107 protein-coding genes, 1 tRNA gene and 1 pseudogene (1 of these 109 only partly in view) are annotated in these 109914 nt (G+C 67.1%); 39 read left to right on the top strand and 70 right to left on the bottom strand.

The window, feature by feature from the left end:
- From ACN5KJ_RS15355 to dgcN, 4 genes are all read right to left on the bottom strand, one after another.
- Positions 1 to 490, bottom strand: the 5' portion of a protein-coding gene (locus ACN5KJ_RS15355; RefSeq protein WP_418594884.1) for a D-amino-acid transaminase. 374 nt of this gene lie to the left of the window's left edge; 490 of the gene's 864 nt are visible here — the first part of the coding sequence; its start codon is at positions 488 to 490; the stop codon falls past the left edge of the window.
- A gap of 53 nt (positions 491 to 543) precedes the next feature.
- Positions 544 to 1194 carry an NUDIX domain-containing protein gene (locus ACN5KJ_RS15350; protein ID WP_418594883.1) on the bottom strand — a complete coding sequence of 217 codons (651 nt, stop codon included), beginning with the start codon at positions 1192 to 1194 and terminating at the stop codon, positions 544 to 546.
- Entirely contained in the window at positions 1185 to 2150 is a 966-nt protein-coding gene (dgcA, locus tag ACN5KJ_RS15345; protein ID WP_418594882.1) for an N-acetyl-D-Glu racemase DgcA, read from the bottom strand. The genes ACN5KJ_RS15350 and dgcA overlap by 10 nt, the downstream gene beginning before the upstream one ends.
- A 180-nt stretch (positions 2151 to 2330) precedes the next feature.
- Positions 2331 to 3332 carry an N-acetyltransferase DgcN gene (gene dgcN, locus ACN5KJ_RS15340; protein ID WP_418594881.1) on the bottom strand — a complete coding sequence of 334 codons (1002 nt, stop codon included), beginning with the start codon at positions 3330 to 3332 and terminating at the stop codon, positions 2331 to 2333.
- Positions 3333 to 3596: 264 nt separating this feature from the next.
- Between dgcN and ACN5KJ_RS15335 the strand changes: the two genes are divergently transcribed.
- Positions 3597 to 4556 carry an L-malyl-CoA/beta-methylmalyl-CoA lyase gene (locus tag ACN5KJ_RS15335; RefSeq protein WP_347166861.1) on the top strand — a complete coding sequence of 320 codons (960 nt, stop codon included), beginning with the start codon at positions 3597 to 3599 and terminating at the stop codon, positions 4554 to 4556.
- Positions 4557 to 4742: 186 nt separating this feature from the next.
- Here the strand turns inward: ACN5KJ_RS15335 and ACN5KJ_RS15330 are convergent, their stop codons facing one another.
- Entirely contained in the window at positions 4743 to 5354 is a 612-nt protein-coding gene (locus tag ACN5KJ_RS15330; RefSeq protein WP_418594880.1) for a LysE family translocator, read from the bottom strand.
- Positions 5355 to 5611: 257 nt separating this feature from the next.
- Complete coding sequence (locus tag ACN5KJ_RS15325; protein ID WP_418594879.1) at positions 5612 to 6064, bottom strand: Lrp/AsnC family transcriptional regulator; 453 nt, start codon at positions 6062 to 6064, stop codon at positions 5612 to 5614.
- 72 nt (positions 6065 to 6136) lie between these two features.
- Here ACN5KJ_RS15325 and ACN5KJ_RS15320 point away from each other — a divergent pair, with 72 nt between their 5' ends.
- A complete protein-coding gene (locus ACN5KJ_RS15320; RefSeq protein ID WP_418594878.1) occupies positions 6137 to 6727 on the top strand; it encodes a LysE family translocator in 591 nt (196 codons plus the stop codon).
- 55 nt (positions 6728 to 6782) lie between these two features.
- Here the strand turns inward: ACN5KJ_RS15320 and ACN5KJ_RS15315 are convergent, their stop codons facing one another.
- A complete protein-coding gene (locus tag ACN5KJ_RS15315) occupies positions 6783 to 7643 on the bottom strand; it encodes an AraC family transcriptional regulator (RefSeq protein ID WP_418594877.1) in 861 nt (286 codons plus the stop codon).
- A 112-nt stretch (positions 7644 to 7755) separates the two neighbouring features.
- Between ACN5KJ_RS15315 and ACN5KJ_RS15310 the strand changes: the two genes are divergently transcribed.
- Complete coding sequence (locus ACN5KJ_RS15310) at positions 7756 to 8718, top strand: acetyl-CoA carboxylase carboxyltransferase subunit alpha (protein ID WP_418594876.1); 963 nt, start codon at positions 7756 to 7758, stop codon at positions 8716 to 8718.
- A gap of 389 nt (positions 8719 to 9107) precedes the next feature.
- Here ACN5KJ_RS15310 and ACN5KJ_RS15305 read toward each other — a convergent pair whose 3' ends face one another.
- Together ACN5KJ_RS15305 and ACN5KJ_RS15300 are read right to left on the bottom strand one after the other, a co-directional pair.
- Positions 9108 to 9752, bottom strand: coding sequence for a GntR family transcriptional regulator (locus ACN5KJ_RS15305; protein ID WP_347166855.1), 645 nt, complete (start codon positions 9750 to 9752; stop codon positions 9108 to 9110).
- 302 nt (positions 9753 to 10054) lie between these two features.
- Positions 10055 to 10744 carry a M48 family metallopeptidase gene (locus ACN5KJ_RS15300; RefSeq protein WP_418594875.1) on the bottom strand — a complete coding sequence of 230 codons (690 nt, stop codon included), beginning with the start codon at positions 10742 to 10744 and terminating at the stop codon, positions 10055 to 10057.
- Positions 10745 to 10848: 104 nt separating this feature from the next.
- Between ACN5KJ_RS15300 and ACN5KJ_RS15295 the strand changes: the two genes are divergently transcribed.
- From ACN5KJ_RS15295 to ACN5KJ_RS15285, 3 genes are all read left to right on the top strand, one after another.
- Positions 10849 to 11172, top strand: a complete 324-nt coding sequence (locus ACN5KJ_RS15295) for a TIGR02300 family protein (protein ID WP_347166854.1) — start codon at positions 10849 to 10851, stop codon at positions 11170 to 11172.
- Between the two features lie 92 nt (positions 11173 to 11264).
- Positions 11265 to 11340: transfer RNA gene (locus ACN5KJ_RS15290), tRNA-Ala, on the top strand.
- 168 nt (positions 11341 to 11508) lie between these two features.
- Positions 11509 to 12048, top strand: coding sequence for an AAA family ATPase (locus tag ACN5KJ_RS15285; RefSeq protein WP_418594874.1), 540 nt, complete (start codon positions 11509 to 11511; stop codon positions 12046 to 12048).
- Between the two features lie 242 nt (positions 12049 to 12290).
- Here the strand turns inward: ACN5KJ_RS15285 and ACN5KJ_RS15280 are convergent, their stop codons facing one another.
- From ACN5KJ_RS15280 to ACN5KJ_RS15250, 7 genes are all read right to left on the bottom strand, one after another.
- Positions 12291 to 12593, bottom strand: coding sequence for a hypothetical protein (locus ACN5KJ_RS15280; RefSeq protein WP_418594873.1), 303 nt, complete (start codon positions 12591 to 12593; stop codon positions 12291 to 12293).
- Between the two features lie 62 nt (positions 12594 to 12655).
- Positions 12656 to 13150 carry a VOC family protein gene (locus ACN5KJ_RS15275; RefSeq protein ID WP_418594872.1) on the bottom strand — a complete coding sequence of 165 codons (495 nt, stop codon included), beginning with the start codon at positions 13148 to 13150 and terminating at the stop codon, positions 12656 to 12658.
- 32 nt (positions 13151 to 13182) lie between these two features.
- Positions 13183 to 14070 carry an alpha/beta fold hydrolase gene (locus ACN5KJ_RS15270; protein ID WP_418594871.1) on the bottom strand — a complete coding sequence of 296 codons (888 nt, stop codon included), beginning with the start codon at positions 14068 to 14070 and terminating at the stop codon, positions 13183 to 13185.
- A gap of 50 nt (positions 14071 to 14120) precedes the next feature.
- Complete coding sequence (locus ACN5KJ_RS15265) at positions 14121 to 14774, bottom strand: glutathione S-transferase family protein (protein ID WP_418594870.1); 654 nt, start codon at positions 14772 to 14774, stop codon at positions 14121 to 14123.
- A 4-nt stretch (positions 14775 to 14778) separates the two neighbouring features.
- Positions 14779 to 15132, bottom strand: a complete 354-nt coding sequence (locus ACN5KJ_RS15260; RefSeq protein WP_418594869.1) for a DUF1428 domain-containing protein — start codon at positions 15130 to 15132, stop codon at positions 14779 to 14781.
- On the bottom strand, positions 15129 to 15848 hold the full coding sequence (locus ACN5KJ_RS15255) for a glutathione S-transferase family protein (protein WP_418594868.1): 720 nt from the start codon (positions 15846 to 15848) through the stop codon (positions 15129 to 15131). Before ACN5KJ_RS15255 ends, ACN5KJ_RS15260 begins: the two co-directional genes overlap by 4 nt.
- Positions 15838 to 16272: a VOC family protein gene (locus tag ACN5KJ_RS15250; RefSeq protein ID WP_418594867.1), complete on the bottom strand. Its 435-nt coding sequence runs from the start codon at positions 16270 to 16272 to the stop codon at positions 15838 to 15840. The genes ACN5KJ_RS15255 and ACN5KJ_RS15250 overlap by 11 nt, the downstream gene beginning before the upstream one ends.
- A gap of 67 nt (positions 16273 to 16339) precedes the next feature.
- Between ACN5KJ_RS15250 and ACN5KJ_RS15245 the strand changes: the two genes are divergently transcribed.
- The 3 genes from ACN5KJ_RS15245 to ACN5KJ_RS15235 all read left to right on the top strand — a co-directional run bounded on the left by ACN5KJ_RS15245 (position 16340) and on the right by ACN5KJ_RS15235 (position 18815).
- Positions 16340 to 17041: a winged helix-turn-helix transcriptional regulator gene (locus tag ACN5KJ_RS15245; protein ID WP_418594866.1), complete on the top strand. Its 702-nt coding sequence runs from the start codon at positions 16340 to 16342 to the stop codon at positions 17039 to 17041.
- A 290-nt stretch (positions 17042 to 17331) separates the two neighbouring features.
- Positions 17332 to 18141, top strand: a complete 810-nt coding sequence (locus tag ACN5KJ_RS15240) for a cyclase family protein (protein ID WP_418594865.1) — start codon at positions 17332 to 17334, stop codon at positions 18139 to 18141.
- 188 nt (positions 18142 to 18329) lie between these two features.
- A complete protein-coding gene (locus tag ACN5KJ_RS15235; protein WP_418594864.1) occupies positions 18330 to 18815 on the top strand; it encodes a universal stress protein in 486 nt (161 codons plus the stop codon).
- Positions 18816 to 18897: 82 nt separating this feature from the next.
- Here the strand turns inward: ACN5KJ_RS15235 and ACN5KJ_RS15230 are convergent.
- Positions 18898 to 18993: pseudogene (locus ACN5KJ_RS15230) on the bottom strand (ATP-binding protein); the annotation flags it as partial.
- 214 nt (positions 18994 to 19207) lie between these two features.
- Between ACN5KJ_RS15230 and ACN5KJ_RS15225 the strand changes: the two are divergent.
- Positions 19208 to 20206, top strand: a complete 999-nt coding sequence (locus tag ACN5KJ_RS15225) for an aldo/keto reductase (protein WP_418594863.1) — start codon at positions 19208 to 19210, stop codon at positions 20204 to 20206.
- A gap of 46 nt (positions 20207 to 20252) precedes the next feature.
- Here the strand turns inward: ACN5KJ_RS15225 and ACN5KJ_RS15220 are convergent, their stop codons facing one another.
- On the bottom strand, positions 20253 to 20570 hold the full coding sequence (locus ACN5KJ_RS15220) for a hypothetical protein (protein WP_347166840.1): 318 nt from the start codon (positions 20568 to 20570) through the stop codon (positions 20253 to 20255).
- Positions 20567 to 21334 carry a sulfite exporter TauE/SafE family protein gene (locus ACN5KJ_RS15215; protein WP_347166839.1) on the bottom strand — a complete coding sequence of 256 codons (768 nt, stop codon included), beginning with the start codon at positions 21332 to 21334 and terminating at the stop codon, positions 20567 to 20569. Before ACN5KJ_RS15215 ends, ACN5KJ_RS15220 begins: the two co-directional genes overlap by 4 nt.
- A 148-nt stretch (positions 21335 to 21482) precedes the next feature.
- Here ACN5KJ_RS15215 and ACN5KJ_RS15210 point away from each other — a divergent pair, with 148 nt between their 5' ends.
- A complete protein-coding gene (locus tag ACN5KJ_RS15210) occupies positions 21483 to 23168 on the top strand; it encodes an acyl-CoA dehydrogenase family protein (RefSeq protein ID WP_418594862.1) in 1686 nt (561 codons plus the stop codon).
- Positions 23169 to 23464: 296 nt separating this feature from the next.
- Here the strand turns inward: ACN5KJ_RS15210 and pheT are convergent, their stop codons facing one another.
- The 3 genes from pheT to pheS form a co-directional block, all read right to left on the bottom strand.
- Positions 23465 to 25867 carry a phenylalanine--tRNA ligase subunit beta gene (pheT, locus tag ACN5KJ_RS15205; RefSeq protein ID WP_418594861.1) on the bottom strand — a complete coding sequence of 801 codons (2403 nt, stop codon included), beginning with the start codon at positions 25865 to 25867 and terminating at the stop codon, positions 23465 to 23467.
- 142 nt (positions 25868 to 26009) lie between these two features.
- Positions 26010 to 26291 carry a YrhK family protein gene (locus ACN5KJ_RS15200; RefSeq protein ID WP_418594860.1) on the bottom strand — a complete coding sequence of 94 codons (282 nt, stop codon included), beginning with the start codon at positions 26289 to 26291 and terminating at the stop codon, positions 26010 to 26012.
- A gap of 172 nt (positions 26292 to 26463) precedes the next feature.
- Positions 26464 to 27537, bottom strand: a complete 1074-nt coding sequence (gene pheS, locus ACN5KJ_RS15195; RefSeq protein ID WP_347166836.1) for a phenylalanine--tRNA ligase subunit alpha — start codon at positions 27535 to 27537, stop codon at positions 26464 to 26466.
- A 138-nt stretch (positions 27538 to 27675) separates the two neighbouring features.
- Here pheS and ACN5KJ_RS15190 point away from each other — a divergent pair, with 138 nt between their 5' ends.
- Positions 27676 to 28344: an SGNH/GDSL hydrolase family protein gene (locus ACN5KJ_RS15190; RefSeq protein ID WP_418594859.1), complete on the top strand. Its 669-nt coding sequence runs from the start codon at positions 27676 to 27678 to the stop codon at positions 28342 to 28344.
- A 211-nt stretch (positions 28345 to 28555) separates the two neighbouring features.
- On the opposite strand, the gene rplT is transcribed toward ACN5KJ_RS15190, so the two are convergent.
- From rplT to pyk, 4 genes are all read right to left on the bottom strand, one after another.
- Positions 28556 to 28921: a 50S ribosomal protein L20 gene (gene rplT / locus ACN5KJ_RS15185; protein ID WP_023849604.1), complete on the bottom strand. Its 366-nt coding sequence runs from the start codon at positions 28919 to 28921 to the stop codon at positions 28556 to 28558.
- Positions 28922 to 28936: 15 nt separating this feature from the next.
- Positions 28937 to 29137, bottom strand: coding sequence for a 50S ribosomal protein L35 (gene rpmI / locus ACN5KJ_RS15180; RefSeq protein WP_009504408.1), 201 nt, complete (start codon positions 29135 to 29137; stop codon positions 28937 to 28939).
- Positions 29138 to 29530: 393 nt separating this feature from the next.
- Complete coding sequence (locus ACN5KJ_RS15175; RefSeq protein ID WP_418594858.1) at positions 29531 to 29752, bottom strand: hypothetical protein; 222 nt, start codon at positions 29750 to 29752, stop codon at positions 29531 to 29533.
- Between the two features lie 55 nt (positions 29753 to 29807).
- The gene (gene pyk / locus ACN5KJ_RS15170; RefSeq protein WP_418594857.1) at positions 29808 to 31253 is read right to left on the bottom strand and encodes a pyruvate kinase; all 1446 of its coding nucleotides are present in this window, start codon (positions 31251 to 31253) and stop codon (positions 29808 to 29810) included.
- 184 nt (positions 31254 to 31437) lie between these two features.
- Between pyk and ACN5KJ_RS15165 the strand changes: the two genes are divergently transcribed.
- Together ACN5KJ_RS15165 and ACN5KJ_RS15160 are read left to right on the top strand one after the other, a co-directional pair.
- Positions 31438 to 32175, top strand: a complete 738-nt coding sequence (locus ACN5KJ_RS15165; RefSeq protein WP_418594856.1) for an N-formylglutamate amidohydrolase — start codon at positions 31438 to 31440, stop codon at positions 32173 to 32175.
- Between the two features lie 71 nt (positions 32176 to 32246).
- A complete protein-coding gene (locus ACN5KJ_RS15160) occupies positions 32247 to 32561 on the top strand; it encodes a DUF1244 domain-containing protein (RefSeq protein WP_418594855.1) in 315 nt (104 codons plus the stop codon).
- A gap of 294 nt (positions 32562 to 32855) precedes the next feature.
- Here the strand turns inward: ACN5KJ_RS15160 and holA are convergent, their stop codons facing one another.
- From holA to ACN5KJ_RS15140, 4 genes are all read right to left on the bottom strand, one after another.
- The gene (holA, locus tag ACN5KJ_RS15155) at positions 32856 to 33884 is read right to left on the bottom strand and encodes a DNA polymerase III subunit delta (protein ID WP_418594854.1); all 1029 of its coding nucleotides are present in this window, start codon (positions 33882 to 33884) and stop codon (positions 32856 to 32858) included.
- Positions 33881 to 34372, bottom strand: a complete 492-nt coding sequence (lptE, locus tag ACN5KJ_RS15150; RefSeq protein ID WP_347166830.1) for an LPS assembly lipoprotein LptE — start codon at positions 34370 to 34372, stop codon at positions 33881 to 33883. The genes holA and lptE overlap by 4 nt, the downstream gene beginning before the upstream one ends.
- Positions 34359 to 36950, bottom strand: a complete 2592-nt coding sequence (gene leuS, locus ACN5KJ_RS15145) for a leucine--tRNA ligase (RefSeq protein ID WP_418594853.1) — start codon at positions 36948 to 36950, stop codon at positions 34359 to 34361. Before leuS ends, lptE begins: the two co-directional genes overlap by 14 nt.
- A gap of 280 nt (positions 36951 to 37230) precedes the next feature.
- Positions 37231 to 37983 (bottom strand): sulfite exporter TauE/SafE family protein, encoded by a 753-nt coding sequence (locus ACN5KJ_RS15140; protein WP_347166829.1) that lies wholly within the window; start codon positions 37981 to 37983, stop codon positions 37231 to 37233.
- A 160-nt stretch (positions 37984 to 38143) separates the two neighbouring features.
- Here ACN5KJ_RS15140 and mdh point away from each other — a divergent pair, with 160 nt between their 5' ends.
- Entirely contained in the window at positions 38144 to 39106 is a 963-nt protein-coding gene (gene mdh / locus ACN5KJ_RS15135; RefSeq protein ID WP_347166828.1) for a malate dehydrogenase, read from the top strand.
- 109 nt (positions 39107 to 39215) lie between these two features.
- Here mdh and ACN5KJ_RS15130 read toward each other — a convergent pair whose 3' ends face one another.
- Positions 39216 to 40223, bottom strand: coding sequence for a glycosyltransferase family 2 protein (locus ACN5KJ_RS15130; RefSeq protein ID WP_418594852.1), 1008 nt, complete (start codon positions 40221 to 40223; stop codon positions 39216 to 39218).
- 219 nt (positions 40224 to 40442) lie between these two features.
- Between ACN5KJ_RS15130 and sucC the strand changes: the two genes are divergently transcribed.
- The 8 genes from sucC (at position 40443) to lpdA (ending at position 50421) form a co-directional block, all read left to right on the top strand.
- Complete coding sequence (gene sucC, locus ACN5KJ_RS15125; protein WP_418594851.1) at positions 40443 to 41636, top strand: ADP-forming succinate--CoA ligase subunit beta; 1194 nt, start codon at positions 40443 to 40445, stop codon at positions 41634 to 41636.
- A 189-nt stretch (positions 41637 to 41825) separates the two neighbouring features.
- Entirely contained in the window at positions 41826 to 42182 is a 357-nt protein-coding gene (locus ACN5KJ_RS15120; RefSeq protein ID WP_418594850.1) for a hypothetical protein, read from the top strand.
- A 141-nt stretch (positions 42183 to 42323) separates the two neighbouring features.
- A complete protein-coding gene (gene sucD / locus ACN5KJ_RS15115) occupies positions 42324 to 43211 on the top strand; it encodes a succinate--CoA ligase subunit alpha (protein ID WP_206566062.1) in 888 nt (295 codons plus the stop codon).
- Positions 43212 to 43508: 297 nt separating this feature from the next.
- Positions 43509 to 46475, top strand: coding sequence for a 2-oxoglutarate dehydrogenase E1 component (locus ACN5KJ_RS15110; RefSeq protein WP_418594849.1), 2967 nt, complete (start codon positions 43509 to 43511; stop codon positions 46473 to 46475).
- A gap of 44 nt (positions 46476 to 46519) precedes the next feature.
- Positions 46520 to 48064 carry a 2-oxoglutarate dehydrogenase complex dihydrolipoyllysine-residue succinyltransferase gene (gene odhB, locus ACN5KJ_RS15105; protein WP_418594929.1) on the top strand — a complete coding sequence of 515 codons (1545 nt, stop codon included), beginning with the start codon at positions 46520 to 46522 and terminating at the stop codon, positions 48062 to 48064.
- A gap of 139 nt (positions 48065 to 48203) precedes the next feature.
- Positions 48204 to 48434: a hypothetical protein gene (locus ACN5KJ_RS15100; protein WP_347166826.1), complete on the top strand. Its 231-nt coding sequence runs from the start codon at positions 48204 to 48206 to the stop codon at positions 48432 to 48434.
- A gap of 76 nt (positions 48435 to 48510) precedes the next feature.
- On the top strand, positions 48511 to 48900 hold the full coding sequence (locus tag ACN5KJ_RS15095; RefSeq protein WP_418594848.1) for an MAPEG family protein: 390 nt from the start codon (positions 48511 to 48513) through the stop codon (positions 48898 to 48900).
- A 120-nt stretch (positions 48901 to 49020) separates the two neighbouring features.
- A complete protein-coding gene (gene lpdA, locus ACN5KJ_RS15090; protein ID WP_418594847.1) occupies positions 49021 to 50421 on the top strand; it encodes a dihydrolipoyl dehydrogenase in 1401 nt (466 codons plus the stop codon).
- Between the two features lie 169 nt (positions 50422 to 50590).
- Here the strand turns inward: lpdA and ACN5KJ_RS15085 are convergent, their stop codons facing one another.
- From ACN5KJ_RS15085 to ACN5KJ_RS15075, 3 genes are read right to left on the bottom strand one after another with little or no spacing between them, the layout of a single operon-like run.
- Positions 50591 to 51322: a lysophospholipid acyltransferase family protein gene (locus ACN5KJ_RS15085; protein ID WP_418594846.1), complete on the bottom strand. Its 732-nt coding sequence runs from the start codon at positions 51320 to 51322 to the stop codon at positions 50591 to 50593.
- Positions 51322 to 52194 carry a cell division protein FtsX gene (locus ACN5KJ_RS15080; RefSeq protein ID WP_347168012.1) on the bottom strand — a complete coding sequence of 291 codons (873 nt, stop codon included), beginning with the start codon at positions 52192 to 52194 and terminating at the stop codon, positions 51322 to 51324. Before ACN5KJ_RS15080 ends, ACN5KJ_RS15085 begins: the two co-directional genes overlap by 1 nt.
- 32 nt (positions 52195 to 52226) lie before the next feature.
- Entirely contained in the window at positions 52227 to 52904 is a 678-nt protein-coding gene (locus ACN5KJ_RS15075) for a cell division ATP-binding protein FtsE (RefSeq protein ID WP_418594845.1), read from the bottom strand.
- Positions 52905 to 53063: 159 nt separating this feature from the next.
- Between ACN5KJ_RS15075 and ACN5KJ_RS15070 the strand changes: the two genes are divergently transcribed.
- The 3 genes from ACN5KJ_RS15070 to ACN5KJ_RS15060 all read left to right on the top strand — a co-directional run bounded on the left by ACN5KJ_RS15070 (position 53064) and on the right by ACN5KJ_RS15060 (position 56519).
- Positions 53064 to 53990, top strand: coding sequence for a zinc-ribbon domain-containing protein (locus ACN5KJ_RS15070; RefSeq protein ID WP_418594844.1), 927 nt, complete (start codon positions 53064 to 53066; stop codon positions 53988 to 53990).
- 449 nt (positions 53991 to 54439) lie between these two features.
- On the top strand, positions 54440 to 55828 hold the full coding sequence (locus ACN5KJ_RS15065) for an aspartate aminotransferase family protein (RefSeq protein ID WP_418594843.1): 1389 nt from the start codon (positions 54440 to 54442) through the stop codon (positions 55826 to 55828).
- Positions 55809 to 56519, top strand: coding sequence for a GNAT family N-acetyltransferase (locus ACN5KJ_RS15060; RefSeq protein WP_418594842.1), 711 nt, complete (start codon positions 55809 to 55811; stop codon positions 56517 to 56519). The genes ACN5KJ_RS15065 and ACN5KJ_RS15060 overlap by 20 nt, the downstream gene beginning before the upstream one ends.
- 156 nt (positions 56520 to 56675) lie before the next feature.
- Here ACN5KJ_RS15060 and ACN5KJ_RS15055 read toward each other — a convergent pair whose 3' ends face one another.
- Positions 56676 to 56966, bottom strand: a complete 291-nt coding sequence (locus ACN5KJ_RS15055; RefSeq protein WP_347166821.1) for an HU family DNA-binding protein — start codon at positions 56964 to 56966, stop codon at positions 56676 to 56678.
- A gap of 241 nt (positions 56967 to 57207) precedes the next feature.
- Complete coding sequence (locus ACN5KJ_RS15050; RefSeq protein WP_418594841.1) at positions 57208 to 58692, bottom strand: AMP nucleosidase; 1485 nt, start codon at positions 58690 to 58692, stop codon at positions 57208 to 57210.
- A 565-nt stretch (positions 58693 to 59257) separates the two neighbouring features.
- Here ACN5KJ_RS15050 and ACN5KJ_RS15045 point away from each other — a divergent pair.
- A complete protein-coding gene (locus ACN5KJ_RS15045; RefSeq protein WP_418594840.1) occupies positions 59258 to 60013 on the top strand; it encodes a class II aldolase and adducin N-terminal domain-containing protein in 756 nt (251 codons plus the stop codon).
- 72 nt (positions 60014 to 60085) lie between these two features.
- Here ACN5KJ_RS15045 and ACN5KJ_RS15040 read toward each other — a convergent pair whose 3' ends face one another.
- Entirely contained in the window at positions 60086 to 60574 is a 489-nt protein-coding gene (locus ACN5KJ_RS15040; RefSeq protein ID WP_418594839.1) for a transglycosylase SLT domain-containing protein, read from the bottom strand.
- Positions 60575 to 60780: 206 nt separating this feature from the next.
- On the opposite strand from ACN5KJ_RS15040, the gene ACN5KJ_RS15035 reads away from it, so the two are divergent.
- Both ACN5KJ_RS15035 and ACN5KJ_RS15030 read left to right on the top strand, forming a co-directional pair.
- A complete protein-coding gene (locus ACN5KJ_RS15035; RefSeq protein ID WP_418594838.1) occupies positions 60781 to 61644 on the top strand; it encodes an SDR family oxidoreductase in 864 nt (287 codons plus the stop codon).
- A 3-nt stretch (positions 61645 to 61647) separates the two neighbouring features.
- The gene (locus tag ACN5KJ_RS15030) at positions 61648 to 62277 is read left to right on the top strand and encodes an exopolysaccharide biosynthesis protein (RefSeq protein ID WP_418594837.1); all 630 of its coding nucleotides are present in this window, start codon (positions 61648 to 61650) and stop codon (positions 62275 to 62277) included.
- A 106-nt stretch (positions 62278 to 62383) separates the two neighbouring features.
- Here ACN5KJ_RS15030 and dxs read toward each other — a convergent pair whose 3' ends face one another.
- From dxs to ACN5KJ_RS15000, 6 genes are all read right to left on the bottom strand, one after another.
- Positions 62384 to 64309: a 1-deoxy-D-xylulose-5-phosphate synthase gene (gene dxs / locus ACN5KJ_RS15025; RefSeq protein ID WP_418594836.1), complete on the bottom strand. Its 1926-nt coding sequence runs from the start codon at positions 64307 to 64309 to the stop codon at positions 62384 to 62386.
- Between the two features lie 14 nt (positions 64310 to 64323).
- Positions 64324 to 65130 (bottom strand): polyprenyl synthetase family protein, encoded by an 807-nt coding sequence (locus tag ACN5KJ_RS15020; RefSeq protein WP_418594928.1) that lies wholly within the window; start codon positions 65128 to 65130, stop codon positions 64324 to 64326.
- Positions 65131 to 65256: 126 nt separating this feature from the next.
- A complete protein-coding gene (locus ACN5KJ_RS15015; RefSeq protein ID WP_206566085.1) occupies positions 65257 to 65511 on the bottom strand; it encodes an exodeoxyribonuclease VII small subunit in 255 nt (84 codons plus the stop codon).
- On the bottom strand, positions 65508 to 66431 hold the full coding sequence (locus ACN5KJ_RS15010; RefSeq protein ID WP_418594835.1) for a histone deacetylase family protein: 924 nt from the start codon (positions 66429 to 66431) through the stop codon (positions 65508 to 65510). The genes ACN5KJ_RS15015 and ACN5KJ_RS15010 overlap by 4 nt, the downstream gene beginning before the upstream one ends.
- Before the next feature lie 82 nt (positions 66432 to 66513).
- Positions 66514 to 67215, bottom strand: a complete 702-nt coding sequence (locus ACN5KJ_RS15005; protein ID WP_347166815.1) for a response regulator — start codon at positions 67213 to 67215, stop codon at positions 66514 to 66516.
- Entirely contained in the window at positions 67212 to 67715 is a 504-nt protein-coding gene (locus ACN5KJ_RS15000) for a MarR family winged helix-turn-helix transcriptional regulator (protein ID WP_418594834.1), read from the bottom strand. The genes ACN5KJ_RS15005 and ACN5KJ_RS15000 overlap by 4 nt, the downstream gene beginning before the upstream one ends.
- A gap of 172 nt (positions 67716 to 67887) precedes the next feature.
- Between ACN5KJ_RS15000 and ACN5KJ_RS14995 the strand changes: the two genes are divergently transcribed.
- Positions 67888 to 68760, top strand: a complete 873-nt coding sequence (locus ACN5KJ_RS14995) for a branched-chain amino acid aminotransferase (protein WP_418594833.1) — start codon at positions 67888 to 67890, stop codon at positions 68758 to 68760.
- Positions 68761 to 68896: 136 nt separating this feature from the next.
- On the opposite strand, the gene ACN5KJ_RS14990 is transcribed toward ACN5KJ_RS14995, so the two are convergent.
- The 7 genes from ACN5KJ_RS14990 to ACN5KJ_RS14960 form a co-directional block, all read right to left on the bottom strand.
- Entirely contained in the window at positions 68897 to 69727 is an 831-nt protein-coding gene (locus ACN5KJ_RS14990) for a hypothetical protein (RefSeq protein ID WP_418594832.1), read from the bottom strand.
- Positions 69728 to 70258: 531 nt separating this feature from the next.
- Positions 70259 to 71443: an ABC transporter permease gene (locus ACN5KJ_RS14985; RefSeq protein WP_418594831.1), complete on the bottom strand. Its 1185-nt coding sequence runs from the start codon at positions 71441 to 71443 to the stop codon at positions 70259 to 70261.
- 3 nt (positions 71444 to 71446) lie between these two features.
- On the bottom strand, positions 71447 to 73174 hold the full coding sequence (locus tag ACN5KJ_RS14980; protein WP_418594830.1) for an ABC transporter permease: 1728 nt from the start codon (positions 73172 to 73174) through the stop codon (positions 71447 to 71449).
- Positions 73171 to 73461 carry a DUF1330 domain-containing protein gene (locus tag ACN5KJ_RS14975; RefSeq protein WP_418594829.1) on the bottom strand — a complete coding sequence of 97 codons (291 nt, stop codon included), beginning with the start codon at positions 73459 to 73461 and terminating at the stop codon, positions 73171 to 73173. The genes ACN5KJ_RS14980 and ACN5KJ_RS14975 overlap by 4 nt, the downstream gene beginning before the upstream one ends.
- A gap of 115 nt (positions 73462 to 73576) precedes the next feature.
- On the bottom strand, positions 73577 to 74689 hold the full coding sequence (locus tag ACN5KJ_RS14970; protein ID WP_418594828.1) for an extracellular solute-binding protein: 1113 nt from the start codon (positions 74687 to 74689) through the stop codon (positions 73577 to 73579).
- A gap of 124 nt (positions 74690 to 74813) precedes the next feature.
- Positions 74814 to 75926 carry an extracellular solute-binding protein gene (locus ACN5KJ_RS14965; RefSeq protein WP_418594827.1) on the bottom strand — a complete coding sequence of 371 codons (1113 nt, stop codon included), beginning with the start codon at positions 75924 to 75926 and terminating at the stop codon, positions 74814 to 74816.
- Between the two features lie 127 nt (positions 75927 to 76053).
- Positions 76054 to 77157, bottom strand: coding sequence for an ABC transporter ATP-binding protein (locus tag ACN5KJ_RS14960; RefSeq protein WP_347166808.1), 1104 nt, complete (start codon positions 77155 to 77157; stop codon positions 76054 to 76056).
- 357 nt (positions 77158 to 77514) lie between these two features.
- On the opposite strand from ACN5KJ_RS14960, the gene argE reads away from it, so the two are divergent.
- Positions 77515 to 78675 (top strand): acetylornithine deacetylase, encoded by a 1161-nt coding sequence (argE, locus tag ACN5KJ_RS14955; protein ID WP_347166807.1) that lies wholly within the window; start codon positions 77515 to 77517, stop codon positions 78673 to 78675.
- Between the two features lie 88 nt (positions 78676 to 78763).
- On the opposite strand, the gene ACN5KJ_RS14950 is transcribed toward argE, so the two are convergent.
- The 3 genes from ACN5KJ_RS14950 to ribA form a co-directional block, all read right to left on the bottom strand.
- On the bottom strand, positions 78764 to 79279 hold the full coding sequence (locus ACN5KJ_RS14950) for a L,D-transpeptidase family protein (protein ID WP_418594826.1): 516 nt from the start codon (positions 79277 to 79279) through the stop codon (positions 78764 to 78766).
- Positions 79276 to 80277, bottom strand: coding sequence for an LLM class flavin-dependent oxidoreductase (locus ACN5KJ_RS14945; RefSeq protein ID WP_418594825.1), 1002 nt, complete (start codon positions 80275 to 80277; stop codon positions 79276 to 79278). The genes ACN5KJ_RS14950 and ACN5KJ_RS14945 overlap by 4 nt, the downstream gene beginning before the upstream one ends.
- Positions 80278 to 80452: 175 nt before the next feature.
- A complete protein-coding gene (ribA, locus tag ACN5KJ_RS14940) occupies positions 80453 to 81535 on the bottom strand; it encodes a GTP cyclohydrolase II (protein ID WP_418594824.1) in 1083 nt (360 codons plus the stop codon).
- Positions 81536 to 81680: 145 nt separating this feature from the next.
- Here ribA and ACN5KJ_RS14935 point away from each other — a divergent pair, with 145 nt between their 5' ends.
- The gene (locus tag ACN5KJ_RS14935; protein ID WP_206566101.1) at positions 81681 to 82367 is read left to right on the top strand and encodes a response regulator; all 687 of its coding nucleotides are present in this window, start codon (positions 81681 to 81683) and stop codon (positions 82365 to 82367) included.
- A gap of 296 nt (positions 82368 to 82663) precedes the next feature.
- Here ACN5KJ_RS14935 and ACN5KJ_RS14930 read toward each other — a convergent pair whose 3' ends face one another.
- Positions 82664 to 83017: a YigZ family protein gene (locus ACN5KJ_RS14930; protein ID WP_418594823.1), complete on the bottom strand. Its 354-nt coding sequence runs from the start codon at positions 83015 to 83017 to the stop codon at positions 82664 to 82666.
- Positions 83018 to 83109: 92 nt separating this feature from the next.
- On the opposite strand from ACN5KJ_RS14930, the gene ACN5KJ_RS14925 reads away from it, so the two are divergent.
- Entirely contained in the window at positions 83110 to 83526 is a 417-nt protein-coding gene (locus tag ACN5KJ_RS14925) for a YybH family protein (RefSeq protein ID WP_418594822.1), read from the top strand.
- A gap of 487 nt (positions 83527 to 84013) precedes the next feature.
- On the opposite strand, the gene pnp is transcribed toward ACN5KJ_RS14925, so the two are convergent.
- Entirely contained in the window at positions 84014 to 86155 is a 2142-nt protein-coding gene (gene pnp, locus ACN5KJ_RS14920) for a polyribonucleotide nucleotidyltransferase (RefSeq protein ID WP_418594821.1), read from the bottom strand.
- Between the two features lie 233 nt (positions 86156 to 86388).
- Between pnp and ACN5KJ_RS14915 the strand changes: the two genes are divergently transcribed.
- Positions 86389 to 87078, top strand: a complete 690-nt coding sequence (locus ACN5KJ_RS14915) for a nitroreductase family protein (protein ID WP_418594820.1) — start codon at positions 86389 to 86391, stop codon at positions 87076 to 87078.
- 221 nt (positions 87079 to 87299) lie between these two features.
- Here ACN5KJ_RS14915 and ACN5KJ_RS14910 read toward each other — a convergent pair whose 3' ends face one another.
- From ACN5KJ_RS14910 to ACN5KJ_RS14895, 4 genes are all read right to left on the bottom strand, one after another.
- The gene (locus ACN5KJ_RS14910; protein ID WP_418594819.1) at positions 87300 to 88733 is read right to left on the bottom strand and encodes an alanine/glycine:cation symporter family protein; all 1434 of its coding nucleotides are present in this window, start codon (positions 88731 to 88733) and stop codon (positions 87300 to 87302) included.
- Positions 88734 to 89256: 523 nt separating this feature from the next.
- On the bottom strand, positions 89257 to 90792 hold the full coding sequence (locus ACN5KJ_RS14905; protein WP_418594818.1) for an alkaline phosphatase D family protein: 1536 nt from the start codon (positions 90790 to 90792) through the stop codon (positions 89257 to 89259).
- Positions 90793 to 90983: 191 nt separating this feature from the next.
- Positions 90984 to 91151 carry a hypothetical protein gene (locus ACN5KJ_RS14900; RefSeq protein ID WP_418594817.1) on the bottom strand — a complete coding sequence of 56 codons (168 nt, stop codon included), beginning with the start codon at positions 91149 to 91151 and terminating at the stop codon, positions 90984 to 90986.
- A 470-nt stretch (positions 91152 to 91621) separates the two neighbouring features.
- Positions 91622 to 92101, bottom strand: coding sequence for a hypothetical protein (locus ACN5KJ_RS14895; protein ID WP_418594816.1), 480 nt, complete (start codon positions 92099 to 92101; stop codon positions 91622 to 91624).
- Positions 92102 to 92277: 176 nt separating this feature from the next.
- Here ACN5KJ_RS14895 and ACN5KJ_RS14890 point away from each other — a divergent pair, with 176 nt between their 5' ends.
- Together ACN5KJ_RS14890 and ACN5KJ_RS14885 are read left to right on the top strand one after the other, a co-directional pair.
- Complete coding sequence (locus ACN5KJ_RS14890) at positions 92278 to 92562, top strand: hypothetical protein (protein WP_347166797.1); 285 nt, start codon at positions 92278 to 92280, stop codon at positions 92560 to 92562.
- Positions 92537 to 93241 carry a hypothetical protein gene (locus ACN5KJ_RS14885; protein ID WP_206566111.1) on the top strand — a complete coding sequence of 235 codons (705 nt, stop codon included), beginning with the start codon at positions 92537 to 92539 and terminating at the stop codon, positions 93239 to 93241. Before ACN5KJ_RS14890 ends, ACN5KJ_RS14885 begins: the two co-directional genes overlap by 26 nt.
- A 568-nt stretch (positions 93242 to 93809) precedes the next feature.
- Here ACN5KJ_RS14885 and ACN5KJ_RS14880 read toward each other — a convergent pair.
- The 4 genes from ACN5KJ_RS14880 to ACN5KJ_RS14865 form a co-directional block, all read right to left on the bottom strand.
- Positions 93810 to 94862, bottom strand: a complete 1053-nt coding sequence (locus tag ACN5KJ_RS14880) for a quaternary amine ABC transporter ATP-binding protein (protein ID WP_418594815.1) — start codon at positions 94860 to 94862, stop codon at positions 93810 to 93812.
- A gap of 12 nt (positions 94863 to 94874) precedes the next feature.
- On the bottom strand, positions 94875 to 95915 hold the full coding sequence (locus ACN5KJ_RS14875; RefSeq protein ID WP_418594814.1) for an ABC transporter permease: 1041 nt from the start codon (positions 95913 to 95915) through the stop codon (positions 94875 to 94877).
- A 105-nt stretch (positions 95916 to 96020) separates the two neighbouring features.
- Positions 96021 to 97022, bottom strand: a complete 1002-nt coding sequence (locus tag ACN5KJ_RS14870; protein ID WP_418594813.1) for an ABC transporter substrate-binding protein — start codon at positions 97020 to 97022, stop codon at positions 96021 to 96023.
- Between the two features lie 132 nt (positions 97023 to 97154).
- Positions 97155 to 98411 (bottom strand): M24 family metallopeptidase, encoded by a 1257-nt coding sequence (locus ACN5KJ_RS14865; protein WP_418594812.1) that lies wholly within the window; start codon positions 98409 to 98411, stop codon positions 97155 to 97157.
- Positions 98412 to 98510: 99 nt separating this feature from the next.
- Between ACN5KJ_RS14865 and ACN5KJ_RS14860 the strand changes: the two genes are divergently transcribed.
- Positions 98511 to 99401 (top strand): LysR family transcriptional regulator, encoded by an 891-nt coding sequence (locus tag ACN5KJ_RS14860; protein ID WP_347166793.1) that lies wholly within the window; start codon positions 98511 to 98513, stop codon positions 99399 to 99401.
- Positions 99402 to 99902: 501 nt separating this feature from the next.
- Here ACN5KJ_RS14860 and ACN5KJ_RS14855 read toward each other — a convergent pair.
- The 6 genes from ACN5KJ_RS14855 to phnD all read right to left on the bottom strand — a co-directional run bounded on the left by ACN5KJ_RS14855 (position 99903) and on the right by phnD (position 105211).
- Positions 99903 to 100223, bottom strand: coding sequence for a DMT family transporter (locus tag ACN5KJ_RS14855; RefSeq protein WP_347166792.1), 321 nt, complete (start codon positions 100221 to 100223; stop codon positions 99903 to 99905).
- Positions 100224 to 100811: 588 nt separating this feature from the next.
- Positions 100812 to 101702, bottom strand: coding sequence for an HAD-IIA family hydrolase (locus ACN5KJ_RS14850; protein ID WP_347166791.1), 891 nt, complete (start codon positions 101700 to 101702; stop codon positions 100812 to 100814).
- 9 nt (positions 101703 to 101711) lie between these two features.
- Positions 101712 to 102548, bottom strand: a complete 837-nt coding sequence (gene phnE / locus ACN5KJ_RS14845) for a phosphonate ABC transporter, permease protein PhnE (protein WP_347166790.1) — start codon at positions 102546 to 102548, stop codon at positions 101712 to 101714.
- Positions 102545 to 103351, bottom strand: a complete 807-nt coding sequence (gene phnE / locus ACN5KJ_RS14840) for a phosphonate ABC transporter, permease protein PhnE (protein ID WP_418594811.1) — start codon at positions 103349 to 103351, stop codon at positions 102545 to 102547. The genes phnE (ACN5KJ_RS14845) and phnE (ACN5KJ_RS14840) overlap by 4 nt, the downstream gene beginning before the upstream one ends.
- Complete coding sequence (phnC, locus tag ACN5KJ_RS14835; RefSeq protein WP_418594810.1) at positions 103348 to 104121, bottom strand: phosphonate ABC transporter ATP-binding protein; 774 nt, start codon at positions 104119 to 104121, stop codon at positions 103348 to 103350. Before phnC ends, phnE (ACN5KJ_RS14840) begins: the two co-directional genes overlap by 4 nt.
- A gap of 109 nt (positions 104122 to 104230) precedes the next feature.
- Positions 104231 to 105211 (bottom strand): phosphate/phosphite/phosphonate ABC transporter substrate-binding protein, encoded by a 981-nt coding sequence (phnD, locus tag ACN5KJ_RS14830; protein WP_418594809.1) that lies wholly within the window; start codon positions 105209 to 105211, stop codon positions 104231 to 104233.
- A 242-nt stretch (positions 105212 to 105453) separates the two neighbouring features.
- On the opposite strand from phnD, the gene ACN5KJ_RS14825 reads away from it, so the two are divergent.
- Both ACN5KJ_RS14825 and ACN5KJ_RS14820 read left to right on the top strand, forming a co-directional pair.
- Positions 105454 to 106188 carry a winged helix-turn-helix domain-containing protein gene (locus ACN5KJ_RS14825; RefSeq protein WP_418594808.1) on the top strand — a complete coding sequence of 245 codons (735 nt, stop codon included), beginning with the start codon at positions 105454 to 105456 and terminating at the stop codon, positions 106186 to 106188.
- Entirely contained in the window at positions 106185 to 108716 is a 2532-nt protein-coding gene (locus ACN5KJ_RS14820; RefSeq protein ID WP_418594807.1) for an ATP-binding protein, read from the top strand. The genes ACN5KJ_RS14825 and ACN5KJ_RS14820 overlap by 4 nt, the downstream gene beginning before the upstream one ends.
- Before the next feature lie 463 nt (positions 108717 to 109179).
- Here ACN5KJ_RS14820 and ACN5KJ_RS14815 read toward each other — a convergent pair whose 3' ends face one another.
- Entirely contained in the window at positions 109180 to 109749 is a 570-nt protein-coding gene (locus tag ACN5KJ_RS14815; protein WP_418594927.1) for a tyrosine-type recombinase/integrase, read from the bottom strand.
- Positions 109750 to 109914: the final 165 nt, after the last annotated feature.

The raw sequence follows: 109914 nt of genomic DNA, 5'->3' as shown, positions 1-109914 counted from the left end.
TCATCTTGCCCATCGACGGGTAGAGCAGCTGCACCGTCTTGATGTCGCGGCGGCCCCACCGCTGGTCCTCGATCGAGATCACCCGCATCCCGGTCTTCGCCGCCGGGCTGTCGGCCATGCCGGGCTTGGACTGGGTGAACAGCACCACGGTCTGCGGCACCTCTTCGGGGTCCGGGAAGACAAAGTCGCGATCCGCCGCCGCGCCACGGGTGATCTGCAGGTAGATCATCCCGTCCACCACGTCGTTGCGGCGCACCAGCTCGCGGTGGATCTCCAGCAGGGCGTCCCTGCTCAGCGGCACCCCCATGTCGAGCTCCAGCAGCGAGCGCTCCAGCCGCACCGCGTGGCCGTCGAAATCGATCAGCTTGCCGTCAAGCACGCTGGTCACCTCGTAGACCCCGTCCGCCATCAGGAAGGCGCGGTCGAAAATAGAGACCTTGGCCTCGGTCTCGGGCAGGTACTCTCCGTTGACGTAGACGGTACGGGTCATGGCAATGGCTCCTTCGGGGGCCCGCGCGGGGCCGGTCTGGCTCGGGCCGAGTTCTAGGCGCGCGGGGATGCCACCGCAAGACCACCGTTTGGCGGCCCGCCCGCCTGACGGCGGGCCGCATCGGGCATCAGGTGCAGCGCAGCGTGCTGCAACAGGATCACCGTCTTGGCATCGCGGATCCGCCCGTCGGCAACCATGGCAAGCGCCTCTGCCAGCGGCAGGTCGAGGATCTCGATCTCTTCGCCCTCCTCGCGCAGCCCGCCGAACCGCGCCCGCGCGTCCCCGGCGGCATAGGTGGCGGTGAAGAAATGCAGACGCTCGGTGACCGAGCCCGGCGTCATGTAGAGCGCAAAGAGGAACCGCACCGAGGCCAGATCCAGCCCCAGCTCTTCCGATGCCTCGCCGCGGATGCGCTCCGCCGGATCCGCGCCCTCCAGCAGACCGGCGGCGGCCTCGATCAGATAGGGCTCGGCCTCGCCGTTGTAGGCCACCGGCCAGCGGAACTGGCGGCCCAGCAGGACATGGCCGCGCGCCGGGTCGCAGGGCAGAATGACGGCGCCATCGCCGCGATCGTAGGTCTCGCGCCATTGCTCCGAGACATGGCCATCCGCCATTGTCAGCCGCAGCCGCGTGGTCTTCAAAAGCCCCCAGTTGTCGGACAGGACGCGCTCTTCCAGCACCTGCCAGCGCGCGGTCAGCCCCACAGCGCCGCCTCCGGCGGGTGCACCCCCCGGTCGTCGAACACCAGCGGCGTGCGGCGGTCCCCGGCCAGCAACAGCGGCCCGTCGAGGTCGGTCACCTGCGCCCCCTGCGCCACCAGCACGGCGGGCGCCATGGCCAGCGAGGACCCGACCATGCAGCCGACCATGACACCGTAGCCTGCGGCCAGCGCCGCCTCGCGCAGGGCCAGCGCCTCGGTCAGCCCGCCAGTCTTGTCGAGCTTGATGTTCACCACGTCGTATTTCCCCGCGAGCCCCGGCAGAGAGGCCCGGTCGTGGCAGCTTTCGTCGGCGCAGACGGGCACCGGACGATCCATGCCGATCAGCGCCGCGTCCTCACCGGCGGGCAGGGGCTGCTCGACCAGCGCCACGCCAAGCCGCAGCAGATGCGGGGCAAGATCGGCATAGACCTCCGCCGACCAGCCCTCGTTGGCATCCACGATGATCCGGGCCTCGGGGGCCCCGCGGCGCACCGCCTCCAGCCGGGGCATGTCGTCCGGGGTGCCCAGCTTGATCTTCAGAAGCGGCCGCGCCGCATGTTTCCGGGCAGAGGCCTCCATCCGCTCCGGCCTGTCCAGCGACAGCGTGTAGGCGGTGATCTCCGGCCCCGGCGCGGGCAGCCCGGCAAGCTCCCAGACCCGCTGGCCCGAGGCCTTGGCCTCCAGATCCCACAGGGCGCAATCCACCGCGTTGCGCGCCGCGCCCGCCGGCAGCGCCGCTTGCAGGTCGCGCCGCGAGATGCCCTCGGGCAGCCCCGCGATTTCGGCCTCGACACGCTCCAGCGTCTCGCCGTAGCGCGCATAGGGCACACATTCGCCCCAGCCGGTTACCTGCCCGCGCCGGACCTGCACGGTCAGGACCTGTGCCTCGGTCCGCGATCCGCGGCTGATCGTGAAGGCCTCGGCCAGGGGGAAGACGTCCCGCGTGACGGTGATGCTCATGGTTCCTGCCTCGTTCCGGTTCGTGCACGGGGCCCGCCCTCCCGAACGGGCCCCGTGCTTCTTCTTGGTCAAAATACCTCTGCCCCGGCCAGCCGCAAGCGCGGACCCCGCCACCGGGGCGCCGCCACGGGACGGCGGGCGGGGCGCCTTTCGCGTCAGCGAAACAGCGCCGTCCCGGCGTCAGACTGCCTCCAGCGCCTCGGCCAGGCGCCCGGCCCCATGGCGGAACGGGTCGACCGTGGGCAGGCCCAGCCGGGCCTCGACCTCGGCGCAATAGGCCGCGGCCTCATCCTCGCCCATGTGCTGCGTATTGATCGAGACCCCGACGACCGCGCAAGCCGGGTTCGCCACCCGCGCCAGCATCAGCGCCGAATCGCGCACCTGCTCCAGCGTCGGCAGGGCATAGCCCGGCAACCCGCGCATATGGGTCCGCGTCGGTTCGTGGCACAGGATCAGCGCGTCCGGTTGGCCGCCGTGGATCAGCGCCATGGTCACCCCCGAGAAGGAGACGTGGAACAGGCTCCCCTGCCCCTCGATCACGTCCCAGTGGCCCGGGTCGTTGTCCGGCGTCAGGTATTCGATCGACCCGGCCATGAAATCCGCGATCACCGCGTCCAGCGGCACGCCGTCGCCGGTGATCAGGATGCCGGTCTGGCCGGTGGCGCGGAAGGTCGCCTTCATGCCCCGCTCCTGCATCGCCCTGTCCAGCGCCAGTGCCGTGTACATCTTGCCCACCGAGCAATCGGTGCCAACCGCCAGAACGCGCTTGCCGGTCCGCTTCCTGCCGTCCGCGATGGGATAGTCGACAGAGGGAATGCGCACATCGTGCAGCGCCCGCCCGGTCTCTTCGGCCACCGCCGCAAGATCCTTCTCGTTGCGCAAGAGGTTGTGCAGACCGGACGCAAGGTCAAAGCCCTCTTCCAGCGCCTCCACCAGCACCTTCTTCCAGGCGGCGGAGATCCTGCCGCCCCGGTTCGCCACGCCGATCACCAGCGTCTTGGCGCCCGCCGCCCTGGCCTCGGCCAGCGTCATGTCGGGCAGCTTCAGGTCGGCCTTGCAGCCCTCCATCCGGTACTGGCCGACACAATTGTCGGGGCGCCAGTCGCGAATGCCCTGGGCCACCTTGGCGGCCAGCCCGTCCGGGGCGTCTCCGAGGAACAGCAGGTACGGCGTCTCGATCATGATGGTCCTTTCGTCTCGTCTTTCCTGCAGACTGCACGGTTTGACCGGGATGTCCTGCCTGTCTGCGGCAGCCGCAGGGCGATTGCGCGAATATTCCACCAGACAGATGGGGCGGCGCGAAAGAACTTCCATTTCTGCGGCAGGTTCCGGACGACGGCAGACGCTCATGCTGCAGGGCAGAAAAACAACTTGCGCCGCGCCACGCAATTTCCTAACCCGTGAGGCAGATCAAACGAAACATCCTTACCCAAAGGGGAATCGTCCATGTCCTTCCGCATCCAGCCCGCCGCGCCCGCGCGTCCCAACCGCTGCCAGCTCTTCGGCCCGGCCTCGAACACCAAGCTGCCGCCCAAGATGGCCGCCAGCGCGGCGGACGTGATCAACCTCGACCTCGAGGATTCGGTCGCCCCCGACGACAAGGACACCGCCCGCAAGCTGGCGATCGAGGCCATCGGCGACGTCGACTGGGGCACCAAGACCCTCTCGGTCAGGATCAACGGCCTCGACACGCCATGGTGGTATCGCGACGTGGTCGACCTTTTGGAACAGGCGAGCGACCGGCTCGACCAAATCATGATCCCCAAGGTCGGCTGCGCCGGTGACATCTACGCCGTCGACGCGCTGGTCACCGCCGTGGAGCGCGCCAAGGGCCGCACCAAGCCGATCAAGTTCGAGGTCATCATCGAAAGCGCCGCGGGCATCGCCCATGTGGAAGAGATCGCCGCCGCCTCGCCCCGGATGGAGGCCATGAGCCTCGGCGCCGCCGACTTCGCCGCCTCCATGGGCATGGCGACCACCGGCATCGGCGGCACGCAGGAAAACTACTACATGATCCGCGAGGGGCAGAAGCACTGGTCGGACCCCTGGCACTGGGCGCAGGCCGCCATCGTCGCCGCCTGCCGCACCCATGGCGTGCTGCCCGTGGACGGCCCCTTCGGCGACTTCTCGGACGACGAGGGCTATCGCGCGCAGGCCCTGCGCTCGGCAACGCTGGGCATGGTCGGCAAATGGGCGATCCACCCCAAGCAGGTGGCGCTGGCCAACGAGGTCTTCACCCCCTCGGCGGAAGCGGTGACCGAGGCGCGCGAGATCCTCGCCGCCATGGAAGAGGCCAAGGCCAAAGGCGAAGGCGCCACGGTCTACAAGGGCCGCCTCGTGGACATCGCCTCGATCAAGCAGGCCGAGGTGATCGTGCGCCAATCCGAGATGATCGCGGCGGGCTGACCCCCACGAGGGCACTGCGCGGCACCGAAGGACGGCCCCGGCCGCCTGTCGCGCATGATACGGAGCCGAGGCGAGCCCCGCCCACCACAGCCCGATGGCAGGCAACCGGCGTCCGACCGAGTTTTCGGGCGCTGGTGATAGCGCGTGACCGCTTTGCGGACAATCCGGGCGTTCGCAGGCACGTCGCTACCTTGTCGCGATCACCCCTGCCGCGCCCCCAAGAGACGCTGCGCCGACGCGGTTCGCGATCCGCACCGCGCGCGGTGTCCGCAGGAGGCGGCGCGCCTGGTGCGCGGCGGCAATCCACGCCAGGTCCACGAGAGCGAGGCTCGCCACCGTGACGGCGGCCACAGCCGCCCAGAGCGCGACGGTTACGCCCGACAGGTCGATCAACGTCGGCAGGAGCGCGAGGTAGAAGACCATGATCTTCGGATTGCCCAGGGTCAGAGCCATGCCGGCCCCGAACATCGACCAGCCGGAGGTGGCCTCGGGCAGCGCCTCGCCCTCGTCCGCCACCGGCTCAGTCCACATCCGCCATGCAAGGTAGAGGAGATAGGCCACGCCGAGATACTTCAGCACGACGAAGGCGATGTGGAACGACTCGGCAAGGGCCGACAGTCCCGCCATGGCGAGAGTGAGCCAGATCACCTCCCCGAGCCACATTGCGGCGACGAAGGGCGCGACATCGCGGCAGCCCCGCGTGATGACGCGAGAGACGAGGGCGGCGATGCTAGGACCCGGCGTACCGGCGTTCAGGATCAGCGCGGCGGCGAAGAGGGAAAGGGCAATTGTATCCATAAGGCGCAATGCTATTCGTCCAAGGGACCATCTTCGAGCATAAACTGCATCAGGCCGCCCCTCTCCGGCCGTTTGCGCGGCACGATGATACAGGCTGTCCATCATTCACACCGGCGGCTGGGGCTCGAACCGGTCACTGCGCCCCAACCCCCCGCCGTATCTCAAGCGCGTCACTGAACGCAGTGGACTCGCACGGCGCCGCGCCTGAACACTCCCCTCTTGTTGCACATCAAACCGGGCCCGGGGTCGGCGCCGCGCTATTTCCTGTGATCCACCGGCGAGCCGATGACCATGTAGGTGGTCAGCGTGTTCACCTGCGGCAGCGCGCCGAGGATGTCGGTGTGGAAATGCTTGTAGGCGGCGAGGTCCCGGGTCTCGACCCGCAGCAGGTATTCCACCGCGCCGGTGATATTGTGGCACTCGCGCACCTCGGGCGCGGCGGCCATGGCGCGCTCGAAGGATTCCTGCGAGGCCTTGGTGTGCCGGTTCAGTCCGACCGCGATATAGGCGACGAAGCCCACGCCGGTCTTCTCGGGGCTGATCGTGGCGCGGTAGCCGGTGATGACACCCGCCTTCTCCAGCGCCTGCACGCGGCGCAGGCAGGCCGAGGGCGACAGCCCCACCTTTTCCGCCAGCGCAAGGTTCGACTGGCGCCCGTCGCGCGACAGGGCTTGCAATATTCGGCGGTCGATCTGGTCTATTTCGCTCATTTGTTGCAAGATTATCCCCACAGAGAGGCAATTTGCAATTCAATCGCGCGCAGCGCGCCGCAGGGTTGCGCCATGACACAGGACCTCTTCCTTGCGCTTGCGCTTTTCTGCTTTGTGACCGTGGCCTCTCCGGGACCGAACAACCTGATGCTGATGACCTCGGGGGCCAACTTCGGCTTTCGCCGGACCCTGCCGCATCTGGCGGGCGTGGTCTGGGGCCTGCCGGTGATGATCCTGCCGGTCGGGCTGGGGGTGATGCAGGTCTTCACGCTCTGGCCGTGGACGCAGGACGTGCTGAGCACCCTTTGCCTTGCCAACCTGCTGTGGCTGGCGTGGAAGATCGCCCATGCCGCGCCCCCCGCCCGGGCAGAGGCAACCGCCCGCCCGCTGAGCCTGTGGCAGGCGGCGGGGTTCCAATGGGTCAACCCCAAGGCATGGACCATGGCGCTGGGGGCGATCACGCTTTACGCCGCCGCGCGGGACCTGCCGTCGATCCTCTGGGTCGCGGGCACCTATGCGGGGATCGGCACGCTCACCTGCTCGGCCTGGGTGCTGATGGGCACCGGCATCCGGCGCCTGCTGGCCCGGCCCGAGCGGTTGCGGTGGTTCAACCGGGCCATGGCGGTGTTGCTGGTGGCCTCGGTCCTGCCCATGATGCGATAGGACCGACGGCCCCCGGCGCCCCTGTCAAGGGGCACCGGGCGCTGCCCGCCCTGCCCTACTCAGCCGTGACGGAAGCCGGTTGAAGCGGCATGAAGATCTTCGTCACCAGATCCTGTGGCGCCGTCTCCTGTGGCGAGTTCATATACAGCTCCATGCACGGGGCCTCTGCCGCCTCTTCGCCCGACGCCGGCAGCCAGCTGCCGAAGAACCAGTCGTAGCAGCCTTTCAGGCCCGCGTAGGGGCCGGTGTAGGTGGCCACGGCATAGCGCTGCGCCGGCACGCGGATCTCTTCCAGCCCCTCGGGCATGGCGAAGTCCTCTGGCACGATTATCCCGGCGTGGGACCGCAGGTCCGCCTCGGGCACCGAATCCGGGTCGTCGTAGTAAAGACCGATCATGCCCCGCCCCTGCGGCCAGAGCCCGCGCGCCGTGAACACGGTGCTGACCTGCTCGAAGCTGCCCCCGATCTCGATGTAGGGGCCGCTGTGCGGCAGGGCGGCGATGCGGATCGGCTCTTCGGCCGGGCGGATCTCGACGGGGTACATGGCGGGGTCTCCTTTGATGAAATCGGGATCCAGCGGATCGGGGCCGCCCGCCTTGCGGAAGGCGGCGGGCGTCATGGCGAACTGCGCCTTGAAGGTGCGGGCAAAACTCTGCGCGTTGTCATAGCCGGCGCGGGCGGCAATCGTCTCCAAGGGCCAGTCGGTCTGAACCAGCCAGCAGGCGGCGCGATGGGCACGGATGCGCCGGACCGCCTGCGCACAGGTCTCTCCGGTCATGCCGTGGAACACCCGGTGCCAGTGAAAGCGCGACATGGCCGCGACATCGGCCAGCGCGTCCAGCGACAGGTCCCCGTCCGGATTGTCGAAGATATACTGCCGAACGCGGCGGATGCGGGTCTCGTAGCTGGCTGTCATTCCGGTCTCCTGTCTGTGGCCTTTTATGGCAGACCCGCGCCCGACAAATCTTGCTTTGTTGCAAATGCCGCGCCGCGCAGCCATATAGCGCCCGACCCTCTGGAGGACCCCGATGACCCATTACCTCGACTTCGAGAAGCCGCTTGCAGAGATCGAAGGCAAGGCCGAAGAACTGCGCGCCATGGCCCGCGACAACGCGGAGATGGACATCGAGGACGAGGCCAGGGCGCTGGACCGCAAGGCTGCAACCCTGCTGAAGGACCTCTACGGCAAGCTGACGCCCTGGCGCAAATGCCAGGTCGCGCGCCACCCCGAACGGCCGCATTGCAAGGACTACATCGAGGCGCTGTTCACCGAATACATGCCGCTGGCCGGCGATCGCGGCTTTGCCGACGATCACGCCGTGATGGGCGGGCTGGCGCGCTTCGACGACACCCCGGTGGTGGTCATCGGCCACGAGAAGGGCAACGACACCCAAAGCCGGATCGAACGCAACTTCGGCATGGCCCGCCCCGAGGGCTACCGCAAGGCGATCCGCCTGATGGAGATGGCCGACCGCTTCGGCCTGCCGGTGATCACGCTGGTCGACACCCCCGGCGCCTACCCCGGCAAGGGTGCCGAAGAGCGCGGCCAGTCCGAGGCCATCGCCCGCTCGACCGAGAAATGCCTGCAGATCGGCGTGCCGCTGGTCTCGGTGGTGATCGGCGAAGGCGGGTCCGGCGGCGCGGTTGCCTTTGCCACCGCCAACCGCGTGGCGATGCTGGAACATTCGGTCTACTCGGTGATCTCGCCCGAGGGCTGCGCCTCGATCCTGTGGAAGGACAGCGACAAGATGCGCGAGGCCGCCGAGGCGCTGCGCCTGACCGCGCAGGACCTGCTGAACCTCGGCGTCTGCGACCGCATCATCCCCGAACCGCTGGGCGGCGCCCATCGCGACCGCGCGGCTGCCTTCGAAGGCGTGCGCGACGCGCTGCGGGCGCTGCTGGGCGATCTGGACGGCATGGACCGCGCCAAGCTGGTCGAGGCACGGCGCAAGAAATTCCTGTCGATGGGCTCCAAGGGCCTCGCCGCCTGAGACCCCGCCCGGCGCGGGCCGGTGCGGCCGGCAAGCGGACCAGCCGAGATCTGCGCAGCCATCCGGCCCGATGGGCAGGACTGCCGCCGCACGGCGGGCGGCGGCGAAAGCAGGTCCGGATCTGATCACGACGGCTTTGACCCGGGCCGCCCCGAATCGGGGCGATATATCGTCCGGGCCAGAGGCACCGGGGAAAAACGGCCCCCGACGATGCCCTGCGGGGCCGGAGCCTTCAGGGGCGCTGAAACAACCCGCCCCCTTGCGCGCTGCCCCCGTAGGCCTTGCCTGCGGTTCTCGACCGAAGAAGCGGCGCCGCTCTGCACCAAGCACCAGACGTCTTCGACGCAGACTTCGCCGCTGCCAGGGTCTTCGTCGAAGACCCTGCCCCCTCAGCTGACCAGCATGCGCAGACCCTGCGTCACGTCAGACCGCACGGCGAGGCGCAGGCTCGGCTCGTCCCCCGCCTTCAGCGCGGCAATGATCAGCCGGTGATACTGCGGCGCCTCGGTCCGGCGCAGCCGCCCGTAAAGCTCGCGCATGGTCGGCCCCAGTTGCAGCCAGACGGTTTCGGCCATGGCCAGCATCGCGGGCGCCTGCGCGCGCAGGTAGAGCGTGCGGTGGAATTCGAGGTTGCCGCGGATGTAGCCCACCGCATCGCGGTTCGACACGACGTCCGTGATGGCATTGTTGATCGTCTGCAGCCGTTCGATCAGGGCCATGTGGGCGCGCGGCAGGGCGCGCGAGGCAAGCTCCACCTCGATCAGCGCGCGCAGCGCCGCCAGTTCCTCGATCCGCTCGTTCGACAGTTCCGGCGTCTGGACCCGGCCCGAGGACGACATCGACAGCGCCCCCTCGGCCACCAACCGGTTCACCGCCTCCCGCGCCGGGGTCATGGAGACGCCGAATTCCCGCCCCAGCCCACGCAGCGTCAGGGCCTGGCCCGGCGGGATCTGCCCCAGCATGATGCGGGTGCGCAGGCCGCGATAGACGCGGTCGTGGGCAGGGGCATTGTCAGGCTTGGCACTGGGGGTCATAGGGCGCTTGTGATCACGAAACCGGGCCGGGTCAAGCCACCATGGACAGCGCCGCACCCCGGTTTTTTCTTGTCTGGCGTGCAACCCAAGGCGGGGTTCGCGCGTGTACCTCGCAAGACGGCGCGTATTGTCGTGCCTGTCCTCGCCGAAAGTCCCGACCCCTCGTCCCGGGGGCGGCGACCGACGGCACCCGGCCTGGATGGGCGGCGGGCTTTGTCCCCCCGTCGTCCCCTTGCCAAGGGGCCGTGCCCGCTATCCCCCGGGTACGGCCCTTCCCCGCCCCTGCGTCAGTCGAACCTGCGTCAGTCGAAGCGGTAGCGATGCAGTTCCGAGCCATGATCCCGCAGCCAGCGCCGCGGGGCCTTCCAGTCGCCGTACAGGCGTTCGACCTCTGCCCAGAAGTCGGGCGAATGGTTCATGTGCCGCAGATGCGCGACCTCATGCGCCGCGACATAGTCCAGCACCTGCGGGTGCCCGAGGATCAGCCGCCAGGAATACATCAACCCGCCATCATGGGTGCAGGATCCCCAGCGGGAACGGGTGTCGCGCAGCGTCAGGCGGCTGTAGGGCCGCCCCAGTGCCGCGGCGTACCGGTCCGAGGCCTCCGACAGGCGGTCGCGGGCGCGGCTGCGCAGCCAGCCCTTCAGCCGCGCGGCCATGCGGTCGGGCTCTCCGGGCACCAGCAGCAGCCCCTCGGCCTGAACCACCGAACGGCCGGAGGCCGGCCGGATCTCGTGCAGGACACCTTCGACCGGCAGGCGGGCGCCGGGGCCGACCACCACCGCCGCCTGGCGCTTGGCAAGATGGCCGCGCAGCCACTCTTCCTTGTCGCGCAGAAAGCGCAGCCCTTCCCTTTCAGAGACCGCCTGCGGCAGGGTCAGCGTGACCCGTCCGTCCAGTTGCGAGACCCGCAACGACAGCCTGCGCGCCCTCGCCGAGCGGCGCAGCGTCACGCTGATCTCCGGATTTCCGCCGAGCCTTATCTGCCCCATGTGCCGCCTGCCCCCACACGGCCCGCAAAGCCTTTGACAACCCCATCGTCCTATGGCATGGCCCCCGGATTGTCGACAGCACCATGAGTTGAAGGGGATCACCCATGCCCAAGGAAGAATGGGGCACGAAGCGCGTCTGCCCGACCACCGGGAAGCGCTTTTACGACCTGAACCGCAATCCGATCGTCAGCCCCTACACCGGCGAGGTCGTCAACCTGGAAACCGGCAAGCGCAGCATGATCGCGGCGGATGCCGCAGACGCCGCGTCCAAGGCGAAGGCCAAGAAGGACGAAGACGAGGACGATCTTCTGGATGATGACGACGTCGATGTCGATCTGGACGACGACGATGTGCTCGAAGACGAGGATGACGACAACGTCTCTCTCGACGAGATCACCGACGTCTCGAACGAGGAAGACGAGTCCTGAAGTTTTTGCCGCGGGCAGGATTTTTCCGCTTGAACCTGCCCGCGGCATTGCGTAATCACCCCCGCACAGCGCCGGTGACGGCGCAAGGAAATGGGGCCTTAGCTCAGCTGGGAGAGCGCTTGCATGGCATGCAAGAGGTCAGGGGTTCGATCCCCCTAGGCTCCACCATTTCCCCCTGAAAAGCACCAGATAGTTCTACCTTTCTCGTCAGAGGATTTGCCTCTGCCACGCAGACCGGTGCTATTTTCCCTGCGAGAATCCATGCTGCCTTGATCCGCGCCTTTCGGAGCGTCGATCGCTGCGCAGCGCTTCCCCTGCCAAAGCCGAGGATGGCCCATGAGCGACCATTTCTTCGTCGTGACGGGCGGCCCCGGTGCGGGCAAGACCAGCCTGATCACCGAGCTCGCCCGCCGCGGCCTCCACACAATCCCCGAATCCGGCCGCGCGGTCATTCGCGAGGAGACGGCGCGCGGCGGAGACGCCCTCCCCTGGGCGGACCGCATGTCCTATGCCGAACGGATGCTTGAGCGCGACCTCCGCGCCTACGAGGACGCTCAGGCACTCTCAGGCCCCGTGATCTTCGACCGGGGCACTCCCGACATTCTGGGCTACCTGACCCTCTGCGGCCTCCCCGTGCCGCCCCATGTGACCACAGCAGCCAAGGTAGCGCCCTACAACGCCCGCGTCTTCCTGGCGCCATATTGGGATGAGATCTTCACGCAAGACAGCGAACGCAAGCAGACCCGCGCCGAAGCCGAAGCGACCTGTGCCGTCATGCGGGAGACCTACACCGCGCTCGGATACCAAATCACGGAGTTGCCACGCGCCGACATTGCAACACGCGCCGACTTTGTCTGCTCGCAATTAGCGATCTGACCGTGATCTCCAGCTAGAGAGAGAACCTGCTGAAGCGGACAAACCGCGTGGTTTCTCCGGCCTCCCGCTGCCTGACACTCACGGTCCGGATCTGCCTTCACGCCAGGCGCGACGAAAGACCGGTGGCTTCGCACTGCGGCCGTTCAACGACAGCCACATCCTCTGGTGAAAACGTGTTCATGTTTGGGACAGGCCCGGTCGCAGACTTCGTCCTGAGCGGTTGGCAAGGAGGCATGGCCCCTTCACACGTGGGTCTTGATCGACACCACGCGACTGGCTCTGCTGTTCGTGAACTCGAATACGTGGCAGAAAGAACGCTTCAAGCCATTTGTCAGGGTTCTTTCCCCGCTGGCCATGCCGACCTTGCCGTGTGAGATCGCGTGCTCGACCCAGATCTTCATCGGCAGACGGATCGAAGACAATGCCTGAAGGACCGCCGCCTGACCTTCGACCGTCTCTGTCGAAGACCGGATCCATGTGACCTCTGGATCAAAGATCCCGGCCGAAGCGACACCGGTCTCCAAGGCGATTGCGATGTCCTGCACGAATGCATTCTTCGGGGAGTTCCCGCAATCCGCGCTCCAGATGATCTCCGTCGGGCCCGTGGTCATGGCTGCGGTTCGCCACGCAAGGCGGCCTCGATCAAAGCGATCTCGATCCTGCGCATCTTCATCATGGCGACTTGTGCGCGGGCCGAGGCTGCAGCGTCCGGGTGCGACAGCGCCTCCATCAGGACCCGGGGTGTAATCTGCCAGCGAAAGCCCCAGCGATCCTTGCACCAGCCACACATGATCTCTTCGCCGCCATTGCCGACGATCGCATCCCATAGCCTGTCCGTCTCGGCCTGATCCTCGGTATAGACCTGGAGCGAGTAGGCATCGTTGGGCTGTACATGCGGGCCGGCATTGAGCAACGCATAGGGCAGCCCCATCAGCGTCATCTCCACGATCTGAACGCTGCCCGCCGGCCCGCCGGACGTATCGCCGGGAAACCGGATCACCTGGTCCACATGGCTGCCTGGAAAGGTTGCGGCATAGAACTCGGCCGCCGCCTCAGCCTCGGTGTCAAACCAGAGAAAAACCGCTGCCTTTCGCTTTTGCATCGTCTGTCTCCTTTGCGATTGAGGGCGCGCTCTCAATCTTCGGCCGTTGTGATCCGGTGCTCGATCAGGGGCAGCAGCCAGTCGGGGCGGTTCATGATCGAAAGGTGTGTGGTGTCCGGCAGGACCGCCAGCTGGGCGCCCGAAAGGGTCGCCATGCGTGCACCATGGCCGACCGGGGTGAAGTCACTGTCGCCGAGGGCGAGCAGGGTCGGCACCGCGAGCATGGCAAGCTCCTGATCGCTCCAGCCCCAGTCGGTGACAATGAAGGCCTGCAGCTGCGCAAATGTGCGCTGGAACTGCTCCGGGCCATCCGGGTTGTCGGCGAAACCCGCCCGCATGCGGGCGAAGTCCTCTTCGCTCGGCACCAGCTCCAGCGCCTCCGGTGAAGGCGTGGCCTGTGGGTTCCGGTTCATCTCCGCGATGGCCGGATGCATCCCGTCGAGGTTCTGGCTGGCCGAGATCGCGGTCAGCGTGGCAAGGCGCTCTGGCGCGAAAACACCCAGATCCAGCGCCAACATGCCGCCCATGGAGAAGCCCACCACATGAACCCGCTCGACGTCGAGCGCGTCCAGCACGGCCAGGGTGTCTGCCCGCATCGCATCCAGAGACAGCGGCGCGTCCCGTCCGCCCGTCCGCCCATGGCCCTGCTGTTCCACCCCGATCACCGGGCGCCTTGCGGCGAGGGACGGCAAGAGGGCGCCGAAGTCCCCTTCGATGGTGCCCATGCCGCCATGGAGCACGAGAAATGGCACCATACCGGAGCCGAGATCGCCGTGGACCTGATAATAGATCCCGAGATCCCCGGATATGGCCCGGCCCTCGGTGTCCTGCGCCAGCGCCGGCGTGGCCATCGCCCCGACAAGGGCCGAGGCCTGCATGGCCCCCATGCAGGACAGTGAAGTCGAAGTCAGGGTCATCATTTCCTCCTCCCATGCGTTGTGGACTTCCGCCGGGAACGGCAAGTCGCCGTTCATGCCCCGCGGGTCTCGTCGGCCCTGGAGAAATGCGCGATCTGGTCCGCATGTGCTTTGCTATAGGCCGGCCGCGCGCAAACCCGATCGATGTAGGCATCCGTTGCGGGATAATGGCCGATCCCCCGAATCCAGGGCGGACGCAGGACATCGGCCAGGATCAAGTCCGCCGCGGTAAAGCGATCGTCCACCAGCCAGTCGCGCGCTGTCAGGACGTCTGCCAGCACAGCAAGACGGGCCCGCAGCCAGCCCTCCAAGGGGTTCTCCGGCGGGGACGACAGTCCGACGAACCACCAGGGCACGCTGACCATCTCGACTGAGTTCAGGGCCGACAGGACCCAGGACAGGGTTTCCGCCCGCAGCCCCCTCTCCTGCGGCATGAGCGTTTCGCTCTTCTCCGAGAGATGCAGCAGGCAGGCGCCGCTTTCGAACAGGCTGACATCCCCGTCCGTCAGGTAGGGCACCTGCCCGAAGGGCTGCATGGCAAGATGCTCTGCCCCGCGATCCTCGAAGGGCACGGAGCCGACGCGATAGTTCAGCCCGGCCTCTTCGCAGGCCCAGCGAAGCCGCAGGTCACGCACGTAGCCCCGCGGCCCCTCCGGCACCCAATCGAAGGTCCAGATCGTCAGCTGCTCTGGTGCCGTCTGGTTCATGGCGTCAGGCCTTGTCTTCGAAGATCGGCGTGAAGCTGCCCCACATCATGCGCTTGCCATCGAAGGGCATGTCCATCTCCTGCCAGCGCGGATCGGTCTGCATGCTGGCGCCGCACCTGTCGTGGGTTGCCTTGTCGGGCCAGATCATCCACGAGAAACAGACCGTCTCGCCGTCTTCCAACGCGACGGCCCGCCTGAAATCGGTGTGCTCGCCCGCGGGCACCTGATCGCCCCAGGTCTCCATGATTTGCAGGGCCCCGTATTCCTTGAACAGCGACCAGGCCTTGCGGGCGCTGTCGATGTAGGCCTGCTTGTTCCCGTTCGGCACTGGGGTCAGAAATCCGGCAACGTAGGTCATGCGAGTTCTCCTTGTTTCGCTTTAAGCTCCGCCATCCATTCATCGAAACCGGGCGGCGGATTGCCCGTGAAGCCGGCAAGCTGATCGGACAGGGCCTGTTTGAAGGCCGGCCGTTCGCTGGCCCGCGCGACATAGGCGGCGAGGTTGGGGAAGGCTTCGACGAGGCCCTCCCCCTCGATGATCCGCAGAACGCTGACCATCATCAGGTCGCCGGCAGAGAAACTGCCGCCGAACCACTCCGCGGTGCCGAGGCGATCGGACGCTTCCTGCAGGCGTTCGTTGATCCGCTCGTTGACGCCGGGAAGTCGCGGCTTGGCCCAGGGCTCGGCCACTTCAAAAATCGTCATCTGCGCCCGATCCATGATCGGCGGCTCCAGAGTGTTCAGCGCGGCAAACAGCCATTCCAGCGACGCGCTCTGCCCCGCTGGCTCCGTCGGCCGCAGGCCGGGGAACCGCTCTGCGACATGCCAGACGATCGCCCCGCTTTCGAACAGCGTGAGATCACCTTCCTCGTAGGTCGGAACCTGGCCGAAGGGCTGCAGCGCGCGATGCGCGGCTTCCTTCTGTTGCCCTTGTGAGAGATAGCGAACGGCGTAGTTCTGGCCCGTTTCCTCAAGTGCCCATCGAACCCGCAGGTCGCGGACCTGTCCCTGGGCAAAGTCCGGCACCCAGTCGTAGGCAGTGATTGTGATGGCGGCAGCAGGATCAATCGGCATTGGACACCTCCGCCGGACCTTTCTCGACGGCCTCGGCACTCATCCACATGGGTTCCCAGATATGACCATCGGGATCCGCAAAACTGCGTCCATACATGAAGCCGTGGTCCTGCGCCGGGCATGGGTCGGCCATGCCCCCGGCAGAGACAGCCGCTTCGGTAATGGCATCAACCGCTGCCCTGTCTTCACGGCTGATGCAAAGCAGCACCTGCGCCTCCTGCGCCGGATCGACGCGGCGACGATCCGTGAAAGTTCCCCAGAACTCATGGGTCAGCAGCATCACGCAAATGGTGTCCGACAGGACCATGCTGGCCGCCTGTTCGTTGCTGAACCGCGGGTCCCGGGAAAAGCCGATGGCCTCGTAAAATTCGACAGATCGCCTCAAGTCCGCGACCGGCAGGTTCACGAAGATCATTTGCGGCATTGCCATTCCTCCCTTGTCATATCGTAATTATGGACAGCGTAGCGGCATGAGGTTACAAAAAGCAACCATGAAGAAACAAAAAGTAACCAAGTCGGCGACATCCCCCCACGGACGGTGGTATGCAGATGCCTGCGGCACGGCCTTCGGGCTTGAACTTCTCGGCGAACGCTGGGCGATGCTGATCGTGCGAGAACTCATGTTCGGGCCCCGCCGCTTCAGTGATATCCGCGCAGAACTTCCAGGGCTCAGCTCCAAGGTCCTGACAGAACGCCTGGCCGGCCTGGAAACCAATGGTGTCGTCCTTCGCAGCACCGCCCTCCAGCCAGCTCCGGCGCAGCTTTATGGCCTGACGGAATGGGGATACGCGGCCGAGCCGATCCTGCAGGAGATCGGCCGCTGGGCCGCCGCATCGCCATTGCACGACCCGACGCTGCCACTCTCCCCCGTTTCCTTCATGCTGTCATTGCGCACCATGCTGGATAGGGCAGCCGCATGCGGCACGACCCTGGTCATCGTCTTTGAAATCGGGACGGCGCAGTTCACCGCACGATTGGATGACGGCGCCATGCCGGTGGAACGCGGCGCGGCGGAACGGGCTGGTCTCCGCTTCAAAGCGCAAGCCGCGCCACCCCTCGCGGCTGTCTTTTACGGCGACGTGGCGCCAGAGGCGGCTGGCGTGGAAGTCTTCGGTGACGCCGCTCAGTGCCGAGACTTCATCGCGCTCTTCAACCTCCCGCAGCCCCAGGCGGACGTGGCACACCCTCGATAGCGGGGAAGCTTGGCCGAGCCTGGCGCCTGGCAGCCCTGGCCTCTGTTGAATCTGCCCCGGCTCCCCAAGGCGCCGGTGTCACTGGTTGACTTCGACCCCGAGCCGACCTTCACGCCTTTGCCGGTGCTGCCCCCCGGCTTTCCGAATGCAGGCTTTAGCTCACACCGATGTCAGTTTCGGGCGCATAGGGTTTTCCCGACACACGCACCCTGACCCGAAAAGACCGCCGATCCGGGCGGGAATGTGGTATCCTGTGCAGATCAGGACAATCAAAAAGCGGGGATAGCGCAATGTGCCACAGATGCGTGATGGAGACCGTAAAGCAGCGAATGCTGTCGCGACGGCAACTTCTGAGGACCGCGCCGACAGCGGCACTGGCTCTGACCGCTGCCGCACGCCCCGTAGGCGCTCAAGGCCAAGGCGGCGTGGCCGATCTGACCTACGTGGTAGATGAGGCCTTTCCGACGTGGTCCGGACCGCCCGGCATTTCACTCAAGCAGGAAGCAAAGTTCAGCGAGAGTGGCTTCAATGCCAACACCGTCACCGTCTTCGAACACACCGGCACGCATGTGGACGCGCCGCTACACTTCTCAGCCGACGGCCTTTCGGTGGAGGAAATTCCCGTTGGCAACCTGATCTGTTCGCTCTGCGTCATCGATATCAAGGAAAAGGCGGACACCGACATCGAGGCCCAGGTGACGCCGGATGACCTGACAGCCTGGATCGCCCGCAACGGGGACATACCGGACGGAGCTTGCGTGGCGATGAACGCGGGCTGGCAGGCACATGTTGCCACTCCGAAGTTCGTGGGCTTCGACGACAATGGCGTGCGACATTACCCCGGCTTTCACGTCGAGGCGGCGCAGATGCTGATGGAAGAGACCGGAGCGGTCTGTATTGCGACGGACTCGCCCTCGCTCGACATCGGATCGACGCAAGACTACGCGACGCATTACGCGTGGCTGCCCACGAACCGCTACGGGATCGAGAATGTCGCCAATCTGGATAGCGTGCCGGAGGCCGGGGCAACGCTCTTCGTTGGGGCGCCGACGCATCGAGGCGGCTCGGGAGGTCCAGCGCGGTTGATCGCGACCTTCTAGGCATTCAACGCGGAGCCCGCACCCAATGCCTGCCTCAACCTGCGACGCGCCCTCCTCTCTCCTCGACCGGACGATTTGTCCTGCTCTGCTGCCGGCAGCACGACAACCCCTCCGGTTGATGAGACTTTTCGGAGACGCACCGACGCAGTTCGAAACGCCGGCAGAAAAGTGGTTCGGGAGGGACGGAAATGTATAGCTCTATCTTGCTTGCATATGACGGTTCTCTGGAGGGGATCCTCGCATTGCGCGAAGGCGCAAAGCTTGCTCAGATATGCGGAGCCCGCGTCGTGCTTCTTGCGGTTGTGGAACACTCTTCCGAGATCTACGTCGGCGACGCCAGCACGGTCTATATCGGCCCTGACAAGACGGATGAGGTGAGACAAATCCTCGATGAAGGAGCCGCGCGGCTGACTCGCATGGGGTTGGCCCATGAGGCACGTCTGGACGCTGGGCTGGCAGCAGAGCGTATCACAAGTGTAGCTCACGAAGTCAGCGCTGAACTGGTCGTAGTCGGGCATCACAAGCAAGGAGCTATGGCGCGGTGGCTACGTGGATCGGTCACGAGCTCCCTGAGCGACAGCCTGAATTGCAGCCTGCTTGTCGCACGCCTTGAAATCTCTGATGAACAGCTTTTCGGGACAAGAACTAACTTGATGGATGTCACTGAGAACTGACCCAGCATTGTCATCGAGATTTGACCCGCCTGTCAGAAAGTCGGTCGGTTCATGATGCGGTCAACATTGGCGTCTCCTTCCTCTACTTTTTCGCGGTCTCCGAGCTGGCCTTGAAGCGGCAGCTGTCGTTTCCGGTTTCCAGGATGTGGCAGCGGTGTGTGAGGCGATCGAAGAGCGCGCCGACGTCGTGCAGTGCCAGTGCGCGCCCTGCCCCCCTGCCCAAGCCCCAAGGACCCCGACGCGCTTTCGGGACCGCAGCCTTTCGCGTGGCGCGAGGCCCCGCGGGGGCCTGACACCGCATAGCGCCTTGCGGGAAATGCACCGCCTGCCCTTGGCACCGCCGCCATCCTGCGCTTTGGTCGGTGCGACAAGCAGACGGAAAGGATGCCCCCATGCTGACCAGATCCCTTGGCCCCGACGGTCCGAGCCTCCCGGCACTGGGTGTCGGCGCCATGTCCTTCGCGGATTTCTACGGCCCGGTCACGACCGAGGGCTCTCATGCGATCCTGGACGCCGCGCGGGACGCGGGCATCGTGCATGTCGACACCTCGAACGTCTACGGCATGGGCCTGTCCGAAGAGACGATCGGCCGCTACCTCGCCACCTGCAAGGGCGAGACGCCCTTCCATATCGCCACGAAGGCCGGCATCTGCCGCGACCCCGAAACCGGCGCACGCGGGTTCGACAACAGCCCCGAACACCTCGAGGCCGAACTGGACAAAAGCCTGTTGCGCATGGGGCTGGAGAGGGTCGATCTGTTCTACGTCCACCGCCGCGACCAAAGGCACGAAATCGAGGCGGTGACAGAGTTCCTCGCCACGCTGATCGCCAAGGGCAAGATCGCCAGCTTCGGCTTTTCCGAGATCGCGCCCACCTCGCTGCGGCGCGCCGCAGCAGTGCATCCGGTGGCCGCCGTCCAGTCGGAATACAGCCTTCAGACCCGGGCGCCGGAACTGGGGCTGATCCAGGCCTGCGAGGCGCTGGGAACGGCGCTCGTCGCCTTCTCTCCGGTCGGGCGGGGGCTGCTGTCGGACACGCCGCCCACACCCGGGCGTGTCGCCGCAAGCGCCTTCCTGAAGGACAACCCGCGCTTCATCCCCGGCGCGCTCGAGCGCAATATCGCCGCCAGCCAGCCGCTGCGCGAACTGGCCCGGCAGGAAGGCGTGGCGACCGCCTCTCTGGCCATCGCCTGGGTGCTGGCGCAGTCCGATAGCATCTTCGCGATCCCGGGCACCCGCTCGACCGGGCATTTCGCGGAACTGGTGGCCGGCGCCAGGATGACCCCCGCCCCCGACCTGCTGGCCGAGATCGGGCGTCGCCTGCCCGTCGGCTGGTGCCACGGCGCCCGCTATTCAGCCGCCCAGGCCATCGGCCCCGAGGAGTACTGCTGAGCTCCCCGGCGCGGTTCACGGGTCGCCTGCCTGGGCGCGCAGGGCCCTAGACCGCCCCGAAGACCGCAAGCGCCGGGCCGTGCACGGCGATATCCACGGGGCCGAGGTCGGTGTCGACGCAGAGCGAGAAATACCCGGCCCTCGGCATGTAGACGACCGAATAGGCACCGTTCGACCGGGTCACCGTCCAGCACCGCTGCACGAACCCGCCGCTGAACCGGACAGAGACCGGGCGCGGCGCCACGCGCAGCCGCGCGAAATCCTCCAGCAACATGCGCCCCGCCCGCGTGGTGCCGTCGAAGGCGGCCAGCTCTGCCTCGACCAGCGCGGTCACCCGGTCGGCGGTCGCCGCGTCATCGCTCATGTCAGGGCGCGCCGCAGGATGTTGAGCCCCGCGATCAGCAGCACGATCAGCGTCGCCTTCCGAAAGGCCGCCTGGTCGATGCGGTCCTGTACAAGGCTCCCCAGCCACATGCCCAGCACCGCCGGCGGAATCAGCGCCAGCGAGAACCAGATCGTCCGGGCGTTCAGCACGCCCGACGCGACATGCGCCACCGCCAGCGCCACCGCGCCAAGGCCGTAGATCACCCCCTGCACGCGGATCTGTTCGCGCTTCTCGGTGTCCAGCGCGGTCAGATAGGCCACCGTGGGCGGCCCCCAGACCCCCGACATGCCACCGATGAACCCCGCGAAACCGCCGATCCCGATCTCCCAACCGCGCGAGGGCCCGTTGCGGAAGCGCGGCCTCCAGCCCGCCAGTTGCAGCGCCGCGAAGACCGTGATCGGCCCGCCGATCATCGCCAGCAGCACCCCGACGGGCAACACGCGCACCAGCTGTGCCGAGATCACCAGCGTCACCAGCCCGACCCCGAGGAACACCCGGAACCGACCGACCGAGGCCAGCGCCGCCGCCGCCCCCTGCCGCATCGCCTGCATCCCGTTGGTCACCAGCGTCGGCATGATCAGGCCCGCCAGCGCCAGCTCTGGCGCGATGAACATGCCCAGGCCGGACACGAGGATCATCGGCATGGCAAAGCCCACCATGCCCTTGACCACGCCGCCCAATGCCGCGATTGCGAGGGCAAGCAGCCAGGTCCCGGCGGTCAGAGAAGTCAGCATATCGGTCATGGGCGCGCCATAGCACGCCCTTGCGCCCAGCACCTCACTTTTCGCCCGCGCAATAATTGAACAACGCACATGCCAAACGGGTATTTTTGTTGCGCTGCACTTGCAAAATGGCTAGGACCGGCAGGACCCGAACAGAAGGAAGCGATTCATGGCCCATGACGGACAAGACCCGAGCCTTGGCAGCGTGACCCTGCCCGACCTCCTGACCCTGACCGGCGCGGCCATTGCCCCGGTCGAAGCGGTCTTCGAAACCGCGCGTGCCCGTGTCCGGGACATGGTCAGCGCCGAGGGCCGGGTCTCCGGCGCGCTGGTGGAAGAGAACCAGACCGCCTGCCACGGGCTGGCCTGGCTGGCCACCTACCTCGAAGCGCTGCGCCAGATGCACAAATGGGCGGAACGGCTGACCGCGTCGGGCACCTTCGGCGAGGTCGAGGAGCTGATCCTGCAGATCGCCTTCGGCGAATACCTCTGGCAGGTCTACGGCGGCATCCAGATGAACCAGGGCGAACTCGTGCGCCTTCAGGACATGGGGCTCGCGCAGGACGACATGCACGGGCTGATGACCGAGGCGGTGATGACGCTGACCCAGCGCGGCAATACCCAGGCCGCCCGCACCCGGCTGGTCGAGCTGATGCAGGAACGCGCGGCAGAGATCACCGTGGGCCGGACCGGTCTCGACGAAGAGCTCGAGATGATCCGCGAGCAGTTCCGCCGCTTCGCCGTCGAGAAGGTGGAACCCCACGCCCACGAATGGCACCTCAAGGACGAGCTGATCCCCATGGAGGTGATCGAGGAACTGGCCGAGATGGGCGTCTTCGGCCTGACCATCCCCGAGGACCTCGGCGGCTTCGGCCTGTCCAAGGCCTCAATGTGCGTGGTCTCCGAGGAACTCTCGCGCGGCTACATCGGCGTGGGCAGCCTCGGCACCCGCTCCGAGATCGCCGCCGAGCTGATCATCGCGGGCGGCACGGACGAGCAGAAGCAGAAGTGGCTGCCCAGGATCGCCAGCGGGGAAATCCTGCCCACGGCGGTCTTTACCGAACCCAACACCGGCTCCGACCTTGGCGCGCTGCGCACCCGCGCGGTGAAGAACGCCGAGGGCGACTACGAGGTCACCGGCAACAAGACCTGGATCACCCATGCCGCGCGCACGCATATCATGACGCTGCTGGCCCGCACCGATCCCGCGACGGACAACTACAAGGGTCTGTCGATGTTCATCGCCGAGAAGACCCCCGGCGACGACGCCAACCCCTTCCCGACCGAGGGCATGACCGGCGGCGAGATCGAGGTTCTGGGCTACCGCGGCATGAAGGAATACGAGCTCGGCTTCGACGGCTTCAAGGTCAAGGCAGAGAACCTGCTGGGCGGCGAAGAGGGCAAGGGCTTCAAGCAGCTCATGGAGACCTTCGAAAGCGCCCGCATCCAGACCGCCGCCCGCGCCATTGGTGTGGCGCAATCGGCGCTGGATGTCGGCATGACATACGCGCAGGACCGCAAGCAGTTCGGCAAGCCGCTGATCGCCTTCCCCCGCGTCTCAGGCAAGCTGGCGATGATGGCGGTCGAACTGATGATCGCGCGCCAGCTGACCTATTTCTCGGCCTGGGAAAAGGACCACGGCCACCGCTGCGACCTCGAGGCCGGCATGGCCAAGCTGCTCGGCGCCCGCGTGGCCTGGGCCTCGGCCGACAACGCGCTGCAGATCCACGGCGGCAACGGCTTCGCGCTGGAGTACACGGTCAGCCGCATCCTCTGCGACGCGCGCATCCTGAACATCTTCGAAGGCGCCGCCGAGATCCAGGCCCAGGTCATCGCCCGCCGCCTTCTGGGCTAAGACAGGACCCCGAGGGGCGGCGCCGAGACCTCAGGCGCCGCCCGCCCGCAGAGAGGCCATGCGGCCCTTCAGCTGTCGCAAACCCGCCCGGCCCCGGGCCCGCAACCGGACGAACCGCCCAGCCCTTCTTTGGTCCGGAAAATACCTCGGGGGGCCCGAAGGGCGGGGGCAGCGCCCCCTCCGCCGCAGCCACAGGCGCATCGCAGCCCCTGCCCCGGCGCAGCCCGCCCGCAGACCGCCCAAGGCAAAAAGGCCCGGTCCATCGACCGGGCCTTTCTCATCTCGACGGCACGGGGTCAGCCGCGCAACACGCCCCCGGTGGCCTTGGTCACCTTCTCGACGATCTTCGCGGCGACCGCCTCGATGTCCTTTTCCTTCAGCGTCTTGTCCGTCGGCTGCAGGCGCACGGTGATGGCAAGGCTCTTCTTGCCCTCGCCCAGCGACCCGCCGATGAACTCGTCGAAGACGCGGACCTCCTCGATCAGCGTCTTGTCGGCGCCCTGCGCCGCGTTGACCAGATCCAGCGCCTGCACATCGGCATCCACGACAAAGGCAAAGTCGCGCTCGACCGCCTGAAGGTCGCGCAGCACCAGCGCCTGCCGGGTCGCACCCGCCTTGCGCGGCAGCGGCACCGCGTCCGGCCAGATGGTGAAGCCCACCACCGGCCCCTTCACGTCCATCGCCTTCAGCACCCTGGGGTGCAGCTCGCCGAAGACGCCCAGCACCTTCTTGGGGCCAAGGCAGAACATGCCGTGCCGCCCCGGGTGCCACCAGTCGGACCCGCCGCGCAGGATCTGCATCCTGGGGGGCGCGCCGATGGCCGCCAGCACCGCCTCGGCATCCGCCTTGGCGTCGTAAAGATCCACCGCCCGCGCGGCGCCATGCACGTCCTTGAGCCCGGTGCGCCCGACCAAAAGGCCCGAGATCTGCTGGTGCTGCTCGCCCGGCTCGCCGCCGGTGAAGGCCGCGCCCAGCTCGAAGAGCGCAAGATCCATGAAGCCGCGCGCCTGGTTGCGGGCCGCCGCCTGCAACAGGCCCGGCAGCAGCGCGGGCCGCATGTGGCTCATCTCGGACGAGATCGGGTTGGCCAGCATCGTCGCGTCATCGCCGCCGCCGAACAGCGCCGCCGAGTCCCGGTCGATGAAGCTGTAGGTCACGCATTCGTTGTACCCCAGCGCCGCCGCCGTGCGCCGCGCCACGCGCTCGCGCTTCTGCTGCGGCGAGAGGATCGGGCCGGGAACGCCCGCAATGGTGCGCGGCAGCGGCTTGCCCTTCAGCTTGGTCAGCGAGGCGATGCGCGCCACCTCTTCCACCAGATCCGCCTCGCCGAGGATGTCGGGACGCCACGAGGGCACATGCGCCATGTTGCCTTCCATCCGGAAGCCGAGCGCGGTCAGGGTCTGGCGCTGCGTCGATTCCGGGATCTCCATCCCCACCAGAGACACCACCCGCGCCGGGTCCAGCCGGTAGGCGCGCGCGGTATCGGGAACATAGCCCGCCACCACCACCTCCGAGGCCTCGCCGCCGCAGAGGTCGAGGATCATCTGCGCCGCGTCCTCCATGGCCTGCATGTTGTACTCGGGGTCGATGCCACGCTCGTTGCGATAGCGCGCGTCCGAGTTGATCTTCAGCGCGCGGCCCGTATGGGCGATCTGGATGCGGTCCCAGACGGCGGCTTCGAGGAAGACATTGGTCGTGGCCTCGGTGCAGCCGGTTTCCAGCCCGCCCATGATACCGCCGATGGATTCGATGCCTTCGGCGTCAGAGATCACCACCTGCCCGGGGCCGAAGGTATAGGTCTTCTCGTCCAGCCCCACCAGCGTCTCGCCGCCCCCGGTGCGGTGCACGCGCAGCGCGCTGCCCTTGACCTTGTCGGCATCGAAGACGTGCAGCGGGCGGTTGCGGTCGTGGGTGAAGAAGTTGGTCATATCCACCAGCGCGGAAATCGGCCGCAGCCCGATGGCGCGCAGCCGGTCCTGCAGCCACTTCGGGCTGGGGCCATTGGTGACGCCCCGGATCAGCCGCCCGGCGAAGACCTCGCAGCCGTCGGTGCGCGTGTCCTCGTCGATGGTGACGGTGATCGGACAGGGGAAGCTGCCCTTGACGTAGCCTTCCTTCATCGGCTTCAGCGTGCCAAGGCCCCGCGCCGCCAGGTCGCGCGCGATGCCATGCACCCCCAGCGCATCCTGCCGGTTCGGCGTGATGGCGATCTCGATCACCGGGTCGACCTTGGCCGGATCGTTCTCGGCCAGCCAGTCGGTGAACCTCTGCCCCACGGTGCCCGAGGGCAGCTCGATGATGCCGTTGTGTTCGTCGCTGAGTTCCAGCTCGCGCTCCGAGGCCATCATGCCGTGGCTCTCGACGCCGCGGATGTTGCCCACCGACAGGGTCACGTCGATGCCGGGCACGTAGTCGCCGGGCTTGGCCAGCACCACGGTGATGCCTTCGCGCGCGTTGGGCGCGCCGCAGACGATCTGCTTCACACCCTCGTCGGTTTCCACCTGGCAGACGCGCAGGCGGTCGGCGTCGGGATGCTGCTCGGCGCTCTGCACCTTGGCCAGCGTGAAGCCCGCCAGCTTGGCGGCGGGGTTCTCGACCCCCTCGACCTCGAGCCCGAGGTCGGTCAGGGTCTCGGCGATCTCCTCCACAGAGGCCGTGGTGTCGAGGTGCTCCTTGAGCCAGGAAAGCGTGAATTTCATGGGTCCGGTCCCCGGGTGACTGCGTGTTGCGCCGTGCTTAGCGGATGCGCCCCGGGGAGGAAAGAGGCACCCGGCCCGCCCCCTCGCGGGGGCGAAGTCCGCGACGGACTTCGGACCGTTTTCTTCGAAAGAAAACGGCGCGTCAGGATTGGTAGCGGTCCGCGAGGTCGTCGGCGTCGCCCATGGCGGCCAGCCTCAGCTCCCGCACCAGCCGCAGCGTCGGCTTGGCCATGAAGAAGACCGAGCCCACCGTGAAGAACCATGTCGCGACCGTCATCAGGCTGTCGCGGAAGAACATCACCGATCCGATGGTGAAACAGACCGCCGCCGCGAAGTCGACGAAGGTATAGACCAGCTCGAACAGGGCGTAGACCCGCCGTGTCTCGGGATTGCGGTCACGGTTCTCGTGGGAAAAAAGCGGCATGGCGTGTCCCTATGCATCCTGGGTTTGCCTTACAGTCGCATACCCCATGCACCCGGCGCCACATGCGCAAACGCCCCCGAAGGCCGTTCGGGGGCGGTGAGTGGTTGTTCCAAGACCACGCGGCAAGGCCAGCGTCCCATAGCCCCCCGCGGTCAGGAGAGGCGGCCGCTGCTCAGCGCGACAGGCCCGCGTGCAGCGTCGGCACGTCCAGCGAGGCAAAGCCGTAGTGGCGCAGCCAGCGCAGGTCGCTGTCGAAGAAGGCGCGCAGGTCGGGGATGCCGTATTTCAGCATGGCGATCCGGTCGATGCCCATGCCGAAGGCAAAGCCCTGCCACTGCTCGGGATCCACACCCGCCGCCTTCAGCACCTTGGGGTGCACCATGCCGGAGCCGAGGACCTCGAGCCAGTCGTCGCCCTCGCCGATCTTCAGCTGGCCGCCCTCCCACGAGCACTGGATGTCGACCTCTGCCGAGGGCTCGGTGAAGGGGAAATGCGAGGCGCGGAAACGGGTCTTGATGCCCGGCGTCTCGAAGAAGGCCGAGAAGAACTCTTCCAGCACCCACTTGAGGTTCGCCATCGAGATGTCCTTGTCGATGGCCAGCCCCTCGACCTGGTGGAACATCGGCGTGTGGGTCTGGTCGTAATCGGCGCGGTAGACGCGGCCCGGGCAGATGATCCGGCAGGGCGCGCCATGCGCCTCCATGTGGCGGATCTGCACCGGCGAGGTATGCGTGCGCAGCACATGCGGGGCGCGCTCGTCATCCTCGGCGCGGTGCATGTAGAAGGTGTCCATCTCGGCCCGCGCCGGGTGGTGGCCGGGGATGTTCAGCGCGTCGAAGTTGTACCAGTCGCTGTCGATCTGCGGGCCTTCCGCGACCGAAAAGCCCATGTCGGCGAAGATCGCGGTGATCTCTTCCATGACCTGGCTGACCGGGTGGATGCTGCCCATCCGCTGCGGGCGGCCCGGCAGAGTCACGTCCAGCCACTCGCTGCGCAGGCGCTCTTCCAGCGCGGCATCGCCCAGGGCGGCCTTCTTGGCGGCGAGGGCAGAGTTGATCTCGTCCTTCAGCGCGTTCAGCGCGGGGCCTGCCGTCTGGCGCTCTTCGGGCGTCATCTTGCCCAGCTCGCGCATCCGCAGGCTGACCTCGCCCTTCTTGCCCACGGCGGCGACGCGCAGGTCCTCCAGCGCGGATTCGTCACCGGCCCCGGCGATCAGGTCGAGATATTTCTGGCGCAGGTCGTCCATCGGGGTCTCCTTCGGCTGTCGCCTGCCGAAGTATCGCCGCCCGAGGTCAAGGGCAAGGCTGTGCGGACGCCTCGGGCGCTTGATCCCCGGGGCCACCGGACCACCATTGCGCACGGACCCCATGGAAAGGCACCCCACATGCTGCGTATCGGCCTTTTGTTTCTTGCCCTGACCCTCGGCGCCTGCGGGCGCGGCGTGCCGGACGATGCCCGCGTGGTCGTCGCGGGCGATTCGGTGATGGCCTGGAACCGGGTCGAGGGCGCATCTGTCGCGGACGGGCTGTCGCGGGCGCTGGATGTGCCGGTCGGCGACGTCTCGCTGCCCTATGCCAGTGTCAGCGGCGTGACCGGCGCGGGGCCGCTGAACATCGCGCGGCAGGTCGGGAGGCTGGACGCGCCCTGGGTCGTGGTGAACGGCGGCGCCAACGATCTGGGCATCGGTTGCGGGCGCGCCAACCAGGGCATGCTGGAGGCGCTGATCACGCCGGACGGCAGCAAGGGGGCGATCCCCAAGCTGGTGCGCGGCCTGACCGAGCGGGGCTCTCGCGTGGTCTGGGCCGACTATTACACCTCGCCGAAGTTCGCGGGTACGCCCTGCGCGCGGCTCTATGCCGATATGGAGCAACGACTAGGGCGGATGGCTGAGGCGATGCCCGCCGTTTTCTTCGTCAATATGGGAGACGTCATCGCGACCTCGGACTCGGCGATGTTCGACAGCGACCGCATCCACCCCTCGCCCGAAGGCTCGCGCCGGATCGCGGCGCTTGTGGCAGAGGCCATCCGGGCGGCGGACCCCACGCTTCGCTGAGCCCGCCCTTCGGCGCGCCGCCCCCCTTGGTGACACTGCCCTTCGCTGGGCAGACCCTCCGGTGTCTTCCCCCTTTCGATTGCGGCGTCTTTCCGTGACGCCCCGTTCCTTTTGCGCGCGCCCCAAGCGGAACGCCTTCCCGCCCGCCCGAAACGCAAGAAAGCCCGGGACGCGGGGTCCCGGGCTTTCCGAATGTCATGCCGTGAAAGACTTAGGCGGGCAGAGCGCCCTTGGCCTGATCCACGATGGCCGCGAAGGCCTCGGGCTCGTGCACGGCGAGATCCGCCAGAACCTTGCGGTCGACTTCGATGCCGGCCAGCGACAGGCCGTTGATGAAGCGCGAATAAGTCAGCGATTCGTCATGTGCGCGGACGGCGGCGTTGATCCGCTGGATCCACAGCGCGCGGAAGTTGCGCTTGCGGTTGCGACGGTCGCGCGTGGCGTACTGGTTGGCCTTGTCGACGGCCTGTGCCGCGACCTTGAAGGTGTTCTTGCGACGGCCATAGTAGCCCTTGGCTGCCTTGATGACCTTCTTGTGACGCGCGTGCGTGACGGTTCCGCTCTTGACTCGGGACATGCTGGATCCTCCTGATTAGCGGTCGTAGGGCATGTAGCCCTTGACGATCTTGGCGTCGGGGGCGGACAGCGTGGTGGTGCCGCGAGCGTCGCGGATGAATTTCGTGGTGCGCTTGATCATGCCGTGGCGCTTGCCGGCCTGACCTGCGACAACCTTGCCGGTGGCCGTAACCTTGAAGCGCTTCTTGGCGCTCGACTTGGTCTTCATCTTGGGCATTTCGGTTCTCCTGTTCTTGACGCGACTCGGCATGCCGCTTGAGCCGGACGCGCGGTTGGAGCGGGCCGTATAGAGGCGTGGGGGCGGTTTGGCAAGGGGCAGATCGGGGTGGCGCGGCGCGCGGACCGCCCTTGCGGCTTATCCAGGATGGGATGCGACAAGGCAAGGCGCCAAGCCCCGACCGCCCCACCCCGCCGCGTCGCCGGGCCGCTCTGCGATTCGCCCTGCGGGCAGGGGTCTGCGCGCCCTGCGAAGGCGAAATCCTGCTCTCGACGCGGCCCCCTGACCGCAGGACCGGCGCGGGCTGGCGAGGGGCGGTGCCGGCGCCGGGAAGCGCAGGCGTTTTCCGCGACGGAAAACGGGCCGAATTCTTTGATAGAATTCGGCCCGTGGTCACAGCAGCCGGGCGATCACACCGTAGAGCACCTCGGGCATTTCCGTCAGCCTGAAGCCGCCGGGCCTGCGCAACGCGGCCCAGAGCACAAGGCCGGCGCCCGCCAGAAGTGCCACGACCCCGGTGCGCGGCGCGCGCCGGTCCGACCAGGCGGCGATGATCGAGGGCAGCGACAGCACCATCAACCCGAGGCCGGTCACCAAGGCCACGTCGTTGTCCATCCCTGCCCCGTCGCTCCCTTGTCCCGAAGCCCGCCAGGGGGCCTCGGAGGACAGGTTACTCGGGATCGGTCGAGTAGATCAAACGCTCGTCGCAGGGCGCCACGCGCAGGATGTTCGTGGTCCCGGTGGTGTTGAAGGGCACACCCGCCGTCACCACGATCTGGTCGTCGGGGCCGGCATAGCCTTCGGCCCGGGCGGCCCGCGCCGCGTTCACCACCGCCTGCTTGAAGCGTTCCAGCTCGCCGGTCATGACGGTCTGCACACCCCAGCTCAGCGACAGCTTGCGCGCCGTGCCGCGCTGGCTGGTCAGCGCGATGATCGGCACCCGCGGCCGTTCGCGCGCAACCAGGACGGCGGTGTTGCCCGAGGAGGTGAAGCAGCAGATCGCCTTGATGTCCGTGGTCTCGGCAATCTCGCGCGTGGCGGCGACGATGCCGTCGGCCACGGTCTTGCGGTCGGCGTGGCGCGAGGCCTCGATCACGTCGCGGTAGGTCGGATCGCATTCCACGGAGACAGCGACGTTGTTCATCGTCTGCACCGCCTCGATGGGGTACTGACCGGCCGCCGATTCCGCCGAGAGCATGATCGCGTCGGTGCCCTCGTAGATGGCGCCCGAGACGTCGGACACTTCGGCCCGCGTCGGCATCGGCGATTCGATCATCGATTCCAGCATCTGCGTCGCCACGATCACCGGGCGCGCCGCCGCGCGGCACTTGCGCACCAGCCGTTTCTGGATCGGCGGCACCGAATGCACCGGCAGCTCCACCCCCAGATCGCCGCGCGCCACCATGATGCCGTCGGACACCGCGAGGATGCTGTCGAATTCGCGCACCGCCGAGGGCTTTTCGATCTTGGCGATGATCGAGGCCCGGCCATTGGCGAGGTCACGCGCCTCCTGCACGTCGCGGGCGCGCTGCACGAAGCTGAGCGCCAGCCAGTCGACGCCAAGCTGGCAGACAAACTCCAGATCGCGCCGGTCCTTGTCGGACAGCGCCGCCACCGGCAGCACCACGTCGGGCACGTTCACGCCCTTGCGGTTCGAGATCGTGCCGCCCGCCTCGACGATGCAATTGGCGTGATCCTTGGTGCAATCCGCCACCTTCAGGCGGATCTTGCCGTCGTTGACCAGCAGGGTCGACCCCGGTTCCAGCGCCTCGAAGATCTCGGGGTGCGGCAGCTGCACGCGCTTCGCCGTGCCCGGCGTCTTGTCGAGGTCGAGCCGGAACTCCTGCCCCCACTCAAGGTCTTCCGAGCCGTTCTCGAACTCGCCCACGCGCAGCTTCGGCCCCTGAAGGTCGGCAAGGATGGCGATCGGGCTGTTGAGATCCTTCTCGACCTGCCGGATGATCTTGTGCCGCTCTTCGATCTCTTCGTGGCTGCCGTGGCTCATGTTCAGGCGGAAGACGTCCGCCCCGGCCTCGTGCAGGGCACGGATCATCTCGTAGGTGGAAGAGGACGGGCCCAGCGTGGCCACGATCTTGACGTGTCGGTCGCGTTTCATGAAGTCTCCTTGCCCGGTGCGGCGGCGGGGTGAACTGTGGCGGTCCGGGTTCTGCGTCTGGCTGTCAGGCGGCATCCCGGAGACCCTGCGGGCCTTGAGTTACCGCTAACGTCGCGGCGTTTATCCCGCAATTCCCTTTGCCGCGCAACTTGCTTATGTCTAGCGGGCGATGGATGAAGAAACCATGACATATTGCCCGTTCCGGGTCGAGGGAGAGGGGCGGCAGAGCCGCTTCCTGATCACCTGCGATCATGCCGCCAATACCGTTCCGCCGGAACTGGGCGGCACGCTGGGGCTGCCCGATGGCGATATGGCGCGCCACATTGCCTATGACGTGGGCGCCGCCGGGGTGGCGCGCGCGCTTGGCGCGGCGCTTGGCGCGCCGGTGGTGCTGTCGGATTTCTCCCGCCTCGTGATCGACCCGAACCGGGGCGAGGACGACCCGACCCTGCTGATGAAGCTCTACGACGGCTCGGTCATCCCGGCCAACCGCCATGCGGATGCAGCCGAGAAGGCCCGGCGGCTCGAGGCCTACCACCGCCCCTACCACCGCGCCCTCGAACGGCTGGCGGCGCGGCGCGAGGACGTGGCCATCGTCTCGGTCCATTCCTTCACGCGACAGTTGCGGGGCCGCCCGACGCGGCCATGGCACGTCGGCGTGCTGCATGCGTGGGACGCGCGCCTCTCCGATCCGCTGATCGCCCTGCTGGAAGTCGAGCCGGATCTGGTCGTCGGGCGCAACGAACCCTACCCCGGCCATCTGCCCGGCGATGCCATCGACCGCCACGCGCTGAAGCACGGGCGGCTGAACACGCTGCTGGAAATCCGCAACGACCTGATCGAAACCGAAACCGCGCAGGCGCATTGGGGGGACCGGCTTGCCGGCCTTCTGACCCGCGCGCTGGCGCAGGTCCGGGACTGAGCAGGACGACAGGGCGCCCGGCCCACCCGGGCGCGCAAAACCATCAGACGACCCACCAAGGAGGACGCACCATGGACGACCAGACCCGCACCGAACTCGAAGCCGCCGCCTTCCGCCGCCTGCGCAAGCACCTGATGGAGGACCGGCCCGAGGTGCAGAACATCGACCTGATGAACCTCGCGGGCTTCTGCCGCAACTGCCTGAGCCGCTGGTATCAGGAGGCCGCGACAGAGCGCGGCCTCGAGATGGGCAAGGAGGACGCGCGCGAGATCTTCTACGGCATGCCCTACGACGACTGGAAGGCCGCCCAGCAGACCGAGGCCGGACCCGAGAAGCAGGCCGCCTTCGACAAGGCCTTCAAGGAAAACGTCACCGACAAGGGCTGATCTGCCCGGCCCCGGGCCTGAAACGCCGACCGCCCGCCGCGCCCTCGGCGCTGTCCCGTCGCGGCGGGGTCACGGCGATGGGCAGAGGCTGTATATGCCCGGCGGCTTTTGTCGCCTCCCGGCGTGAGACAGGCGGACGGGCCGCACCCGAGCATGGATGCCGCGGGGCCGTCCCGGTCCCCGCGCGGCGCCCGGAGGCAACAGCATGGCAGGCCGCGGACGACCGTCGCGGCAGCCGCCCCCCTGCCCCGGTGACCTCGATGTTTCGCAGTGACCGCCCGCGACAACCGCGCGCTAGCGCCGGGCGCCCATCACCGCAAGGCGCACGAAGGCGCGCTCGACCAGCGCCATGGCCGGGGCCCGCTGCCCGGCAGAGCGCAGCTTCAGGTCGGTGTCCATCAGCACACCCAGCGCGCCCTCCAGCCGGTCCAGCGGCCAGCCCTGCGCCTGCCGCAGCATCCGGTCGCGGCGCGGGCCGAAGAGCGGCGGACGCACCGACCCGATGCCCTGCGCAGGCCCACCGGGGGCCGAGGCGATGGCATAGAGCAGGCGGAAATGCCGCGTGCCCATGATCAGCAGCGTCACCGGGGCGACGCCCTGCGCCTCCAACCGCTGCATGACCCGGGCAATATCGCCCGTCCGGCCCTCGGCAAGGATGTGAAAGACCTCGTCCATCTCGGCCTCGATCGAGGCGGGGGCGTTCAGTTCCACCTCTTCGACCGAGAGCGGCTCCGTATCGTCCAGCTTGTAAAGCGCCACCTTTTCCAGCGTCTGGCGGAAATCGCCCGGCGTCAGCACCCGCGCCAGCGCCTCCAGCGCACCCATGGCGTCGCGGCCCACGTCGGTCAGCCCGGCGCGCTTCAGCTCTTCCTGGATCTCGTCGCGGCCCATGGGATCGTTGTAAAGCCCCGCCACCCGCGCCGTGCGGTGCTTCTCGAACAGCTTGCGCAGCGAGGAAGAGCCCTTCAGCCCGCCCGCCGTGGCAACGATCATCGCGTCGCCCTCGCGCCAGTCCTGAAGCGCCGCCTCGAAGGTCTTGGTCAGCCCGTCCGTGGCCTCTTCGACCAGCACGGCGCGGGCGCCGGGAAAGAAGCCCTGCGCCTTGACCGCGTCCAGAAGCCCCGAGGGATCCTTGCGCAGCTCTGCCCCCGGCAGGCGGGTCAGCCGCATCTCTTCCTCGCCCTGCGGCCCGACGACGGCGCCGACCACCTCCTGCCGCTTCATCGCCACGCGCATCGGGTCGTCGCCATAGATCAGCAGCGCCGGAACGGCGGGATCGGGCCTGCGAAAGAAGGCATTGGCGTCGCGCGGCGAAAGCTTCATCCGACGAAGTCGTCCGCCGCCAGCACCAGGTCGTCGACGGTCTGATCCGCCAGCATGGTCATCAGTCGCTCGCGCGCCGCACGCTCGGAGGCGCGGGTCGCGACGGTCGAGCCGGTGGTGGAATAGCCGGTGAAGGCGTTGGTCGCGGCCGAATGCACCTGCTGCCCGGTCGCCACCTCGATCAGGCGAAAGCGCGCGCGCCCGATCAGGCGATAGCGCGTGTCCTCGCCCGCCGAGGTGCTGCCCACGGCGCTTTCCTCGATCTCGAAGGTCACCGACAGCCGGTAGGGCGCGGATGCGGCGGCCCGGCCCAGCCGCTCTTCGAAGCGGCGGCTGTAAAGGTAGGCCTCTGTCGTTTCGGGCGCCTCCAGCAGCACCGCGTCGTGCAGGGCGTCGCCGCTGCCGCCGGGGCCATAGACGGGCGAAAAGCCGCAGGCGCCCAGACCAAGGGCGCCCAGCAGCAGGGTTCTTCGATCAAACGACCACATTCACGATCCGCCCCGGCACCACGATCAGCTTCTTGGGCACCCCCCCGTCGAGGGCCCGCACCACAGCTTCATGCGCCAGCGCCAGCTTTTCAACCTCTTCCTTGGGCATGTCCTTGGGCACGGCGATCTCGCCCCGGCGCTTGCCGTTGACCTGGATGGGCAGCGTCACCGTGTCGTCGACCAGCTTCGTCTCGTCCGCCACGGGCCATGCGGCCTCTGCCACCAGCCCCTCGCCGCCCAGCATCTGCCAGACCTCTTCCGCAAGATGCGGCGTCATCGGCGACATCAGCTGCGCAAGGACCTTGGCGGCGCGGGTCTTGACCTCTTTGCCCGCCCGCGACTTCGCCAGCGCATTGGTGAAGGCGTAAAGCTTGGCGATGGCCGCGTTGAAGCCGAAGCTTTCGACGCCCATGGTCACGTCGTGAATCGCCCGGTGCATCTCGCGCTCCAGCGCCGCGTCCTCCTGCGTCGAGGGCGCGTCCCCCTCGGCGATCTCGGCGGCGATGCGCCAGACGCGGGCAAGGTGCTTGTGCGCGGCCTCGGCGCCCGATGCGGTCCATTCCACGTCCCGCTCGGGCGGGCTGTCCGACAGCACGAACCAGCGCGCGGTATCGGCGCCGTAGCTGGCGATGATCGCCACCGGGTCGACGACGTTGTTCTTGGATTTCGACATCTTGGCAGAGGGAATGATCTGCACCTCGGCGCCACCCTCCTTCAGGTAGGCCTTGCCGTCGCGCAGCTCCACCGCCTCGGGGTAGTGATAGACTGGGCGACCGTTGGCGCCCTCGGTCTGGAAGATCGCATGCGTGACCATGCCCTGCGTGAAGAGCGCATCGAAGGGCTCGGCGGATTTCTCCGGCAGGTGGCCGGTCTTGACCATGCCCCGGCAGAAGAAGCGCGCGTAAAGCAGGTGCAGGATCGCGTGCTCGATGCCGCCGATGTACTGGTCGACGTTCATCCAGTAGGCGGCATCCTCCATCACCGTCGGCGTATCCGCGCGCGGCGCGGTGAAGCGCGCCTGGTACCACGAGGAATCGACGAAGGTGTCCATGGTATCGGTCTCGCGCCGGGCAGGCGCGCCGCAGGCCGGGCAGGCGCAGTCGCGCCACGAGGGGTGGCGGTCCAGCGGGTTGCCGGGCACGGAAAAGTCGATCGCCGTGCCGTCCTCGTCATAGGGCAGCTCGATCGGCAGGTTTTCCTTCTTCTCGGGCACCACGCCGCAGGCCTCGCAATGCACCACCGGGATCGGGCACCCCCAGTAACGCTGGCGGGACAGACCCCAGTCGCGCAGGCGGAACTTGGTCACGCCGTGGCCGACGCCGTTCTCCTCGCAGAAGGCGATGGCCGCATCGACGCCCTGCTCGCCGGTCTGCGCCTCTTCCCCGGCGAAACCGTTGATGTAGCGCACCGCTTCCGGCTTCGGCGGAACATAGGCCGGGCCGCCCTCCTCGGGCAGGACAAAGCTGCCCTCCTCGCCCGTGGCCGGCACATAGGTCGAGCGCACGGGCAGGTCGTATTTGCGCGCGAAGTCGAGGTCGCGCTGGTCATGCGCCGGGCAACCGAAGATCGCGCCGGTGCCGTAGTCCATCAGGATGAAGTTGGCGACGTAGACGGGCAATTCCCAGGCGGTATCGAAGGGATGGCGCACGGTCAGCCCGGTGTCGTAGCCACGCTTCTCGGCCTTCTCCAGCTCTTCCTCGCTGGTGCCGCTGCGACGGCATTCGGCATTGAACGCCGCCAGCGCCGCGTCACCCTGCTCCAGGTGCTTGGCCAGCGGGTGATCCGGCGAGATGCCCACGAAAGAGGCGCCCATCAGCGTGTCGGGCCGCGTGGTATAGACCTCGATCCGGTCGAAACCCTCGGGCGCGTCCACGGTCGAGAAGGCAAACTGCAGGCCGCGCGAGCGCCCGATCCAGTTGGCCTGCATCAGCTTGACCTTGGCGGGCCAGTTGTCGAGGCTGTCGAGCGCATCCAGCAGTTCCTCGGAATAGTCCGAGATCTTGAAGAACCACTGGGTGAGCTCCTTGCGCTCGACCAGCGCGCCGGAACGCCAGCCGCGCCCGTTCTCGACCTGCTCGTTGGCCAGAACCGTCATGTCGACCGGGTCCCAGTTCACCACGGCGTTTTTGCGGTAGACCAGCCCCGCCTCGAGGAAGTCGAGGAACAGCGCCTGCTGCTGGCCGTAGTACTCAGGGTCGCAGGTGGCGAACATCCGCGTCCAGTCCAGCGAGAAGCCCAGCGGCTTCATCTGGCCGACCATCGTGTCGATATTGCCGTAGGTCCAGTCCTTCGGATGACCGCCCGAGGCCATGGCCGCGTTCTCGGCGGGCATGCCGAAGGCGTCGAAGCCCATGGGGTGCAGCACGTTGTGCCCGGTGTTGCGCTTGTAGCGCGCGATCACGTCGCCCATCGTGTAGTTGCGCACATGGCCGATGTGGATGCGCCCCGAGGGATAGGGGAACATCTCCAGCACGTAATACTTGGGCTTGTCGCCCTCGCGCCGGGCCTTGAACGTTTCGGCCTCGTCCCAGGCGGCTTGCCATTTCGGTTCGATGGTGGCGGGGTCATAGCGCGACATGGGGGTATCCTTCGGCGGCGTTTGGGCGGCAGGTGTCGGGCGGGGTGATAGGGCGCGGCGCCGCTTTCGTCCAGAGGGGGCCGGTCTTGCGCGCCCTTCTCCCCGGCTTGCGCGCCCTTCTCCCCGGAAAACCGGGGGCTGCGCGCGCTCGGCTTCGCCTCAGCCCTCGCGCACCCCGGGATATCTCCGGACAGAAGAAACAGGCAGGCCGCGCATCCTTCTTCTGTCGGGAAATATCCCGGGGGTGCGGGGGCTGGCCCCCGCCCGTCCCCGCAGGCGCTCAGCTCAGCGCATCCCAGACCAGCTTTGCCCCGGTCAGGGTCAGGGCCACGTAGGTGATGCCGTAGAAGACCCGCTCGGACACCATGTGGTGCAGCTTGATCCCCGCCCAGGTTCCCAGCAACGCGAAGGGGATCAGCACCAGATCCAAAAGCAGCGTCTCGCGCGTGAAGATGCCCATGCCCAGGTAGAAGCCCGACTTGAACAGGTTCACCGCCCAGAAGACCAGCACCGTGGTCGCCTGGTAGGCGGTCTTGGACAGCCCCTGGCCCAGCATGTAGACCGCCGCCGCGGGCCCTCCGGCGTGGCTGACGAAGCTGGTGAAGCCCAGCACCACGCCCGAGACCACCCCCGTCTTCGCGCCGAAGCGCGCGCCCAGCCGGATCAGCCCCAGCTGCTGCGCCGCCTGCCAGGCCACGAAGACCAGCGCCACGGCGCCGATGATCAGCCGGATCATGTCCGGATCGGCGGAGGCCCAGAACAGCGCGCCCAGCACCGTCCCCGGCACGGCACCCAAAAGCAGGACCCGGGACACCGGCCAGTCCCATTGCCGCCAGTAGGCCACCAGCCCCTGCACATCCATCAGCATCAGCAGCGGCAGCATCAGCCCCACCGCCACCGCCGGGGGCAGCAGGACCGCCAGAATCGAGGAGCTTGCAAAGGCCACGCCAGAGCCGAAACCGCCCTTGGAGATGCCTGCGAAAATCACCGCCGGGATGGTGGCGGCCAGCACCGCCGCGCTGAAAAGGTCCACACGCGCCTCCTGTAAGCTGCGGGGTTGCCATGGCTTTAGCGCGAACACCGGGCACATGACAGCCCCCTCGCGGGCCATGCCGCAGCGCGGCACCCTTGCAACGCGGACGGCAAGAGCGTACCCAAACCACCAAATTCACGAAGGACCGGAGATCCTATCCATGGCCAGACCCAAGATCGCCCTCATCGGCGCGGGACAGATCGGTGGCACGCTCGCCCACCTCGCAGCAATGAAGGAACTGGGCGACGTCGTGCTCTTCGACATCGCCGAGGGCACCCCCGAGGGCAAGTCGCTCGACATCGCAGAATCCGGCCCCTCGGAAGGCTTCGACGCAAGGCTGAAGGGCACGCAGGACTACGCCGACATCGCCGGCGCCGACGTCTGCATCGTGACCGCCGGTGTGCCGCGCAAGCCGGGCATGTCGCGCGACGACCTGCTGGGCATCAACCTCAAGGTCATGAAGTCCGTGGGCGAGGGCATCGCCGCCAACGCCCCCGACGCCTTCGTGATCTGCATCACCAACCCGCTCGACGCGATGGTCTGGGCACTGCAGAAGTTCTCGGGCCTGCCCGCGAACAAGGTCTGCGGCATGGCCGGCGTGCTGGACTCGGCCCGCTTCCGCCACTTCCTGTCGCTGGAATTCGACGTCTCGATGAAGGACGTCACCGCCTTCGTGCTGGGCGGCCACGGCGACACCATGGTGCCCTCGCTGCGCTATTCGACCGTCGCGGGCATCCCCCTGCCCGACCTGATCGAGATGGGCTGGACCACCAAGGACAAGATGGACGCCATCGTCCAGCGCACCCGTGACGGCGGCGCCGAGATCGTCGGCCTGCTGAAGACCGGTTCGGCCTATTACGCCCCCGCCACCTCGGCGATCGAGATGGCAGAGGCCTACCTGAAGGACCAGAAGCGCGTCCTTCCCTGCGCCGCCTATTGCGACGGCGACCTCGGCGTGAAGGACATGTACGTGGGCGTGCCGACCGTGATCGGCGCCGGCGGCATCGAGCGCATCGTCAACATCAAGCTCAACAAGGAAGAGCAGGAGATGTTCGACACCTCCGTGAAGGCCGTTCAGGGCCTCGTGGAGGCCTGCAAGGGCATCGACACCTCGCTGGCGTAAGCCCTCCGAGAGCATCCATGGAACCGCCCGGGCCGCCGCGCCCGGGCGTTTTCGTTTGGCGGGGGAAGCCCCTTCGAAGGGGCTTTCTCAAGCGGCTTCGAAGCCGCTTTCACGCCGCCCCCCAGCCGGTCATCTCCCAGAGGTCCGGGTCCTGTGCCAGAAGCGCGCGGTCGAAGGCCGCGACCGAGAGATCCGGCATCCCGGGCAGCCTGCCGGGATCGAAGGACAGCGCCTCTTCCAGCAGGCCGAAGCCGCGCAGCCGGTCTGCCTGCGGCTGCGTCAGGCGGTGCAGCCCGGCCTCGGCCTCCAGCGCCTCCTCCAGGCCGCCCATCCGGTCGAGCATCCATGCGATCTGCGCCATCCGGTGCGGCGGCAGGATATGCGCCTGCACCTCGGGCGGCTGCCCCCTGTAGCGGATCAGCTTCAGCAGCCAGTGCAGCGGCGTGACCCCGTCGAAATGCAGCAGCCGGGTGGTGGTCGAGCGCCACGCCGGCGCGCGCCGGCGTTTGCCCCCGGCCTCGAGGTAGGATTCATGCACCATCTGGCGGAACCCCTGCCCCACCGGCACGGCGCATTTGCCGGACCCGTGGCTGAACATGCCCTCGCGCAGATGCGGCGCGAGGGCGCCGTAGATCACCGCATCCATCCCCTTGCCGCCCGGCGAGGCGCGGCGGAAGACCCCGTCGAAAAGCCCCGCCTGCGCCTGCCCGGCCATCAGCGCGCGCTCCATCACCGCAAAGCGCAGCTCTGCCCCCAGCTCCGAGACGGCGGGAAGCTCAGACGCCAGCGGCCGGTCCTGCCAGAGGAACTCGTCCGCATCCAGGTGCACGAGCCAGTCGGCGGCGCAGCGCCCCTGCGCATGGGCCGCGTTCAGGCTCTGGCGGCGCATCTGCGAGGCGGGCGCGCCGCGCCGGGGCCGCAGCGCCCGCCAGTGCGCCGCGTCGCAGACTGTCACCCGGCACCCCGGAATGCGCGCCAGCCCCGGCGCCACCGGATCGTCGGGCCGGTCGAGGTAGACATGCACCTCTGCCGCGCCGCCTGCCAGGTGCCAGCGCACATTGGCTTCGACCAGCGCGCCCGGTTCCCGCGCCGTCATCACGACCGCCCATTCCTGCATTGCCGCTCCTGTCCTGCCCCCTGCGACTCACCTTAGAAACCCGGTGATTCTCTGCCAAGCGCTAACAATGCAGCGGCCTGTGATCACGCCGCAAAACGCGTGATCACAAATGCCGAAAAACCGCTACATTTGCGCAGCTTTGGCAGATAACACTTTATTCCGGGCGCCGCGCGGGGCTTACAGGTCTACAATCCGCAGCAAAACGGGGATCGTTGACCCATGAATATCCATGAATACCAGGCCAAGGCGCTTCTGCGCAGCTATGGCGCCCCTGTCTCGGACGGCCGCGTCGTCCTGAGAGCCGAGGACGCCAAGACCGCAGCCGGGGCGCTTGACGGACCGCTCTGGGTTGTCAAGGCGCAGATCCACGCGGGCGGCCGCGGCAAGGGATCGTTCAAGGAAGAGGCCGCCGGCGAAAAGGGCGGCGTGCGCCTTGCCAAGTCGGTCGAGGAAGCCGCCGAGGAAGCCAAGAAGATGCTGGGCAAGACGCTCGTGACGCATCAGACCGGCCCGGCAGGCAAGCAGGTCAACCGCATCTACATCGAGGACGGTTCGGACATCGAGAGCGAGTTCTACCTCGCCCTGCTGGTCGACCGCGTGACCTCGCGCGTGTCCTTCGTCTGCTCGACCGAGGGCGGCATGGACATCGAGGAGGTCGCAGCCTCCACCCCCGAGAAGATCCTGTCCTTCTCCGTCGATCCGGCCACCGGCTACCAGCCGTTCCACGGCCGCCGCGTCGCCTTTGCCCTGGGCCTCACCGGCGCGCAGGTCAAGGAATGCGTGAAGCTGATGGGCATCCTCTACCAGGCCTTCATCGAGCGCGACATGGAGATGCTGGAGATCAACCCGCTGATCGTCATGACCAACGGCTCGCTCAAGGTGCTGGACGCCAAGCTGGGCTTCGACGGCAACGCCATGTACCGCCAGTCCGAGGTCTCCGAGCTGCGTGACACCACGGAAGAGGATTCCAAGGAACTGGAAGCCTCCAAGTACGACCTGAACTACATCGCGCTGGATGGCGAGATCGGCTGCATGGTCAACGGCGCGGGCCTTGCCATGGCAACCATGGACATCATCAAGCTCTATGGCGCAGAGCCTGCCAACTTCCTCGACGTGGGCGGCGGCGCGACCAAGGAGAAGGTGACCGAGGCCTTCAAGATCATCACCTCTGACAAGAACGTCAAAGGCATCCTCGTCAACATCTTCGGCGGCATCATGCGCTGCGACGTCATCGCCGAGGGCGTCATCGCCGCGGTGAAAGAGGTCGGTCTCGAGGTCCCGCTGGTCGTGCGCCTTGAAGGCACGAACGTCGAGAAGGGCAAGGAGATCATTGCCAATTCGGGCCTGAACGTCATCGCGGCAGACAATCTGTCCGACGGCGCCGAGAAGATCGTCAAGGCGGTCAAGGGGTGAACGCCGCTCCGGGGCTTCGGCCCCGGCGGAGGCTCCACCGGAGCCTCCGAGGCGTGAAGGGGCGACGCCCCGGGACAACGGTCATGATATCGGTCGACACACTCAGCATCAGACAGGCACCGCGCGGGGTAACGCGCGCGGAACCATTGTCGCGCATCGCGTGTTGCCTTCCCAACGGAGGTGACAGACATGCCCTTGCTGAGAAAATCCGACCTGCCCGACGCACAGGACCTGAAGGATGCCCTGCCGATCGTGCGCAGTCGCGACCGGCTCAAGCCCTTCCTGATCGGTGCGGGCCTGCTGACCGCCGGTGCGATGCTTCTGCGGGTCAAGCCCGCCTTCGGACAGGTGCCGGATCCCAGACCCTACGGGCGCACCGCCAATGGCCGGTTGCGCAGGGGCTTTGCCCATCGGGTGCGGGACGGCGCGGCCTCTTTTGCGCCGGGCAATCTGACCGATCAGCTGGGCAAGTCGCTGCTGATGGGCGGCGTGGCCATGCTGGTGGCCCGCGTTCTGGACGAGTATCTCGGCCCCGAAGAACTGTAACCTCCGAAAATCGCATTGCCTTTCGGCAGAGCGGGGCCCCAGCCTTCGCTCTGTCTTGTCATGTCCGCGGCCCGGAGCGTCCGGCGCCGCGCGCTTTCGCATATCGCCCCCTGCGGGCGTCTCACTAAGGAGACCACCACAATGGCCGTCCTCGTAAACGAGAACACCAAAGTCATCTGCCAGGGCCTGACCGGCTCTCAGGGCACGTTCCATTCCGAACAGGCCATCGCCTACGGGACCAAGATGGTCGGCGGCGTGACCCCCGGAAAGGGCGGAACCGAACACCTGAACCTGCCGGTCTTCAACTCGGTCCACGAGGCGAAGCACGTGACCGAAGCCAACGCCTCGGTGATCTACGTGCCACCGCCCTTCGCCGCCGACTCGATCCTCGAAGCCATCGACGCCGAGATGGAACTGATCGTCTGCATCACCGAGGGCATCCCGGTGCTGGACATGATGAAGGTCAAGCGCGCGCTCGAGAACAGCAAGTCCCGCCTGATCGGGCCGAACTGCCCCGGCGTCATCACCCCCGACGCCTGCAAGATCGGCATCATGCCGGGCCATATCCACAAGCGCGGCAAGGTCGGCGTGGTGTCCCGTTCCGGCACCCTGACCTACGAGGCGGTCAAGCAGACCACCGACATGGGCCTTGGCCAGTCCTCCGCCGTGGGCATCGGCGGCGACCCGATCAAGGGCACCGAGCACATCGACGTGCTGGACATGTTCCTTGATGATCCGGAAACCGAGGCCATCATCATGATCGGCGAGATCGGCGGCTCTGCCGAAGAGGATGCGGCAGCCTTCATCGCCGAGCAGAAGAAAAAGGGCCGCTGGAAGCCGATCGCGGGCTTCATCGCCGGTCGCACGGCGCCTCCGGGCCGCCGCATGGGCCACGCGGGCGCCATCGTCGCCGGTGGCAAGGGCGGTGCCGAGGACAAGATCGAGGCGATGAAATCCGCCGGGATCGTGGTCGCAGACAGCCCCGCCACGCTGGGCGAGGCGGTCATGGAAGCGATCAAGAAGGGGTGAATTCCCCGGGGCGGGCTTGTAATGGCCCGCCCCGCCACAAGCTTCATGACGGTGGGCCGGTTGCGGCCCCCTCTCCTGACGCTTGGCTATGAGTGAAGGCTGAATGCGAAACGAAGCTGCATATGCGCTGAGGGCAGAGAGCGACCGCGGATGGTGGCGACGCGCCCGTCCGCCATGGCTGCCGCCAGCCTCCCTTCCCGCCACTCCGGCGCTGTTCCAGAACACGATGGGCCTGCCTCTGCCTTTGTCGCAGGCCCGTCCCAACACATACGGGCCCAACCCCAACGAGGTGCCACAATGACCGACCAAAGCCCCAACGATCTGTTCCACGCCTCCAGCTTCATGCAGGGGCACAATGCCGAGTACCTGGAGCAGATGTACGCGCGCTATGCCTCGGACCCGAAAGCCGTCGATGAGGCCTGGGCAGAGTTCTTCCGCCAGATGGGCGACGACGACAGCGACGTCCGCAAACAGGCGGCGGGGCCGTCCTGGGCCCGGGCCGACTGGCCGCCGGTGCCCAATGACGACCTGACCGGCGCGCTGACCGGCGAATGGCCGATGCCCATGGTTCCGGCAGAGGCGAAGGGCGCGGGCAAGAAGATCGCCGAGAAGGCCGCCGAGAAGGGCCTGGAGGTCTCGAACGACGCCATCCAGCGCGCCGTGCTGGACAGCATCCGGGCGCTGATGATCATCCGCGCCTACCGGATCCGGGGCCACCTTGCCGCCGATCTGGATCCGCTAGGCCTGCGCGACACCTCGAACCACCCCGAGCTTGACCCGAAGAGCTACGGCTTCACCGAGGCCGACATGGACCGGCCGATCTTCATCGACAACGTGCTGGGGCTTCAGATCGCCTCGCTGCGCGAGATCCTGTCGCTGGTGAAGCGCACCTATTGCGGCACCTTCGCGCTGCAGTACATGCACATCTCGGACCCCGAGCAATCGGCATGGCTGAAAGAGCGGATCGAGGGCTACGGCAAGGAAATCGCCTTCACCCGCGAGGGCCGCAAGGCGATCCTGAACAAGATGGTCGAGGCCGAGGGCTTCGAGAAATTCCTGCACGTCAAGTACATGGGCACCAAGCGCTTCGGCCTTGACGGCGGCGAAAGCCTGATCCCCGCGATGGAGCAGATCATCAAGCGCGGCGGCAACCTCGGCATCAAGGACATCGTCATCGGCATGCCCCACCGCGGCCGCCTGTCGGTGCTCGCGAACGTGATGCAGAAGCCCTACAAGGCGATCTTCAACGAATTCCAGGGCGGCAGCTTCAAGCCCGATGACGTCGACGGTTCGGGGGACGTGAAATACCACCTCGGCGCCTCGTCGGACCGTGAATTCGACGGCCACCCGGTGCACCTGTCGCTGACCGCCAACCCCTCGCACCTCGAGGCGGTGAACCCGGTGGTTCTGGGCAAGGTCCGCGCCAAGCAGGACCAGCTGAACGACACCAACCGCACGCAGGTCATGCCGATCCTGCTGCACGGCGACGCGGCCTTTGCCGGTCAGGGCGTCGTTGCGGAATGCTTTGCGCTGTCGGGCCTGCGCGGTCACCGCACCGGCGGCACCATCCATATCGTCGTGAACAACCAGATCGGTTTCACCACCGCGCCGCACTTCTCGCGCTCGTCGCCCTACCCCACCGACAACGCTCTGGTGGTCGAGGCGCCGATCTTCCACGTCAACGGCGACGACCCCGAGGCCGTCGTGCACGCGGCCAAGGTCGCGACCGAGTTCCGCCAGAAATTCGGCAAGGACGTGGTCATCGACATCTTCTGCTACCGTCGCTTCGGTCACAACGAGGGCGACGAGCCCATGTTCACCAACCCGGTGATGTACACCAAGATCAAGAAGCAGAAGACCACGCTGACGCTGTACACAGAGCGGCTGGTCAAGGACGGCCTGATCCCCGAGGGCGAAATCGAGGACATGAAGGCCGCCTTCCAGGCCCACCTGAACGAAGAGTTCGAGGCCGGGAAAAGCTACAAGCCCAACAAGGCCGACTGGCTGGATGGCCGGTGGAGCCATCTCGACCGGCAGAAGCAGGGCAAGTACCAGCGCGGCAAGACCTCGATCAAGGCGCAGACCGCCAAGGATATCGGCGCCGCGCTGACCCGCGTGCCGGAGGGCTTCCCGCTGCACAAGACCGTGGGCCGCCTCGTCGAGGCGCGCGGGCAGATGTTCGAGACCGGGAAGGGCTTCGACTGGGCAACCGCCGAGGCCATGGCCTTCGGTTCGCTGCAGCTGGAAGGCTACCCGGTGCGCCTTGCCGGTCAGGATTCGACGCGCGGCACGTTCAGCCAGCGGCACTCGGCCTTCATCGACCAGAACACCGAGGAACGCTATTACCCGCTGAACAACATCCGCGAGGGGCAGGCCCGCTACGAGGTCATCGACTCGGCGCTGTCGGAATACGCGGTGCTGGGCTTCGAATACGGCTATTCGCTGGCAGAACCCAACGCGCTGACCCTCTGGGAAGCGCAGTTCGGCGACTTCGCCAACGGCGCGCAGATCATGTTCGACCAGTTCGTGTCCTCGGGTGAATCCAAATGGCTGCGGATGTCCGGCCTCGTCTGCCTGATGCCGCATGGCTACGAGGGTCAGGGGCCCGAACACTCCTCTGCCCGTCTGGAACGCTTCCTGCAGATGTGCGGGCAGGACAACTGGATCGTCGCCAACTGCTCGACCCCGGCGAACTACTTCCACATCCTGCGCCGCCAGCTGCACCGCAGCTACCGCAAGCCGCTGATGCTGATGACGCCGAAGTCGCTTCTGCGCCACAAGCTTTGCGTCTCGGAGATCAAGGACTTCACCGACGGTTCCAGCTTCCACCGCATCCTGTGGGACAGCGCGGAATCCGGCGAAAGCGATACCAAGCTGAAGCCCGACGATCAGATCAAGCGCGTCGTCATGTGTTCCGGCAAGGTCTACTACGACCTGCTGGAAGAGCGGGACTCGCGCGGGCTGGACGATGTCTACCTTCTGCGGGTCGAGCAGTTCTACCCCTTCCCGGCGCTCTCGCTGGTGAAGGAACTGGAACGCTTCAAGCAGGCGGAAATCGTCTGGTGCCAGGAAGAGCCCAAGAACCAGGGCGCCTGGAGCTTCATCGAGCCCAACATCGAATGGGTGCTGGGCCGCATCAAGGCCACCCACCGGCGCCCCGTCTACGTGGGCCGCGCCACCTCTGCCTCGCCCGCCACGGGCCTGGCAAGCCAGCACAAGGCACAGCAAGCCGCGCTCGTCGACGAAGCGCTGACCATCGGATGAGCCCCAAGGCAGCGCAAGCGGCAGGGCAAGTAAAAGGGAAGTAAATCATGACCGAAGTTCGAGTCCCCACGCTCGGGGAATCCGTGACCGAGGCCACCGTGGCCACCTGGTTCAAGAAGCCCGGCGACAAGGTCGCCGTGGACGAGATGCTGTGCGAGCTGGAAACCGACAAGGTGACCGTCGAGGTGCCCTCGCCCGTGTCCGGCACGCTGGCCGACATCGTCGCGCAGGAAGGCGACACCGTGGGCGTCGACGCGCTGCTGGCCAATATCGCGGCCGCCGACGATGCGGGCCCCGAGACCCCGCAACCCCGCGCCGAGAACAGCCAGACCGAAGAGGCCGGGCTGACGCCCGCCAATGGCGGCAGCACCGTCGACGTGATGGTCCCCACGCTGGGCGAGTCCGTCTCCGAGGCGACGGTCTCGACCTGGTTCAAGAAGGTCGGCGACACGGTCGCGCAGGACGAGATGCTCTGCGAGCTGGAAACCGACAAGGTCTCTGTCGAGGTTCCGGCGCCCGCCTCGGGCACCCTGACCGAGATCGTCGCGAACGAGGGCGACACCGTGCAGGCCGACGCCAGGCTGGCGGTGATCTCTTCCGGGGGCGGCGCCTCTGCCGCGCCCGCCAGGACCGAAAGCGCCCCCGCCGGGACGCAATATGCCACGCCGCCCGCCGGCAATGGCGGCCCCGGCAAGGACATCAAGGACGGCCCCGCGGCTGAAAAGGCCATGGCCGAGGCCGGCGTGAAGCGCGCGGACGTCACCGGCACCGGCAAGGACGGTCGCGCCACCAAGGCCGACGTCGCCGCCGCCGTGGCCGCCGCCAAGTCCTCCACCACCAGCGCCGCGCCCGCTCCGGCCCCGCGCGCTCCGGTCCCGGCGGATGACGCCGCCCGCGAGGAACGGGTCAAGATGACCCGCCTGCGCCAGACCATCGCCCGCCGCCTGAAGGACGCACAGAACACCGCCGCGATCCTGACCACCTACAACGAGGTGGACATGACGGAGACGATGGCTCTGCGGAAGGAATACAAGGAGCTGTTCGAGAAGAAGCACGGCGTGAAACTGGGCTTCATGTCCTTCTTCACCAAGGCCTGCTGCCACGCGCTGAAGGAGGTCCCCGAGGTCAACGCCGAGATCGACGGCACCGACATCGTCTACAAGAACTTCGTGCACATGGGCATCGCGGCGGGCACGCCGCAGGGTCTGGTTGTGCCGGTGATCCGGGACGCCGACCAGATGTCCTTTGCCGAGATCGAGAAGGCCATCGCCGAGAAGGGCAAGCGCGCCCGCGACGGCAAGCTTTCCATGGCTGAAATGCAGGGCGGCACCTTCACCATCTCCAACGGCGGCGTCTACGGTTCGCTGATGTCCTCGCCGATCCTGAACCCGCCGCAGTCGGGCATCCTCGGCATGCACAAGATCCAGGACCGGCCCATGGTGGTCAACGGCGAGATCAAGATCCGCCCGATGATGTACCTCGCCCTCAGCTACGACCACCGCATCGTCGACGGCAAGGGCGCCGTGACCTTCCTGGTGCGCGTGAAAGAGGCGCTGGAAGATCCGCGCCGCCTGCTGATGGACCTGTAATGGCGGGTTGAACACCCACCCGATGGCGGGCGCGTCGCGATGCGCCCGCCAACCCGATGCCGGGCGGAAGCCCCCCCTCCGCCCGCGGGCTGACCTTCAAGGCCCGCGCTTCATGGATCGCCCAGGCACTGGAGGCCGCATGACCACGCAACTGCTTCTCAGATACGACAGCTTCGACCAATCCGCCTTCGACGCCGATGCCGAGGCGCGCGGTCAGGCCGGGCTGACGCTGCTGCAACTCTGGACCGAGGGCGCCGCCCGCTGGGCGCTGTTTTCCGTCAACGACAGGGGCAAGGCGCAGGACTGGCTCTCGAAAGAGGCCGCGCTCGGCCACCCGCCCGGTGCCGCCCACCTGCTGGAAACCGCATGACCCGCCTGCCCCCGCCCCGGACGCCCCGCCCCGACAACGCAGGCCGCCCGCAAGCACCGGAGGCAGCACGCCGCCCATGACGCCCGAACTCACCATCCTCACCCTCGCCGCCCTCTGGCAGGTCGTGCATTTCGCCCTCTACTCGGTCACCGCGCAAAGGCAGGTCGGCCCGAAATACGCCGCCTCGCCGCGCGACACGCCACGCCAGCTGACCGGCATCGCGGGCCGGGCGCAGCGTGCCATGACCAACCACTTCGAGGGGCTGATCCTCTTCGCCATCGCCACGCTGACCCTCACCTATGCCGACAAGACCGGCGACACCACGGCGATGCTCGCCGCCCTCTACCTCGCCGCGCGGCTGCTCTACCTGCCCGCCTACCTGCTGGGCTGGACGCCCTGGCGCTCGCTGATCTGGGCCCTGGGCTTCGGCGCCACCGTGGCGCTGCTGATCCTCGCCCTGATATGACCCGCACCGGACAGAAGGCAGCCCCCGCTTCTTCTGTCCTGAAATATCCCGGGGGGCTCCGCAGGAGCGGGGGCAGAGCCCCCTCCACGGTCCGCCCCAAAGACTGACAGGAGACTGAACATGGCTGACTACGACGTGATCGTCATCGGCGCCGGCCCCGGCGGCTACGTGGCCGCGATCCGCTGCGCGCAACTGGGCCTCAAGACCGCCTGCGTCGAGGGCCGCGAGACCCTCGGCGGCACCTGCCTCAACGTGGGCTGCATCCCCTCCAAGGCGCTGCTGCATGCCAGCCACCAGCTGCACGAGGCGGAACACAACTTCGCCAAGATGGGCCTGAAGGGCAAATCGCCTTCGGTCGACTGGAAACAGATGCTGTCCTACAAGGACGACGTCATCGGCCAGAACACCAAGGGCATCGAGTTCCTGTTCAAGAAGAACAAGGTCGACTGGCTCAAGGGCTGGGGCTCGATCCCGGAAAAGGGCAAGGTCACGGTCGGCGACGAGACCCACAATGCCAAATCCATCATCATCGCCTCCGGCTCCGAGGTCGCCTCGGTCCCCGGCGCCGAGGTCACGGTCGACAATGACGGCGGCGTGGTGGTCGACAGCACCGGCGCGCTGGCCCTGCCCAAGATCCCCAAGAAGATGGTCGTCATCGGCGCCGGCGTGATCGGGCTGGAAATGGGCTCGGTCTACAAGCGCCTCGGCGCCGAGGTGCAGGTCATCGAATTCCTCGACCACATCACGCCGGGCATGGACGCCGAGGTGCAGAAGACCTTCCAGCGCATCCTCGGCAAGCAGGGGCTGGCGTTCACCATGGGCGCCGCCGTGTCCAAGGTCGAGACCGCCAGGGGCAAGGCCAAGGTCACCTACAGGCTGCGCAAGGACGACAGCGAACATTCGGTCGACGCCGATGTCGTGCTGGTCGCCACCGGCCGCAAGCCCTTCACCGAGGGCCTGGGCCTCGACGCGCTCGGCATCGAGATGACGCAGCGCGGCCAGATCGCCGTCAACGACCACTGGCAGACCTCCGTCGACGGCATCTATGCCATCGGTGACGTGATCGAGGGCCCGATGCTGGCCCACAAGGCCGAGGACGAGGGCATGGCCGCCGCCGAGGTCATCGCGGGCAAGCATGGCCATGTGAACTACGGCGTGATCCCTTCGGTGATCTACACCGCCCCCGAGGTCGCCATGGTCGGCGCCACCGAGGCGCAGCTGAAAGAGGCGGGCAAGGCCTACAAGGTCGGCAAGTTCTCCTTCATGGGCAATGGCCGCGCCAAGGCGGTCTTCCAGGGCGAAGGCTTCGTCAAGCTGCTGGTGGACAAGGAAACCGACCGCATCCTCGGCTGCCACATCATCGGCCCCGCGGCGGGCGACCTGATCCACGAGATCTGCGTCGGCATGGAGTTCGGCGCCAGCGCCGAGGACATTGCCCTGACCTGCCACGCCCACCCGACCTTCTCCGAGGCGGTGCGCGAGGCGGCGCTGGCCTGCGGCGACGGCGCGATCCACGCCTGATCGCCCCCCCCTGTTCACGAAGGAAAACGGCCCCCTGACAGGCATCAGGGGGCCGTTTTTCATGGTCTACGCGCCGGTCCGCGGGACGGTCCGCGGGACGGTGGGCGGGGCGATTTTCCGCAGGAAAGAGCGGCGGACCGCCGTCATGCCCGCAGGCGCGGGACAGGCCTCAGGCCAGGTCCTTCTCCACGTCGAAGCCCGCCTCCAGCATCAGCGCATTGGACGCCGTCTCGACCTCCTGCTCCAGCCGCTTCAGGAAGGTCTCGCGGTCCAGCCCCGGCGCGATCGGCGGCAGGAACTCGACCACCGCAAGGCCCGGTTTGCGCAGAATGCCCTTGCGCGGCCAGAACAGGCCGACGTTGGTCGCCGCAGGCACGCAGGTCTGTCCGGTCTGTTCATAAAGCAGCGCGGCGCCGACCTTGAACGGCGCCCGCACGCCGGGTGCGATGCGCGAGCCCTGCGGGTAGATGATCAGCTGCCCGGGCTCGGCCGCCCCCTGCTCGACGTCGCGCAGCATCTTGGCGATGGCCTGCCCGCGCTTGCCGCGTTCCACCGGGACGCAGCCGATCTTCAGCGCGTATTGTCCGATCACCGGCGCGTACATCAATTCGCGCTTCATGATGAACTTGCCCGCCGGCACGACCGAGAAAATCAGGATGATATCGAGGAAGGACTGATGCTTTGCCGCGATCAGCACCTCTCCGGTCGGCACCTCGCCGCGCAGTTCCGTCCGCAGGCCGCAAAGCACCCGCGCGGTGAAGCGCACCCAGACGCAATAGGTCTTGCAGGCGGCGCGCGCGCCGCGCGCCGAGAACAGCGCCCAGGGCAGGAAGAGGATCCCCAGGATCGCCATCATGGCGTACATCTGGACGACGAAGATCAGCGACAGTACCCAGCGCATCAAGCCAGCCTTTCCAGCACGCGGCGCGCGGCCATCCACGTCGCCCCCAGCGCCACCAGCGCCGCCAGCGGCGGCACCAGCAGCGGCAGAACCCATTGCAGGCCCTGGAACCGCAGGCCGGTGAGAAAGCCGCCGGTCTCTCCGGCGGCGGGCATCAGCAGGATCGCCACCAGTCCGGCAAGGCTGCCCAGGGCCGCGCCGATCAAGGTCCGCAGGGTGAACCGCCGCACGAAGGCGCGCGCGATGTAGCTGTCGGTCGCGCCGACCAGCCGCAGCACCGCGATGACCTGCGCATTGGCCGCCAGCGCCGCATTGGCCGCCAGCGTCACCATGGCCCCGGTTGCCGCGCCGATCAGCAGGATCGAGACCCAGCCCAGCAGCTTCAGCCGCCCCGCCGCCGCCACCAGCGGGCGGCGCCAGCGCGTGTGTTCGTCCAGCACCGCACCGGGTGCCTCGGCCTGAAGCCGCAGGCGCAGCCCCTCGGCGTCGAAGCCGTCGTCTTCCTCGACGATCTCGATCAGGCGCGGCACCGGCAGGCTTTCCAGCGGCAGGTCGGGGCCGAACCAGGGCTCCAGCAGGGCGCGCTGCTCGTCGTCCGACAGCGCCCGGGCCGAGGCCACCCCCGGCGTCTGCGCCAGAACCCGGAGCGCGGCGGCGCTCTGCGCCTCGGCTTGCCCCGGCGGCGCCGAGATACGGATCGTCGAGGCGCGCGCCAGTTCCTCGCCCCAGGTATAGGCCAACCGCCCCGAGGCCAGCGCAAGCGCCAGCGCGAAGATCGTCAGAAAGGCCATGGCCGCCGAGGTGAAGAGCGTCAGCCACACGGTGAAGCCCGAGGGCGGCACCACCCGGTCCGCCGCCGCATCGCCACGCATCAGCCCGCGCAGGGTGTCCAGAATCAATGCCTTCACAGGTCCGCCCCCGCCGCGATCAGCGTCCGGTTGGCGATGCGCAGGTTGCGCGCCGGGACCATCGACTTGGCCGCGCGGATCAGCATCAGGTCGTGGGTCGCGATCATCACCGTCTTGCCCATGCGGTTCAGCTCCACCAGCAGGCGCAAGAGGCGCTGCGACATCTCCCAGTCGACGTTGCCGGTGGGCTCGTCCGCAAGGATCACATCCGGCGACAGGATCAGCGCCCGGGCCAGCGCCGCGCGCTGCCGCTCGCCGCCCGACAGCTCTGGCGGGCGGGCGTTGAACTTGCCGGTCAGCCCGACCCAGCTCATCAGCTCGTTCAGGTTGTCGGTCTGCGCCGGGGAGGCCTGCCCCGAGACGGTCAGCGGCAGGGCCACGTTCTCGGCCACCGGCAGGTGATCGAGGAACTGGCAGTCCTGGTGCACCACGCCGATCCGCCGCCGGGTCAGGGCGATGGCGTCGCGGGACATGCTGTGCACGTCCTCTCCGAACAGGCGGATGCTGCCCTCGGTCGGCTTCAGCGCGCCGTAGCACAGCTTCAGGAAGGTGGTCTTGCCCGCCCCCGACGGCCCGGTGAGGAAATGAAAGGCCCCCGGTGCAAGGTGCAACGACATATCGGTCAGAAGCGCGTCGCCGCTGTAGGAATAAGCCACGTTGTCCAGCTCTATCACGTCGGCTTTGCCCCCTGATGCCGTGTCGCCCCGTTTTGCCCGAGCCTCGCGGATCATGCAACGCAAGGCGATGAAGGGGCATGGACTTTTCCCAATCAGCCATACACCATATGGTCAAGCAGGACGCTCAAGGAACGGCGTTTCGGAGGACCGAGCAGGATGCGGCTGATTTGCCCCAATTGTGGTGCGCAGTACGATGTACCGGTGGATGTGATCCCCGAGGCCGGGCGCGACGTGCAATGTTCGAATTGCGGTCACACCTGGTTCCAGCGCCACCCGGACGAGGATGCCGACCTGGCGGAGGATCTGCAACGGCCCATCCCCGATCCCGCCTGGGAACCCGAGGACGAGGACGAAGACGGTCCGCCGCCCGCGCCCCCGGTCGGCGCGCCGGACCCGCAACGCCGCCTCGACCCCGAGATCGCCGAGATCTTCCGCGAGGAACGCGAGTACGAGGACCGGCGGCGCTCTGCCGAAACGCTCGAAAGCCAGCCCGATCTGGGTCTGACCGAACCCGACGAGGACGAACAGGCCCGGCGGGCGCGGCAGGCGCGCGAGCGCATGGCAAAGATGCGCGGCTCTGACGACGCCGCCCCGCCCGCAGCCCCGCCCCCGGACAAGGCAGACCCCGAGGGCACGGCCATGGCCGCAGCGGCCGCCGCCGCCGCAGGATCGCGCCGCGACCTGCTGCCCGATGTGGACGAGATCAACCAGTCGCTGCGCAGCAATGGCGCCGAAACGCGCGTCGTGGACAGCGCCAAGGACGAAACCGCGCGCCGGGACGCCGAGGCGGCGCGCCATGGCGGCGGCTTCGGCAAGGGCTTCCTGACCATGGTGGTGCTGGTCGGCGGCGCGGTGGCGCTCTATGCCTTCGCCCCTGGCCTTGCCGACAGGGTCCCCGCCCTTGCGCCGCTGCTCGACAGCTACGTGACGGCGGTCGACCAGGCCCGCGCCTGGCTGGACGCGCAGGTCACCGCGCTGCTGACCACGCTGGATTCCCTCAGCTCCGAGGCCCAGACCGAGGCGCCCGAAACCACAGCGCCGGAAACCATGCCCCCGGCAGAGCCCGCACCGGAAGGCAACTGATCCCCGGCCCCGCGCCAGGGGCATAGGCCCGCGCCCCTTCTGCGCAGCCACCAGTTCGGCGGCCTCTCCCCCATGGCCACGCCAGCCCCGTTGAAGCCCCCGGACGGCGCCTTCGGCAGGCTGACGGTCCACATGATCGGCCATCGCCCATGAGACCGGTCCGCCGCGGCTTTTTGCCGGACATTCAAGCGTGACCCAAAGGAAAAGGCGGCAAGGGATCAGCCTTTTCCCCAAACCGCCCCCCAGGCGCAAAGATTCGCCGGGACGCTGTCCAACCAGTCGCACCCGACACAGACACCTGAAATAACTGGTTATTTTCCGAAGAACCGCGCCAGCAACCGCGTGCCGGGGCCCGCGATCTGCGCCGCCCCCATTGATCCGCCCTTGCCGGTCGCCCAATAATCCGGCTCAGTGTGGGCAGACCCCGAACCGGCCAGCAGGAGGCGACCATGGACGGCACCTATTCGCAGAACGATCTTTCTCACGTGGTCGAGGCCGACAAGGCCCACGTCTGGCACCACCTCGTGCAGCACAGGGGCTTCGACACCAAGGATCCGAACATCATCGTCGAGGGCAAGGGCATGCGCGTCTGGAACCAGGCGGGCAAGGAACATCTCGACGCGGTCTCGGGCGCGGTCTGGACGGTCAACGTGGGCTACGGGCGCGAGCGCATCGCCAAGGCGGTCTACGACCAGCTCCTGCGGATGAACTACTTCGCCGGTGCCGCCGGATCGGTCCCCGGCGCGCTCTTCGCCGAAAAGCTGATCAACAAGATGCCGGGCCTTTCCCGCGTCTACTACTGCAACTCGGGGTCCGAGGCCAACGAGAAGGCCTTCAAGATGGTCCGCCAGATCGCCCACAAGCGTTACGGCGGCAAGAAACACAAGATCCTCTTCCGCGACCGCGACTACCACGGCACCACCATCGGCTGCCTCTCGGCGGGCGGCCAGGAAGAGCGCAACGCCCAATACGGCCCCTTCGCGCCGGGCTTCGTGCGCGTGCCGCATTGCCTCGAATACCGCGCCGCCGATCAGGGCGCGCCGACCCAGAACTACGGCGAATGGGCCGCCGACCAGATCGAACAGGTGATCCTGCGCGAAGGCCCCGATACCGTGGGCGCGCTCTGCCTGGAACCGGTGACCGCAGGCGGCGGCGTCATCGTCCCGCCGGACGGTTACTGGCCCAAGGTGCAGGAGATCTGCCGCAAGTACGACATCCTGCTGCACATCGACGAGGTCGTCTGCGGCGTCGGGCGCACCGGCACCTGGTTCGGCTACCAGCACTACGGCATCGAGCCGGACTTCGTCACCATGGCCAAGGGCGTGGCCTCGGGCTACGCCGCCATCGCCTGCTGCGTCACCTCTGAACGGGTCTTCGACCTCTTCCGGGACGACGCCAGCGATCCGATGAGCTACTTCCGCGACATCTCGACCTTCGGCGGCTGCACGGCGGGCCCGGCGGCGGCCATCGAAAACATGGCCATCATCGAAGAGGAAGGCCTGCTCGAAAACACCACGGCCATGGGCGACTACATGCTCGACCAGCTGCAGGCGCTGGCCGACCGCCACGCGGTGATCGGCGACGTGCGCGGCAAGGGCCTCTTCCTCGGCGCCGAACTGGTGGAAGACCGCGAAACCCGCAAGCCGGTGGCCGAGGCACAGGCGCAGGCGGTCACGGCGGACTGCATGGCGCAGGGCGTCATCGTGGGCGTCACCAACCGCTCGGTGCCGGGCTACAACAACACGCTGTGCTTCTCGCCCGCGCTGATCGCCACCAGGGACGACATCGACCAGATCGTCTCGGCCGTGGACGGCGCCCTTGGCCGCGTCTTCGGCTGAAACCGTGGCGCACCGCCTGAATGCCTACGGACAGCCCATCGGGCTGCCCGTCGACCTGCCCCTGCCCCGTCCACTGCCGCCACACGACGACCTGACGGGCCGCAGCGTCACGCTCAGCGCGCTCACACCCGACCACGCGCCCGCGCTCTACAGGGCCATGACCGACCCCTCCGGCTGGACCTATCTCGGCGCCGACGAACCCTGGACGGACGAGGCCGAGGCCCGCCGCTGGGCCAAGGCCAAGGCCGCCTCGAAAGACCCGCTCTTCTACAGCCTGCTGGTCGGGGGCACCCCGCAGGGCTTCCTGTCCCTCCTGCGCATCAACCCCGAAGCCGCCAGCATCGAGGTCGGCTACATCCACTACGCCCCCGCCCTGCAAGGCACCCTGGCCGCGACCGAGGCACAGTTCCTGCTGATGCGCCATGTCTTCGACGACCTCGGCTATCGCCGGCACGAATGGAAGTGCGACGCCCTCAACGCGCCCTCCCGCAAGGCCGCCGAACGCCTCGGCTTCACCTACGAAGGCACCTTCCGGCAGGCGCTGGTCTACAAGGGCCGCAACCGCGACACCGCGTGGTTCTCGATCACCGACAGCGAATGGCCCGCCCTCAAGGCCCGCTTCACCCGCTGGCTCTCGCCGGGCAACTTCCACCCCGACGGCAGGCAGAAGAAACGCCTGCAGGACGCCTGATCTTCTTCTTGGTCCAAATACCCTTGGGGTCCGGGGCAAAGCCCCGCTGACGGGACGGCGGGCGGGGCGATGTGGCGCAGCCACGATCGCCGTCCCCGTCGAAAACGAAAAAGGGCCGCGAAACGCGACCCTCTCCGTGAAATCCTGCGGAAGGACTCAGCCGTTGACGCTGTCCTTCAGGGCCTTGGCGATGGTCATCTTGACCTGCTTGTCGGCTTCCTTCTTGAACTGCTCGCCGGTCGCGGGGTTGCGGACCATGCGCTCGGGGCGCTCCTTGCAGTAGATCTTGCCGACGCCCGGCAGGGTCACGGCGCCGCCTGCGGCCACTTCCGAGGTGATGATCTCGACAATCGAGTCGAGCGCCGTGCCGGCGGTCTTCTTGTCCGCATCCATCTTCTCGGCCAGCGCTGCAACCAGCTGGGTCTTCGTCATCGGTTTCGTCGCCATTTCAATGGTCTCCTTCATAGCGCCTGCGTTGTGCATTCTTGCGCGACTGTCTTCGTTCCCCGTCACCCCGAAAGCCCTGGCACCCGGTGCCCACCCTCGCGGCTTCAGCAGCCCCTCATGCCCAATCCATTGGGCCTCTGAGGCGCAATAAAACCGTATACTGTGGGAAAACACAACAATTCGTGGCCTTGTTTATATGGGTAAAACGCATTTTGTGCCGGTTTCCGCCGGGTCACGGCGCCTAAAGAAAGGCGGTCTCCTCGAAACTCCGCAGTTTCCGGCTGTGAATGCGCTCCAAAGGCATGTCGCGCAATGCCTCCATGGCGCGAATCCCGATCATCAGGTGCCGCGCCACCTGCGTCTTGTAGAAGTCCGAGGCCATGCCGGGAAGCTTCAGCTCGCCATGCAGCGGCTTGTCGCTGACACAGAGCAGCGTACCGTAGGGCACCCGGAACCGGAACCCGTTCGCGGCGATGGTCGCGCTTTCCATGTCCAGCGCGATGGCCCGCGACTGCGACAGCCTCTGCACCGGCCCGGTATGATCGCGCAACTCCCAGTTGCGGTTGTCAACCGAGGCCACGGTGCCGGTCCGCATCACCCGCTTCAGGTCGTAGCCCTTCAGCCGGGTCTCGGCGGCAACCGCCTCTTCCAGGGCGATCTGGATCTCGGCCAGCGCCGGGATCGGCACCCAGACCGGCAGGTCGTCGTCCAGCACCTTGTCCTCGCGCAGGTAGGCATGGGCCAGAACGAAATCGCCCAGCGACTGCGAGTTCCGCAGCCCCGCGCAATGCCCCACCATCAGCCAGGCATGGGGCCGCAGCACCGCGATATGGTCGGTCGCGGTCTTGGCGTTCGAGGGCCCCACCCCGATATTGACCAGCGTGATGCCCTGATTGTCGGGCCGCTTCAGGTGATAGGTCGGCATCTGCGGCATCTTGCCGGTCGGCGGGATCTCTTCCGTCGCGCTGGTGATCTCGACGTTCCCCGTCGAGACAAAGCTGGTGTACCCGCTCTCGGGATCGGCCAGCATGGCGCGGGCATAGGCCTCGAACTCGGTCACGTAGAACTGGTAGTTGGTGAACAGCACGTGGTTCTGGAAATGCGCCGGGTCGGTGGCGGTGTAATGCGACAGCCGCGCCAGCGAGTAATCGACCCGCTGCGCCGAAAAGGGCGCCAGCGGTGCCGCCCCGTCCGCGGCCAGCCCGGCCACGCCGTTGACGATGTCGTCATTGGTCGAGGCCAGGTCCGGCACGTCGAAGACATCGCGCAGCACGAAGGCGCTCGCCCCCTCCTGCGGCACGGTGATCTCGGGGAAATTGGCGACCGCGAAATGCACCGGCATCGGCGTGTCCGACACACCGATCTGCACCTTCACGCCGTGGTTGCCCAGCAGCAGGCCGATCTGCTGCGCCAGGTAGCCCCTGAACATGCCCGGCCGCGTGACGGTCGTGGCATAGGTACCGGGCGCGGTCACATGACCGAAGGACAGGCGGCTGTCGACCTTGGCGAAGCTGACGGTGCTGAAACGCACCTCGGGGTAGAAGGCCCGGTAGCGCCGGCCCGGATGCCCCGAGGCCATGGCCTCCATGAAGCGGTCGCGCAGGAAGGTCGCGGCCTCGTCGTAAAGCGCGCACAGCCGCGCGACGGCGGCCTTGGGATCGTCGAACATCTCGGGCGCGGGCGCCTCGGGCGTCTCGACCGGGAGGGAATGCGGGTGGTCCTGCATGGGGACTCCTTTTTCCGGGGCAAACTCTCACTTCGCGCGCCCGCAATCAAGACGGGAACCGCCAGGGCGGACGCGGGGTTTCTCCGCCACCCAGGCAAGGCCACGCCTGATCCTCCGCCCCGACACCGGACGCGGACCCGACTGCGGCGCCATCGCCCCAGGGGCGGCGCTGGCGCTCCCGACCGCCGACCAGGAACCCCGGCCCCGACCCCGCCCCCGACCGCTTGGCGCCGCCACCGCGTGCAAAAGCAACCGTCCCCCGCCGCGCACCGCCCGGACCGCGCCCCGGCGCACCCGCCGCGCCAGGCTGCCCCCCTCTGGCCAAGGCGGCCCTGCTGCACCGGCTGAAATCCGGCGCCGGACCGAGGCGCCCCCGGGGCGTCTTTTGCGCAGGACCGCGCACCCGCCGCAGGCCTCCCGCAGCCACCGCCCGCGCGACGCCCCGACACCGCGCGGCGCCCCTGCTTCTTCTTGGTCCAAATACCTCTCGCCCGGCCGCCCCCCGCGATCCGGTTGACACGGGGCGCAATCCGGCGCGCAATGCCGCCCGAGAAGGAGACATGCCATGAACGCCCCCCGGAACCCCGCCAACCTCGATCACTGGCAGGAACGCGTCGACCTTGCCGCCGCCTTCCGCTGGACCGTGCGCCTGAACATGCACGAGGCGGTGGCCAACCACTTCAGCCTCGCCATCAACGAGGACGGCACCAGGTTCCTGATGAACCCGAACCAGCAGCATTTCTCGCGGATCAAGGCCAGCGACCTCCTGGTGGTCGACGCCAACGACCCCGAGACGCTGAACCGCCCCGGCGCGCCCGACCCCACCGCCTGGGGCCTGCACGGCGGGCTGCACCGGCACTGCGCCCATGCGCGCTGCGCCATGCATGTGCATTCGCCCTATGCCACGGTGCTGGCCTGCCTGAAGGACAAGCGCCTGCCGCCGCTCGACCAGAACGCCGCGATGTTCTTCAACCGGGTCGCGGTGGACGATGCCTACGGCGGCCTCGCCTTCGAGGACGAGGGCAACCGCTGCGCCCAGCTTCTGTCGGACCCCAAGGTCAAGACGCTGGTGATGGGCAACCACGGCGTGATGATCATCGGCGACACCGTGGCCGAGACCTTCAACCGCCTGTTCTACTTCGAGCGCGCGGCGCAGACCTATATCATGGCGCTGCAGACCGGGCAGCCACTGGCCTTCCTGTCCGACGAGGTCGCGGAAAAGACCGCGCGCGAGATCGAGGACTACCCGGAACAGGACATCCGCCACCTTGCCGAGCTCAAGGCGATCCTCGACGAGGAAGGCGCGGATTACGCGTGCTGAGGGGCGGCGGCGGGTTGAAAACCCGCCCCGCCGCAGGCCTCGGGCGGGCGCGGCCCCGCCCCGGGGCAGGCCTCAGCCCTTGCGCAGCCCGGTGGCGACCAGCATGCTCTTGCGCTTGGCCTCGTAGTAGTAGCCCCTGGCGTACCACTTGATGGCGCTGTCCCAGTCGCCGTCCGAGACCATATAGGCGCCCTTCAGGTATTTCAGCGCGTATTGCAGGTTGGTATCCGCATCCAGCAGGTCGTTCGGCTGGCCCTGAAAGCCCATGGAACGGGCGGTCGCCGGAAGGATCTGGAACAAGCCGTAATAGGGCCCGTTCCGCGCCCAGGGGCGATGCGTGCTCTCGCGGATCGCAAGACGATGCACCAGCCCGCGCGGCAGCTCGTAGTGATCCGCCCAGCGGTTGATCTTCTGGCGCAGTTCCGGGGTTTCGTTCGGGTGCAGGGGAATCCTGTGTTCCACGAGCGCCATGGCCGGCTGTTCATCGGGCGCCGTCTTCGGCGCGGCACAGGCGGTCAGCAGGGCCAGACCGGCCAGCGCGAATATCAGACGAGTCGTCATCGGGTCACACTCCAAGGCTATGGCCTCTTAGTCCCGCGCCGCGCACCGGGCGAGTCCGGCGCGGCACGACAGGCAAAACCTTGCCACTCGCGCCCCTGACGCAGCAGAATGTGGCCCATGATCCGGGCAGTCGGGACAGGGTTGCCTGCCTCTTGTGCACTTCGGTCGCGCTTGCATCCCCCAACGCCCGACGCCATCTATGCCGCATGACACCGAAAACGCTTCTTTCCCTGGGCCATGGCTACTCGGCCCGCGCCCTCGCCGCGCGGCTTTTGCCCGAGGGCTGGACCGTGCTGGGCACGCATCGCGACCCGGACCGGGCAGAGGCGATCCGCGCCACCGGCGCGACCCCCGTGCTGTGGGAGAAGGCGGCCCTGGCCGAGGCGCTGTCGCGGGCCTCGCACCTGCTGATCTCTCCCGCGCCGACCGCCGAGGGCGACCCGAGCCTCGCCCTCTTGTCCGAAGAGATCGCCCGCCGCGCGCCGCATCTGGCCTGGGCGGGCTACCTCTCCACCACCGGGGTCTACGGCGACCACGCAGGCGCATGGGTCGACGAAAGCGCGGCCCTTTCCCCCGCGACCCGGCGCGGTGAGGCCCGCGTCAGGGCAGAGGCCCAGTGGTGCGCCATCCCCGGCCTGCCGCTGCACATCTTCCGCCTCGCCGGGATCTACGGGCCCGGGCGCGGCCCCTTCGAGAAGGTCCGGCGCGGCACCGCCCGGCGCATCGTCAAACCCGGGCAGGTCTTCTCGCGCATCCATGTCGAGGACATCGCCCGCGTGCTGCATGCCTCGATCGAGGCGCCCTCGCCCGGCACCGCCTACAATGTCTGCGACGACGATCCGGCGCCGCCGCAGGACGTCATTGCCCATGCCGCGAGGCTGCTGGGCCTGCCGCTTCCGCCCGAGGTGCCCTTCGACGAGGCCGAGCTGAGCCCCATGGCCCGCAGCTTCTACGCCGAAAGCAAGCGCGTCTCGAACGCGCGCATCAAGGAAGAGCTGGGGGTGACGCTGGCCTATCCCGACTACCGCACCGGCCTTGCCGCGCTGCTGCAAGCCGAAGGCAGGGACTAGAGCATGCCGCGCGACCTGCTGCGCAACATGGCCGAAGAGCCCGAGGTGCGCAGCCCGGAAAGCCTCGACGACCTGCTGAAGGCGATGCGCCCGGAGAAGGGCGACTTGCGTGTCTCTGTCGAGGATGTGCTGCGGCGCGTCGGCGGGCGCTCTTTCCCGGCGGTGATCCTTGTCCCGGCCATCGTTCTGGTCTCTCCGGTCTCGGGGATTCCCGGCACGCCGACGCTGGCCGGGATGATCGTGCTGCTCTGCGCCGTTCAGGCGCTGGTGGGCAAGAAACACCTCTGGCTGCCGGGTTTCCTGCGCCGCCGCAGCGTCAGCGCGGCGCGCATGCTGCGCGCGGTGGAATGGCTGCGCCGTCCCGCCGGCTGGATGGACCGCCACTCGCACAACCGCCTGCGGCTGCTGGTGAGCGGCCCGGCCAAGCCGCTGGCCTATGCGGCGACGGCGCTGGTGGCCGTGTCCTGGCCGCTGCTGGAGCTGCTGCCCTTCGTCACCTCGTTCAGCGCGGGCGCCGTGGCCATGGTGATGTTCGGCCTGATGACCCGCGACGGCGCCTACGCGCTGGCCGGATACGCGCAGGGCGCGCTGGTCTACCTGATCCTGCTCAGCATCTGGTTCGGGATCTTCTAGACGCGGTTTCGCCTGCGCGGTGCGCAGGCGACCGGCGGGGAGGCTTTGCCTCCCCGGACCCCTCCAGGATACTTCCGGACAGAAGAAGCGCAGGCGGGCGCCTGGGTCAGGCGCGCTTGTCCATGACCTCGACGCCGAGGACCGAGAGCACCCTGGCCTCGATATCCTTCGCGTTCATGCCGGCCACCGCGTACATATCCGCCGGAGAGGCCTGGTCGATGAAGATGTCGGGCAGCACCATCGAGCGGTACTTCAGCCCGCGGTCGAAGACCCCCTCGTCGGCCAGAAGCTGCGCGACATGGCTGCCGAAGCCGCCGACGGCGCCCTCTTCGATGGTGATCAATGCGTCGTGGTCGCGCGCGAGGCGCAGGATCAGCTCGCGGTCCAGCGGCTTGGCAAAGCGTGCATCGGCCACGGTCGGGGATATGCCGCGCGCCTCCAGCGCCTCGCAGGCTGCCAGCACCTCGCCCAGCCGGGTGCCGAAGCTGAGGATCGCCACGCCCTTGCCCCGGCAGATCATCCGGCCCTTGCCGATCTCGAGCACCTCGCCACGCTCGGGCATCTCGACGCCGCGCCCCTCGCCACGCGGATAGCGGAAGGCGATGGGGCCCTCGTCATGGGCGGCGGCGGTGGCCACCATGTGCTTCAGCTCCGCCTCGTCGGCGGCGGCCATGACCACGAAGCCCGGCAGGTTGGCCAGAAAGGCCACGTCGAAGGATCCCGCATGCGTGGCGCCGTCGGCACCGACCAGCCCGGCGCGGTCGATGGCGAAGCGCACCGGCAGGCGCTGGATCGCCACGTCATGCACCACCTGATCGTAGCCGCGCTGCAGGAAGGTCGAATACATCGCGCAGAAGGGCCGCATGCCGCCCGCCGCCAGACCGGCGGCGAAGGTCACCCCGTGCTGTTCCGCGATGCCCACGTCGAAGCAGCGCGAGGGGTAGCGTTCGGCAAAGAGGTCGAGCCCGGTGCCGTCCGGCATGGCCGCGGTCACGGCGCAGATGCGGCTGTCCTCGGCGGCCTGCTGCATCAGCGCCTCGGCGAAGACCCTGGTATAGGCGGGCGCGTTGGACTTCGCCTTCTTCTGCTGGCCGGTGACCACGTCGAACTTGCCGCGCGCATGGCCCTTGTCGGGCGCATGTTCGGCCGGGTCGTAGCCCTTGCCCTTCTTGGTGATGCAATGGATCAGGATCGGCCCGGTCGCGCGCTGGCGCACCGTGCGCAGCACCGGCAGAAGCTGGTGCAGGTCGTGCCCGTCCAGCGGCCCGAGGTAGGAAAAGCCCAGCTCTTCGAAAAGCGTTCCGCCCACGGCCATGCCCTTCAGCATCTCCTTGGCGCGCTTGGCGCCCTCGCGGAAGGGCGGCGGCAGGAAGCTGGCGGCGCCCTTCACGGCGGCCTTCAGGTCCTGGAACGGCGCCTCGGCATAGAGCCGGGACAGATACGAGGACAGCGCCCCGGTGGGCGGCGCGATGGACATCTCGTTGTCGTTGAGGATCACGATCAGCCGCTTGCCCAGATGGCCCGCGTTGTTCAGCGCCTCGAAGGCCATGCCCGCGCTCATGGCGCCGTCGCCGATCACCGCGATGGCATCGCCATGGCCGGTGTCGCAGGCGCCGCCCAGATCGCGCGCCACGGCAAACCCCAGTGCGGCAGAGATCGAGGTCGAGGAATGCGCCGCGCCGAAGGGATCGTAGGGCGATTCGGACCGCTTGGTGAAGCCCGACAGCCCGTCCTTCTGGCGCAGGGTCGACATCCTGTCGCGGCGCCCGGTGAGGATCTTGTGCGGGTAACACTGGTGGCTGACGTCCCAGATGATCTTGTCGCGCGGCGCGTCGAAGACCGCGTGCAGCGCCACCGTCAGCTCGACCACGCCGAGGCCGGCGCCCAGATGGCCGCCGGTCTCGGACACGGCAGAGATCGTCTCGGCCCGCAATTCGCCGGCCAGACGCTCCAGCTCTGCATCGCTGAATTGCGACAGGTCGGACGGGTTTCGAACCCGGTCCAGAAGCGGCGTCGAGGGTCTGTCGGACATGGGTCCTCCGCGGATCAGTTCCGGCGCGAGATAACGAAGCGCGCAGCCTGTCGCAAGGTCTCGGCCTTTTCTCCGTAAACAGATAGGGCGTCGCAGGCTTCTGCCACAAGATCCGAGGCGCGGCGTTTCGCCCCGTCCACACCGAGGTGCGAGACGAAGGTCGCCTTGCCGCGCCCGGCATCCTTGCCCACCGCCTTGCCGACCGCCTGAACATCGCCCTCCACGTCCAGCACGTCATCGGCAATCTGGAAGGCCAGGCCAAGCCGGTCGCCGTAGTGCCGCAGCGCGCCCTGGTCCTGCCCCGCCATGCAGGCCCCCGCCGAGGCCGCCCAGGAAATCAGCGCGCCGGTCTTGCCCGCCTGAAGCGCCGTGATCTCGGCCAGAGACAGCGCCCTGTCGCTGCTTTCGGCGGCGATGTCGCGCATCTGGCCGCCGACCATGCCCCGGACCCCGGCCGCATCGGCAAGGCTGCGGGCCAGATGGATGCGCCTCTCGGCGGGACAGACGGTCTGCAGGACCAGCTCGAAGGCCAGCGCCTGCAAGCCGTCCCCGGCCAGCACCGCGATGGTCTCGTCCCACTGGCGGTGGACCGTGGGCTTGCCGCGCCGCAGGTCGTCATCGTCCATGCAGGGCAGGTCATCATGCACAAGGCTGTAGCTGTGCAGCGCCTCGATGGCGGCGGCGGCAGGCGCGGCATGGGTGCGCGCGATGCCGAACAGCAGCGCGCTCTCGATCACCAGGAAGGCGCGCAGCCCCTTGCCGCCCTGCACTGCGTATAGCATGGCGCGCGCCACCTCGGATTCGGTCTCGTGCAGCGCCATGGCGACATGGGCATGCGCAAGATCCGCGTCCAGCTGCAGGGCCTCGTCGAAAGAGGCCTCGCGGGCCTGCAACTCTTCCAGCCGCCCCACCAGGAACTCCGGCAGGGGCGCGTAGCTGCCGACCACCTAGAGCCCCTCGACCGCTTGCGTGCCCTTGGGGTTGCCCTCGCCGTCCAGCGTAATGGCGGCGACCTTCTCCTCGGCCTCGCTCAGCTTCTGGTCGCAGCGCTGCTTCAGCCGCGCGCCGCGCTCGTAGAGGCGGATCGATTCCTCCAGCGCCACGTCGCCGCGTTCCAGCTGGCCAACCACGCGCTCAAGCTCACCCATGGCCTGCTCAAAGCTCATCTCCGCCACATCGGCGTCCCGGTCTGTCTCGCTCATGCGGCGGCCTCCATCAGTATCTCGACATGTGCCCGCGCCGAGGCGGACAGGGCAGCCAGATCATACCCGCCCTCCAAAGTCGAGACCACCCGCCCGCCGCAGACATCCGCGGCGACATCGCAGATCGCCCGCGTGATCCAGCGGAAATCCTCGAGCGACCAGTTCAGACTGGCCAGCGGATCGTCCTGATGCGCGTCGAATCCCGCCGAGACGACGATCAGCTCGGGGCGCCAGGCACGCAGCCGCGACAGGGCGGGCTCCCAGGCGGCACGCATCTCGGCGCCGCCGCTTTCGGGCGCCAGCGGCAGGTTCAGCACGGTATCATGGGCGCCACGCTCCTCGGCACGACCGGTCCCGGGCCAGAGCGGCATCTGATGCGACCCGATGAACAGCGCCCGCGCCTCGCCCCACAGCAGATCCTGCGTGCCGTTGCCGTGATGCACGTCGAAATCCAGCACCGCCACGCGCCCCAGCCCATGCGCATCCAGCGCATGTTTCGCCGCCAGCGCCGCGGTGCCAAACAGGCAGAAGCCCATGGGCGTCTCGGTCTCGGCATGGTGGCCGGGGGGCCGGGTGGCGCAGAAGGCGTTCCCGACCGCGCCCTCCAGCACCAGGTCCACCGCCTGCACCGCCGCGCCCGCCGCCAGCCGCGCCGCCCGCAGGCTTCCCGGAGACATCCATGTATCGGAATCCAGCTGATGCAGACCGCTATCGGGCACCGCTGCCGCCAGCCGGTCGAGATAGCGCTGCGGATGCACCCGCAGCAGATCCGCGTCACGCGCCTCGCGCGCCGTCACGCGGCGCAGGTCCAGCCCCTCCAGCGCATGCAGCACATGCTCCAGCCGCGCCACCCGCTCGGGATGCCCCTCCGGCGTGACATGCTCCAGCCCGTCCGCATGGGTGATCAAAGCCGTGACCATGGAACCCCCTTCGTGTTTCTTCTTGGTCCAAATACCTCTGCGCCCCGCCCGCAGGGGGCGCCCCGCCCGAGGCCGGGCGCCCTCAGTCCGGCGCCAGCATGTAGCCCGCGCCGCGCACCGTCTGCAGGTAGCGCGGCTGCTTGGGGTCGCTTTCCAGCTTGCGCCGCAGCCGGGTGATCTGCACGTCCACCGCGCGCTCCTGCGCCTGCCCCTTGTCGCGGCCCAGCTCCTCGACCAGCTTCGACCGGCTCAGCGCCTCGCCCGGCCGGGCCGAGAAGATCCGCATCAGCTGGCTTTCGGTCGCGGTCAGGCGCACCAGTTCCTCGCCCTGCCACATCTCTCCGCGCTCGATGTCGTAGCGGATCGGCCCCAGCGTCAAAAGCTTCGGCGCCACCTCCACCACCGGCGCCTCGGGCACCCGGCGCAGGATCGCGTTGATCCGCAGAAGCAACTCCTTGGGCTCGAAGGGCTTCGACAGGTAGTCGTCCGCCCCGGCCTCCAGCCCGGCGATCCGGTCCTCGGTCTCGGACCGCGCGGTCAGCAGCAGGATCGGCATGGTCGAGCTCTCGCGGATCGCCCGGGTCAGGCTGATCCCGTCCTCGCCCGGCATCATCACGTCCAGCACCACCAGATCGAAATCCAGCCCCGCCAGCAGCCGCCGCGCATGCGCCGCATCGCGCGCCGCGCTGACAAGGAATCCGTGCCGGATCAGGAACTTCTGCAACAGTCCCCGAATACGCTCATCGTCGTCAACGATCAGCAGATGCGCGTCAAACTCGCTCATTCCCGGCCCTCCCTGAGCGCGTGATACTGGCCTCTCATCTCCGGGTCCATCATCTCTTCCAGAACCCGGCGGAAGCCCGCGACGGCCTCGGGCCCCGCCTCGCGGAAGGCCCTGCGCATCCGCACCCGCTGGGCCTCGGCCAACTCCCGCTCCAGCGCCTCGCCCTCGGCGGTCAGCTTCAGGTGGCGCTCGCGCTTGTCGATGCGGCCGACCCGGCTTTCCACCAGCCCGTCGCCGATGAGCGTCCGCAGCACCCGGTTCAGCGATTGCTTGGTGACGCCGAGAATGGCCAGCAGGTTGTTGACGGTCGTTCCGGGCGCCGAGTGGATGAAATGCAGCGCCCGGTGATGGGCGCGACCATAGCTGAGCTCGTCCAGAATGCGGTCCGGATCGGCGGTGAAGCCGCGATAGGCGAAGAACATCGCCTCCGCCCCCTGCCGCAGTTGCTCGTCGGTGAGATAAAGAAGCGTCTCGCCCTGAATGCGTCGTGTCTCTGCCACGCTGCCTCCGTCGTCGCCTTGCCGGTTTTCCGGGCAGCTTACGTCAGCCTTGTTGACATTCCAAGCACCGACTGTTAGCGAACCTCAGATTTGACGCAACTTTATGCCCGATCCACCCGGACCGGGCGCAACAAATGCAAATCGGAACCGCGTGAGCCAAAGGAGATCGAAGATGGCAGAAGGCGCATATGACGACCGCGACGGCAAGATCTGGCTGGATGGCCAGCTGGTAGACTGGCGGGCCGCGCAGGTTCACGTATTGACCCATGGCCTGCACTACGCCTCTTCGGTCTTCGAAGGCGAACGGGCCTATAACGGCAAGATCTTCCTGTCGCGCAAGCACTCGGAACGGCTGCATTTCTCGGCCAGGTGCCTCGACTTCGAGATCCCCTATTCCGTCGACGAGATCGAGGCCGCGAAGCAGGCCGTGTTGGACGCCAACGGCTTCACCGACGCCTATGTGCGCGCGGTGGCATGGCGCGGCGCGGGCATGGACATGGGCGTTTCCTCGGCGCGCAACCCGGTCCGGCTGGCGATCGCCGCATGGGGCTGGGGCAACTACTACGGCGACGCCAAGATGAAGGGCGCCAAGCTCGACATCTCGAAGTGGAAGCGCCCCTCGCCCGAGACCATCCCGGTCCATGCCAAGGCCGCCGGTCTCTACATGATCTGCACCACCTCGAAGCACGCGGCAGAAGCCAAGGGCTGCTCGGACGCGCTGTTCATGGACTACCGTGGCTTCGTGGCCGAGGCGACCGGCGCCAATATCTTCTTCGTCAAGGACGGCGAAGTGCACACGCCCAAGCCCGACTGCTTCCTCAACGGCCTGACCCGTCAGACCGTCATCGGCATGCTTCAGGACAAGCAGATCACGGTGCACGAGCGTCACATCGAACCCGGCGAGATGGAAGGCTTCGAACAGTGCTGGCTGACCGGCACCGCCGCCGAAGTCACCCCCGTGGGCCAGATCGGCGGCTACAGCTTCGAGGTCGGCGCGCTGACCCGCGACATCTCGGAAAGCTACGAAAAGCTCGTCCGCAGCTAAGCACAACAAGGGCGGAGCCTCCCCGGCCCCGCCCTTCTTCTGTCCGAAAATATCCCGGGGATTTTCAAGGGGCAGCGCCCCTTGAAGGCCCGCGCGGCCCCAGCGCGAACCGACCTGCGCGCCGCAAGGCGCCCCGTCAGAGCAGGGACCGCAGCATCGCCGTGTTGTTCTGCACGATCGAGTTCAGCTCGACCACCCGCGCCAGCCGGCTTTCGATCTCGTCCTGACAGCTGTCCAGCTGCTCGACGATGCCGCTCAGCGCCGTTCCGGACTCGGCCAGCGTCGCGCTCTCGATCTTGCACATCATCCGGGTCGAACTCAGCCCCGTCACATAGCGTTTCATGTCCAGCACCGACCGCGCGAAGCGCTTCGCCTCCTGCTCGACCTCGCGCAGCGAGTCCGCCGTCTGCCGCAGGAACTGCGCGCGGTGCCGCGCGACCTCGGCGATCTCGTCGTCGATCTTCACGGAGGCCGGGTAGATCCCGGCCAGGCGGGTCTTCTCGTCCCGGAAGACGGCCAGCATCTCGGCCTCGACCGCCGTGGCGAAGCCAAGGAACTGACCGTTCAGGATGGCATCGCGGATACGGGCAAAGACGCAGCTTTCGCCCTCGGCGAATGTCGTGACCCAGGTCGACATCTCTTCCAGCATCTGGCTGTAGTTCACCGAGATCGCGCTGATCGGACCGCCCGCGTTTTCCAGCCGTGACGCGATCAGGCGCATGTTCAGGGGCACCGTGCGGATCGCCTTGAACGCCTCTTTCATCTCGAGGATTTCGCGCTGCACCTCGTCGATGGCCTTCGACATTTCCAGAAAGCGGCGTTGCAGGGGGTCCATCGGGCGCGCCAGCTGGCGGGCGCGGGCCTCCAGCTCGGTTGCCAGCGCATGGGCCTGAAAGGCGTGATAGCTGGCAAAGCCCATCCCCGTCACCATGGCGCGCAGCGCCCCGGCGCTGTCCGCCGGGGTCATGCCCTCGGCCTCGCGGCGCAGCAGGTCGGCGTAACAGTCGCTGATTGTCGGGAACAGGGCAGAGGTCGGCTTGATCCGGGTCGAGATATAGCCCCCCCTCGAAAGGCGCGACCAGGGCGAAGACCCAGTAGAACCGCCCGCAGGTGCGCCGGTTCTTCACATAGGCCCCGGTCGGCTTGCCCGCGCGGATGCGGTCCCAAAGCAGCTGGAACACACCCCGAGGCATGTCGGGATGGCGGATCACCCTGTGCGGCGCGCCGATCAGCGCATCCCAGTCCAGCCCCGCCACGCGCTGAAAGACGGTGTTCCCGGCCTGTATCACGCCCCGCTCGTCGGTCCGCGAATAAAACAGCTCCTGCAATTGGAAGGTGGCCTCGGAGGCGCAGACCTCGGAGAGGAACTTGGGATCGTGTTCAGACATCGGCAACTCCACACCGCTACCGACAGAGCCTGCCGCAGATCCCTTTCCAAAACGGAAAGGGCCGCGCCGGATCCCTCCGCGCGGCCCCTGAAACTGCTTTCGATTTGTCTCTAACCCGGCGACATGCCGCGCAGGCGCTCGGACCGGCGGCGCAGGATTTCGACCGTGGTCAGCAGCAGGATCGAGATGCCCACCAGGATCGTCGCCACCGCAAGGATGGTCGGGCTGATCTGCTCGCGCAGGCCGGTGAACATCTGCCATGGCAGGGTCTGCTGCCGGGCCGAGCCCACGAAGATCACCACCACGACCTCGTCGAAGGAGGTGATGAAGGCGAACAGCCCGCCCGAGATCACGCCGGGCAGGATCAGCGGCATCTGCACCTTGAAGAAGGTCCGCACCGGGTCCGCGCCCATGTTCGCCGCCGCCCGCGTCAGCGAGCGGTCAAAGCCGACCAGCGTTGCGGTCACGGTGATGATGACGAAGGGAATGCCCAGGGCCGCATGCGCCAGCACCACCCCGAAAAGCGTGCCCTGCAAGCCGATGCGCGAGTAGAAGAAATACATCCCCGCCGCCGAGATGATCAGCGGCACGATCATCGGAGAGATCAGGATCGCCATGATCGCGCGCCGGAAGGGCACATGTTCCGACGACAGGCCGATGGCGGCAAGGGTGCCGAAGCTGACCGAGAGGATCGTCGCGAAGGGCGCGATGATCAGCGAGTTCTTCAGCGCCTGTTGCCATTCGGACGAGTTGAAGAACTCGCGGTAGTGGCGCAGCGAGTAGCCCTCGGGGTCGAAGCGCAGCATCTCGGGCGTGAAGGTAAAGAAGTTCTCGGCGTTGAAGGACAGCGGCATCACGACAAGGATCGGCGTGATCAGGAAGACGAAGATCGCCCCGCAGATGGTGCGGAAGCTGTAGTGCCACAGCACCTGCCCGCTGGTCAGGTAAGGCGGCAGCGGCACGCGGTAACGCCCGTAGCCGACCCAATAGGCGAACCAGCCGAAGAACCAGCCGAAGAGCGCGCCCATGACCGCCCCGGGGATGCCGCCCAGCAGGTAGCCCGCCAGGGCGAACAGAGCGACCAGGCCCCATTTCACCGGGCGCTCCTGCTCTTTCGGGACGACCTCCAGCACGACGAATGCCAGTGCGGCGGCCAGGATGAACCCGATCAGGATCCCCAGCAGGGAGGATCCGTTCGCGGCGCCGACGAAGATCCCGGCAAAGGCCCCCGCCGCGCCCACGGTGGGCGCCGCGAAAGAGATCGGCATCTTGCGGGCTTGGGTTTCAACAGCCATGGATCAGCCCCCCAGCTTGACGTTGTCGATGCCGACGATCTTGTCGTAGGCCCAGTAGAGGATCAGCACCACCGCCAGCAGGATCGTCCCCAGCGCGGCCGCGAGGCCCCAGTTGAGCGAGGACGAGATGTGGTAGGCGATCCGGTTCGAGATGAAGGTGCCGGTCGTGCCGCCGACGATCTCGGGCGTGATGTAATAGCCGATGGCGAGGATGAAGACGAGGATCGACCCCGCCCCGATGCCCGGCACCGACTGCGGGAAATAGACCCGCCAGAAGGCCGTCCAGTTGGTCGCGCCCAGCGATTTGGCGGCCCGCACGTAGTAAGGCGGAATGGTCGCCATGACCGAATACATCGGCAGGATCATGAAGGGCAGCAGGATGTGGGTCATCGCCACGATGGTGCCGAACTGGTTGTTGATCATCACCAGCCGGTCGGCATCGCCCACCAGCCCCAGCCAGACCAGCACGTCGTTGATGACGCCCTGCTGTTGCAGCATGACCTTCCAGGCGCTCGTCCGCACCAGAAGCGAGGTCCAGAACGGCAGCAGCACGAGGATCATCAGCAGGTTCGCCGTCCGCGCCGGCAGGTTCGCCAGCAGGAAGGCCACCGGGTAGGACAGCATGATGCAGCTGAAGGTGATCACCAGCGACATGAACATGGTCCGCTTGAACAGCAGGCCGTAGATGCGTTCGTCCTCGTCGCGCAGCCGCACGCCGTCGGGGGTCTTCTGCGCATCCACCGAGTTCAGGAAATAGCCCGAGGTGTATTTGGGCGAATACATCTTGATGGTCTGCCAGACCTCGACGTCGTGCCAGTCCTCGTCGATCTCGGCGAATTGCGCGCGCACGTCGACCGTCTCGAAGTCGGGGCTGGCCACCAGCTGGGCGGCGGCCTGAAGCATCTCGGCGCGCGGCCCGGTGTAAGAGCCCACATCGGCGCCGGAGGACAGATCCTGGTAAAGCATCGCGTGGACGATGGACCAGGGCTCTTCCTGAAGCGGGCTGTCGCCTTCCTCGACCTGCGTATAAAGCGCGAACTCGCGGTAGCTGGCCGCCGTCTCGGGCAGCAGGTCCTCGACGCCCTCGCGCAGCACGAAGCCCGGCATCTGGCCCCGGTCGCCCTGATCCGTGGCGTCCCATTCCGCCTGCGCACCGATCCATTCCGGATCGCCCAGCAGCTCGGCCCATGGCATCGCCTCGTCCCAGGCCGCGTCGAGATCCTCGAACTGGTCCTGATAGACCTCGCCGATGTCGTCGAGGCCCCGGCCCGACTTGCGGAACAGCGACGAGACACCGGTTAACTCGTAGTTCAGGCGGGTGCCGAGGCGCGTGTGCAGCTTGCGCTCGGCGGCGTAGAAGATGTCCTTGTAGGCTGCATCCCAGACCGCGTCGCCGGGCAGCTCGCCCGTCGTGTCGTCCCAGTCCTGCAGGGCCGCGGTGGTGCGCGGCAGCGTGTCGGAGACGATCTGGTTCTCGACCGAGCGGAACAGCATGTCGACGATCGGCGCGATGAAGGTGACCAGCACGAACAGCAGCAGGGGCGCGATCAGCAGCAGCGCGCGGATCTTCTGACGGCGCAGCGCGCGGGCCAGAGAGCGCTTCAGCGGCGTGCCGTCGGCGGCGAGCATTTCGCCACGCTTGCCGCGCTGCTCGGCCGCATCGGCGGCGCGCAGGGCGTTGTCGGGGGTCGGCCCCCCGACCTTGTCGGGATCTGTGCTGGCGTCGGTCATTCGGCCCCCTCGACGACTAGGATTGTGCTCTCCGCCGATGCGCGGCGGATCTCTGCGACCACCTGGTAGTCGGGGTCGTTGTAGGCGGCGAGCGCCTCTGCATAGCTGGGAAACTCGATGACGACGTGGCGGTCATGAACAGAGCCTTCCATGACCGTGCTCTGTCCGCCCCGGACAATGAAGCGCGCGCCGAGCGACTGCAGGATCGGCGTGTCCTTCTCGACATACTCCTTGTACGCCTCCGGATCCTTCACCGTGATATGGCCGATAATGTAGCCCTTGGGCATTCCGTCCGTCCCCTGTTGTCCCCTGCGCCCCGGATCGGGCGCTGATTTCGCGTGGCCCTTTCCGGGCACTCCTTCGTGAAAGGGCGGGGCCACCAGTGCCCCGCCCCCCAAGATCTTACTGCGCCAGCCAGGCCTGGAACTTCGCGTCGATGTCGTCGCGGTAGTCGGCCCAGAACTCGTAGTTGTACAGGAACGTGTTCTCGGCGTTGGCCGGGTCGGTCGGCATGTGCGGCGCCATGTCGATGCCAAGCTCTGCGTGCTGACCGACAAGCGGAGCCGAAGACGCACGCGCCGGGCCGTAGCTGATGTACTTGGCCTGATCGGCAAGACGCTGGGTGTCGGTGGCAAAGCGCAGGAAGTCCTTCACGCGGGCCAGACGCTCTTCGGGCAGACCGGCGGGGATGATCCAGCCGTCAAGGTCGAAGACCTGCGCGTCCCACATCATCGCGACCGGCTGGTCCTGCTCTTCGATCACGCTGAACAGGCGGCCGTTGTAGGTCGAGCCCATGAAGATCTCGCCATCGGCCAGCAGCTGCGGCGTGTCGGCGCCGGCGGACCACCAGATCGTCTGGTCCTTGATGGTGCCCAGCTTGGCAAGCGCCTGGTCCTGGCCCTCTTCGGTCTCGAGCACGTCGTAGACGTCCTCCTTGGCCACGCCGTCGCAGAGCAGCGCCCATTCCATGTTGTTGATCGGGCGCTTTTCCAGCGCGCGCTTGCCCGGGTAGGTTTCCAGGTCGAAGACGTCGCAGATGTCATTCGGCGCCTCGGCGCCCTCGGGGACCATGTCGGTGCGATAGCCGAAGGTGGTCGAATAGACGATCTGCGGGATATAGCAGTCCGACACGATCAGGTCGCCGAAATCGTCCGAGGCCTTGGAACCGTCGTCGCCATCGGCAAGCAGTTCGTCCGGGTCGTATTCCATTGCCAGACCCTCGTCGCAGAGGCGGATGGCGTCAGAGGCCACCACGTCCACCAGATCCCAGGTCACATTGCCCGCCTCGTTCATCGCGCGCAGCTTGGCCACCGCCTCGTTCGAGCTTTCGTCCCAGGCGACGCTCACCTCGGGGTGCATCTCGAGGTAGGGTTCCACATAGGCGTTCTGCTGCGAGGACTGGTAGGCCCCGCCCCAGCTGACCAGCGTCATCTCGTTGGACATCTCCTGCGCCTGCGCGGATGCGGCAGCGAGGGTCAGGGCCGAGGTTGTCAGCAAAGTCGTTGTCAGTTTCATTCTTGTCTCCCTTGTTTTCCCGATATCTGCGCGGAGGCCGGGTTACGGGTCTCGTTTGCCCGCCCTTTCGGAGGAAAGGGCACAGGGCGGGGGGAACCCGCCCTGTCCGCATGCGCAATGGGTCTTACTTGACCAGCCACGACTGGAATTTCGCTTCCACGTCGTCCTGGTTGTCAGCCCACCATTCGATGTTGTTCACCAGAAAGTTCTTCTGGTTTTCCGGGTTCGTCGGCATATGCGGCGCCATCTCGATGCCAAGGTCGGCATGGGTCGAGACCAGCGGCTGCGAGGATGCACGCGCCGGGCCATAGCTGATGTACTTGGCCTGATCCGCAAGGCGCTGGGTGTCGGTGGCGAACTTCACGAAGTCCAGCACCCGCGCAAGGCGGTCTTCCGGCAGACCGGCGGGGATCACCCAGCCGTCGAAATCGAAGACCTGCCAGTCCCACAGCATCGCGACGGGCTGGTCCTGTTCGACAATGACAGAAAACAGGCGACCGTTGTAGGTCGAGCCCATCACGACCTCGCCATCGGCCAGAAGCTGCGGCGTGTCGGCGCCCGCCGACCACCAGACGACCTGGTCCTTGATGGTGTCGAGCTTGGCAAGCGCGCGGTCCACGCCGCCGTCCTCGTCAAGCACGTCGTACAGGTCTTCCTGCGCGACACCGTCACACAGCAGCGCCCATTCGAGGTTCTTCTTGGGGCGCTTTTCCAGGCTGCGCTTGCCCGGGAAGGTGTCCAGGTCGAAGAGCGCGCAAAGGTCGCCCGGCGTCTCGCCGTTCCACTCTGCCACGTCGGTGCGATAGCCGAAGGTGGTCGAGAAGACGATCTGCGGGATGAAGCAGTCGTTGATCAGGGTCGGGCCGAAATCGTCCTCGACACCCTCGCCGCCGTCGCCGGGGGCCAGCATCTCTTCGAAGTCGATCTCCATCGCCAGGCCCTCGTCGCACAGGCGCTGGCTGTCGGGGCCCTCTGCGTCGACCAGATCCCAGGTGATATTGCCGGCCTCGGACTGCGCGCGCAGCTTGGCCACGGCCTCGTTCGAGGATTCGTCCCAGGTGATCGAAACCTCGGGGTTGGCCTCCATGTAGGGCTCTGCATAGGCCTTGAGCTGGCTGTTCTGGTAAGCCCCGCCCCAGCTGACGATCGTCATTTCGTTCGCCATGTCCTGCGCTGCGACCGCCCCTGCCGCAAGCGACAGGCAGGTTGAGGCCAGAAGCGTCTTGTGAAGTGTCATGCGTGTGTCTCCCTGATGAACACTTTCTTGTTGCCGGGCCCGGGTTGACGGTCCGGTCCGGATCTTTTGGCCGCCTGTGCCCTGCGGGCCGGCGGCGGCATCCCTGTTCGGCGCGACGCCGGACGGATCACTTCGCGTCCAGCGCCCGGCAATCCTCTGGCAGCCAGCCGATCTCGATCTGGGTGCCCGGCTGAAGCCGGACCTGATCCGGGGCGTTGCGCGTCTTGACCACGAAATTGTCGTTGCCCGCGACCCGCAGGCGGGTGCGGAAGATGTCACCCATGTAAATGAATTCCAGCACGTCCGCCTTCAGCGTATGCGCGCCTTCCTGCATCCGGTCCTTGTTGAACTCTACCCGTTCTGGCCGGATGGAAACCTGCGTGCGCTCGCCCGGCTTGCTGACGTTCACCGGCTTGGCGTCGATCATCTGCCCGTCGTCCAGCCTGACCGTGCAGGTGTTGCCGTGAACCTCCTGCACCACGCCTTCCAGCGTGTTGTTCTCTCCGATGAACTGCGCGACAAAGCTGTTCTGCGGCGCCTCGTACAGCTCATCGGGCGGCGCCAGCTGCTGGATGCGCCCGTCGTCGAAGACCGCGACCCGGTCCGACATGGTCAGCGCCTCGGTCTGGTCGTGGGTCACGTAGACCGTGGTGATGCCAAGGCTGTGCGCCAGGTTGGTGATCTCGAACTGCATGTGCTCGCGCAGCTGCTTGTCCAGCGCGCCAAGCGGTTCGTCCATCAGCACCAGCTCGGGTTCGAAGACCAGCGCCCGGGCCAGCGCGATCCGCTGCTGCTGGCCGCCCGAAAGCTGCGCCGGGCGGCGGCCGCCGAAGGCCCCCATCTGCACCATGTCCAACGCCCGCTTGACCTTGGCCTCGCGGTCGGATTTCCCCATCTTGCGCACTTCCAGCGGGAAGGACAGGTTCTCGGCCACGGTCATATGCGGGAACAGCGCGTAGTTCTGGAAGACCATGCCGATGCCGCGCTTGTGCGGCGGGATGTTGTTGATCGACACGCCGTCCAGCTTGATCTCGCCGTAAGTGGCGGTCTCGAAGCCCGCCAGCATCATCAGGCAGGTGGTCTTGCCCGACCCGGACGGCCCCAACATCGTCAGGAATTCGCCTTTCGGCATGGTGAGGTTCAGATCCTTGACGACGAGCGTTTCACCGTCATAGCTCTTCTGCACGCGTTCGAATGCGACGAATGCATCGCCGCTGTTCCCATCAGCCAAAGCAGGCTCCCCGTGTTGTGGTTCCGCGGATTTTTTCCGCTGTCTTGTCCTCATACTAAAGCGGCTGAGGCCCTTACATGCAAGCATCTCGCCCCTTGCGGCAGGATCACCCGGCGAATCCGGCACATTCGGTCACAAATGCGGCACGTGACAGGAAAAACGAACAGGTCAAAGCGCCCCTTCAGGCGATCCGACTTTCGCGGGTGGCGGCGCAGGCGGCAAGATCGGGGCCGGAATGGTCCGGTCGGGGACTCACCCCGAAGGCTGAGTCCCGCCCGATTGCACCGCCAAGTCTTTGAATTTCATGCCCAGAGCAGCTAATCTTCCCGGCAGACCGCGACACCCGACAGGACCCGCATGACCCTTCTTGCCCAGACCGAACGCATCCTCGGCGACCTGATCGCCTTTCCGACCGTTTCGGCGGACAGCAATCTTGCCATGATGGACTACATGGCCGCCTGGCTGGAAGGGCTGGGCGCCCGCGTCGACCTGTTCCGCGACGCCAGCGGGACCAAGGCCAACCTCTTCGCCACGCTGGGCCCCGAGGGCGACGGCGGCATCGTGCTGTCGGGCCATTCCGACGTGGTGCCGGTGGCGGATCAGGACTGGACCCGCCCGCCCTTCCAGCTGACCGAGGCGGACGGCCTGCTCTACGGGCGCGGCACCTGCGACATGAAGGGCTTCATCGCGGCGACCCTGGCCATGGCCCCGCATTATGCCTCGCAGACCCTGCGCCGCCCGCTGCATTTCTGCTTCACCCACGACGAAGAGGTCGGCTGCCTCGGCGCCCGCGCGCTGGTGCCCGAGTTGCAGGCGCGCGGCATCCGGCCCGCCATCGCCATCATCGGCGAACCGACCAGCATGCGCATCATCGAGGGCCACAAGGGCTGCTGCGAATACACCGTGCGCTTCACCGGGCTGGAAGGCCACGGTTCGGCCCCCGACCACGGCGTCAACGCGGTCAACTATGCCGTGCGCTACGTCGCCCGCCTGCTGGAACTGGCCGAGGCGCTGAAGGCCCGCGCGCCGCAGGGCTCGCGCTTCGACCCGCCCTGGACCACGGTCAATGTCGGGCGGCTGTCGGGCGGCGTGGCGCATAATGTCATCCCCGGCAAGGCCGAGATCGAGTGGGAAATGCGCCCCGTCGCATGGTCCGACGCCGATTTCGTCAAGGACGCCATCGCGCGGCTGGTCGAGCAAGAGCTGCTGCCCGCCATGCGCGCGGTCTCGCCTGCGGCCAGCATCAGCACCGAGGTCATCGGCGAGGTCGTGGGTCTCGACCCGATGGACGACAACGCGGCGCGCGATCTGGTGCGGCGCCTGACCGGGCAGAACGCCTGCGAGGTCGTGCCCTTCGGCACCGAGGCCGGACTGTTCCAGGGCATGGGGATGAGCGTGGTGGTCTGCGGCCCCGGCGCCATCGCGCAGGCCCACAAGCCGGACGAGTTCGTCTCACGCGATCAGATGGCGCAATGCCTCGAGATGTTGCAGGGGCTGGGCCGGACGCTGGTCGCCTGAGAAGGCCGCGCGGCGGCGGGGTTTCGGGATGGCGGGTGGGGCGATGTGCGCAGGCACGAGCGTCCGGCCCGACGGGCCGGCCCGGCCGTCACCCGGCAAAGGCCGGGGGCACGACCAGCCGCGTGCCGGGACCGATCTGCCCGACCAGCCAGCGCAGGTGATGCGGCGCGAAGGCCACGCAGCCCTCGGTCTGGAAGCCCGGGCGGCGCCAGCGGTGCAGGAAGATCGCCGAGCCGCGCCCCGGCTCGGCCTCGGGCCAGTTCCAGTCGGTCAGCAGCACGAGATCATACAGCGGATCGCCCCGCCGCAGGCGCTCGTGGCTGGGCGCATAGGGCGCCCGCACGAGGTGGTTGTAGGCGGGGTCCGCCGGATCGTCCGACCACAGGTCGCCGGGCCGGATCGGCAGCGCCCACCAGGCCGGCCTGGCCATGCGGTCGGGCCGGTAGAGCAGCGCGGTGATGTGGTGCACACCCGCGGGCGTCGCACCGTCGCCCTCGCGCTTGTCGGTCGTGATGCCACCGCGCCCCACCGTGCAGGGCAGGAGGCGCCCGGCAAAGCGCAGCCCGCTGCGCGTCAGGATCAGATCCTGCGGGCCGAACCTCACGCCGGAACCGCCGCGCCGCAGCCCTGAAGCACCTCTGCCGCGATCTCGAAGCTGCGCAGCCGCGCCGCGTGATCGTGGATCTGGCCCGTCAGGATCACCTCGTCGGGGCGGTGCGTCTCGACCAGCCGCCCGATCTGCTCGCGCACCTGCGCGGGTGTGCCCACGGCGCTGATCCGCAGCGCCTCGTCCAGCGCGGGCATCGCGCCCGCCGGCACCACCGAGGCCAGATCGTCCACCGGCGCGGGCAGCTTGCCCGGCTTGCCGGTGCGCAGCCGGTAGAAGGCCTGCTGCATCGTGGTGCGCAGGCGGTGCGCCTCGGCCTCGGTATCGGCGGCGAAGACGTTGATGGCCAGCATCGCGTGCGGCTTCTCCAGCGTTTCCGAGGGGCGGAAGTGGCGGCGGTAGACCTCCAGCGCCTGTTCCAGCGCGGCGGGGGCGAAATGCGAGGCAAAGGCATAGGGCAACCCCAGCGCCGCCGCCACCTGCGCCCCATAAAGCGAAGACCCCAGCACCCAGAGCGGCACCTCCGTCCCCTCGCCCGGCAATGCGCGCACGGCGCGGTCCGGCTGCGCGGGACCGAAAAGATCGCGCAGCTCGGCCACCTCGTTCGGGAAGTTCTCGGCCCGCTGCTGGTGCACGCCAAGCGCCCGCATCACCGCGTGATCGCCGCCCGGCGCACGGCCAAGCCCAAGGTCGATACGCCCGGGATAGAGCGTCGCCAGCGTGCCGAAGGCCTCGGCCACCGCCAGCGGCGCATGGTTCGGCAGCATGATCCCACCCGCGCCCACGCGCATCGTCCGCGTAAGCCCGGCCACATGGCCGATCAGCACCGCCGTCGCCGCCGAGGCGATGCCGGGCATGTTGTGATGTTCCGCAAGCCAGTAGCGGTGGTAGCCCCAGCGCTCGGCATGGACGGCAAGGTCCCCGGTGTTCTTCAGCGCCTGCGCGGCGTCGTGCCCCTCGGGGACCGGTGCCAGATCGAGCAGCGAATAATGCATGGCGGCTCTCCTTTCGACCTCTTATCTATGCGCGCCACGGCCCTGTGCAACGGGAGGGCTGGTCTGCGTCCGGCGACTGTGAGGGGGCGTCATGCCACAGGCATGCTTTCAGCATGACCCCCGCTGCTTGCGCAGCCCCCCAAGGTATCTTTGGACCAAAGAAGCGCAGGTGTGCTTAAAGGAGGTGACCGGACTTCCTCGCCTTCACCGCAAGGTAACGCGCGTTCTGCGGCGTCTCGCCGACCTTCAGCGGCACCCGTTCGGCCACGGCGATGCCCGAACGCTCCATCATGGCGATCTTGGCGGGGTTGTTGGTCAGCAGCCGCACCGAGGAGAACCCCAGCGCCTCAAGCATCTGCGCGCCAAGGCGGAAATCGCGCTCGTCGTCCTCGAAGCCCAGCCGGTGGTTGGCCTCGACCGTGTCGAAACCCTGATCCTGAAGCGCATAGGCCCGCATCTTGTTGGCCAGCCCGATGCCGCGGCCCTCTTGTTGCAGGTACAGAAGCACGCCCGCCCCCTCCTGCCCCATCTGCGCCAGCGCCGCGTTCAGCTGCGGACCGCAGTCGCATTTCAGCGAGCCCAGCAGGTCGCCGGTGAAACAGGCCGAATGCAGCCGCGCCAGCACCGGGGCGGCGCGATCCGGGCGGCCGATCTCGATGGCGTAATGCTCTTCGGATCCGTCCTCGGGGCGCCAGATGTGCAGCCGCGCGTTTTCCGCCGCGCGCAGCGGCACCCGCGCCGCAATGACATGGCCCAGATGCGGCAGCGCCTCCATGATGGTCGCGGCCTCCTGTGCCGGGACGCGGACCAGCCCCTGCAGCGCGCCCAGCCCCGGCGCCACCGGAACCACCAGCGCGGCGGGCAGCAGCCGCGCCGCCTTGCACAGACGCACCGCCAGCCGCTGCAACGCGGCAGAGCCGCCGCGCCGGGTTTCCAGCGGGCCTTTCATCGGGCGATCCATGTCGTCCGCCGGGTCCGCCACATCGGTCAGCCAGTCCAGCCCCGCGCCCTCGGGCACCACCACCCGCGCCACGTCGCCGTCATAGGCCCGCGCTTTCAGCGTTTCGGCCCGGCGCGCCGTCAGCACCAGGTCCGGCGCCCCCAGCGCCCGCAGCGCCTCCAGCCGCTCGGCGCCCAGCGTTTCCACCGCGGCGCAGATCACCGCGCCCTCGGCATCCTCCAGCACCACCGGCACACCCATGCGCAGATCGCCGCGCGCCCGCGCCAGTACCTCGTTCAGATCCGGTCCAAGGGCCATGACGCCTCCTGCGCCGCGCCAGACGCGCGGTTCCTGTAACATTCGCGCGATGCGGACACGTCCGCGTGATCGCTTGCAGCAATACTTGCCGGGCCTCCGTCATGTCCACATCTCACGGAAAAGGCAACACGACGGAGGCCCCGCCATGGCGCAACTGAGAAACATCCTGCTGGTCGACGACGACGAGGACCTGCGCGAGGCGCTGGCCGAACAACTTGTCATGACAGAGGATTTCGAGGTCTTCGAAGCCGACAGCGGCGCCACCGCCATGGCGCGCGCCAAGGAGCAGGTCTACGATCTGATCATCCTCGACGTCGGCCTGCCCGACACCGACGGGCGCGAGCTGTGCCGCCTGATGCGCAAGCAGGGGATCAAGTCGCCCATCGTCATGCTGACCGGCCACGACAGCGACGCCGACACCATCCTCGGCCTCGACGCGGGTGCCAACGACTACGTGACCAAGCCCTTCCGTTTTCCGGTCCTGCTGGCCCGCATCCGCGCCCAGCTGCGCCAGCACGAACAGTCCGAAGACGCGGTCTTCAACGTCGGCCCCTATACCTTCAAGCCCGCCATGAAGATGCTGGAGACCGAGGACAACAAGAAGATCCGCCTGACCGAGAAAGAGACGAACATCCTGAAGTTCCTCTACCGCTCGACCGAGGGCGTGGTGCCGCGCGACACGCTGCTGCACGAGGTCTGGGGCTACAACGCCGGCGTCACCACCCACACGCTGGAGACGCATATCTACCGCCTGCGCCAGAAGATCGAGCCCGACCCCTCGAACGCGCGGCTTCTGGTGACCGAATCGGGCGGCTATCGGCTGGTTTCTTGACAGCTCAACCTAAAGGTGTGCAGAGTTCAAGAGGCGCAACCAAAAGGGGCATGGCCGCCGAACCCAAGCCAAATGTCGCAGAGATTTTTGGCAGCGCGCAATGTAGTATGAGACAGTCATCGTCAGGATGATCCACGGAATCCCGTCGCATATGCGGGTCATCATATGCACCTCCCTGTTGGACCTGGCCGGGCATCTTGCCCGGCCTTTTTTTGTTCCGGGTCAGGCAGGGTGCGCCGTCAGGGACCACGGTCCTCGACCCCTCAGCGCGGCGCCTATGGCCTTGCGCCGGGGCCTCAGCCGCCGCGATTGTCCAGATAGTGGCGCACCGCGTCACCCACGTGGCGGAAGCGGTCGCCGCCAAGATGTTTCCCCCCGTACCAGCGGGTGACGACGACGATCTCGTTGAGGATCTCTTCGCGCTCCAGCATCCGCAGGATGACCTGCGCGGCGCCGCTTTCGCCGTCGTCGTTGCGCATCGGGCCCTCGTCGGTCAGGCAGGCCCATGTGTTGTGCGTGGCCTTGGCGAACTTCTTGCGCCGCTTCAGCTCCTTGAGAAAGGCCGCCGCCTCTTCGGCGTTGCGGCAGGCCCCGCCGGAGACCGCGTATCGGGACCCCCGGTCGCGGATGATGCTGTCAAAAACCTGCATGAGAGCGGGGTAGTCCGCCCGTGACGCCAGCGCAAGTCGGCGGCGGAAACCGCCGCCCCGCTGGCGCGTTACCCCGGCTGAAAGGAAATGCCATGACAACCACATTCGAAGTCCAGACCTTCACCGAATTCATGAAAGCGCGCGAGGACGCGGCCCGCGCCTATGTCACCGGGCGCCCGGATCTCGTACTGGATCTCTCCGCCACCTCCGGCCCGGCCAGCTTCTTCGACCCTGCGGGCCGGGTCGTGACCGGCGCCGATGCGGTGAACAAGGCCAATCGCGACGGCGCCCGCAACTTCGGCCCCGGCGGCAAGACCTTCTTCGAGGTCCTCGATCAGGGCGAGGCCGACGGCATGGCCTACTGGTCCGGTTATCAGGTGGCCGAGGTCATGCTGGACGGTGCGACAGAGCCGCAGGCGATGCGCCTTCGGGTCACCGAGATCTTCCGCGCGGGCGAGGACGGCTGGAAGATGATCCACCGCCACGCCAGCCCGGCGGCGGAGGGCTAGACAGCGCAGCCACCCCGAGACGGCTGCTGTCCGAGACCAAAGCGAGGACCCGCTCCGTTGCCGCGCCCTCCTGTCAGAGGAAGGCAGCCCGTTCACAGCGGGTGGCTGATGTGAAAGCGATGCGCGACAGCCCTGCGCCACCCCGTCCGGCGGGCATGTCCCACCGGTCGCCCCTGCCCGTCGCTGCCCCTTTGCAGGACCAGACCGGACTCTGGCCGGTCGAACTCTGGCCGGTCGGGCCCTGGCTGGATTGCCAGGGCCCTTGCCGTGCATCCCGTGAGTGTTCGAAGGGGTCGCAACCAATGTGCCGCCTTCACACAGGCTCACCCTGGGCCGCAATCGGTAAAGATATCGTCAAGCGCGCCCCGGGCACTGACGCTGCGTCACGAATCGCGCGCCGCCGCCTGCACCCCGGCCATCCGACAAAAAAACGCCCCGCAGTCTCCTGCGGGGCGTTTCGATCTTTTCAAGGCTTGGCGCCCACCGATTACTCGGCGGACTCTTCCTTCGCCTCTTTTTCCAGTTCCTTGCCGGTCTCCTGATCGACCATCTTCATCGCAAGGCGCACCTTGCCACGGTCGTCGAAGCCCAGAAGCTTCACGTAGACTTCCTGACCTTCCTTCAGCACGTCCGAGGGATGGTTCAGGCGGCGGTTCTCGATCTGGGAAACGTGCACGAGGCCGTCACGCTTGCCGAAGAAGTTCACGAAGGCGCCGAAGTCGACGATCTTCACGACCTTGCCCTTGTAGACCTGACCCTCTTCCGGCTCTGCCACGATCGAATAGATCATGTCGTAGGCCTTCTTGATGGACTCGCCGTCCGGCGAGGCGATCTTGATGATGCCGTCGTCGTTGATGTCGACCTTGGCACCCGAAACCTCGACGATCTCGCGGATCACCTTGCCGCCCGAGCCGATCACTTCGCGGATCTTGTCGGTCGGCACCTGCATGGTCTCGATGCGCGGCGCGTGCTGGCTGAACTCACCGGCGGACGACAGGGCCTTGTCCATCTCGCCAAGGATGTGCATCCGGCCTTCCTTGGCCTGGGCCAGGGCGGTCTTCATGATCTCGGGGGTGATGCCCGCGACCTTGATGTCCATCTGCAGCGAGGTGATGCCCTCTGCGGTGCCCGCGACCTTGAAGTCCATGTCGCCGAGGTGATCCTCGTCGCCGAGGATGTCGGTCAGGACCGCGTAGTCACCGTCGTCTTCCAGCACCAGACCCATGGCCACACCGGCCACCGCCGCCTTCAGCGGAACGCCCGCGTCCATCATCGACAGCGAGCCGCCGCAGACGGATGCCATCGACGAAGAGCCGTTGGATTCGGTGATCTCGGAGACCAGACGGATGGTGTAGGGGAAATCGGTCGAGGCCGGCAGAACCGCCTGCAGGGCGCGCCATGCCAGCTTGCCGTGGCCGATCTCGCGACGGCCCGGGGACCCCACGCGACCCACTTCGCCGACCGAATAGGGCGGGAAGTTGTAATGCAGCATGAAGTTGGATTTGAAGTTGCCGTGCAACGCGTCGATGAACTGTTCGTCGTCGCCGGTGCCCAGCGTGGTCACGACCAGGCCCTGCGTCTCGCCACGGGTGAACAGCGCCGAGCCGTGCGTGCGCGGCAGGAGGCCGGTTTCGCAGACGATCGGGCGGACCTGATCCAGCGCGCGGCCGTCGATGCGGCGCTTGTTCTTCACCACGTCAGAGCGCAGCACCACCGATTCCAGCTTCTTCAGGGCGGAACCGAGGTTCGCATCCTCAAGCTGCTCTTCCGAAAGCGTGGCCTTGATCTCTTCCTTGGCGGCAGAGACGGCGGCAACGCGTTCCTGCTTGTCCGTGATCGCGTAGGCGGCCTTCATCTTGGCTTCGCCCGCGGCCTTCACGGCCTCGTAGAGCGCCGAGTAATCCGGGGGGGTGAAGTCGAAGGGCTCTTTCGCGGCTTCTTCGGCCAGTTCGATGATCGTGTCGATCACCGGCTGGATCTGCTCGTGCGCGAACATCACCGCGCCCAGCATCTCGTCCTCGGTCAGCTCGTAGGCTTCCGATTCCACCATCATGACGGCGTCCTTGGTGCCGGCCACGACGAGGTCGAGACGCTGCTCGGGGTTGTTGCGCAGCCCCTGCATGTCGTCGACGGTCGGGTTCAGCACGTATTCGCCATCCTCGAAGCCGACGCGCGCACCGGCGATCGGGCCCATGAAGGGCGCGCCGGAAATGGTCAGCGCCGCCGAGGCCGCGATCATCGCGACGATGTCGGGATCGTTGACGAGGTCATGCGACAGGACGGTGCACATCACCAGAACTTCGTTCTTGAAGCCGGGGACGAAGAGCGGGCGGATCGGACGGTCGATCAGGCGCGCGGTCAGCGTTTCCTTCTCGGTCGGACGGGCCTCGCGCTTGAAGAAGCCGCCGGGCACCTTGCCCGCGGCGTAGTATTTTTCCTGGTAATGGACGGTCAGCGGGAAGAAGTCCTGGCCTTCTTTCTGCTGTTTCGCGAAAGTCACGTTGGCCATGACGGAGGTCTCGCCCAGCGTGGCGATGACGGTGCCGTCGGCCTGACGGGCGATCTTGCCCGTTTCCAGCGTCAGCGTCTCTTCGCCCCACTGGAGTGTCTTTTTCACTTCTTTGAACATCAGATATCCTCTTGGAGGCACTCCCGACCCCTGCCGGGTCCTCCGTTTCGATGACGGCCCCATTGCCGCCGACCCCTTTCATCATGTCATGCGCCGGGGCCATGGCGTCACGTCTCAGATGGGGGCGCCATACACATATTTCGACCTCTTGGGAAGACTTGTCGCGGCAAGGGCGATTGACAGCCGAGGCCGGGCAGGCCGAAAAACGGCCCCGGGACAGAGGAGGAGTCAAGGTGGATCGCAAGGAGCTGACGTACCGGGCGGTGCCGCTGGCATCGCGCGGCGACTGGCCGGACGGCCGCGTGCTGGCGGGCGCCGAGGGGTTTCGCGACCGGATGGCGGACCGCCGCACGGTGCGCGATTTCGACAGGCGGCCGGTGCCCCGCGCCGCGATAGAGGCCTGCATCCGGGCGGCGGGCAACGCGCCCTCGGGCGCCAACCACCAGCCCTGGCACTTCGTCGCGGTGTCGAACCCGGCGCTGAAGGCGCGGATCCGCGCGGGCGCCGAGGAAGAAGAGGCCCGCTTCTACGAGGGCGCGGCGGGCGACGCCTGGCTGAAGGCGCTGGAGCCCATCGGCACCGGACCGGCCAAGCCGCACCTCGAAGAGGCGCCCTGGCTGATCGTGATCTTCGCCCAGCGCTACGGGCAGTTCGCGGACGGCACGCGCTACAAGCACTACTACGTGCCCGAAAGCGTGGGCATCGCCACCGGCTTCCTGATCGCCGCCCTGCACGAGGCGGGGCTGTCCAGCCTGACCCACACGCCGAACCCCATGCGCTTCCTGAACGCAGTGCTGGACCGGCCAGAGGCCGAGAAGCCGGTGATGATCCTCGCCGTTGGCCACGCCGCGCCGGGCGCCACCGTGCCCCGGGCCGCGACCCTGAAGAAGCCGCTGGACGAGATCCTGACCGTCCGGGACTGACGTCCGGGCGGGTTGCGGAGCGCTGCGCGCGTCGCCCGGGGGCGGCGCCCCTGCGCCGCGCCGCCATGATGCCATGCCGGTGGGCTGGCATCCTGCTTTGCGGTCACCCCCCGCGGGCCCGCCACAAGGCGCCGAGACCCCGCCGGACCGGACCGGGGCGCAGAACCGATAAAGGGCCGCGCGATTGGCGCGGCCCTTTCGGCTTTCATCCCTTCATGGCCTTACTCGGGCGCCGCCTCGCGGTGATCCCAGGCGCTGTGGTCCAGATCCAGATCCGGGAACTTCGTCGGGTCGAAGCGCGGACGGTGCACGCCCGCCGCCCTCTGCTCGTCGAAATCGCGCAGGATGCGGCGCAGGATCGGGAAAAGCATCATCAGCGCCAGCAGGTTGACCAGCGCCAGCACGCCCATCATCGGGTCCGAGAAGAAGAAGATCGCCGTCGCGCCCGGCGCCACCGCGCCGACGAAGACGATGGCCATCAGGATCAGCTTGAAGACCAGCGAGGCCTGCGGGTTCTTCGTCAGCACCGTCAGGGCGTTGTCGCCGAGGTAGTAGTTGTAGATGATCGACGAGAAGGCAAAGAGCAGCACCGCGATGGTCAGGAAGTAGCTGGTCCATGTGCCAAGGTGCGAGGCCAGGCTGTCCTGCGTCAGCACCACGCCGTCGATCTCGGCTCCCGGCACGTAGACGTCCCCCAGAAGGATCATCAGCGCGGTACAGGTGCAGATGACGATCGTGTCGATGAAGACCGAAAAGCTCTGCGTGATGCCCTGGCTGATCGGGTGCCGCACGTCCGCCGTGGCGGCGACGTTGGGCGCAGAGCCCAGACCCGCCTCGTTCGAGAACAGGCCGCGACGCAGGCCCTGCGCGATGGCCGCCCCCATGCCGCCGCCAACCGCTTCCCGGAAGCCGAAGGCGTTCGCGACGATATCGATCAGCACGCCGGGGACCTGGAGGATATTGATCACGATCACAACCAGCGCCATGGCGATGTAGCCGAAGGCCATGATCGGGACGATGATGTCCGAGGCCTTGGCGATCCGGTGCATCCCGCCGAAGACGATCCAGCCGGTGCCGGCGGTCAGGACGATGCCGGTGATCCAGCGGTTCAGGCCAAAGGCGTTCTCTGCGGCGCCCGCCACGGTATTGCCCTGGAAGGCCGGAAAGCCGATGCCGAAGGCGGCGATCAGGCAGATCGCGTAGATCACCGCAAGCCATTTGTAGTCCTTGCCGAGGCCGTGGATGATCATCCGCGCCGGACCGCCGCGGAACGACCCGTCCGGCTGGCGGCGCTTGTAGGCCTGCGCCAGCGTGCATTCGACAAGGCTGGTGGCCATGCCGACCAGCGCGATGGCCCACATCCAGAAGACCGCGCCCGGGCCGCCCAGCGTGATCGCCACCGCGACCCCCGCGATATTGCCGCCGCCGACGCGCCCGCCGACCGACACGAACAGCGCCTCGCGTGCCGAGATGGTGTTCGGGTCCGAAGACTGGTTGTCGCCCTTCAGGACGCGGAACATTCGCTTGAAGTACCGGAACTGAACGAAGTTCGTGGCGATGGTCAGGAAGCAGCCGAAGATCACGAGGAAGGGGATCAGCGCCCAGCCCCATGTGAGGTCTCCGATCAGACCGAAGAAAGATTCGATGAAAGACATGTGCCCTCTCTGTTTTTCTCGTTCTTGGAGTGCGCCCGTCTGTCGGGGTGCATCCCTGAAGGGTGCCGCAAATCCACCGTATGTCCACAAGAACCCGGGTCGTTTTACCCAAAAAAGCGACATCTGACCGGACAGAGCGGGGGGCGCAGCGGCGATGGCGCCGCGATGGGCTGTCTTGCGATGGCCCGCGCGGTGCTGCGTCCAAAGGCGAAGAGAGGCTGAAAACCGCGAAGGAGACCCGCACATCGCGGTCCGGCTGCGATCCACCACCAGGGCTTCCTCACGGCGACGCCGCCGCGCATCGCCGGGCCGTCCCGGAGCCCGGCGATTGGGCCGATGCAAGCGCACCCTGACGGCGCTCACAGGGATCCGGCCGGGGTAACCGGCGGCGATAGCCGGTCGGGATAACCTGCCATGCTGAAGGCAGGGATCGCCGGACCACGGCGCGGCGCGGCTTTCCACCGTCCTGCCGCACATGGATGGATCGCGGGCGGCGCGGCCCGCGATCCTGTTGTGTCCGGCCTTACGCCCGCTTGGGCTCCAGCTCCACCGACCACAGCTCGCTGTCGGCGCTGTCCATCAGGCGCACGGTCATCACGCCGGTGTCGGCAGAGATGTCCACCTTGCCGAAGAACTGCAGCCCGTCCGAGGGCGGCAGGTTGGCCTGCCCCTCTTCGGGGTGCTTGGCATAGCGCACCTCGGGGCCGAAGGTGTTGTCATAGTCCGAGGGGCCGAAGGTCCCGGCATGCAGCGGGCCGGAAACGAATTCCCAGAAGGGCTCGAACTCCTGGAAGACCGCGCGCTCGGGCGAGTAGTGATGCGCGGCGGTGTAATGCACGTCCGCCGTCAGCCAGACGGTGTTGAGGATGCCCGCCGTCTTGATGAAGGACAGCACGGCGGCGATGTCCTTCTCGCGGCCCAGCACCGGGCCGTCGCCATTGGCGCCGTTCTCCATCGCCTCGGCGCCGTCGCGGACCATCATGCCGATCGGCATGTCGGCCGCGATCACCTTCCAGGTGGCGGTCGAATTGATCATCTCGCGCTTCAGCCAGGCCAGCTGCTCGGGGCCGATGAAGGGCGTGCCCTCGGCCTCGGTATTGGCGGTGTTGTCGCCACGGTAGCTGCGCATGTCGATGACGAAGATGTCCAGGAGCGGCCCGTAGGACACCTTGCGATAGACCCGCATCGGCTCTGCCAGCGTCTGGCGCGTCGGCATCATCTCGTGGAAGGCGCGCGCGGCCCGGGACGACAGCGTCTGCATCGACTTGACCGTATAGCGGTCGTCGGCGGTCAGCATCTCGTTCGGGTACCAGTTGTTGGTGACCTCGTGGTCGTCCCACTGGGCGATCATCGGCACGGCGGCGTTGAAGGCCCGCACGTTGCGGTCCATGTAGTTGTACAGGTGCTGGCCGCGGAACTCGTCCAGCGTCTCGGCGACCTTGCGCTTGGCGTCGGTCATGACGTTCTTCCACAGCGTGCCGTCGGCCAGCTCGACCTCCTCCTTCAGCGGGCCGTCGGCATAGACCGTGTCGCCCGAATGCAGGAAGAAGTCCGGCGCGTGGCGCAGCATGGTGCCATAGGTGGTCATGCCGCCGCGATCCTCGTCGATGCCCCAGCCCTGACCGGCGGTGTCGCCCGACCAGACGAAGCTGATGTCGCGATTGCCCATGGGCGCGGTGCGGAACTGGCCCTGCACCGGCTCAGAGGCGGTACCGTCGGCCAGATCGGTCATGGTGACGCGGTAGAAGATGTCCTGATCCGAAGGCAGACCCTCCAGCGCCAGCTTGCCGCTGAAATCGGTGGGTGTGCCGACCGCCAGCGCCGGCACGGCGCGCGCCTCGGTCATGGCTTCGGTGGTGGACCATTCCACCAGCATCTTGGCCTCGCGGTCGGCACGGGCCCAGATGACGGCGCCGTCATGGGCGACGTCGCCGGACATGACGCCATGGGTGATCAGGGGACGCGACTGGGCGCGCGACAGCGACGGCGCGGCAAGCGTGACGCCAAGGGCGGCGCCGCCAAGCAGCGACTGGCGACGGGTAAAGCGGATGCTGGGCATGGGTAACCCTCCTTGCTGGCTGAGATGCCGGGAGGGATCGGTGACCCGCGTAACGATTACGGGTCGCTTTTGCGACGACAGGGCGAAACTTCGATGACAATACAACCATGACGTGCATGTCCTCCGCCCCCTCCCCGCAGGGCAGGATCGCGGCGGCGGGCGGTTTCAGGGCACGCCGCGCGGGCCCGGCCTCAGCGCTGTGCGGCCTCGACGGCGATCTGCACAAGCCGCGCGTTCTGGCACTTGGGATAGGTCGCGCCCGAGGTGCAGGCCTCGGCGATGGAGACCGGAGAGCGCCCGCCGCAGGCCGCCAGCGCCATCACGGCGGCCAGCGCCGCCATCGTCAAACCCCTGTGCATCGCCCGCGTCCCCCGTGCTGCGCTTCCCCGGCGGCTCTGCATGGCCACCTGCCGCAAGGATCGGCGCAGGCAGCGCCGGCTGTCAAGCGACAAGGCCCCTATCCCGCCCGAACGCCCCTGCCCCGGCGCCCCGAGGCAAGAGCCCCGCCCCCTGCCAGGGTGTCCCTGGGCTTCTTCTTGGTCCAAATACCCTCCGCCGGAGGCATCCGGCGCCGCCCCGGAACGATGGCGCCCGCGTGGCGCGGTGCCTCGCCTCGGACAGGGGCCGGTTCGCCCGCCGCCCGATGCCGCCGGAAAACCCCACCCGTCGTCGCGGCGAGACGGCATACCGGGGCGGCTGTTTCAATCCACCCCTCTAGCCCTGGACAACCAAAGAGGCACAGCCGGTGCGGGCTCCGCGCCAGAGCCCGCTTCCCGTGGCGGTCTTCAAAGCCCCGCCGGGACCGGCCCGATGGGGTCGGCCCCGCAGGTCAGCGCCGGGCCAGAGGATAGCCGCGGCTTCGCAGACAGCCGATGCCGTAGACCGGGCGGGGCTTGCCCTTGTACCAGGCGCGGGTCGCGCAGGCGCGCGGCAGGTGGCCCCGGTAACTGCGGTCGAGGCAATGCGCCGAAAGCGCGTACCACGCCTTGTGGCGCCCCCCCACCTGCCGCAGGCAGTGACGCGGCAGGGCTGCGGGCTGCCACCGCTTCTTGGCCTGGCGCTTGTACTTGCCGTGGCCGCGCTGCTTGCCGCCCCACTGATGCGGTTGGCCATACGGGCGCCCATCGCCGTACTGGCGATGGTTGACCTCCACCTTGCCGCCCTCGACGGCCTGTCCGAGAAGGGAAAGCGTCGCGGCCGCGCCGAAGGCGGGCTTCAGCCCCGCGTTGTCGGCGCGGGCGGGCGCGGCGCTGAGGGTTGCGATCAGGGCGCCGGCGACAAGGATGGCGGTGATGAATCTGGCGGACATGGATTTCTCCTTTCGGGCTGGGGGGAGGCGCTCTATCCTCGGGACAGGCACCCTGCCCCGCCAGCCTCGACCCGCCGCGCCGTTCCGGGCAATATCAGCCCCCGGCTATCGGATAACCGGCCCTGCACCGCCCTGTTGTTATTGAATTTCCACCCGTTCACCCACAGTCTGCCAGCATGAGACGCTCACTCGCCATTCCCCTTCTGATCCTGACGCTTGCAGCCCTGCCCGGCGCCGCCGCCGCGGACTGTTTCATCCATTACAAGGCCAAGCGGGACAACCCGCTGAGACTGCACTACGGGATCGTGCAGGTCTCCGGCTCTTGCCCCGGCGCCCCGGCCGGGGCCGTCAGTTCGCGGATCTCTTCCGCGGGCTGGTCCCTCCTGAACGTGACAAAGGTGACGCAGTCGCCGCCCACCGCATCGGAAATCAGCAGTGCCGGATCACACTATTACCGCTAGCGACAGCCGCCGCTCCGGCGCGCGCATCGTCGCCGCAGGGATCACCGCCATCGTGCTGATCCTTGCGGTGGCCGGTGCGCTGCTCTTGCTGACCCTACCCGACGGCAATGCCTTCAACGCGCGGGTCGAACGGATCTTCGTCGAGAACGACAACCTGCAAAGTCAGGCCGAGGTCGCGCTGCTGGAAATCCTCGCGCAATCCGGCACCGCCTTTTCGGATACGCTGGCCAGCTACCGGGTGGTGATCTTCGTGCTGCTGGTCTTCGCCACGGCGCTTCTGGTCGCGGCGCTGGTCTTTCTGGTGCTGCTGATCTCGCTGAACCGCCGTATGGCCCAGATCGAGCGGTCGGGCATCGAGGTCAGTTCGCTGATCATCTCGCGCGAGGAGAACACCGTCTACCTGAACACCATGGGGTTCAAGCTGACCGATGCGATGATCGAGACGCTGTCGGTGCTGGCAGAGGCGCGGCTGGACGACGAGATGCTGTCCGGCGCGCAGATCGAATCGATGATCTCTGGCAAGCCCGAGATGGATTGCGAAGAGGCCGCCGGCGCTACCCGCATCAAACGCCTGCGCGACGGGCTGGGCAACCAGATGGTGTCGGAACTGCTGGTCAAGAACATCGCCCGTCGCGGCTATGTGCTGGCCATCGACAAGGGTGTGATCGAGGTGATCTGAAACGGCCAATGAACCGCGTCGTTCCGCACCCGGATGTTTCGGACCCGGTGCCTCCGGGAAGACGCGACAGCTGTCGAATCCCTGCGGCGGATCTCTGTGACGCCGCAGGGCAGAGGCAGGCGGGGCTTCACCGCGCAGGCTTTTGGGACCACATCAGGCGCCGCGGGCTTCCGGTCACGAAGCCGGCACAGGCCGATGGCGCGCATTACCCTTCGATGCCAAACCCTGCGCCTGATGCGCGGGGCAAGACCCGGAGACCGCAGGAAACCGAGGTGACCAGGCCTCCTGCGCGCCGCCCTCGATCACGGCGCGGACCCGGTCCTTCCGCGACGCGCCGAAGCTGCCAGAGAAGCGGTCGTCCGACGACTGGTGCCCGTCGGGCCACGCGGGCATTGGCATTGGCCCGCTGCGCCCTGATCGGCCCGACGACCTGCGCCGCAGCGCCCCCCCCTACGCAAGGGCCTGCCACATCACCGCAAGGGCGCGCCCCGTGGGCCGCTCCGGTGGCCAGAAAAGACCGTCGGCGCGCCACCGCAATGGCGGGGCGGACCCGATCGGAACGTCCCGCTCAGGACGCCTGGCGCATGCCGCCCTCGGAGGCCGCGGTCGGCACAAGCGCCTTGACGACGTCGGACATCGCCAGGGCGCCGATCTGGCTGCCGTCGCGCATGACGGCGAAGCTGCGTGTTGTGTCGCCCTCTGCCGTCGCGATGACCTCTTCGAGTGTGGCATTCTCGTCCACGCTGCCAGAGAGATTTGCCACAGCCCTGCCCCGCGTCATCACCGTGCGGGCGCGCAGCACGCGCGCGCGATTGATGTCCGAGATGAAGTCCACGATGTAGGGATCGTTCGGGTTCATCAGGATATGCTGCGGCTCGCCCTGCTGCACCACCGCGCCGTCCTTCAGGATCACCAGATGGTCGGCCAGCTTCAGCGCCTCGTCGAGGTCGTGGGTGATGAACACCACCGTCTTGTGCAGCTCGCGCTGCAGCTCCAGCAGCAGGTCCTGCATGTCCGTGCGGATCAGCGGATCCAGCGCCGAGAAGGCCTCGTCCATCAGCATGATATCCGAGTTCGACGTCAGGGCCCGGGCGATGCCGACGCGCTGCTGCATGCCGCCCGAAAGCTGGTGCGGGTACTGCCGTCCCTGACCCTCGAGCCCGACGCGGTCGAGCCACCTGGTCGCCTCCGGCTCCCACTCCGAGCGCGGCCGCCCGTCCACGGTCAGCGGTGTCGCGGCGTTCTCCAGCACCGTCCGGTGGGGCAGAAGGGCGAACTTCTGGAAAACCATGGACATGTGCTTGCGGCGCATCTCGCGCAGCTGCGCCTCGGAATAGTCCATGATGTTCTCGCCGTTGACGATCACCTCGCCGGCGGTCGGATCGATCAGCCGGTTGAGGTGGCGGATCAGCGTGGACTTGCCCGAGCCCGACAGGCCCATGATCACCGTGATCTCGCCCGGGGCCATGTCGATGTTGATGTCGCGCAGGCCCAGCACGTGGCGGTGCTGTTCAAGCAGCTCCTGCTTGCCCATGCCGGCCTTGGCGCGGACAAGGGCCCCCTGGGGGTCCTTGCCGAAGATCTTGTAGAGATTGCGGATGGAAATCTTTGGGTCGGCCATGTCGCTCGCTCCTCAGTTCTTCTGTGCGGCGTTGACGCGCGCAAGCGCCGCCTTGGTGGAGCGGTCGAGAATGACCGCGAGAAGCACGATGCCGAGGCCCGAGATCAGACCGACGCCAAGTTCGAGATTGCGGATGCCGCGCAGGACCAGCACGCCGAGGCCGGGGGCCGAGACGAGGCTGGCGATGACCACCATCGCGAGGCTCATCATGATCGTCTGGTTCACGCCGGCCATGATGTTCGGCAGCGCCAGCGGGATCTGCACGCCGTAGAGCTTCTGGCGCCTGGTCATGCCGAAGGCGTCCGCGGCCTCGATCACCTCCTTGTCGACAAGCCGGATGCCCAGGTTCGTCAGGCGGATGACCGGCACGATGGCGTAGAGGATGATGGCAATGCCGTAGAGCTTGGGCTCGGTCACCGAGAAAAGGAAGATAAGCGGGATGAGGTACACGAAGGGCGGCAGCGTCTGCAGCATGTCCAGCACCGGGATCATCGCCCGCTGCAGCCTGTCAGAGCGCGACATGGCGATGCCGATGGGCACGCCGAGCAACACGCATATGACGGCGCAGACCGCGATCACCGCCAGCGTCTGCATGGCGTATTCGTAGTAATCGATAAAGGCGAGGGCGGCGAAACTGCCCGCCACGAAGGTCATCAGCTGCCACGAGCGGCTGACCAACAGCACGATCAGCGCCAGCGCCGGGATCATGATCCACCAGGGCGTTTCCTGGAACAGCCAGAGCGCGTTCGAAAGCGCCCAGCTCAGCGGCTGGGTAAGCGGATCAAGCACGTAGGACAGGGCGTCCTTGATATCGAGAAAGCCCCGTTCGACCCCCTGCGTGATTTCGCGCGACTGCGGGAACGACGCGCAGGCGTCGTTGAGCACGTCCATCGAGGGGAACGGCGTGTCCCAGGCCGAGACCTCGGGGGCGCCGCCGTCGCCCGACTGCCCGATGAGATCTGCCATCGACATAGGGGCGGAGCCGCCCGAACCGTCGCCGTCGCACCAGTCGCGCAGCCCGAGGCTGTTGAAGAGCCAGTCATAGGTGGCCATGGTGTTTTCCTGTACTGTTGAAGGGGCCGGATGCTCTGAGACGCTTTCCGGAAACGCAAACGGCGGCTCCGGGATATCAGAGCCGCCGCAGGTCGTGTCAGCCGGTTACTGGTCCAGCAGGGGGGCAAGGCGCGCGCGCGCGTCCTCGCTGATCCAGGTCGACCAGGTGTCCTGATGGTTGGTCAGGAAGTAGACCGCGCCTTCCTCGCCGGTTGCCGAATTGTCCTCCATCCAGCTCAGGATCGCGTTCATCGTCTCGGTCTTGAACGTCATGTTCTTCAGAAACTCTGTAAGCTCGGGGTGTTTGGCCGAAAACTCCGTGGTCACCGCGGTCTTCACCGGCGAGGGCGGGAAGGAACTGCGACCGACATCGGTGGAATCGGGATCCTTGGCGGCCGCGAAGGCCTCTTCGTCGTAGTCGCCCATATCGACCTGCACCAGGTCGTAGCGGCCGATGACCGCCGTCGGGGCCCAGTAGTAGCCGAACCAGGGTTCTTCGTTCTCGAACGCCGAGGCAATGGAGGTCGCCAGCGTCTCGCCCGAGCCGTGGTTGAAGATCTCGATGCCGGCATCCTCGACGCCGAAGGCCGGCAGCAGGTTGTCGTTGAAGACCCGGCAGCCCCAGCCCTCGGGGCAGTTGTGGAAGCGACCGCCGACCAGATCGGGGTTCGCGAGAATGCCCTCGATGGTCGTCAGCTCGGGGTGCGCCTCGGCCAGATAGTCCGGGATCCACCAGGCATCGATGCCGCCCGGCTCTATCACCTTGCCGAGTTCCTCGATCTTGCCCTCGTCGCGCAGGCGGTCGTAGATCGAGCCGGTGCCGTTCAGCCAGAGCTCGGTGACGATGTCGGGCTCGCCATTTTCCGCGACCGAGGTCATTGCGGGGACGGTATCAGAGGGCACGACGGCGACGTCGCAGCCGTATCCCTGCTCCATGATGAACTTCGCGACATTGGTCACCACCGAGGCCGAGGCCCAGTTCATTTCGGTGATGCTGACTTCGCCGCATGTGTCGCTGTCCTGCGCGAATGCAGGCGCGGCCATGAGCGTGACCGCGGCGGTCATTAGAAAGCGTTTCATCGAGGTGTCCATTTCTTGTCCTTTCATCAGTATCTTAACCGTCAGGCAGGCACATAGGCGGGTGTCCCCGGATCCAACCGGTTCCATCATCGCTTCCGTGTCGGGCCTGATTGTCTTTCGGCAAAGCGGCGGCCATCCCGGCCGCGGCTTCCTGCAACGCTACGCGAGCAGGGCCTCTTCGAAGGGGAACCGCGAGAGCAACTCGATCCCGGTCTCCGTGATCAGCACCTGCTGTTCCAGCTTGACCCCCTCCCGGCCACCGTCCTCGCCGATGTAACTTTCAACGCAGATCGTCATCCCGGGGAGGATTTCACCGTCGTAGCCTGCATCGGGGAAGTCGCCACGATGGTAGAGGTAGGGGTATTCGCCGGTCATGCCGCAGCCGTGCGCGCTGAGGTAATAGCGGTTGGCGTAGTACTTTTCGGGGATGTCCCAGGCCGCGTCCGCATAGTCGCGGAACGACATGCCCGGGCGCAGGATATCCATGTTGTGATGCACCTGCTCGTGCGCGACCCTGTACAGTTCGCGCTGTTGCGCGCTTGGCCGGGATGGCCCGGCGTGGAAGGTGCGCGAAAAGTCCGAGTAATAGCCGTGGCAGCCCACCACATCGGTGTCGAGCGCGATCAGGTCGTTGGCCCCGATGACATTGCTGCCGGTCTCCTGGAACCAGGGGTTGGTGCGATCACCGGCGCTGAGCAGACGCGTTTCCACGTAGTCGCCGTTCTGCGCAATGATCGACCGATGCAGCACCGACCACAGCTCGGCCTCTGTCAGGCCCGGGCGTATCGCCGCGCGCAGTTCCGCGACGCCGCGCTCGGTGGCGCGCAGCGAGGCGTTCACGCATTTCATTTCCTCGGATGACTTGATGGCGCGGGCCATCTCTACCGGCTCCTGCGCATCGACAAGACGCACGCCCGCTTCGCCAAGCGCGATGGCGGTGCCGCCGTTCATGCGCTCTATGCCGACGCAGGGATTGGCGCCGCAGAGGTCGCGCAGGGTTGCCGCCATGTCCTGCGCCCATCGCCGCTCGCGTTCGGCGATCTGCGGCCCGGCGGCAACGAAGCTTGCGGTGACTGCGGGGCGCACCTCGTCGATGGTCTCCAGGCCCTCGGGCAGGTGCAGCGCGCCGGTGAATTCATACAGGATTGCACGATCCGCGGTCATCACCAGATAGCGCGCCGGTCCGTTGCGCATCGAGAAGACCTGCATGTTGCGTGCACCCGTGGCGTAGCGGATGTTCACCGGATCCATCAGGATCACCGCGTCGATCCCGCGGGCGGCCATCTCTCGACGCACGCGCGCCTGGCGCCAGGCGCGCACCGCGACAAGGTCAATTCCCTCGTCCTCGGGGCTGCGGTCCAGCAGTGCCAACCCGTCGAGGTCACTGCGTTCGGCGTGCCAGTCGAGCTCTGCCATGCTTCTCTTTCATGTCGTTGTCTGGGAAACCACAGTGTAACCAGAGACACCGACCCATAAAACATTGGAAATTCTCGTTCATTTCGATAACCAGAGGTTATGCAGCAATACCGCAAGAGCCTACCGCCCCTCGACACCCTGGTCTTTTTCGAATGCGCGCTGCGCTGTGGCAGCTTCACCGATGCAGCCGAGGAGCTCTTCGTCAGCCAGGCTGCCGTCAGCAAGCGCATCCGGCAGCTGGAGGAGTGGCTCGGCGTCCGCCTGTTCGACCGGCGGTCCTCGCGGCTGACCCCGACCGTCGAAGCGCGGCGCCTTGGCGATCGGGTGTCGACGACGCTGGAATTCCTGACCCAGTCGATCGAAGAGGTGCGCACGCCAAGCCAGCCCATGGTGCGCCTGGCCTCCATGAGCGCGGTCGGCATGTTCTGGTTGCAACCGAGGCTGCAACGCTTCGCGCTTGGCGACGCGGCCTGCATGTTCAGCCTCACGCAGAGCGACGATATCTCCCTTCTGTTCTCTGAAGAAAACGATCTTGTCGTCGTCTACGGCGACGGGGCCTTTCCGGGGTGGAGCGCAACGCGCGTGCTTGGCGAGGAACTGGCGCCGGTTGCCGACCCCGCCGTCGCAGAGCGGCTGGCGGCGCGCGGAGTTCTCGCCGATGCCGATGCGCCGCTTCTCGATTATCATCGCGTGTCGCCGGACTGGATCAATTGGGACGTCTGGGGCGACCGGCTTGACCTGGCGCTGCCTCAGGACGATCTGCGCATTCAATGTTCCAGCTATGCCCAGTCGGTCGGCTACGCGCTCGAAGGGCGCGGCGTGGCGCTCGGGTCGCTGCCGCTGCTGGAACAAGAGGTCGCGACTGGCCAGCTCGCCCGCCTGCAACAGCCGTCCTACAAGGGCCCCGGCGGCTATTGGCTCGCCTCACCGAAGGGCCGTAAGGTCTCGCAGGAAGCCGAGAACATGTTCAGGGCGCTGTACCGATCCTAGGACACCCGGAACAAGCCCCCCTGCCGCAAGCGGGTCGAGGACCTGGGCAATCTGCCCGTGGAACCTGCCGTCGCAATCCCGGTGCGGGGCCGTGTTTTGGCCGATTGGTGCGTGCAACAGGGACACAGGCTGACCCCGCCGACGGACATCCGGGGCATTCCGGCCCCTGCCCCATCCCGCTGTTGCGGACAAAGCCCTCCCCCGCGGCCCCAGCGGTCGAAACGATGCGCCGATGGGGTGGCGGTGCCCGCCGGTTCACGCAGTCGCCACACCCGGTCCGCCTGTGCTGGCGCGGGTTGTCATGACCGGTGCCGTGACCGCCCGCATGGTCCGCGATGCCGTCGCTGGCTGGCGAGTCCGCGCCGCACCAGCCCCCGGGCCGGATCCGGGGACACCGCACTGCCCCCTGGCTTCCCAAGCTTGCGACAGGCTGCCAAGGGGCAATCGCGTCGGCTCTCTTCATTGCGCCCCTGACCCGATCAGGCCAGGGGCCCGATAGCCCTAGTGAGAGCTGGAGAGCTTCATCACGACAATGCCGGTCACGATGAGGGCAGCGGCAATGATCCTCGCCGGGGTGACTGCTTCACCCAGCACGGTAATGCCCACGACAAATGCGCCCACAGCGCCGATTCCGGTCCACACCGTGTAGGCCGTGCCAAGCGGCAGGCTGCGCATCGCCACGGAAAGAAGCGCGAAGCTTGCTATCATCGTGACGATCGTGATGACGCTGGGGGTCACAAGCGTGAAGCCCTGAGACTTCTTCATGAAGAAGGCCCAGACAATTTCCAGAATTCCGGCAAGACCAAGGAAAACCCATGCCATTTTCATTCCTTCCGAAGGATGGCGGGTCGTCCCGATTGCGTGGCCACGTTCGTCAAGGGGTCGTCCCCTTCGCGGCAGGTTCATCGACCGTCTCGGTCCGATGACGGGATCTGAATACCGGGCCCGTGACCCCAGTCAAGCGATTCGCGCCGTCTCTCATCGCTGCCGAAGCACGGCCCGTGGTGCGGCAGCGCGCTTGGCGCCAACCTCGACATCCTGCCGGAAGGGCCTGTTTGCTGGGATCCATCGTTCCGCCCTTCCCCGGCTTCCGGGCGTGCGTCTTGCGGCGGCGCTGGAACAGAAGGCGCGGCCCGGCAAGAGATCGGGTAGCGCCCGGGAGGGACTGTCCTGCAAGGGGTCAGGGCCCGCTTGCGGCCGTTTGCGCGGGGTGCCGGACAGGGGCGCGATGCCTTGCCGCTCGCCGGGTCCAGGCAGGCCGCCCGGCCAGAGGCAGCGACCCGCGACCGCCAGCCCGTCTTGCCCCTGCCCCCGCGGCCTTGCCGCCTTCGTCAGCAACCGGGGGCCTTCCGGGCCAGTCGGCCCCGCGCAGAAACGCCGGGGACGGGAGGCAATGCAAGGGGGACGGTCTTAGGTGCTATCAACAAGCCAGGCCGGTTGAATTCCGCTCGACGCGATGAATGGCGCCGGCGAAAGCCCGCGGAACAGGCCGTGCTCCAGGATCAGGACAGTGCCGAGACCGGCGGCTGCCCCGCCAAGGACATCCGTGTGAAGGGTGTCGCCGACCATGGCGATGCGCTGCCGGGGAATGCCCGACAGCCGTTCAAGCGCCGCGTCGAACGCGTTCGGAAAGGGCTTGCCGAACAGCGACAGCCCACAGGCCGAAGCGATGTCCTGCGCATACCAACCCGGCTCGATGGACAGGCCGTCATCGCGTGGGGCCACGAGATCAGGATTGGCGACAATGATCGGACGGGCGTGGAAATGCAGCGCCCGCTTCAGACGCGCATTGGCTTCGTGGCTCCAGCGCGCCGAAGACAGAAACAGGAAACCCGCAGCCGTGTTCATCAGATCCGGCTGGGCCAGCAGATCGGCCCCGTAATGACCGGGGGGCAGGTCCGACAGGTCGTCTTCGCCATCGGTTATCGCGGCCCAGACTCCGTGGACGGTGGGCAGATGGGCAAACGCCACATCCCGGCTGGAGACCACCTCTTCCAGACTGAAATCGAACCCCAGCCTGTGGTATTTCGCCAGCACACCCGACCGCGTATAACTGGCCGCATTGGTCAGCACCACGAGACGCTTCCCGGCGGCGCGCAATCGGGCGATGCGCTCGACCGCGCCGGGGATCGGGGCTTCGCCCCGGTTCAGCACGCCAAAGGCGTCGAGGATATAGGCGTCGTAATCGCCCATCGTGTCTTCAAGCGTCGCGCCCCGGCGCGAGGCCTCGGGGAACTGCGCCTGCGGCAGCATTGGCCGCAGGCATTCGTAGCGGGCAAAGGCCGTTTCGGTCGTGATCATGTCCCGCCCTTACAGGATCTTGCGGCGCAGCAGGGAAGACACCATCTCGCCGAAGATGACCAGCGCCAGGATGGTCAGCAGCACCATGGAGACCTCGGGCCAGTTGAAGGTGTCGATGGCGCCTTGCAGGATCATCCCGATGCCGCCCGCGCCGACGAGGCCCAGAACGGTGCTTTCGCGCAGGTTGATGTCCCAGCGCAGGATCGACACGGCAAAGAAGGCGGGCATGACCTGCGGCACGATGGCGTAGAGCACGATCTTGAACCGCGAGGCGCCGCAGGCCTCAAGCGCCTCGACCGGCTTGCGGTCGATTTCCTCGATGGCTTCGCCGAGCAATTTGCCCAGAAACCCGATGGAGCGGAACATGATCGCCACGATCCCCGCCACGATGCCGGGGCCGAAGATGGCGACAAACAGCAGCGCCCAGATGATCGTGTTCACCGACCGCGAGGACACGAGGATAAAGCGCCCGAGCCAAAGACAGGCGCGGTTGGGCGTCGTGTTCTGCGCCGCGATATAGGCCACCGGCAGCGAGACGACGACGGCGATCAGCGTCGCCAGCGTGGCGATGTTCACCGTCTGCCAGATCGCCACGAGGATCGAGGGCAGATTGCTTGGGTCCGGCGGCATCATCCGCCCGAAAAGGTCGGCCATCTGTGCCGGACTGTCCCAGACCCAGGCCCAGATCACGTCGATGCTGCCCAGTGCCCAGGCGACGACACCGGCGGCGGCTGCGAAACCGGCGTAGCGGGTCAGCCGCTGTTTCGGGGTGAAGCGCGACCAGTCATCGCGCCCGCTCAGGGCCTCGGAAAGCGATTGCGGTTCGGAGAGGTTCAAGCTGTTCATGTGATCCGCTTCCTGATGACGCCGCTGACCGCCTCGGAAACGAGGATCACGCCGACGATGACCATGGTGATGGCAAGGGCGAAGTCGTAGTCGTAGCGGCCGAAGGCATTGGCCAGCGTCGCCCCGATACCCCCGGCGCCGACGATGCCGACCACGGCAGAGGCGCGCAGGTTGCTGTCGAGCTGGTAGATGCCAAGGCCCACGAGGCGCGGCATGACCTGCGGCAGCACGGCATAGACCTGCGTGGCAAGGAAGCCCGCGCCGGCAGAGCGCATGGCCTCGACCTGGCCGAAATCGATCTCTTCGATGCGTTCGGCCAGCAGCTTGGCGACGAAGCCGACGGAGTAGACCACCAGCGTCAGCGCGCCAGCGAAGGGGCCGAAGCCCACGGCCTTGACGAAGATGATGGCCACGATCACCGGGTGAAAGCTGCGCGCGATGATGATGAGCGCGCGGCCCAGCAGGTAGACCGGCTTGGGGGCAATGTTGCCCGCGGCCATGAAGGCCAGCGGGACCGACAGGATGATGCCGCCCACGGTGGCGAGGATGGCGATCTTCAGGCTTTCCATGAAACCGTCGAAGAGCAGCCCGGCGCGTTCGAAGCTGGGCGGGAAGGCGCCGTTGAAGATGCGCTGCGCCCGGCTCATGCCGTCCGCCACCCGGTCCCAGTCGATGGGCAGGGTGCCGACGGTGAAGACGACGTAGACGGCGATGCCGATGTAAAGCGTCCAGCGCAGGACGGGATTGGCGATGAAGGGCGGCTTGCGCCAGGTTTCTGGCAGCCTGTCCGGTGTCGCGGTCATGCGGCGGCCCCCGCCTCGGCGCGGTCCTGCGCGGGGACGCCGGCGTAGATCTTGTCCATCTCGTCGCGCGTCAGGGCACCGGGTTTGTCGTCGAAGATGATCCGGCCATAACGCATGCCGACGATCCGGTCAGAGTATTCCTTGGCCTCGGTCACGTTGTGGATGTTGATGATGACGGGCAGGTTCAGCTCCTGCGCAAGGTCGCGCAGCAGCGACATGATCTGCTCCGAGGTCTTGGGGTCGAGCGAGGCTGTGGGTTCGTCCGCCAGCAGGATCTCCGGGCGCTGCATCAGGGCGCGCACCACGCCCACCCGCTGGCGTTCGCCGCCCGACAGTTCGTCGGCGCGCTTGTCCGCGTAATGGGCGATCCCCACGCGCTCCATCAGCTCGAAGGCGCGGCGGATGTCCTCCTTCGGGTAGCGGCGGGTCAGCGCCGCCCAGGTCGAGATATAGCCCAGCCGCCCGGCCTGCACGTTCTCCATGACGGTAAGCCGGTCGATCAGGTTGAAGCCCTGGAACACCATGCCGATGCGGCGCCGCGCGCTGCGCAACTCGCGGCGCGACAGGGTGGTGAACTCGGTGCCGTTAAGCTCGACAGAGCCGGAGGTCGGCTCTACCAGGCGGTTGATGCAGCGCAGCAGCGTGGACTTGCCCGCGCCCGACGAGCCGATCACCGAGGTCAGCTGTTCGCCCTCCACGGTCAGGTCCAGCCCCTTTAGCACGGGGTCGCCGCTGCCGTAGCGCTTGGTCAGGTTGGTGATCTTCAGCATGGGATGCCTCTTTGGAATGGCGCGGCCCGGGCCCTGGCCGCGAGGTGGCCGGGCGGCGCGCGAGGCCCGGTGCGCGAGGGCGCACCGGGCTGGCGATGTCGGAAGGGGATCAGTTCCCGGCGAGACCCTGCGGCGTGTACTCGACGCCGTTGGAAGCCTGGATCTGGCGGATCACCGCCCACTGGTCCTTGTAGGTGATCGGGACGAACTTCGACACGCCCTCGAATTCATCGCCCAACGCGGTGCCCGCGAAGTCGAAGGAGAAGAAGGCTTCCTTGACTTTCTCGGCCAGCGCCGGATCGAGGTTGTGCGCCATGGTGAAGGAGGTGGTCGGGAAGGGATCGCTTTCCCAGATCTTGCGCACGTCGGCAGGGTCGTAGAGCCCGCGCTCGGCCATGCGGTCCACCACTTCCGAGGCCACCGGAGCCGCGTCGTAGTCGCCCGCGACCACGCCCAGCATCGACTGGTCATGCGAGCCCGAGTAGACCACCTCGTAATCCTTGTCCGGCTCGACGCCGAGACCCGGGAACAGGGCGCGCGGCGCCTGGTTGCCAGAGTTCGAGGTGGGCGAGGTATGTGCCACGCGCTTTCCCGCGAGATCCGAGATTTCCTGGATGTCGCTGTCGGCCTGGGTGAACACCTGCAGCCGGTAGCCGAACTGGCCATCGTCGGCGCCCATGATTGCAAAGGGCACGGCCCCCGCAAGGTTCACGGCAAAGGGAGTCGGCCCGGTAGAGAAGCCCGCCACGTGCAGACGGCCGGACCGCATGGCCTCGACCTCGGCCGAGTTGGACTGCACGGCAAAGAACTGCACGTCTTTGCCGGTGACTTCCGACAGGTGTTCAATGAACGGCTCCCAGATGTCGGCATAGACCGCCGGATCCTCGACCGGGGTATAGGCGAACACAAGCGTGTCCGGGTCGCTGAGCTGGGCCGGGTCGGTGGGCGTGTCGGCAACGAGATCGCCGTTCGCATCGCAATACTGCACGTCGAGCGCGCCGCGTTCCGCGCAGTCCTGCGCATGGGCCGCGAAGGTGCTGCACGTCAGGATGCCCAGCACGGTGGCCGCACGGGTGATGAATGGTGTCATGGTTTCCTCCCTTTGACAGCAGGCGGATCCGGGCCGCACCTGCATCGACGCCCGCAGGCTAGGGGCGCCGGGTCCGGCTTGGCGAGGATTGAAGTGTTAATGAACCCGCTGCGGGCGGGGTGAAGTGTTAACAATATTACAAAGCCCCGCCGGCGTCTTGAATTCCCGGGTCTTCTGCGCGACGCCTGACGACAGATCGTCGGATCGGCGGTCTTGCCAGCGCGTCGCAGGAGGAGCGTCACATGCAGGCGTCCAGTCTGAAACCGGGGCCCGAACCCGTCATCGGCATCGTCGATGATGACGCGCAGGTGCGCGAAACCCTGTCCGAACTGATGCATGACAGCGGGTTCCGGGCCGTCTGCTGCGCCGATATCGAGGCCTTCCACGCGCTCGGCGATCCGCCGCCCGTGGACCTCGTGCTGATCGACCTGAGGCTGCGCGGGGAATCCGGCCTGACGCTGGCGATCCATCTGCGGGAACGGCACGAGATCCCCATCGTGATGCTGACCGGCGTGGGGGACGAGATCGACAAGATCATCGGGCTGGAGACCGGGGCGGACGACTACCTCATCAAACCCTTCAACCCGCGCGAACTGGTGGCGCGCATCCGCGCCGTGTTGCGGCGCTACGGTCATGCCTCCGCCCGTCCGGCGGCGGTCGGCAAGCGTCAGATCGCCTTCGGCGAGAAGCGGATCGACCTCGACGCGCGGCGGCTGCTGGACGGGGACGGCGAGGAAGTGCCGCTGACCAACGCGGAGTACCGGCTGTTGGAGTTCTTTGCCCGCAACCCCGAGCGCGTCGTCCGGCGCGAGGAGCTGCTGGAGGAGCTGGGCGCCGACACCCAGCGCTACGTCGACCGCACCGTGGACGTGCTGATCCTGCGCCTGCGCCGCAAGATCGAGCCGGTCCCGGCCAAGCCGGTGCATCTGCAGACCCGCCGGGCGCGGGGCTATGTGTTCCACCTGGGCACCGGATGAGCCGGCTGCGCGACTGGTTCCGCGATTTCGGCGTAAGGATCCGCCTCTCGGCGGCCTTGGCGGTGATGTTCGGCCTCATGCTGCTGGTCAGCGTGATCGGATTGCGGGTTCTTGACCGCACCGAGGTCTGGATGAACGTGCTGCACCGCGACACGCTGACCGAAGTGGCCGCCGCGATGGATCTGTCCCGCGATGCGTCGGATCTTGCGACCTCGGCCCCCTTCCTCTTCGCGCTTTTCGCGCCCTATCAGCTGGAGCAGGAAGTCGCCAAGGTCATGGCGAACCTCGATCGCGTGCAGCACTCTTCGGAAAGCGACCCGGCGCTGGACCTGCCGCTGTCGCGTCTGCGCAGTGCCATCGAGGATCTGGCACAGGCGCTTCTGCCGCAAAGCGCGCGTCAGGCAGAGCTGAAGGCCATCGATCGCGCGCTGGTCCGGCTCAACGCCCGCAGCAGGCGCATGGCGCGCGACACTGCCTTGCCATTGGAGGCGCGGCAGGACTGGAGCGCGCTTCAGCAGCTGACGGCGGTTGCGCTTGGCGCCGCGCGCGCGGAAGAACTGATCGAACTGGGCGAATTCAGCCGCGATTTCCAGCGCCAGAGCCAGGCGCTGCGCTCCCTGGAACCGGAGGATCAGCGCCGAACCTTCGACGAGATCTCCGAGGTCGTCCAGCGCGGGACAGGGCTGTTCGTGCTCAAGCACGGTCATCTGTCGGCGCGGCTCGATGCCGAGAGTGCGCTGTTTCGCATTCGGCAGGAGACCCATCGCGTCAACGCCTTTGCCGAGACCAAGGTGGCTCAGGCCGAGGACCGGCTGTCCCGGGCCCGCGCCGCGACCTCGGACACGCTGGCCTACGCGCGCAATGCCTTTCTCGCGCTGATCCTTGCCAGTCTGGTCGTGGCGGTGACCTCCTCGTTTTATGTGTCGCGGCACGTGGCCCGCAACCTCGAACGCATCTCCGGCGCGATGCGACGGCTCGCCTCGGGGAACCTGCGCGTCGACCTGCCCGATGCGCCGACGTCGCGGGATGAGATCGGCCAACTGTTCACGGCTTTTGGCGTCTTCCGCGACAACGCCCGCAAACTGGACCGGCGCACGGCGCAGATACGCCATCAGAATGCGCTCTTTTCGCGCGTGTTCCAGAACATCAAGGACGGCGTTGCCGTAGAGGCCGAGGACGGGCGCATCATAGCCGAGAACGAGAACCTGCGCCGCCTGCTTCGCCTGCCGCCCGGCTCGGATCGGGGCGGCGATCGCATGAGCGATCTGGTTCAGGCCTCGCCCTTTTCGCGGGCCGCCGGAGGGGAGGAGCGCGGCGGCTTCGAGGAATACGGCGATGCGGATGGCAATGTGATCGAGATCCACCTCTCGCCCCTGCCCGACGGCGGCCAGGTCTGGCTGATTTCCGCGACCACCGAACGCAAACGCATCGAGGCTCGGCTGGAAGCGATTCGCCGGGTCGAGGCCCTGGGCAAGGTGTCGGGGGAAGTGGCCCATGATTTCGGGAACATCCTGTCGAGCATCTCGGGGAACCTGCACCTGCTGGAACAGGCCGAACCGGAGCGGCGGCGCGACCTGCACAACCGGCTCGGGGCGGCGGTCGACCTGGGCACCAGCCTGACGGAACGGCTTCTGGCCTTTGCGCGCAAGCAACATCTCGCGCCGCAGGTGACGGATGTTTCGGAACTGGTGACGGGCATGGCGGATCTTCTGGAAATCGCCATACCGGGGCAGGTCTCTTTGGTTGTGGACGTGCCCGAGGCTCCGGTCACCTGTCTGGTCGATCCGGGCCAGCTTGAAAGCGCCATTCTCAATCTGTGCATCAATGCCGGGCAGGCCATCGCCGCGACAGGCTCCGGCGCGGGGCAGATCGTGGTGTCGGTACAGGCCGGCGACATGGTCCGGGTTGCGGTGCGCGACACCGGATGCGGCATGTCCGAAGAGGTGCTGCGCCATGCCACCGACCCGTTCTTCACGCGCAAGCCCGACGGCAGCGGCACTGGCCTGGGGCTGTCGATGGTGGACGGTTTCGCGCATCAGTCCGGCGGGCGCCTGGATATCGAGACGGCAACCCATGGCCCATCCCGCGGGACGACCATTACACTGTCCTTCCCGCGGCAAGACGCCCCCGAAGTGACGCCCTCTGGCTGCGGTTCCGTCAGGGCCCTGGTTGTCGACGACGATCCGCTGGCGCTGGAACGATCCTGCGTCTTTCTGGAAGCCATGGGGGCACGGGTCATGCGCGCGGCCTCCTTTGCGGAGGCGGTCGAAGCCCTGAAGGCGCTCGACCATCTCAACCTGCTCCTGACGGATCTTTGGCTCGATGACGGGTTCAGCGGGCGGGATCTGATCGTGCAGGCCTGCGGACATTTTCCCGAGTGCCAGGCCGCGCTGATGTCCACGCGTGGCGCTCCGGCGGATCTGCCCCCGAACGTCCTGTTCGTAGCCAAGCCGGTCACTCAAGACGCCATTCGGAAAATCTATTCCGCCGTTCCTGGCGCGACACCCCCTGCGTCACAGGCCCCCTGAGCCCCGAACCTGGCGCGCGCGTGGGACACCAGCGCCCGGGTTTGCTCCGGCTTCGATAAAGGCCGAGACCCGGATGGCCGGAGACACCGGAGCGCTTCGGCAATGCGGGCGGCAAAGCCATGCACAATCGCCGGCCCATCCTCGACATGCCAAGCGCAGGGCCTGCGAAAGCGCGGCACTCCGCTGCTGGCCGGGAAAGGCGCGCGGAGGTCAGACCATGAGCATCCCGGCACACAGCAGCACCAGTGAGGTCCTGCGCCATGTGCAGGCTGCACGTCGCAAGAGGCGGGTCCAAGAGGGCATGAGGCTCGCCCAACCCACCCAGAACGTGGCCACCCTTTCGGACTGGCCGGGCAAACCCACCACAGAAGCATCTGAAAAGAAGGGGAAACAATGACTGCCTGGCGATCCCGGCAGGATTCGAACCTGCAACCTGCCCCTTAGGAGGGATGCGTTCATAGCGCTATTCCTTTCGTGATTTCTTACTGTTGGGTGTTTGTACAGCGTCATACTGTACGTCGCTTGTACGAAAACGGGCTCTGACGTCGGCCTCATCGGTCTCTGCGTGGGCATAGATGCGCATGGGTAAATTTGGGTCAGACCAGCGGCCAGCCTTGGCCGCTGTGACTGGGTCAACGCCTTGCCGGACGACTAACTCAGTGAAGAACCCATGCCGTCCTGCGGGGTGAGCTGACAGGTAGGGAATACCCGCGCGTTTGCAGATTGTCTTCCAACGAGTGTTGTAACCGGTCGAGCTGCCATAGCCGAAAACACGGGCTTTCATCAGCTTGCCGGTCTTGCGGTTCTTGGGCCGTTTGGCTGGCAGTGCGAGAAGCTCGTCCATCATCTGAGGCGAGACGGTGATCCAACTTTCCGGATGTCCCTTCTGCGCCTTTACCCGAACTTTGTTTTCGTGCGGTCGAAGGTCATCCGGTTCCAGTGATACAGCCTGATCAATCCGTGCAGCCGTCTCAAACATGAAACGGACCAGCGCGGCATTGTACGGATCAGCCGCACCGCAAAACGCCTCGATCCATTCCTTGTCAGCTGGCGTGCGCTCGACGCGGCGATGTATCGACCCAGTGAAAACCTGCTCATGCTACAAGGGAGAACGTAGCAATGAGTATGACGATGGACGACAGCATCAAGCGTTGGACGGCGAAGCGGAAGACGGCTCTGGTGATCGAGATCATCCAGG

It is taken from the genome of Ponticoccus sp. (in: a-proteobacteria), assembly GCF_048381735.1.
The sequence above is the reverse complement of the archived record's forward strand: the minus strand, read 5'-3'. Positions and strand labels throughout refer to the sequence as shown.

Coding starts and splice junctions, on each gene's coding strand:
- dgcA (WP_418594882.1), bottom strand. CDS start 2,150: ATGAGCATCACCGTCACGCGGGACGTCTTCCCCCTGGCCGAGGCCTTC.
- dgcN (WP_418594881.1), bottom strand. CDS start 3,332: ATGATCGAGACGCCGTACCTGCTGTTCCTCGGAGACGCCCCGGACGGG.
- ACN5KJ_RS15335 (WP_347166861.1), top strand. CDS start 3,597: ATGTCCTTCCGCATCCAGCCCGCCGCGCCCGCGCGTCCCAACCGCTGC.
- ACN5KJ_RS15330 (WP_418594880.1), bottom strand. CDS start 5,354: ATGGATACAATTGCCCTTTCCCTCTTCGCCGCCGCGCTGATCCTGAAC.
- ACN5KJ_RS15325 (WP_418594879.1), bottom strand. CDS start 6,064: ATGAGCGAAATAGACCAGATCGACCGCCGAATATTGCAAGCCCTGTCG.
- ACN5KJ_RS15320 (WP_418594878.1), top strand. CDS start 6,137: ATGACACAGGACCTCTTCCTTGCGCTTGCGCTTTTCTGCTTTGTGACC.
- ACN5KJ_RS15315 (WP_418594877.1), bottom strand. CDS start 7,643: ATGACAGCCAGCTACGAGACCCGCATCCGCCGCGTTCGGCAGTATATC.
- ACN5KJ_RS15310 (WP_418594876.1), top strand. CDS start 7,756: ATGACCCATTACCTCGACTTCGAGAAGCCGCTTGCAGAGATCGAAGGC.
- ACN5KJ_RS15305 (WP_347166855.1), bottom strand. CDS start 9,752: ATGACCCCCAGTGCCAAGCCTGACAATGCCCCTGCCCACGACCGCGTC.
- ACN5KJ_RS15300 (WP_418594875.1), bottom strand. CDS start 10,744: ATGGGGCAGATAAGGCTCGGCGGAAATCCGGAGATCAGCGTGACGCTG.
- ACN5KJ_RS15295 (WP_347166854.1), top strand. CDS start 10,849: ATGCCCAAGGAAGAATGGGGCACGAAGCGCGTCTGCCCGACCACCGGG.
- ACN5KJ_RS15285 (WP_418594874.1), top strand. CDS start 11,509: ATGAGCGACCATTTCTTCGTCGTGACGGGCGGCCCCGGTGCGGGCAAG.
- ACN5KJ_RS15275 (WP_418594872.1), bottom strand. CDS start 13,150: ATGCAAAAGCGAAAGGCAGCGGTTTTTCTCTGGTTTGACACCGAGGCT.
- ACN5KJ_RS15270 (WP_418594871.1), bottom strand. CDS start 14,070: ATGATGACCCTGACTTCGACTTCACTGTCCTGCATGGGGGCCATGCAG.
- ACN5KJ_RS15265 (WP_418594870.1), bottom strand. CDS start 14,774: ATGAACCAGACGGCACCAGAGCAGCTGACGATCTGGACCTTCGATTGG.
- ACN5KJ_RS15260 (WP_418594869.1), bottom strand. CDS start 15,132: ATGACCTACGTTGCCGGATTTCTGACCCCAGTGCCGAACGGGAACAAG.
- ACN5KJ_RS15255 (WP_418594868.1), bottom strand. CDS start 15,848: ATGCCGATTGATCCTGCTGCCGCCATCACAATCACTGCCTACGACTGG.
- ACN5KJ_RS15250 (WP_418594867.1), bottom strand. CDS start 16,272: ATGCCGCAAATGATCTTCGTGAACCTGCCGGTCGCGGACTTGAGGCGA.
- ACN5KJ_RS15245 (WP_418594866.1), top strand. CDS start 16,340: ATGAAGAAACAAAAAGTAACCAAGTCGGCGACATCCCCCCACGGACGG.
- ACN5KJ_RS15240 (WP_418594865.1), top strand. CDS start 17,332: ATGTGCCACAGATGCGTGATGGAGACCGTAAAGCAGCGAATGCTGTCG.
- ACN5KJ_RS15235 (WP_418594864.1), top strand. CDS start 18,330: ATGTATAGCTCTATCTTGCTTGCATATGACGGTTCTCTGGAGGGGATC.
- ACN5KJ_RS15225 (WP_418594863.1), top strand. CDS start 19,208: ATGCTGACCAGATCCCTTGGCCCCGACGGTCCGAGCCTCCCGGCACTG.
- ACN5KJ_RS15220 (WP_347166840.1), bottom strand. CDS start 20,570: ATGAGCGATGACGCGGCGACCGCCGACCGGGTGACCGCGCTGGTCGAG.
- ACN5KJ_RS15215 (WP_347166839.1), bottom strand. CDS start 21,334: ATGACCGATATGCTGACTTCTCTGACCGCCGGGACCTGGCTGCTTGCC.
- ACN5KJ_RS15210 (WP_418594862.1), top strand. CDS start 21,483: ATGGCCCATGACGGACAAGACCCGAGCCTTGGCAGCGTGACCCTGCCC.
- pheT (WP_418594861.1), bottom strand. CDS start 25,867: ATGAAATTCACGCTTTCCTGGCTCAAGGAGCACCTCGACACCACGGCC.
- ACN5KJ_RS15200 (WP_418594860.1), bottom strand. CDS start 26,291: ATGCCGCTTTTTTCCCACGAGAACCGTGACCGCAATCCCGAGACACGG.
- pheS (WP_347166836.1), bottom strand. CDS start 27,537: ATGGACGACCTGCGCCAGAAATATCTCGACCTGATCGCCGGGGCCGGT.
- ACN5KJ_RS15190 (WP_418594859.1), top strand. CDS start 27,676: ATGCTGCGTATCGGCCTTTTGTTTCTTGCCCTGACCCTCGGCGCCTGC.
- rplT (WP_023849604.1), bottom strand. CDS start 28,921: ATGTCCCGAGTCAAGAGCGGAACCGTCACGCACGCGCGTCACAAGAAG.
- rpmI (WP_009504408.1), bottom strand. CDS start 29,137: ATGCCCAAGATGAAGACCAAGTCGAGCGCCAAGAAGCGCTTCAAGGTT.
- ACN5KJ_RS15175 (WP_418594858.1), bottom strand. CDS start 29,752: ATGGACAACGACGTGGCCTTGGTGACCGGCCTCGGGTTGATGGTGCTG.
- pyk (WP_418594857.1), bottom strand. CDS start 31,253: ATGAAACGCGACCGACACGTCAAGATCGTGGCCACGCTGGGCCCGTCC.
- ACN5KJ_RS15165 (WP_418594856.1), top strand. CDS start 31,438: ATGACATATTGCCCGTTCCGGGTCGAGGGAGAGGGGCGGCAGAGCCGC.
- ACN5KJ_RS15160 (WP_418594855.1), top strand. CDS start 32,247: ATGGACGACCAGACCCGCACCGAACTCGAAGCCGCCGCCTTCCGCCGC.
- holA (WP_418594854.1), bottom strand. CDS start 33,884: ATGAAGCTTTCGCCGCGCGACGCCAATGCCTTCTTTCGCAGGCCCGAT.
- lptE (WP_347166830.1), bottom strand. CDS start 34,372: ATGTGGTCGTTTGATCGAAGAACCCTGCTGCTGGGCGCCCTTGGTCTG.
- leuS (WP_418594853.1), bottom strand. CDS start 36,950: ATGTCGCGCTATGACCCCGCCACCATCGAACCGAAATGGCAAGCCGCC.
- mdh (WP_347166828.1), top strand. CDS start 38,144: ATGGCCAGACCCAAGATCGCCCTCATCGGCGCGGGACAGATCGGTGGC.
- ACN5KJ_RS15130 (WP_418594852.1), bottom strand. CDS start 40,223: ATGCAGGAATGGGCGGTCGTGATGACGGCGCGGGAACCGGGCGCGCTG.
- sucC (WP_418594851.1), top strand. CDS start 40,443: ATGAATATCCATGAATACCAGGCCAAGGCGCTTCTGCGCAGCTATGGC.
- ACN5KJ_RS15120 (WP_418594850.1), top strand. CDS start 41,826: ATGCCCTTGCTGAGAAAATCCGACCTGCCCGACGCACAGGACCTGAAG.
- sucD (WP_206566062.1), top strand. CDS start 42,324: ATGGCCGTCCTCGTAAACGAGAACACCAAAGTCATCTGCCAGGGCCTG.
- ACN5KJ_RS15110 (WP_418594849.1), top strand. CDS start 43,509: ATGACCGACCAAAGCCCCAACGATCTGTTCCACGCCTCCAGCTTCATG.
- ACN5KJ_RS15100 (WP_347166826.1), top strand. CDS start 48,204: ATGACCACGCAACTGCTTCTCAGATACGACAGCTTCGACCAATCCGCC.
- ACN5KJ_RS15095 (WP_418594848.1), top strand. CDS start 48,511: ATGACGCCCGAACTCACCATCCTCACCCTCGCCGCCCTCTGGCAGGTC.
- lpdA (WP_418594847.1), top strand. CDS start 49,021: ATGGCTGACTACGACGTGATCGTCATCGGCGCCGGCCCCGGCGGCTAC.
- ACN5KJ_RS15085 (WP_418594846.1), bottom strand. CDS start 51,322: ATGCGCTGGGTACTGTCGCTGATCTTCGTCGTCCAGATGTACGCCATG.
- ACN5KJ_RS15080 (WP_347168012.1), bottom strand. CDS start 52,194: ATGCGTGGCGATGCGGCGGCGGACCGGGTGGTGCCGCCCTCGGGCTTC.
- ACN5KJ_RS15070 (WP_418594844.1), top strand. CDS start 53,064: ATGCGGCTGATTTGCCCCAATTGTGGTGCGCAGTACGATGTACCGGTG.
- ACN5KJ_RS15065 (WP_418594843.1), top strand. CDS start 54,440: ATGGACGGCACCTATTCGCAGAACGATCTTTCTCACGTGGTCGAGGCC.
- ACN5KJ_RS15055 (WP_347166821.1), bottom strand. CDS start 56,966: ATGGCGACGAAACCGATGACGAAGACCCAGCTGGTTGCAGCGCTGGCC.
- ACN5KJ_RS15050 (WP_418594841.1), bottom strand. CDS start 58,692: ATGCAGGACCACCCGCATTCCCTCCCGGTCGAGACGCCCGAGGCGCCC.
- ACN5KJ_RS15045 (WP_418594840.1), top strand. CDS start 59,258: ATGAACGCCCCCCGGAACCCCGCCAACCTCGATCACTGGCAGGAACGC.
- ACN5KJ_RS15040 (WP_418594839.1), bottom strand. CDS start 60,574: ATGACGACTCGTCTGATATTCGCGCTGGCCGGTCTGGCCCTGCTGACC.
- ACN5KJ_RS15035 (WP_418594838.1), top strand. CDS start 60,781: ATGACACCGAAAACGCTTCTTTCCCTGGGCCATGGCTACTCGGCCCGC.
- ACN5KJ_RS15030 (WP_418594837.1), top strand. CDS start 61,648: ATGCCGCGCGACCTGCTGCGCAACATGGCCGAAGAGCCCGAGGTGCGC.
- dxs (WP_418594836.1), bottom strand. CDS start 64,309: ATGTCCGACAGACCCTCGACGCCGCTTCTGGACCGGGTTCGAAACCCG.
- ACN5KJ_RS15020 (WP_418594928.1), bottom strand. CDS start 65,130: ATGGCGCTGCACGAGACCGAATCCGAGGTGGCGCGCGCCATGCTATAC.
- ACN5KJ_RS15015 (WP_206566085.1), bottom strand. CDS start 65,511: ATGAGCGAGACAGACCGGGACGCCGATGTGGCGGAGATGAGCTTTGAG.
- ACN5KJ_RS15010 (WP_418594835.1), bottom strand. CDS start 66,431: ATGGTCACGGCTTTGATCACCCATGCGGACGGGCTGGAGCATGTCACG.
- ACN5KJ_RS15005 (WP_347166815.1), bottom strand. CDS start 67,215: ATGAGCGAGTTTGACGCGCATCTGCTGATCGTTGACGACGATGAGCGT.
- ACN5KJ_RS14995 (WP_418594833.1), top strand. CDS start 67,888: ATGGCAGAAGGCGCATATGACGACCGCGACGGCAAGATCTGGCTGGAT.
- ACN5KJ_RS14990 (WP_418594832.1), bottom strand. CDS start 69,727: ATGACCCCGGCGGACAGCGCCGGGGCGCTGCGCGCCATGGTGACGGGG.
- ACN5KJ_RS14985 (WP_418594831.1), bottom strand. CDS start 71,443: ATGGCTGTTGAAACCCAAGCCCGCAAGATGCCGATCTCTTTCGCGGCG.
- ACN5KJ_RS14980 (WP_418594830.1), bottom strand. CDS start 73,174: ATGACCGACGCCAGCACAGATCCCGACAAGGTCGGGGGGCCGACCCCC.
- ACN5KJ_RS14975 (WP_418594829.1), bottom strand. CDS start 73,461: ATGCCCAAGGGCTACATTATCGGCCATATCACGGTGAAGGATCCGGAG.
- ACN5KJ_RS14970 (WP_418594828.1), bottom strand. CDS start 74,689: ATGAAACTGACAACGACTTTGCTGACAACCTCGGCCCTGACCCTCGCT.
- ACN5KJ_RS14965 (WP_418594827.1), bottom strand. CDS start 75,926: ATGACACTTCACAAGACGCTTCTGGCCTCAACCTGCCTGTCGCTTGCG.
- argE (WP_347166807.1), top strand. CDS start 77,515: ATGACCCTTCTTGCCCAGACCGAACGCATCCTCGGCGACCTGATCGCC.
- ACN5KJ_RS14945 (WP_418594825.1), bottom strand. CDS start 80,277: ATGCATTATTCGCTGCTCGATCTGGCACCGGTCCCCGAGGGGCACGAC.
- ribA (WP_418594824.1), bottom strand. CDS start 81,535: ATGGCCCTTGGACCGGATCTGAACGAGGTACTGGCGCGGGCGCGCGGC.
- ACN5KJ_RS14935 (WP_206566101.1), top strand. CDS start 81,681: ATGGCGCAACTGAGAAACATCCTGCTGGTCGACGACGACGAGGACCTG.
- ACN5KJ_RS14930 (WP_418594823.1), bottom strand. CDS start 83,017: ATGCAGGTTTTTGACAGCATCATCCGCGACCGGGGGTCCCGATACGCG.
- ACN5KJ_RS14925 (WP_418594822.1), top strand. CDS start 83,110: ATGACAACCACATTCGAAGTCCAGACCTTCACCGAATTCATGAAAGCG.
- pnp (WP_418594821.1), bottom strand. CDS start 86,155: ATGTTCAAAGAAGTGAAAAAGACACTCCAGTGGGGCGAAGAGACGCTG.
- ACN5KJ_RS14910 (WP_418594819.1), bottom strand. CDS start 88,733: ATGTCTTTCATCGAATCTTTCTTCGGTCTGATCGGAGACCTCACATGG.
- ACN5KJ_RS14905 (WP_418594818.1), bottom strand. CDS start 90,792: ATGCCCAGCATCCGCTTTACCCGTCGCCAGTCGCTGCTTGGCGGCGCC.
- ACN5KJ_RS14900 (WP_418594817.1), bottom strand. CDS start 91,151: ATGCACAGGGGTTTGACGATGGCGGCGCTGGCCGCCGTGATGGCGCTG.
- ACN5KJ_RS14895 (WP_418594816.1), bottom strand. CDS start 92,101: ATGTCCGCCAGATTCATCACCGCCATCCTTGTCGCCGGCGCCCTGATC.
- ACN5KJ_RS14890 (WP_347166797.1), top strand. CDS start 92,278: ATGAGACGCTCACTCGCCATTCCCCTTCTGATCCTGACGCTTGCAGCC.
- ACN5KJ_RS14880 (WP_418594815.1), bottom strand. CDS start 94,862: ATGGCCGACCCAAAGATTTCCATCCGCAATCTCTACAAGATCTTCGGC.
- ACN5KJ_RS14875 (WP_418594814.1), bottom strand. CDS start 95,915: ATGGCCACCTATGACTGGCTCTTCAACAGCCTCGGGCTGCGCGACTGG.
- ACN5KJ_RS14870 (WP_418594813.1), bottom strand. CDS start 97,022: ATGAAAGGACAAGAAATGGACACCTCGATGAAACGCTTTCTAATGACC.
- ACN5KJ_RS14865 (WP_418594812.1), bottom strand. CDS start 98,411: ATGGCAGAGCTCGACTGGCACGCCGAACGCAGTGACCTCGACGGGTTG.
- ACN5KJ_RS14860 (WP_347166793.1), top strand. CDS start 98,511: ATGCAGCAATACCGCAAGAGCCTACCGCCCCTCGACACCCTGGTCTTT.
- ACN5KJ_RS14855 (WP_347166792.1), bottom strand. CDS start 100,223: ATGGCATGGGTTTTCCTTGGTCTTGCCGGAATTCTGGAAATTGTCTGG.
- ACN5KJ_RS14850 (WP_347166791.1), bottom strand. CDS start 101,702: ATGATCACGACCGAAACGGCCTTTGCCCGCTACGAATGCCTGCGGCCA.
- phnE (WP_347166790.1), bottom strand. CDS start 102,548: ATGAACAGCTTGAACCTCTCCGAACCGCAATCGCTTTCCGAGGCCCTG.
- phnE (WP_418594811.1), bottom strand. CDS start 103,351: ATGACCGCGACACCGGACAGGCTGCCAGAAACCTGGCGCAAGCCGCCC.
- phnC (WP_418594810.1), bottom strand. CDS start 104,121: ATGCTGAAGATCACCAACCTGACCAAGCGCTACGGCAGCGGCGACCCC.
- phnD (WP_418594809.1), bottom strand. CDS start 105,211: ATGACACCATTCATCACCCGTGCGGCCACCGTGCTGGGCATCCTGACG.
- ACN5KJ_RS14825 (WP_418594808.1), top strand. CDS start 105,454: ATGCAGGCGTCCAGTCTGAAACCGGGGCCCGAACCCGTCATCGGCATC.
- ACN5KJ_RS14820 (WP_418594807.1), top strand. CDS start 106,185: ATGAGCCGGCTGCGCGACTGGTTCCGCGATTTCGGCGTAAGGATCCGC.